Source organism: Pandoraea commovens (assembly GCF_024704525.1).
GTDB classification, from domain to species: domain Bacteria; phylum Pseudomonadota; class Gammaproteobacteria; order Burkholderiales; family Burkholderiaceae; genus Pandoraea; species Pandoraea commovens.
Genome location: NZ_CP102780.1, coordinates 230,687 through 344,267, shown reverse-complemented (window position 1 = coordinate 344,267; position 113,581 = coordinate 230,687). Strand labels below are relative to the sequence as shown.

Annotated in this window: 106 protein-coding genes, 1 pseudogene and 1 riboswitch (2 of these 108 cut by a window edge); of the genes and pseudogenes, 36 read left to right on the top strand and 71 right to left on the bottom strand. The window is 64.0% G+C overall.

Going from position 1 to position 113,581, the window contains the following annotated elements:
* On the bottom strand, positions 1 to 763 hold the 5' portion of the coding sequence (locus NTU39_RS01920; RefSeq protein WP_150663978.1) for a complex I NDUFA9 subunit family protein. It extends 188 nt beyond the left edge of the window; the window shows 763 of its 951 coding nt (coding positions 1-763); its start codon is at positions 761 to 763; the stop codon falls past the left edge of the window.
* 67 nt (positions 764 to 830) lie between these two features.
* The gene (locus NTU39_RS01915; RefSeq protein ID WP_150663977.1) at positions 831 to 2,837 is read right to left on the bottom strand and encodes a lytic transglycosylase domain-containing protein; all 2,007 of its coding nucleotides are present in this window, start codon (positions 2,835 to 2,837) and stop codon (positions 831 to 833) included.
* Positions 2,838 to 2,860: 23 nt separating this feature from the next.
* On the opposite strand from NTU39_RS01915, the gene NTU39_RS01910 reads away from it, so the two are divergent.
* Genes NTU39_RS01910 through pxpA form a run of 4 tightly spaced genes read left to right on the top strand, consistent with a single transcriptional unit; the run spans position 2,861 to position 5,991 of the window.
* Positions 2,861 to 3,523 (top strand): 5-formyltetrahydrofolate cyclo-ligase, encoded by a 663-nt coding sequence (locus NTU39_RS01910; RefSeq protein ID WP_150663976.1) that lies wholly within the window; start codon positions 2,861 to 2,863, stop codon positions 3,521 to 3,523.
* 3 nt (positions 3,524 to 3,526) lie between these two features.
* The gene (gene pxpB, locus NTU39_RS01905; RefSeq protein WP_150663975.1) at positions 3,527 to 4,189 is read left to right on the top strand and encodes a 5-oxoprolinase subunit PxpB; all 663 of its coding nucleotides are present in this window, start codon (positions 3,527 to 3,529) and stop codon (positions 4,187 to 4,189) included.
* Positions 4,186 to 5,199, top strand: a complete 1,014-nt coding sequence (locus NTU39_RS01900; protein WP_150663974.1) for a 5-oxoprolinase subunit C family protein — start codon at positions 4,186 to 4,188, stop codon at positions 5,197 to 5,199. Before pxpB ends, NTU39_RS01900 begins: the two co-directional genes overlap by 4 nt.
* Before the next feature lie 51 nt (positions 5,200 to 5,250).
* The gene (gene pxpA / locus NTU39_RS01895; protein WP_174984601.1) at positions 5,251 to 5,991 is read left to right on the top strand and encodes a 5-oxoprolinase subunit PxpA; all 741 of its coding nucleotides are present in this window, start codon (positions 5,251 to 5,253) and stop codon (positions 5,989 to 5,991) included.
* Between the two features lie 88 nt (positions 5,992 to 6,079).
* Here the strand turns inward: pxpA and NTU39_RS01890 are convergent, their stop codons facing one another.
* The gene (locus NTU39_RS01890; protein WP_257959070.1) at positions 6,080 to 7,606 is read right to left on the bottom strand and encodes a CoA-acylating methylmalonate-semialdehyde dehydrogenase; all 1,527 of its coding nucleotides are present in this window, start codon (positions 7,604 to 7,606) and stop codon (positions 6,080 to 6,082) included.
* Between the two features lie 49 nt (positions 7,607 to 7,655).
* On the bottom strand, positions 7,656 to 8,984 hold the full coding sequence (aptA, locus tag NTU39_RS01885) for an omega-aminotransferase AptA (protein WP_150663971.1): 1,329 nt from the start codon (positions 8,982 to 8,984) through the stop codon (positions 7,656 to 7,658).
* A gap of 329 nt (positions 8,985 to 9,313) precedes the next feature.
* On the opposite strand from aptA, the gene NTU39_RS01880 reads away from it, so the two are divergent.
* Positions 9,314 to 10,762, top strand: a complete 1,449-nt coding sequence (locus NTU39_RS01880) for an aminotransferase-like domain-containing protein (protein ID WP_257959069.1) — start codon at positions 9,314 to 9,316, stop codon at positions 10,760 to 10,762.
* An 18-nt stretch (positions 10,763 to 10,780) separates the two neighbouring features.
* Here the strand turns inward: NTU39_RS01880 and NTU39_RS01875 are convergent, their stop codons facing one another.
* A complete protein-coding gene (locus NTU39_RS01875) occupies positions 10,781 to 11,767 on the bottom strand; it encodes a GlxA family transcriptional regulator (protein ID WP_150663969.1) in 987 nt (328 codons plus the stop codon).
* Between the two features lie 19 nt (positions 11,768 to 11,786).
* Positions 11,787 to 13,058, bottom strand: coding sequence for an MFS transporter (locus tag NTU39_RS01870; RefSeq protein WP_150663968.1), 1,272 nt, complete (start codon positions 13,056 to 13,058; stop codon positions 11,787 to 11,789).
* Between the two features lie 304 nt (positions 13,059 to 13,362).
* Between NTU39_RS01870 and NTU39_RS01865 the strand changes: the two genes are divergently transcribed.
* From NTU39_RS01865 to NTU39_RS01835, 7 genes are all read left to right on the top strand, one after another.
* The gene (locus NTU39_RS01865; protein WP_257959067.1) at positions 13,363 to 13,575 is read left to right on the top strand and encodes a DUF1059 domain-containing protein; all 213 of its coding nucleotides are present in this window, start codon (positions 13,363 to 13,365) and stop codon (positions 13,573 to 13,575) included.
* A 287-nt stretch (positions 13,576 to 13,862) separates the two neighbouring features.
* The gene (urtA, locus tag NTU39_RS01860; RefSeq protein ID WP_373275386.1) at positions 13,863 to 15,059 is read left to right on the top strand and encodes an urea ABC transporter substrate-binding protein; all 1,197 of its coding nucleotides are present in this window, start codon (positions 13,863 to 13,865) and stop codon (positions 15,057 to 15,059) included.
* Between the two features lie 63 nt (positions 15,060 to 15,122).
* Entirely contained in the window at positions 15,123 to 16,745 is a 1,623-nt protein-coding gene (urtB, locus tag NTU39_RS01855) for an urea ABC transporter permease subunit UrtB (RefSeq protein ID WP_257959066.1), read from the top strand.
* Positions 16,746 to 17,948 (top strand): urea ABC transporter permease subunit UrtC, encoded by a 1,203-nt coding sequence (gene urtC, locus NTU39_RS01850; protein WP_150663964.1) that lies wholly within the window; start codon positions 16,746 to 16,748, stop codon positions 17,946 to 17,948. It begins immediately after the preceding gene.
* Positions 17,945 to 18,811 (top strand): urea ABC transporter ATP-binding protein UrtD, encoded by an 867-nt coding sequence (urtD, locus tag NTU39_RS01845; protein ID WP_150663963.1) that lies wholly within the window; start codon positions 17,945 to 17,947, stop codon positions 18,809 to 18,811. Before urtC ends, urtD begins: the two co-directional genes overlap by 4 nt.
* Before the next feature lie 2 nt (positions 18,812 to 18,813).
* On the top strand, positions 18,814 to 19,515 hold the full coding sequence (gene urtE / locus NTU39_RS01840) for an urea ABC transporter ATP-binding subunit UrtE (RefSeq protein ID WP_257959065.1): 702 nt from the start codon (positions 18,814 to 18,816) through the stop codon (positions 19,513 to 19,515).
* The gene (locus NTU39_RS01835) at positions 19,515 to 20,357 is read left to right on the top strand and encodes an urease accessory protein UreD (protein ID WP_150663962.1); all 843 of its coding nucleotides are present in this window, start codon (positions 19,515 to 19,517) and stop codon (positions 20,355 to 20,357) included. Before urtE ends, NTU39_RS01835 begins: the two co-directional genes overlap by 1 nt.
* Before the next feature lie 34 nt (positions 20,358 to 20,391).
* Here the strand turns inward: NTU39_RS01835 and NTU39_RS01830 are convergent, their stop codons facing one another.
* On the bottom strand, positions 20,392 to 20,994 hold the full coding sequence (locus NTU39_RS01830) for a cysteine hydrolase family protein (RefSeq protein WP_257959064.1): 603 nt from the start codon (positions 20,992 to 20,994) through the stop codon (positions 20,392 to 20,394).
* Positions 20,995 to 21,372: 378 nt separating this feature from the next.
* Between NTU39_RS01830 and NTU39_RS01825 the strand changes: the two genes are divergently transcribed.
* The 10 genes and pseudogenes from NTU39_RS01825 (at position 21,373) to ureG (ending at position 28,823) form a co-directional block, all read left to right on the top strand.
* On the top strand, positions 21,373 to 22,053 hold the full coding sequence (locus NTU39_RS01825) for an amino acid ABC transporter permease (RefSeq protein WP_257959063.1): 681 nt from the start codon (positions 21,373 to 21,375) through the stop codon (positions 22,051 to 22,053).
* Positions 22,050 to 22,700, top strand: a complete 651-nt coding sequence (locus NTU39_RS01820) for an amino acid ABC transporter permease (protein ID WP_150663959.1) — start codon at positions 22,050 to 22,052, stop codon at positions 22,698 to 22,700. The genes NTU39_RS01825 and NTU39_RS01820 overlap by 4 nt, the downstream gene beginning before the upstream one ends.
* On the top strand, positions 22,687 to 23,409 hold the full coding sequence (locus tag NTU39_RS01815) for an amino acid ABC transporter ATP-binding protein (protein ID WP_150663958.1): 723 nt from the start codon (positions 22,687 to 22,689) through the stop codon (positions 23,407 to 23,409). The genes NTU39_RS01820 and NTU39_RS01815 overlap by 14 nt, the downstream gene beginning before the upstream one ends.
* A 46-nt stretch (positions 23,410 to 23,455) precedes the next feature.
* Complete coding sequence (locus NTU39_RS01810) at positions 23,456 to 23,758, top strand: urease subunit gamma (protein ID WP_039394912.1); 303 nt, start codon at positions 23,456 to 23,458, stop codon at positions 23,756 to 23,758.
* Positions 23,759 to 23,840: 82 nt separating this feature from the next.
* Positions 23,841 to 24,518, top strand: a complete 678-nt coding sequence (locus NTU39_RS01805) for a HupE/UreJ family protein (protein ID WP_174984541.1) — start codon at positions 23,841 to 23,843, stop codon at positions 24,516 to 24,518.
* Between the two features lie 28 nt (positions 24,519 to 24,546).
* Positions 24,547 to 24,852 carry an urease subunit beta gene (locus NTU39_RS01800; protein WP_039394909.1) on the top strand — a complete coding sequence of 102 codons (306 nt, stop codon included), beginning with the start codon at positions 24,547 to 24,549 and terminating at the stop codon, positions 24,850 to 24,852.
* Positions 24,849 to 26,549: an urease subunit alpha gene (gene ureC, locus NTU39_RS01795; protein ID WP_150575160.1), complete on the top strand. Its 1,701-nt coding sequence runs from the start codon at positions 24,849 to 24,851 to the stop codon at positions 26,547 to 26,549. Before NTU39_RS01800 ends, ureC begins: the two co-directional genes overlap by 4 nt.
* 69 nt (positions 26,550 to 26,618) lie before the next feature.
* Positions 26,619 to 27,275: pseudogene (gene ureE, locus NTU39_RS01790) on the top strand (urease accessory protein UreE); the annotation flags it as partial.
* A gap of 109 nt (positions 27,276 to 27,384) precedes the next feature.
* Positions 27,385 to 28,110: an urease accessory protein UreF gene (locus tag NTU39_RS01785; protein ID WP_150736452.1), complete on the top strand. Its 726-nt coding sequence runs from the start codon at positions 27,385 to 27,387 to the stop codon at positions 28,108 to 28,110.
* Between the two features lie 74 nt (positions 28,111 to 28,184).
* Positions 28,185 to 28,823, top strand: coding sequence for an urease accessory protein UreG (gene ureG / locus NTU39_RS01780; RefSeq protein ID WP_046290442.1), 639 nt, complete (start codon positions 28,185 to 28,187; stop codon positions 28,821 to 28,823).
* A gap of 33 nt (positions 28,824 to 28,856) precedes the next feature.
* Here the strand turns inward: ureG and NTU39_RS26970 are convergent, their stop codons facing one another.
* From NTU39_RS26970 to NTU39_RS01715, 14 genes are all read right to left on the bottom strand, one after another.
* Positions 28,857 to 29,033 carry a type II toxin-antitoxin system RelE/ParE family toxin gene (locus tag NTU39_RS26970; protein ID WP_373275385.1) on the bottom strand — a complete coding sequence of 59 codons (177 nt, stop codon included), beginning with the start codon at positions 29,031 to 29,033 and terminating at the stop codon, positions 28,857 to 28,859.
* A 114-nt stretch (positions 29,034 to 29,147) separates the two neighbouring features.
* Positions 29,148 to 29,549, bottom strand: a complete 402-nt coding sequence (locus NTU39_RS01775) for a hypothetical protein (RefSeq protein ID WP_257959062.1) — start codon at positions 29,547 to 29,549, stop codon at positions 29,148 to 29,150.
* A gap of 147 nt (positions 29,550 to 29,696) precedes the next feature.
* Positions 29,697 to 30,776: a TraB/GumN family protein gene (locus NTU39_RS01770; protein ID WP_373275352.1), complete on the bottom strand. Its 1,080-nt coding sequence runs from the start codon at positions 30,774 to 30,776 to the stop codon at positions 29,697 to 29,699.
* On the bottom strand, positions 30,695 to 31,723 hold the full coding sequence (locus tag NTU39_RS01765; RefSeq protein ID WP_174984538.1) for a peptide ABC transporter ATP-binding protein: 1,029 nt from the start codon (positions 31,721 to 31,723) through the stop codon (positions 30,695 to 30,697). The genes NTU39_RS01770 and NTU39_RS01765 overlap by 82 nt, the downstream gene beginning before the upstream one ends.
* Positions 31,720 to 32,733 carry an ABC transporter ATP-binding protein gene (locus tag NTU39_RS01760; RefSeq protein WP_150663953.1) on the bottom strand — a complete coding sequence of 338 codons (1,014 nt, stop codon included), beginning with the start codon at positions 32,731 to 32,733 and terminating at the stop codon, positions 31,720 to 31,722. Before NTU39_RS01760 ends, NTU39_RS01765 begins: the two co-directional genes overlap by 4 nt.
* Positions 32,730 to 33,650, bottom strand: coding sequence for an ABC transporter permease subunit (locus NTU39_RS01755; protein ID WP_039394894.1), 921 nt, complete (start codon positions 33,648 to 33,650; stop codon positions 32,730 to 32,732). The genes NTU39_RS01760 and NTU39_RS01755 overlap by 4 nt, the downstream gene beginning before the upstream one ends.
* 12 nt (positions 33,651 to 33,662) lie before the next feature.
* Complete coding sequence (locus tag NTU39_RS01750) at positions 33,663 to 34,667, bottom strand: ABC transporter permease subunit (RefSeq protein ID WP_150663952.1); 1,005 nt, start codon at positions 34,665 to 34,667, stop codon at positions 33,663 to 33,665.
* A 199-nt stretch (positions 34,668 to 34,866) separates the two neighbouring features.
* The gene (locus NTU39_RS01745; protein ID WP_150663951.1) at positions 34,867 to 36,507 is read right to left on the bottom strand and encodes an ABC transporter substrate-binding protein; all 1,641 of its coding nucleotides are present in this window, start codon (positions 36,505 to 36,507) and stop codon (positions 34,867 to 34,869) included.
* A gap of 242 nt (positions 36,508 to 36,749) precedes the next feature.
* Positions 36,750 to 37,580, bottom strand: a complete 831-nt coding sequence (metF, locus tag NTU39_RS01740; protein WP_257959060.1) for a methylenetetrahydrofolate reductase [NAD(P)H] — start codon at positions 37,578 to 37,580, stop codon at positions 36,750 to 36,752.
* Positions 37,581 to 37,606: 26 nt separating this feature from the next.
* Positions 37,607 to 38,422 (bottom strand): TlyA family RNA methyltransferase, encoded by an 816-nt coding sequence (locus tag NTU39_RS01735; protein ID WP_150663949.1) that lies wholly within the window; start codon positions 38,420 to 38,422, stop codon positions 37,607 to 37,609.
* Positions 38,423 to 38,469: 47 nt separating this feature from the next.
* The gene (locus NTU39_RS01730; protein WP_039394882.1) at positions 38,470 to 38,826 is read right to left on the bottom strand and encodes a phage holin family protein; all 357 of its coding nucleotides are present in this window, start codon (positions 38,824 to 38,826) and stop codon (positions 38,470 to 38,472) included.
* A gap of 202 nt (positions 38,827 to 39,028) precedes the next feature.
* Positions 39,029 to 40,444 (bottom strand): adenosylhomocysteinase, encoded by a 1,416-nt coding sequence (gene ahcY / locus NTU39_RS01725; RefSeq protein WP_257959059.1) that lies wholly within the window; start codon positions 40,442 to 40,444, stop codon positions 39,029 to 39,031.
* A gap of 31 nt (positions 40,445 to 40,475) precedes the next feature.
* Positions 40,476 to 40,602, bottom strand: a riboswitch (S-adenosyl-L-homocysteine riboswitch).
* Between the two features lie 65 nt (positions 40,603 to 40,667).
* Complete coding sequence (locus NTU39_RS01720; protein WP_150663948.1) at positions 40,668 to 41,351, bottom strand: LrgB family protein; 684 nt, start codon at positions 41,349 to 41,351, stop codon at positions 40,668 to 40,670.
* 64 nt (positions 41,352 to 41,415) lie between these two features.
* Positions 41,416 to 41,871: a CidA/LrgA family protein gene (locus NTU39_RS01715; RefSeq protein ID WP_150663947.1), complete on the bottom strand. Its 456-nt coding sequence runs from the start codon at positions 41,869 to 41,871 to the stop codon at positions 41,416 to 41,418.
* A gap of 198 nt (positions 41,872 to 42,069) precedes the next feature.
* Between NTU39_RS01715 and NTU39_RS01710 the strand changes: the two genes are divergently transcribed.
* Together NTU39_RS01710 and NTU39_RS01705 are read left to right on the top strand one after the other, a co-directional pair.
* The gene (locus tag NTU39_RS01710; RefSeq protein ID WP_257959058.1) at positions 42,070 to 43,014 is read left to right on the top strand and encodes a LysR family transcriptional regulator; all 945 of its coding nucleotides are present in this window, start codon (positions 42,070 to 42,072) and stop codon (positions 43,012 to 43,014) included.
* 133 nt (positions 43,015 to 43,147) lie between these two features.
* Positions 43,148 to 43,921 carry an exodeoxyribonuclease III gene (locus tag NTU39_RS01705; protein WP_257959057.1) on the top strand — a complete coding sequence of 258 codons (774 nt, stop codon included), beginning with the start codon at positions 43,148 to 43,150 and terminating at the stop codon, positions 43,919 to 43,921.
* 87 nt (positions 43,922 to 44,008) lie between these two features.
* Here the strand turns inward: NTU39_RS01705 and NTU39_RS01700 are convergent, their stop codons facing one another.
* The 5 genes from NTU39_RS01700 to NTU39_RS01680 form a co-directional block, all read right to left on the bottom strand.
* A complete protein-coding gene (locus NTU39_RS01700; RefSeq protein ID WP_150663944.1) occupies positions 44,009 to 45,304 on the bottom strand; it encodes an AmpG family muropeptide MFS transporter in 1,296 nt (431 codons plus the stop codon).
* Positions 45,305 to 45,410: 106 nt separating this feature from the next.
* Entirely contained in the window at positions 45,411 to 46,073 is a 663-nt protein-coding gene (gene metW, locus NTU39_RS01695; protein ID WP_233326990.1) for a methionine biosynthesis protein MetW, read from the bottom strand.
* On the bottom strand, positions 46,070 to 47,266 hold the full coding sequence (gene metX, locus NTU39_RS01690) for a homoserine O-succinyltransferase MetX (protein ID WP_150663943.1): 1,197 nt from the start codon (positions 47,264 to 47,266) through the stop codon (positions 46,070 to 46,072). The genes metW and metX overlap by 4 nt, the downstream gene beginning before the upstream one ends.
* Before the next feature lie 324 nt (positions 47,267 to 47,590).
* The gene (gene slmA / locus NTU39_RS01685; protein WP_150663942.1) at positions 47,591 to 48,253 is read right to left on the bottom strand and encodes a nucleoid occlusion factor SlmA; all 663 of its coding nucleotides are present in this window, start codon (positions 48,251 to 48,253) and stop codon (positions 47,591 to 47,593) included.
* 86 nt (positions 48,254 to 48,339) lie between these two features.
* A complete protein-coding gene (locus NTU39_RS01680) occupies positions 48,340 to 49,119 on the bottom strand; it encodes an HAD-IA family hydrolase (RefSeq protein ID WP_039394853.1) in 780 nt (259 codons plus the stop codon).
* Positions 49,120 to 49,323: 204 nt separating this feature from the next.
* Here NTU39_RS01680 and NTU39_RS01675 point away from each other — a divergent pair, with 204 nt between their 5' ends.
* Both NTU39_RS01675 and NTU39_RS01670 read left to right on the top strand, forming a co-directional pair.
* Positions 49,324 to 50,421 carry an AAA family ATPase gene (locus NTU39_RS01675; RefSeq protein ID WP_150663941.1) on the top strand — a complete coding sequence of 366 codons (1,098 nt, stop codon included), beginning with the start codon at positions 49,324 to 49,326 and terminating at the stop codon, positions 50,419 to 50,421.
* Complete coding sequence (locus NTU39_RS01670) at positions 50,418 to 51,068, top strand: DUF4276 family protein (protein WP_150663940.1); 651 nt, start codon at positions 50,418 to 50,420, stop codon at positions 51,066 to 51,068. The genes NTU39_RS01675 and NTU39_RS01670 overlap by 4 nt, the downstream gene beginning before the upstream one ends.
* An 88-nt stretch (positions 51,069 to 51,156) precedes the next feature.
* On the opposite strand, the gene NTU39_RS01665 is transcribed toward NTU39_RS01670, so the two are convergent.
* The 15 genes from NTU39_RS01665 to NTU39_RS01595 form a co-directional block, all read right to left on the bottom strand.
* Positions 51,157 to 52,542: an MFS transporter gene (locus NTU39_RS01665; protein ID WP_257959056.1), complete on the bottom strand. Its 1,386-nt coding sequence runs from the start codon at positions 52,540 to 52,542 to the stop codon at positions 51,157 to 51,159.
* Positions 52,543 to 52,847: 305 nt separating this feature from the next.
* On the bottom strand, positions 52,848 to 53,921 hold the full coding sequence (locus NTU39_RS01660) for a porin (RefSeq protein ID WP_373275426.1): 1,074 nt from the start codon (positions 53,919 to 53,921) through the stop codon (positions 52,848 to 52,850).
* 230 nt (positions 53,922 to 54,151) lie between these two features.
* Positions 54,152 to 54,634, bottom strand: coding sequence for a nuclear transport factor 2 family protein (locus NTU39_RS01655; RefSeq protein WP_246184516.1), 483 nt, complete (start codon positions 54,632 to 54,634; stop codon positions 54,152 to 54,154).
* On the bottom strand, positions 54,631 to 55,371 hold the full coding sequence (locus NTU39_RS01650; RefSeq protein ID WP_257959054.1) for an alpha/beta fold hydrolase: 741 nt from the start codon (positions 55,369 to 55,371) through the stop codon (positions 54,631 to 54,633). Before NTU39_RS01650 ends, NTU39_RS01655 begins: the two co-directional genes overlap by 4 nt.
* Positions 55,368 to 56,450: a 4-oxalomesaconate tautomerase gene (locus tag NTU39_RS01645; protein ID WP_217426150.1), complete on the bottom strand. Its 1,083-nt coding sequence runs from the start codon at positions 56,448 to 56,450 to the stop codon at positions 55,368 to 55,370. Before NTU39_RS01645 ends, NTU39_RS01650 begins: the two co-directional genes overlap by 4 nt.
* A gap of 55 nt (positions 56,451 to 56,505) precedes the next feature.
* The gene (locus NTU39_RS01640) at positions 56,506 to 57,210 is read right to left on the bottom strand and encodes a 4-carboxy-4-hydroxy-2-oxoadipate aldolase/oxaloacetate decarboxylase (RefSeq protein ID WP_174984535.1); all 705 of its coding nucleotides are present in this window, start codon (positions 57,208 to 57,210) and stop codon (positions 56,506 to 56,508) included.
* Positions 57,207 to 57,962: a PIG-L deacetylase family protein gene (locus NTU39_RS01635; RefSeq protein ID WP_150663938.1), complete on the bottom strand. Its 756-nt coding sequence runs from the start codon at positions 57,960 to 57,962 to the stop codon at positions 57,207 to 57,209. The genes NTU39_RS01640 and NTU39_RS01635 overlap by 4 nt, the downstream gene beginning before the upstream one ends.
* Positions 57,963 to 58,005: 43 nt before the next feature.
* The gene (locus tag NTU39_RS01630; protein WP_257959053.1) at positions 58,006 to 58,743 is read right to left on the bottom strand and encodes an ABC transporter ATP-binding protein; all 738 of its coding nucleotides are present in this window, start codon (positions 58,741 to 58,743) and stop codon (positions 58,006 to 58,008) included.
* Positions 58,736 to 59,488, bottom strand: a complete 753-nt coding sequence (locus NTU39_RS01625) for an ABC transporter ATP-binding protein (protein WP_150663936.1) — start codon at positions 59,486 to 59,488, stop codon at positions 58,736 to 58,738. Before NTU39_RS01625 ends, NTU39_RS01630 begins: the two co-directional genes overlap by 8 nt.
* The gene (locus NTU39_RS01620) at positions 59,485 to 60,564 is read right to left on the bottom strand and encodes a branched-chain amino acid ABC transporter permease (RefSeq protein ID WP_150663935.1); all 1,080 of its coding nucleotides are present in this window, start codon (positions 60,562 to 60,564) and stop codon (positions 59,485 to 59,487) included. Before NTU39_RS01620 ends, NTU39_RS01625 begins: the two co-directional genes overlap by 4 nt.
* 13 nt (positions 60,565 to 60,577) lie before the next feature.
* Complete coding sequence (locus tag NTU39_RS01615; protein ID WP_150663934.1) at positions 60,578 to 61,450, bottom strand: branched-chain amino acid ABC transporter permease; 873 nt, start codon at positions 61,448 to 61,450, stop codon at positions 60,578 to 60,580.
* A gap of 54 nt (positions 61,451 to 61,504) precedes the next feature.
* Positions 61,505 to 62,704: an ABC transporter substrate-binding protein gene (locus NTU39_RS01610; protein ID WP_150663933.1), complete on the bottom strand. Its 1,200-nt coding sequence runs from the start codon at positions 62,702 to 62,704 to the stop codon at positions 61,505 to 61,507.
* 393 nt (positions 62,705 to 63,097) lie between these two features.
* Positions 63,098 to 64,438, bottom strand: coding sequence for a LysR family transcriptional regulator (locus NTU39_RS01605; RefSeq protein ID WP_150663932.1), 1,341 nt, complete (start codon positions 64,436 to 64,438; stop codon positions 63,098 to 63,100).
* A gap of 1 nt (position 64,439) precedes the next feature.
* The gene (locus NTU39_RS01600) at positions 64,440 to 64,799 is read right to left on the bottom strand and encodes a protocatechuate 3,4-dioxygenase (RefSeq protein WP_257959051.1); all 360 of its coding nucleotides are present in this window, start codon (positions 64,797 to 64,799) and stop codon (positions 64,440 to 64,442) included.
* A complete protein-coding gene (locus NTU39_RS01595; RefSeq protein ID WP_150663930.1) occupies positions 64,796 to 65,638 on the bottom strand; it encodes a gallate dioxygenase in 843 nt (280 codons plus the stop codon). The genes NTU39_RS01600 and NTU39_RS01595 overlap by 4 nt, the downstream gene beginning before the upstream one ends.
* Positions 65,639 to 65,852: 214 nt before the next feature.
* Here NTU39_RS01595 and NTU39_RS01590 point away from each other — a divergent pair, with 214 nt between their 5' ends.
* From NTU39_RS01590 to NTU39_RS01580, 3 genes are all read left to right on the top strand, one after another.
* Complete coding sequence (locus NTU39_RS01590) at positions 65,853 to 66,521, top strand: GntR family transcriptional regulator (protein ID WP_039394814.1); 669 nt, start codon at positions 65,853 to 65,855, stop codon at positions 66,519 to 66,521.
* Between the two features lie 108 nt (positions 66,522 to 66,629).
* Positions 66,630 to 67,691, top strand: coding sequence for an aromatic ring-hydroxylating dioxygenase subunit alpha (locus NTU39_RS01585; RefSeq protein ID WP_150663929.1), 1,062 nt, complete (start codon positions 66,630 to 66,632; stop codon positions 67,689 to 67,691).
* Complete coding sequence (locus NTU39_RS01580; RefSeq protein ID WP_150663928.1) at positions 67,688 to 68,638, top strand: PDR/VanB family oxidoreductase; 951 nt, start codon at positions 67,688 to 67,690, stop codon at positions 68,636 to 68,638. Before NTU39_RS01585 ends, NTU39_RS01580 begins: the two co-directional genes overlap by 4 nt.
* Positions 68,639 to 68,720: 82 nt before the next feature.
* On the opposite strand, the gene NTU39_RS01575 is transcribed toward NTU39_RS01580, so the two are convergent.
* From NTU39_RS01575 to mdlC, 3 genes are all read right to left on the bottom strand, one after another.
* Complete coding sequence (locus NTU39_RS01575) at positions 68,721 to 70,079, bottom strand: MFS transporter (protein ID WP_150663927.1); 1,359 nt, start codon at positions 70,077 to 70,079, stop codon at positions 68,721 to 68,723.
* A gap of 65 nt (positions 70,080 to 70,144) precedes the next feature.
* On the bottom strand, positions 70,145 to 71,614 hold the full coding sequence (locus tag NTU39_RS01570; protein WP_257959050.1) for an aldehyde dehydrogenase: 1,470 nt from the start codon (positions 71,612 to 71,614) through the stop codon (positions 70,145 to 70,147).
* A gap of 70 nt (positions 71,615 to 71,684) precedes the next feature.
* Entirely contained in the window at positions 71,685 to 73,313 is a 1,629-nt protein-coding gene (mdlC, locus tag NTU39_RS01565; RefSeq protein WP_257959049.1) for a benzoylformate decarboxylase, read from the bottom strand.
* A gap of 243 nt (positions 73,314 to 73,556) precedes the next feature.
* Between mdlC and NTU39_RS01560 the strand changes: the two genes are divergently transcribed.
* Positions 73,557 to 74,462 carry a LysR family transcriptional regulator gene (locus NTU39_RS01560; RefSeq protein ID WP_257959048.1) on the top strand — a complete coding sequence of 302 codons (906 nt, stop codon included), beginning with the start codon at positions 73,557 to 73,559 and terminating at the stop codon, positions 74,460 to 74,462.
* A 10-nt stretch (positions 74,463 to 74,472) separates the two neighbouring features.
* Here NTU39_RS01560 and NTU39_RS01555 read toward each other — a convergent pair whose 3' ends face one another.
* Together NTU39_RS01555 and argB are read right to left on the bottom strand one after the other, a co-directional pair.
* On the bottom strand, positions 74,473 to 75,171 hold the full coding sequence (locus NTU39_RS01555) for a Dph6-related ATP pyrophosphatase (RefSeq protein WP_257959047.1): 699 nt from the start codon (positions 75,169 to 75,171) through the stop codon (positions 74,473 to 74,475).
* 119 nt (positions 75,172 to 75,290) lie between these two features.
* Positions 75,291 to 76,196, bottom strand: a complete 906-nt coding sequence (gene argB, locus NTU39_RS01550) for an acetylglutamate kinase (RefSeq protein WP_150663922.1) — start codon at positions 76,194 to 76,196, stop codon at positions 75,291 to 75,293.
* Between the two features lie 456 nt (positions 76,197 to 76,652).
* Here argB and NTU39_RS01545 point away from each other — a divergent pair, with 456 nt between their 5' ends.
* Positions 76,653 to 76,931 carry a hypothetical protein gene (locus tag NTU39_RS01545; RefSeq protein ID WP_257959046.1) on the top strand — a complete coding sequence of 93 codons (279 nt, stop codon included), beginning with the start codon at positions 76,653 to 76,655 and terminating at the stop codon, positions 76,929 to 76,931.
* 11 nt (positions 76,932 to 76,942) lie between these two features.
* Here NTU39_RS01545 and NTU39_RS01540 read toward each other — a convergent pair whose 3' ends face one another.
* Entirely contained in the window at positions 76,943 to 77,443 is a 501-nt protein-coding gene (locus tag NTU39_RS01540; RefSeq protein WP_257959045.1) for a copper chaperone PCu(A)C, read from the bottom strand.
* A 267-nt stretch (positions 77,444 to 77,710) separates the two neighbouring features.
* Here NTU39_RS01540 and NTU39_RS01535 point away from each other — a divergent pair, with 267 nt between their 5' ends.
* The gene (locus NTU39_RS01535; protein WP_150663919.1) at positions 77,711 to 78,979 is read left to right on the top strand and encodes an ATP-binding protein; all 1,269 of its coding nucleotides are present in this window, start codon (positions 77,711 to 77,713) and stop codon (positions 78,977 to 78,979) included.
* Positions 78,976 to 79,518 (top strand): response regulator transcription factor, encoded by a 543-nt coding sequence (locus NTU39_RS01530; RefSeq protein WP_039407290.1) that lies wholly within the window; start codon positions 78,976 to 78,978, stop codon positions 79,516 to 79,518. The genes NTU39_RS01535 and NTU39_RS01530 overlap by 4 nt, the downstream gene beginning before the upstream one ends.
* Before the next feature lie 64 nt (positions 79,519 to 79,582).
* On the opposite strand, the gene hslU is transcribed toward NTU39_RS01530, so the two are convergent.
* The 7 genes from hslU to NTU39_RS01495 form a co-directional block, all read right to left on the bottom strand.
* A complete protein-coding gene (gene hslU, locus NTU39_RS01525; RefSeq protein WP_039394776.1) occupies positions 79,583 to 80,941 on the bottom strand; it encodes an ATP-dependent protease ATPase subunit HslU in 1,359 nt (452 codons plus the stop codon).
* A gap of 131 nt (positions 80,942 to 81,072) precedes the next feature.
* Positions 81,073 to 81,624 carry an ATP-dependent protease subunit HslV gene (hslV, locus tag NTU39_RS01520; RefSeq protein WP_039394773.1) on the bottom strand — a complete coding sequence of 184 codons (552 nt, stop codon included), beginning with the start codon at positions 81,622 to 81,624 and terminating at the stop codon, positions 81,073 to 81,075.
* Positions 81,625 to 81,952: 328 nt separating this feature from the next.
* Positions 81,953 to 84,133, bottom strand: coding sequence for a TonB-dependent receptor (locus NTU39_RS01515; RefSeq protein WP_257959044.1), 2,181 nt, complete (start codon positions 84,131 to 84,133; stop codon positions 81,953 to 81,955).
* 211 nt (positions 84,134 to 84,344) lie between these two features.
* Positions 84,345 to 84,920, bottom strand: coding sequence for a hypothetical protein (locus NTU39_RS01510; protein ID WP_257959043.1), 576 nt, complete (start codon positions 84,918 to 84,920; stop codon positions 84,345 to 84,347).
* A gap of 203 nt (positions 84,921 to 85,123) precedes the next feature.
* Positions 85,124 to 85,543 (bottom strand): RNA polymerase-binding protein DksA, encoded by a 420-nt coding sequence (gene dksA, locus NTU39_RS01505; protein WP_039401961.1) that lies wholly within the window; start codon positions 85,541 to 85,543, stop codon positions 85,124 to 85,126.
* Positions 85,544 to 85,936: 393 nt separating this feature from the next.
* The gene (locus NTU39_RS01500; protein ID WP_150663916.1) at positions 85,937 to 87,016 is read right to left on the bottom strand and encodes a CobW family GTP-binding protein; all 1,080 of its coding nucleotides are present in this window, start codon (positions 87,014 to 87,016) and stop codon (positions 85,937 to 85,939) included.
* Positions 87,017 to 87,077: 61 nt separating this feature from the next.
* On the bottom strand, positions 87,078 to 87,572 hold the full coding sequence (locus tag NTU39_RS01495) for a Fur family transcriptional regulator (RefSeq protein ID WP_039394764.1): 495 nt from the start codon (positions 87,570 to 87,572) through the stop codon (positions 87,078 to 87,080).
* 189 nt (positions 87,573 to 87,761) lie between these two features.
* Here NTU39_RS01495 and NTU39_RS01490 point away from each other — a divergent pair, with 189 nt between their 5' ends.
* Positions 87,762 to 88,634 (top strand): DMT family transporter, encoded by an 873-nt coding sequence (locus NTU39_RS01490; RefSeq protein ID WP_150663915.1) that lies wholly within the window; start codon positions 87,762 to 87,764, stop codon positions 88,632 to 88,634.
* 36 nt (positions 88,635 to 88,670) lie between these two features.
* Here NTU39_RS01490 and NTU39_RS01485 read toward each other — a convergent pair whose 3' ends face one another.
* From NTU39_RS01485 to NTU39_RS01465, 5 genes are all read right to left on the bottom strand, one after another.
* Positions 88,671 to 89,885 carry a class I SAM-dependent rRNA methyltransferase gene (locus NTU39_RS01485; protein ID WP_150663914.1) on the bottom strand — a complete coding sequence of 405 codons (1,215 nt, stop codon included), beginning with the start codon at positions 89,883 to 89,885 and terminating at the stop codon, positions 88,671 to 88,673.
* A 219-nt stretch (positions 89,886 to 90,104) separates the two neighbouring features.
* A complete protein-coding gene (gene xerC / locus NTU39_RS01480) occupies positions 90,105 to 91,130 on the bottom strand; it encodes a tyrosine recombinase XerC (protein ID WP_373275351.1) in 1,026 nt (341 codons plus the stop codon).
* Between the two features lies 1 nt (position 91,131).
* Positions 91,132 to 91,800: a DUF484 family protein gene (locus NTU39_RS01475; protein ID WP_150663912.1), complete on the bottom strand. Its 669-nt coding sequence runs from the start codon at positions 91,798 to 91,800 to the stop codon at positions 91,132 to 91,134.
* A gap of 147 nt (positions 91,801 to 91,947) precedes the next feature.
* Entirely contained in the window at positions 91,948 to 92,799 is an 852-nt protein-coding gene (gene dapF / locus NTU39_RS01470; protein WP_150736406.1) for a diaminopimelate epimerase, read from the bottom strand.
* A gap of 43 nt (positions 92,800 to 92,842) precedes the next feature.
* Positions 92,843 to 93,739, bottom strand: coding sequence for a lipid A biosynthesis lauroyl acyltransferase (locus tag NTU39_RS01465; protein WP_150663910.1), 897 nt, complete (start codon positions 93,737 to 93,739; stop codon positions 92,843 to 92,845).
* A 187-nt stretch (positions 93,740 to 93,926) separates the two neighbouring features.
* On the opposite strand from NTU39_RS01465, the gene metK reads away from it, so the two are divergent.
* On the top strand, positions 93,927 to 95,105 hold the full coding sequence (gene metK, locus NTU39_RS01460; RefSeq protein ID WP_150575112.1) for a methionine adenosyltransferase: 1,179 nt from the start codon (positions 93,927 to 93,929) through the stop codon (positions 95,103 to 95,105).
* 130 nt (positions 95,106 to 95,235) lie between these two features.
* Here the strand turns inward: metK and NTU39_RS01455 are convergent, their stop codons facing one another.
* Complete coding sequence (locus NTU39_RS01455; RefSeq protein ID WP_373275425.1) at positions 95,236 to 96,600, bottom strand: coniferyl aldehyde dehydrogenase; 1,365 nt, start codon at positions 96,598 to 96,600, stop codon at positions 95,236 to 95,238.
* Between the two features lie 213 nt (positions 96,601 to 96,813).
* A complete protein-coding gene (locus NTU39_RS01450; RefSeq protein ID WP_257959040.1) occupies positions 96,814 to 98,478 on the bottom strand; it encodes an isovaleryl-CoA dehydrogenase in 1,665 nt (554 codons plus the stop codon).
* A 309-nt stretch (positions 98,479 to 98,787) separates the two neighbouring features.
* On the opposite strand from NTU39_RS01450, the gene NTU39_RS01445 reads away from it, so the two are divergent.
* Complete coding sequence (locus NTU39_RS01445) at positions 98,788 to 100,521, top strand: GMC family oxidoreductase (RefSeq protein WP_246184513.1); 1,734 nt, start codon at positions 98,788 to 98,790, stop codon at positions 100,519 to 100,521.
* Here the strand turns inward: NTU39_RS01445 and NTU39_RS01440 are convergent.
* The 10 genes from NTU39_RS01440 to NTU39_RS01395 all read right to left on the bottom strand — a co-directional run.
* Positions 100,492 to 101,382, bottom strand: a complete 891-nt coding sequence (locus tag NTU39_RS01440; protein WP_246184512.1) for a prepilin peptidase — start codon at positions 101,380 to 101,382, stop codon at positions 100,492 to 100,494. The genes NTU39_RS01445 and NTU39_RS01440 overlap by 30 nt on opposite strands.
* A gap of 2 nt (positions 101,383 to 101,384) precedes the next feature.
* Positions 101,385 to 102,476 (bottom strand): type II secretion system F family protein, encoded by a 1,092-nt coding sequence (locus tag NTU39_RS01435; RefSeq protein WP_150663908.1) that lies wholly within the window; start codon positions 102,474 to 102,476, stop codon positions 101,385 to 101,387.
* Between the two features lie 61 nt (positions 102,477 to 102,537).
* Positions 102,538 to 104,271 carry a GspE/PulE family protein gene (locus NTU39_RS01430; protein WP_174984528.1) on the bottom strand — a complete coding sequence of 578 codons (1,734 nt, stop codon included), beginning with the start codon at positions 104,269 to 104,271 and terminating at the stop codon, positions 102,538 to 102,540.
* Complete coding sequence (locus NTU39_RS01425; protein ID WP_257959038.1) at positions 104,255 to 104,734, bottom strand: hypothetical protein; 480 nt, start codon at positions 104,732 to 104,734, stop codon at positions 104,255 to 104,257. Before NTU39_RS01425 ends, NTU39_RS01430 begins: the two co-directional genes overlap by 17 nt.
* Positions 104,724 to 106,094 (bottom strand): type IV pilus inner membrane component PilO, encoded by a 1,371-nt coding sequence (locus tag NTU39_RS01420; protein ID WP_257959037.1) that lies wholly within the window; start codon positions 106,092 to 106,094, stop codon positions 104,724 to 104,726. The genes NTU39_RS01425 and NTU39_RS01420 overlap by 11 nt, the downstream gene beginning before the upstream one ends.
* 1 nt (position 106,095) lies before the next feature.
* Entirely contained in the window at positions 106,096 to 107,859 is a 1,764-nt protein-coding gene (locus tag NTU39_RS01415; protein WP_257959035.1) for a secretin GspD/PilQ domain-containing protein, read from the bottom strand.
* 48 nt (positions 107,860 to 107,907) lie between these two features.
* Positions 107,908 to 108,453: a toxin co-regulated pilus biosynthesis Q family protein gene (locus tag NTU39_RS01410; RefSeq protein WP_257959034.1), complete on the bottom strand. Its 546-nt coding sequence runs from the start codon at positions 108,451 to 108,453 to the stop codon at positions 107,908 to 107,910.
* A 45-nt stretch (positions 108,454 to 108,498) separates the two neighbouring features.
* A complete protein-coding gene (locus tag NTU39_RS01405) occupies positions 108,499 to 109,110 on the bottom strand; it encodes a pilus assembly FimT family protein (RefSeq protein WP_150663902.1) in 612 nt (203 codons plus the stop codon).
* Positions 109,111 to 109,599: 489 nt separating this feature from the next.
* Positions 109,600 to 112,761 carry an efflux RND transporter permease subunit gene (locus NTU39_RS01400; RefSeq protein ID WP_257959033.1) on the bottom strand — a complete coding sequence of 1,054 codons (3,162 nt, stop codon included), beginning with the start codon at positions 112,759 to 112,761 and terminating at the stop codon, positions 109,600 to 109,602.
* Positions 112,758 to 113,581, bottom strand: the 3' portion of a protein-coding gene (locus NTU39_RS01395) for an efflux RND transporter periplasmic adaptor subunit (protein WP_150663900.1). Its footprint extends 430 nt past the window's final position; 824 of the gene's 1,254 nt are visible here — the last part of the coding sequence; its start codon lies beyond the right edge, outside the window; it ends in the stop codon at positions 112,758 to 112,760. Before NTU39_RS01395 ends, NTU39_RS01400 begins: the two co-directional genes overlap by 4 nt.

Genomic DNA, 113,581 nt, shown 5'->3' with positions numbered 1-113,581 from the left:
TTTCGAAGAGCGCGGCCTGAAGCCGTGCGGTGCTGTCCGGCAGCGGCAGAATGGGACGCTCGCAGCCGCAGGCCGCACCCGCGAAACGCACCAGCGCTTCGAGCGTGTACACCTCAGGCCCACCGAGTTCGTACGTCTTGCCGATGGTGGCGTCGCATTCCAGTGCTCGTGCGAACGCTTGCGCAACGTCCGTCACATAGATCGGCTGGAAGCGCGCGTTCGCACTGGCCAGCGGCACGACCGGCAGACGCCGTTGGAGCTTCGCAAACGTATTCAGGAAATGGTCGCCGGGGCCGAAGACCACCGACGGACGGAAGATCGTCGCCGCAATGCCCGACTCACGAATGACCGCCTCGCCGTCGCCCTTCGAGCGCTGGTACATGCTCGGGCCGTTCGAATCCGCGCCGAGCGCGCTCATGTGGATCAGCCGGGTAACGCCACGGTCGTTGCAAGCCTGCGCGATCTTGCGTGGCAGTTCCACGTGCGCCCGTGCAAACGCGCGGCCGTAGGGCGTGCCACGGTCGCTATGCAGAATACCGACGAGATTGATGACAGCGTCGCTGCCCGCGATCACGCGCTCAAGGGCGCGCGGGTCGTGCACGTCGCACTCGACAAGTTCCACGCCGGGCAGCACACCGAGCGCCTTGGCGGCTTCGACACGCCGCGTCGGCAGACGCACGGCGTGTCCCAGCGTGACCAGCCGGGCCACCAGATGGCTGCCGATGAAGCCGGTGCCACCGACGACACAAACGTTATAGCGCATGCGTCACCTCCGCGTTATGACTATGGGTTCGCGGACCCGGCCATACCCCGAGGACAGCCATTGGTCGTCACTGGGGCAGGATGACGCCGAGCCGCTCCTTGAGCGATTGCGGACGGCCCGTGATGATGGCCGAGTAATACGTCGTATTCGACAACACGTTCTCGACATACTGACGCGTCTCGTTGAACGGAATCGTCTCAGCGAAGATCGCGCCTTCGACCGGGCGGTCGAGGGTGGAGCGCCACGTGCGCGGCCGTCCCGGACCGGCGTTGTATCCGGCCGACGCGAGTACGGCCGAGCCGTCGAACTTGTTATAAATATCCGACAGGTAGCTCGTACCCAGACGGATATTGGTATCGATGTCGTGCATCATGCCCGGGCTGTAGTCGATGCCGATCTGCTTGGCGACCATCTTCGCCGTGGCGGGCATTACCTGCATCAGGCCACCGGCGCCGGCGGACGAACGGGCATTGATGATGAAACGCGATTCCTGACGGATCAGGCCGTATGCCCATGCTTCGTCGAGATCGACGATCTTGGAGAAGCGATCGACCTTGTCGCGGAACGGCATCAGATAGCGCAGCGAGAAGTCGTGTTCCACCTTCGTGCGATCCGCCGTATTCACCGCGCGGTCGAACAGTTCGATACCGTTGGCGTACTGAGCCGCAGCGATCAACTGACGGTCGGTCATGTTGCGCAATTCCCAGTTCCACTCGCGGTTGCCTTCGAAGCGCAGCCCCATGTCGTAGAACTTGGCGGCGCGCAGGAAACCGGCGTTCGAGCGGTTGGCGTCAATCTCGGCACGCGTGACCACCGTACTCGGCGGCAGCATCGTCTTGTTACCCAGCTCCTCGTTCGCCAGTTGACCGTAGAAGTTCGGTTGCGACGCGATCTTCTGGAACTGTGCACGCGCGGCGTCGCCCTGCCCGGCTTCGCGCAGCGCGCGACCGTACCAATAAGTCCAGACACCGTCGTCGCGCAACGCGGCCGGCATCGCTTCGATGCCCGTGCGCACGAGATTCCAGTCACCTGCGCGCAATGCGGCACGAATCTTCCATTCCTGGGCCGTGTTCGAGAGCTTGGCGTTGCCCGCCTGACGATACCAGCTGATCGCCATCGGGTTCTGCGAGAGCGCACCGCGCATGCCGATCGCGCCCCAGCCGATGGCACGTTCGTCCTTTGACAGGTTGCCCGCGATGCTGCTGAAGCTGCTCGCGGCGAGCATGGCGTCCGAGCGGGCCATGCGCACGGTGGCGAGTAGCGCCAGTTGACGCGACGCCTCCGAGCCATCCACGCCGCGTGCCAGAATCTGCGCCGGACGCGAAGCCGCCATGTCGAGCAGCGAGTCGTCCGGACGCGCCGTACCCAGCGCATCGGCAATCTGCTTGCCCAGCGAGGTGTAGTTCTCCTCGTAAGCCAGACGAATCTGATGCCAGACTTCCTGACGCGGCAACTGGCCGCTCGCGGCCAGTGTATTGATCATGTCGATGCAACCCTCGCCGTAGTTCTTCGGCGTGGTCAGAAGATCGATGGCGGCTTGCGTGACGTTCTCCCCGCGCGAGGCACGCGACATCAGCGCATAGCACTTGACCTGGGTGTCGTCGTCGAGGGCGAACTTCGGATATTCGGCGTCGAACGTGCGCCAGTCGTGGCGCTTGCCCAGCACGAGCAGCCAGTCGTTGCGCATGCGATCGGCAATGGCCTGACCGTCATACGTGCGCAAGAAGGCGCGGATATCGTCGTCGGGTGCATCGAGCAGCGCCTTGCCCGAACGGTCGAACATGCGCGGCTTAATCTGGAAATACTGGACGTACGACGGCACGTCGTAGTCGGTGAGCATGGCCGCGAGTGCGGCGGCGCGCGGTGCGTCGTTGCTACGGGCCGCTTCGCGCAGCTGGACGAAGATGTCGTCCGGCGAGCGCTGCGACAGCGCATCGGCCGACGGCGCCGAGCGGCTTGCCGCCGACTGCGCCTTGGGACGCCCTGTCGCCTGGGTCGTGCTGCAGGCCACCAGCGCGGCAGCGGTCAGGGCGAGCGCGGCGGCGCGATATACTCGGGTCAAACGTTCGGACATCTTCGTGGAGCGTCGGGTAAAAAGTGAATTCAAGCATAGCACGGGACCCCGCCCAATCGGCGGCCCAGACGTCTGGAAATGGGGCGGACGCAACGTCTGAGAACGCACGCGCGAAAGCCCTGTTGCGCCGCGCGTTGCTCGACGCCCGCAGCACCCTCGACGCACGCGCCGGGCGTGACGCTGCACTCGCCACCCGGCTGGCCGAAGAACTTTCGCACTGCGCCCCGCGCTGCATCGGCTTTTACTGGCCCATTCAGGACGAATTCGACGCGCGCGACGTCGTCGCCGCATGGCTGGCCGCTGCGTCGCCCGATACGCCCAGATTCGCCGCCTTACCGGTCGTCACCGCCCCGGCCTCGCCGCTCGTCTTCCATCGCTGGACACCCGACACGCCCATGATGGAAGGCCGCTACCGCATTCCGGTCCCGCGCGACACCGAAGTGCTGGTTCCCGACCTGCTCCTGGTGCCCTGTGTCGGCTTCACGCGCGACGGCCTGCGTCTCGGCTACGGCGGGGGTTTCTACGACCGCACCCTGCACGCGATGAAGCCCGCCCCGCAAACGCTCGGCGTCGCCTACGACCTGCTCGAAGTTCAGGACCTCAACGCCGAAGCGCACGATCTGGCGCTCGACGTCATCGTGACGGAATCGGCCACCTACGCCCGCCCTCCCGGCAACTCACGCTAATTCATGACAACGCTCAAGATCCTGCCGCTCGGCGACAGCGCGCTCGTGTGTGAAGCGGGCACCAGCCCCACTTCGGCCAATCTCGCTACGCAGCGCCGCGTCTGGCACGTAGCGACGCTGGCCCGCGACTGGCCCGACGTGCGTGAAGTCGTACCCGGCATGAACAACCTCACACTGCTCTTCGACCCGCTCGCCACCGATATCGACGTGCTGAGCGAGCGGTTGCGCGAGGCCTGGCAGACGCAGCCGGTCGCCGGAGAAGTCGGACGCGACATCGAGATTCCCGTCCACTACGGCGGCAAGCACGGCCCGGATCTCGCAGACGTCGCCAAGCATGCGCGCCTGCAACCGAAAACGGTCGTGCAGCGCCACACTGCGCCGGAGTACATCGTCTACTTCCTCGGCTTCCAGCCGGGCTTCGCCTATCTGGGCGGATTGGACGATTCGATTGCCGCGCCGCGTCGCGCAGAGCCCCGGTTGTCCGTGCCCGCCGGTTCGGTGGGCATCGGCGGCAATCAGACCGGCATCTATCCGCTCAAATCGCCCGGCGGCTGGCAGATCATCGGCCACGCCACCAGCGCCCTGTTCGACCCTGCTGCGACGCCCCCCGCCCTGCTGGCGCCGGGCGACCGCGTGCGCTTCACTATCGCGAGTCTCGACCTGTGATCGACATCCAGCGTGCCGGCCTGCTCACCACCGTTCAGGACCTGGGCCGAACCCATCAGCGGGCATTCGGCGTCGCCAGCGGCGGCGCCCTCGACCCGCTCGCTTGCGCCGTCGCCAACCGGCTTGTCGGCAACGACCAGAACACCGCCACCCTCGAAATCACGATGGGGACGTGCGCGATGCGTTTCACATCGGCCACCCTCGTGGCGCTGACAGGCGCAGACTGCCACGCCGATCTCGACGGCACCCCCGTATGGTCGTGGTGGCGCTTCCCCGTCGCAAAAGGCCAGACGCTGACGTTGCGCCCCTCGCGCTTCGGCATGCGAACCTATCTGGCCGTGGCCGGTGGCATCGACGTGCCCGAAACGCTCGGCTCGCGCAGCACCGATCTGAACGGTGGCTTCGGCGGCTTCGAGGGTCGCGCGCTGCATGACGGCGACCGCATCGCCATCGGCCACCCGAGCGCCGCCGCACGCAAGGCCGAACCGCTGGGCGTGCGCCCGCCGCTGTGGCTGTCCGACCCGCTCGCACACCGCGTGCGCGTGTTGCCCGGCCCGGAATACGACGACTTCACGTCCGTCACGCACAAAAGCTTCTGGGAGAACCCGTGGCAGGTCACGCCCAACAGCAACCGCATGGGTTATCGCCTGTCCGGCCCGGAGCCGCTTGCGCGCAAGAAGAATCGCATGCACGACCTGCTCTCGCACGGCGTGTTGCCGGGTGTGGTTCAGGTACCGCCGTCGGGCCAACCGATCATTCTGCTGGCCGATGCGCAGACGACCGGCGGCTATCCGAAGATCGGCACGGTCATCACGGCCGACCTCTGGCGGCTCGGGCAGGCACGGCTCGGCAGCACGCTTTACTTTTCGGAATGCACCGCTGCCGAGGCACGTGAAGCGTTGCGTGAGCAACTGCGCTATCTTGACCAGATCGAACGCGCACTCGCCTGGCACGACCGCGGCATTCTGGGTACGCCGAAGGTACCGGCCATTACGCGCAAACGCACTTGAATACGCAGACTTGAACACGCAGGACAGGCTGTCCCCGCAGGAGAACGCATGATGAAGATCGACCTGAACGTCGACCTCGGAGAAGGTTGCGATTACGACGAAGCGCTGCTCGCGCTGGTCAGCTCGGCCAATGTGGCGTGCGGCTGGCATGCGGGCGATGCTGGCACGATGCAGCAAGTGGTGCGCTGGGCGCTGGAGAACGGTGTGGCCATCGGCGCACATCCCAGCTTCCCCGACCGCGAGAATTTCGGACGCACCGAAATGCAGCTACCGCTCGACGAAATCCGTGCCGGAATGCTGTATCAGATCGGCGCGCTCGCGGCGATGGTGCGCGCGCAAGGCGGCTGGCTCACGCACGTGAAGCCCCACGGGGCACTCTACAATCAGGCGGCGCGCGACCCCGCGCTGGCCGAAACACTGGTCGAAGCGATTCGCGCTTTCGACACCGATCTCGCCGTCTACGGTCTGGCGGGCGGCGAACTGGTGAAGGCGGCACGCGCGGCGGGCATGCAAGCCGTCGAGGAAGTGTTTGCCGACCGTGGCTACAACCCGGACGGCTCGCTGGTCAAACGCGGCACCCCCGGCGCGCTGATCGAGCGCGAAGAGGACGCCCTCGCGCAAACGCTAATGATGGTGCAGGCGCAGCGCGTGCGCGCCATCGACGGCACGCTCGTCCCGATCCAGGCGCAGACCGTCTGTCTGCATGGCGACGGCGAACACGCGCTCGAATTCGCGCAGCGCATCCGTAGTTTCCTGCTGGACGAAGGCATCGAGATCGCGCCGGTGCGCTGATCGCTCACACGATCATCGTCGACGATTAAAAAACGCCGTCGCCGGGCGCCCCGGGACGGCGTTTTTGCATCGCGCTGAAGCTGACGACTTACTGACCGAGCGTCGGCATGACGAGCGACGACGTGGCGTTCGCCGGACGTCCCTCCGACCAGCGACGCGTGACCACCTTCGAGCGCGTGTAGAAGCGCACCGACTCCGGCCCGTAAATGTGCTGATCGCCGAACAGCGAATTGCGCCAGCCACCGAACGAGAAGTACGAGACCGGCACCGGAATCGGCACGTTCACGCCGACCATGCCGACTTCGATTTCGTCCTCAAAGCGACGCGCAGCACCACCCGACGTCGTGAACACTGCCGTGCCGTTCGCATACGGATTGCGGTTGATGAGCGCAATCGCCTCTTCCAGCGTGTTCACACGCACGACCGACAGCACCGGCCCGAAGATCTCGTTGCGATAGATCGACATTTCCGGCGTGACGTTATCGAACAGGCACGGGCCGATGAAGAAGCCGTCGTCGCGCTGGGCGACCTTCAGGCCTCGACCGTCCACCACGAGCTTCGCGCCTTCGTCCACACCGGCATCGACGAAGCCCTTCACCTTGTCGCAATGCACACGCGTGATGAGCGGTCCCATTTGCGCGACGGGGTCGGTGCCATCGCCGACCGGCAGCGCCTTCGCGGCTTGTGCGAGACGAGCCACCAACTGGTCGGCCACATCACCCACCGCAACGGCCACCGAGATCGCCATGCAGCGCTCGCCAGCAGAACCGTATGCAGCGCCGATCAGTGCGTCGACGGTGAAATCGAGATCGGCATCCGGCATGACCACGCCGTGGTTCTTCGCGCCGCCAAGCGCCTGCACGCGCTTGCCGTGTGCCGACGCCGTGCTGTAGATGTATTGCGCAATCGGCGTGGAGCCGACGAACGACACGGCGTTCACGTCCGGGTGCGTAAGCAGCGCATCGACCGCGGCCTTGTCGCCGTTCACCACGTTCAGCACGCCATCGGGCAGACCGGCGTCCTTGGCCAGACGCACCAGCAGCAGCGCCGCCGACGGCACCTTTTCCGACGGCTTGAGCACGAACGTGTTGCCGCACGCCACAGCCATCGGGAACATCCACAGCGGCACCATGGCCGGGAAGTTGAACGGGGTGATGCCTGCGCACACACCCACCGGCTGATGGATCGAGTACGTATCGACGCCGGTGCCGACCTGCGGTGCAATCTCGCCCTTGAGCAGATGCGGGATACCGATGGCGAACTCGACCACTTCGATGCCACGCGTGACTTCGCCACGGGCGTCGTCGAGCGTCTTGCCGTGTTCCTGCGTGATCAGTTGCACGAGCGCTTCGCGGTTCGTCTCAAGCAGTTCGCGGTACTTCATCATCACGCGAGCGCGCTTCATCGGCGGCGTGGCGCGCCAGCCCGGAAGCGCAGCACGCGCGGCGGCGACAGCCGTTGCGACGTCCTTCGTACCGCCCAGCGCCACCTGACGAATCACTTCGCCGGTCGCCGGGTTCGTCACTTCGCCAAAGCGCAGTTCGGCTTCACCCGATGCGACGCTTGCGCCGCCAATCCAATGCTCGATACGTTCGGTGCTGACTCGTTGGTTCATGTCGATTTCCGTAAATACTTTGTGAATTCAGGTGTTGCGGGGGGCCCGCTTATGCGGTCTCGCGGATGGCTTCCGCGACGATGCCGAACAACTCGTCGATCTGCGCTTCGCTGATGATGAGCGGCGGCGAGAACGCGAGGATGTCGCCGGTGTAACGGATCAGCGCGCCCTTCTCGAAACACTTGACGAAGATCTCGTGCGCACGGGCGCCGGGCTTGCCGTCGCGCGTCGACAGTTCGATGCCGCCGACCATGCCGAGGTTACGAATGTCGACGACGTTCGGCAGGTCGCGCAGACCGTGGATCGATTTTTCGAAGTGCGGGGCGAGCTTGGCGGCGCGCTCGAACAGGCCGTCGTTCTTATAGACGTCGAGTGCAGCGCAGGCAGCAGCGGCCGCCAGCGGGTGCCCCGAGTAGGTGTAGCCGTGGAAGAACTCGATGGCGCCCGTGTTACCGGCGTCGACGATGGTGTCGTGCACAGACGTCTTCACAGCGACGGCGCCCATCGGCACGGCCGCGTTGTTCACGCCCTTGGCCATCGTGATGATATCCGGCGTCACGCCGAAGTACTGCGCGGCGAACGGCTTGCCGAGGCGGCCAAGGCCGGTGATGACTTCGTCGAAAATCAGCAGAATGCCGTGCTTGTCGCAGATCTCGCGCAGCTTTTGCAGATAGCCTTGCGGCGGCACCAGCACACCGGTGGAACCGGCCAGCGGCTCGACGATCACGGCAGCGATGGTCGACGCGTCATGCAGCGTGACGATGCGCTCCAGTTCGTCGGCCAGATGCGCGCCCCACGTCGGCTGCCCCTTGGTGAAGGCGGCTTCCTTGATGTTGAGCGTGTGCGGGAGATGGTCGACGGCAGGCAGCAGTTGGCCGGAGTACGCCTTGCGGTTCGGCGAGATGCCGCCGACCGAGATGCCGCCGAAGCCCACGCCGTGATAGCCGCGCTCACGACCGATGAGGCGCGTACGCTGGCCTTCGCCGCGTGCGCGGTGATAGGCGAGCGCGATCTTGAGTGCGGTGTCGACCGACTCCGACCCCGAGTTCGTGAAGAACACGCGGTCGAGACCCTGCGGCGTGATCTCGGCAATCTTGGCGGCCGCTTCGAACGCCTTCGGGTGTCCCATCTGGAACGTCGGTGCAAAGTCCATCTCACCGGCCTGCTGACGGATCGCTTCGACGATCTCCGTGCGGCAGTGACCAGCGTTCACGCACCAGAGACCGGCGGTGCCGTCGAGAATCTGACGATTGTCCGACGACGTGTAGTGCATGCCTTCGGCCTTGACCAACAGGCGCGGCGAGCTCTTGAACTGACGGTTGTTGGTGAACGGCATCCAGAACGCCGTCATATCGAGATTCAGGTCTTTCATGTTCATCGCGGGGTCTCCCCAGGGGCATGTCACGATCAGGAGGTCCCGGGTTGGCGACGCGAAGCCGCTCCACGGGTGGATGGAATGGATGCTACGAGAGGCGAACCGGTACAGACATGTACAGTCACCCGGAAAATGGTTATTCTGTATCGGTCAATTGCCTCAACTGTATTGGCAACAGCCGATGGAGCGGACACCCGCCCGCCCCGCACCACGTGGGCCGGGGCCGAATGTGATACCGCTCGGGATTTACCCGTACACCGCAGATTGAGTGTTCGACGGAGTGCGTAATCCGCACGCTCGCTCACCATCCTTACCCGTACTTTCGTCAAACCATGGTCCAGCCGCTCGCCTTTACCCTGAACCGCGCGCAACCCGAAGCCCTCGTCGACCAGATCGTGCGGGAGGTCGAGCGGGCGTTGCAGCGTCAGACGTTGCACGCGGGCATGCGCATGCCGTCGATCCGGTCGCTGGCGAAGGCGCACGGCATCAGCACGTTCACGGTGGTGGAGGCGTACGACCGTCTCGTCGCACACGGCACGCTCGTGGCCCGGCGCGGCGCGGGGTTCTTCGTGGCGGGTGCGGCAGACGCGCGCGAGGCCGGTTCGTCCACTCCCGGCGGGAGTCTGTCGATGGGGGCCGCCGCGAGCGAAGTCACCAACGCCTGGTTGCTCTCGGAGATCTTCGCGGACGACTCCATCGCGGTGAAAAGCGGTTGCGGCTGGTTGCCCGACAGCTGGCTCGACGAGGACGGTCTGCATGGCGCGCTGCGTTCGCTGTCGAAGGGACCGGGCGCGCATTTCGCGCACTACGGGCATCCGCACGGTTATGGACCGTTGCGTCAGTGGCTCGCGCGCCGCCTTGGTGAGTTGTCCATTGAAGCGCCGCCCGAGCAGATCGTGCTCACGCATGGCGCAACGCAGGCATTGGATCTCGTGGTGCGCACATTGCTCAAGCCGGGCGACACGGTGCTGGTCGAAGCCCCCGCGTACTGCAATCTGCTGGCGGTGTTGCGTCTGGCGGGACTGAACGTCGTGGGCATCCCCCGCACGGAAGCCGGGCTGGACCTCGCGGCGCTGGAGCAGGCGGCGCAGACGCATCGCCCGCGCGCGCTGTTCGTGAATCCGGCGTTGCAGAACCCGTTGGGTACGTCGCTCACACCGGCGTCGGCGCATCGCATCTTGCAGTGCGCCGAGCAGCATGGTTTCTGGATCGTCGAGGACGATATCTATCGTGAGCTTGCGCCCGCAGGCACACCGTCATTGGCGGCGATGGACGGGTTGTCGCGCGTGATTTACGTTTCCAGTTTTTCGAAGACGATCTCACCGTCGGTGCGGGTGGGGTATCTGGCGTGTTCGCGCGATCTGGCACATGAGATCGCGCGCAGCAAAATGGTCGCAGGGCTGACGTCGTCCGAGATCAACGAGCGCATCGTGCACGCGATCCTGACCGAAGGACGCCACCGTAAGCACATCGAACGTCTGTCGGATCGACTGACGCGCTCCCGTGCACGTCTCATCACCCAATTGCAATCGCACGGCGTGACGCTGCTAGCGCAGCCGGAAGGCGGCATGTTCGTGTGCGGCAGCTTGCCGGACGCCACCCAACCCGCCCGCGAGTTGGCAGAAGCGGCGCTACTGGAGAGCATCATGCTCGCCCCGGGCGAGTTCTTCCTCGCCCACAACGAACCCTGCCACTGGTTCCGCTTCAACGTCGCATACTCGGACGACGCACGTCTGTTCCGGTTTCTGGATAAGGCGGCGGCGGGGAAGTTGGCGGCTTGATTAGCGCAGGGCGGATCCCTACGCCTCAAACCCCACCCCAAACCGCTCCCGATACGCTACCGGCGTCACGCCGTACTGACGTTGAAACGCGCGGCGCAGATTCTGTTCGTCGCCGAAGCCCACGCGCGCGGCGATGCGTTTGAGCGACGCATCCGAATCGAGCAACGCGAAACGCGCCGCTTCCAGACGCATGCGCTCCACCGCCTTCGCAGGTGTCGACCCCGTGCGCGCGAGATAGCTGCGCGCGAACGTTCTCGGACTCATGTTCGCCTGCTCCGCCAACCGCATCACCGACAGATCGCCGTCCAGCCGCTCCGACATCCACGCATGCAAATCGCCGAACGGCGCGCCCGCCGCGACCTGCTCCTGTAACGGCGGACTGAACTGCGACTGCCCGCCTGCACGCTTGAGAAACACCACCAGCCGACGCGCCGCCTGCAACGCGACATCCACGCCGCAATCGTCTTCGATCAGCGCCAGCCCGAGATCGATGCCCGCCGTGATCCCGGCCGACGTCCACACCGGGTCTGCACGCACGTAGATCGGATCGGACTCGACCAGCACCTCCGGATAGCACGCCTGCAACATCGCCGTGTCCAGCCAGTGCGTCGTGGCGCGCCGCCCATTGAGCAGCCCCGCCGACGCAAGCACGAACGCTCCCACGCACACCGAACACACGCGCCTCACACGCGGTGCGTAGCCACGCAACCATTCACCCACCGGCCCCGGCACCGCCGGACGATGCGCCACCGCACCGCCCACCGCGATCAGCGTGTCGACTTGCATCGCATCCAGCGCCCGCATCGGCTCTGTGTGCAACGTGATACCCGACCCCGTCTCCACCGGGCCGCCATGCTCCGACACAACGATGGTCTTGTACGGTGCTTCCTGCCCCAGCTCCGTGAAGTTGCGGACGACGGCGTGAAACGCGTCGAGCGGCCCCGCCAGATCCAGCAGAACGAACGGCGGCACGAGAAGAAACGCGACGAGACGAGGTTGGCTCATGGTGAACGGTCAGTCGATATCAAGCCGTCGCGTGCGCCGGACGACGCTTCGCATCGACGGCGTACCACACGGTCGCCAGCGCCGCGATCGTCAGTAAAGGGAACGTCGCCTGATTGATCGTGGCCCAGCCGAAACGCGCCAGCAATTGCCCGGCAAAAAGACTCGCCAGCGCAGTACCCGCAAAGGTGATGAATTCGTTCGCGGCCTGCGCGCGTGCACGCTCGGCCGGACGGTACGACATCGTGAGCAACGTCGTTCCGCCCACGAACATGAAGTTCCAGCCGACGCCAAGAAACGCCAGCGCCGCATAGAAGTACGCCAGACTCGTCGACATCAGCGCGAGCACACCGCACAGCGCCGACATGCCGATGCCGAGCAGCAGCACCGGCACCACACCCCAACGCTTCACGAGATGACCGGAGAAGAACGACGGCGCGTACATGCCGACCAGATGCCACTCGATGATGTGTGCGCCATCGTCGATGCTGTGACCGCACGCGACTGCTGCAATCGGCGTCGCCGTCATCACGAACATCATCACCATGAAGCCGATCAGATTGTTCGCGAGCGCCGCGACGTAAATCGGCTGGCGCATGATCTCGCCCAGCGGACGCGCCGGAAGCTCCGTCGCACCGCCCGCCGCCCCACCCGCTGCGTGCACCGGCAAGTCACGCAGAAAGCCGACGAGCAGCAGCAACGAGATGCCCGAGAGGATCGTCACGACGAGATACGAACCGGCGAACGTCACCGGCGCGAGCCAGTCCTTGCTGCCCGCCGCGAGCGCCGGTCCGATCACGGCCGCCAGCACGCCGCCCGTGAGTACGACGGAGATGGCGCGCGGCTTGTCTTCGACGGGCACGACATCCGCCGCCGCAAGCCGGTAGTAACGCGCAAACGCCTGAAACACGCCCACACATGCCGTCCCCGCGCAGAACATCGCGAAGTGCTTCTCGTAAATCGCCATCACCGACACCAGACCGCCCACAGTGCCAAACAGCGCGCCCAGCGCGAAGCCGAGCCGCTGGCCGAAGCGCTGGATCAGCATCGACGCGAAGATCGTTGTAATTGCCGAAGCGACGGTAATGAGCGAGAACGGCAGCGTCGCATACCCCTTGTCGGACGCCAGCATGTAGCCGACGAGGCCGGTCAGCGTGAGGTCGACCGACAACGCCGCCGTGTAGAGCGCCTGACAGGCCGCGAGGACGGCGGCATAGCGTCGGCCCAGTCGACGGCGCTGATGCCCGGCGGGTTCGGAAGGTGGCGCGGTGCGCCCGGCAACGGTATCGGTCATGGTGTGATGTCGAGTCGGTGAGAAGTCTTCGGACGCCGTCATCTTGCCGTCAGCCAATTTGGCACGAATGCCAATCATGCATCAAAAAATGCCAGAGCGGCATGTCGGACACCCCCCGGTGGGGGCATTCCCGCACCTCGATCTAAGGTGCGCACCTGGCGCGTGACTACCCCCTGGGGAAACCCGTCTCGTTACCGTCGCCTCATCCCCTGCGGCCTATACTTTTTGAACCACTTCGCGTGGCGTTCATCGCTCGCTGTGGTTCATGCATGCGTCATCTGTCTGTTTGTGCGAGGAGAGCATCATGGCTCGCAAATTCATCGATTGCCGGGAATTCCCCAGCGAAATGAACTGTTCGGTCGCGCTTTGCGCAGACTCCGAAAACGAATTGCTGGAGGCGGCCGTGCAGCACGCGGTCACGGTCCACAAGCACACCGATTCGGCGGAACTGCGTTCGCTTCTGACATCCCTCTTTCATGACGGCACACCGCCCTTAGATTCGCCGCGCAAAGCCTGACCCTCTCACGCGCGAACGGACAGGTTCGCGCGCCAAGTCGGTGCGCACCAATACGGCGCGCCGTCGCACCACCGTGTCTCGCGCCCATAGCGGGCTTCCTGAAAATCCATCCCCCCGCCCCCGTCGACACGCCTTGCGCCCCTAATGGCAGCACGCTGGCACGACCCTTGCGTTAATTCCCCCTATACCGGATCGACCGGTCTAACCAGGAAAGGGGAAGACGTACCATGAAACGACGCACGCTACTCCAGATGGCGGCCCTCTCGGGCGCCGCATCGCTCACCGGCATGGCGCCCAACTTGTTCGCGCAAAGCAAGCAGCCCATCAAGATCGGTATCCTGCATTCGCTCTCGGGCACGATGGCCATCTCGGAGACGTCGCTCAAGGACGTCGCCCTCATGACCATTGCCGACATCAACGCCAAAGGCGGCGTGATGGGCCGACCGCTCGAAGCCGTGGTCGTCGACCCCGCCTCGAACTGGCCGCTCTTCGCCGAGAAAGCTCGTCAGTTGCTCACCAAGGACAAAGTCGCCGCCGTATTCGGCTGCTGGACGTCGGTGTCGCGCAAGTCGGTGCTGCCCGTCTTCGAAGAACTCAACGGTCTGCTCTACTACCCGGTGCAGTACGAAGGCGAAGAGATGTCGAAGAACGTCTTCTACACGGGCGCTGCACCGAATCAGCAGGCGATCCCCGCTGTGGAATACGTGATGAGCAAGGAAGGCGGCAGCGCCAAGCGCTTCTTCCTGCTCGGCACCGATTACGTCTATCCGCGCACGACCAACAAGATCCTGCGCGCCTTCCTGCACTCGAAGGGCGTCGCCGACAAGGACATTCAGGAGGTCTACACGCCGTTCGGCCACAGCGACTACCAGACCATCGTCGCCAACATCAAACAGTTTGCTCAGGGCGGCAAGACCACCGTCATCTCCACGATCAACGGCGATTCGAACGTGCCGTTCTACAAGGAACTCGGCAATCAGGGCATCAAGGCAACGGACGTGCCGGTCGTGGCGTTCTCGGTCGGCGAAGAGGAACTGCGCGGCATCGACACCAAGCCGCTCGTGGGGCATCTGGCCGCATGGAACTACTTCATGTCGGTCAAGAACCCGACCAACGAAGCGTTCAAGAAGGAATGGTTTGCCTACGTGAAGGCCAAGGGTCTGCCCGGCGGCGACAAGCGCGTGACGAACGACCCGATGGAAGCCACCTTCGTGGGCATGCATATGTGGAAGCAGGCCGTCGAGAAGGCGGGCAGCGTGGACGTCGACAAGGTTCGCACCGCCATGATCGGTCAATCGTTCAAGTCGCCGGACGGCTTCGACATGGTCATGGACGGCAATCACCACCTGCACAAGCCGGTGATGATCGGCGAAATCCGCCCGGACGGTCAGTTCAACGTGGTGTGGAAGACGAAGGCGCCGGTGCGTGCCCAGCCGTGGAGCCCGTTCATCGCGGGTAACGAAGGCAAGCCCGACAAGGTCTGATCTTCCTTCCATTCCTTGCGCCGGAGCCGCACACCGCGCTTCCGGCGCATGCAGAGGTTTCGCATGATAACGATAAGACGCTGGACCGCTGCCGCCCTTGTCCTGCTTTCGCTGGGCGCTGCGCTGACAATCTCCCACCCCGCCCGTGCCGCCGTCACCGACGCCGACCTCACCGCCCTCGCGGGCGACGACTTCGACGCCAAGGCACAAGCCATCGATCACCTCGCCGCCGACGGTTCGCCGCAGGCGGCCGCACTCCTCAAGGCACTCGCCGACGACTCGGCCGTGACCGTGGGCGAGCGCCTCGCGATTCAGAAGGACGACAAGTACGTCGACCCGATCACGGGTGCGCCGGTCAAAGCCGATGACGCCGGGTCGCTCACGCTGAACAACGTGCTGCGCGCAAAGGTTGCGACGGCCGCCGCCGCCGGTACGCTGCTGTCGACCGATCGCGACGCGCGTGCGCAAGCCATCGACACGATGTTGCAGAACCCGTCGCCCGCGTTCAAGACGCTGATCGAACAAGCGCGCCAGAAGGAAACCGATCCTGCGTTGCGCAAACGTCTCGATCAGCTCTGGGCGCAGTCGGCGCTGCACGACACCGATCCGAAGAAGCGCCGTGAAGCCATCGATCTGATTGCCTCTGCGGGCGATCCGCAGATGCGCGATCTGCTGCTGCCCATCGTCGCCAAGCAGGCCGACGGCACCTACGCCGAGCCCGACGCCACCGTGCGCAGCGCCGCCGACATCGCGCTCACGCAACTGGCCGCCGCACAGCGCCGCAGCGAGTTCTTCGGGACGGTGTTCGCCGGTCTGTCGCTCGGCAGCGTGCTGTTGCTCGCGGCACTCGGGCTGGCGATTACCTACGGCCTGATCGGCGTCATCAACATGGCGCACGGCGAGTTTCTGATGGTCGGCGCGTATGCCACCTACGTCGTGCAAACGTTGTTCCAGCGCTTCCTGCCGGGGGCGTTCGACTTCTATCTCGTCGCCGCCGTGCCCGCCGCGTTCGTCGTGGCCGCCGCGCTCGGTTTCGTGCTGGAGCGCACCGTCATCAAGCATTTGTACGGACGTCCGCTGGAGACGCTGCTCACCACGTTCGGTATCAGCCTGCTCCTGATTCAGGCGGTGCGCACGCTGTTCGGCGCGCAGAACGTCGAAGTCATCAATCCGTCGTGGATGAGTGGCGGCGTCGCCGTACTGCCGAATCTGATGCTGCCGTACAACCGCATCGTGATTCTGGTGTTCGCGCTGGTCGTGGTGGCGCTCACGTGGTCGGTGCTCAATCTCACGCGCCTCGGTCTATTCATTCGCGCCGTGACGCAGAACCGCTCGATGGCGGCGTGCGTCGGCGTGAAGACGGGACGCGTCGACAGCTACGCCTTCGCTTTCGGCGCAGGCATCGCCGGTCTCGGCGGCTGCGCCCTCTCGCAGATCGGTAACGTCGGCCCGGACCTCGGTCAGAGCTACATCATCGATTCGTTCATGGCCGTGGTGCTGGGCGGCGTGGGCCAACTCGCGGGGACGATCGTCGGCGCATTCGGTCTGGGCATCGCCAACAAGCTGCTCGAACCCGTGTGGGGCGCAGTGCTTGCGAAGATCGCCGTGCTGATCCTGATCGTGCTGTTCATCCAGAAACGCCCGCAGGGCATGTTTGCGCTCAAAGGGCGCAGTGCGGAGGCCTGAATGCAGACGTCGAACTTTCTTCCCGAAGGTGTCGCCCCGACGATGCCACTGGACGTGCCCGCGCGCGCCCGTCTGCTGCCGAAACACGTCGCCCCGGTGCTGCTGGCGTTCGTGCTGGCGGTGATGGTGATCGTGCCGGTGTGTGCGCTGGTGTTGCCCGCCACACATCCGTTGCATCTATCGGCATACGCCATGACGCTCGTCGGCAAGATCATGTGCTACGCGATTGCCGCGCTGGCGCTCGATCTCGTGTGGGGGTACTGCGGCATTCTGAGCCTCGGTCACGGCCTGTTCTTCGCGCTTGGCGGCTATGCGATGGGGATGTACCTCATGCGCGGAATCGGTCGCGACGGCGTGTATCACAGCGATCTGCCCGACTTCATGGTGTTCCTCGACTGGAAAGAACTGCCCTGGTACTGGACCGGCACCGAGCACTTCGCCTGGGCGATGTTCCTCGTCGTGGCGCTGCCGGGTGTGGTCGCGTGGCTCTTCGGATATCTGGCGTTCCGCTCGCGCGTGAAGGGCGTCTATCTGTCGATCATCACGCAAGCGCTCACGTTCGCCGCCATGCTGCTGTTCTATCGCAACGAGACCGGCTTCGGCGGTAACAATGGCTTTACCGATTTCAAGCGCATTCTGGGCTACTCGATCACCTCGGCGAACACGCGTACGGTGCTGTTTCTGGTGACGTTCGCTGTGCTGGTCGGCGCGTTCCTGTTGTGCCGCGCACTGGTGGTGTCGAAGTTCGGACGCGTCGTCACCGCGATTCGCGACGGCGAGTCCCGCGCCATGTTCCTCGGCTATCGACCGCTCAGCTACAAGTTGTTCGTCTGGACGCTGTCGGCCATGCTGTGCGGCATTGCCGGTGCGCTCTATGTGCCGCAGGTCGGCATCATCAACCCGAGCGAGATGGCCCCGGTCAACTCCATCGAAATGGCGATCTGGGTCGCCATCGGCGGACGCGGCTCGCTCGTCGGTGCGATTGCCGGTGCGTTCATCGTCAACGGCGCGAAGAGCTTCTTCACCGCCTACTTCGCCGAATACTGGCTGTTCTTCCTCGGCGCGATGTTCGTGCTGGTGCCGCTGCTGCTGCCGCAGGGCGTGATGGGTCTGGTCACGCAACTCACGCGTAAGCGCGACCGCCACGCCCCTATCGCTGCGGAAGGCGACGTACCCCATTCCGTTTCCGGAGACCGCGCATGAGACCCGACTACGACATCAGCTGGCAACAGGCCGATGCGCCGGAGGCTTCCGTCTCGGTCAGTGGCGACGCGACGGGCATGTCGCACCTCGTGGTGCCCGGCGAAATCGACACGTCGCACGGCCTCATCCTCTATTTGGAGAACATCTGCGTTTCGTTCGACGGCTTTCGCGCGCTGAACGATCTGTCGCTATCGATCAAGACCAACGAACTGCGCTGCATCATCGGCCCCAACGGCGCAGGCAAGACGACGATGATGGACGTAATCACGGGTAAGACGCGCCCCGACTCGGGACGCGCCTTCCTCGGTCAGACGCTCGACCTCACGCGTCTGGACGAACCGGCCATCGCGCAGGCGGGCGTCGGGCGCAAGTTTCAGAAGCCGACGGTGTTCGAGCATCACAGCGTCTGGGAAAATCTCGAACTCGCGTGTGCGGGGGATAAGCGCTGGTTCCGTGCGCTGTGGGCCGTGCTGACGCCGACCATCAAACGTCGTGTCGAGGAAGTGCTGGCGCTCACGCACCTGGAACATCAGGCGCATGTGCGTGCGGGGCAGTTGTCGCACGGGCAAAAGCAGCGACTGGAGATCGGCATGTTGCTGATGCAGCAGCCGCAGTTGTTGCTGCTCGACGAACCGGCCGCTGGCATGACCGACGAAGAGACGGCGCAACTGGCCGAGTTGCTCAACCGTCTGCGCGGGCATTGCTCGATGATGGTGGTCGAGCACGACATGGCGTTCGTCGCCGCGCTCGCGGGGGAGACCGGTCTCGTCACCGTGATGGCCGAAGGCCGGGTGCTCGCCGAAGGCACGCTCGACGCAGTGCAACGCGACGAGCGCGTGATCGAATCGTATCTGGGACGCTGACCATGCTGGAAATTCACGCACTCAATCAGTTCTACAGCGGCAGTCACATCCTGCGCAACGTGGAGTTCACGGTGCCCGACGCGCAACTCACCGTGCTGTTGGGGCGTAACGGCGTGGGCAAGACCACGCTCCTCAAATGCCTCATGGGCGTGGTGCCGGTGAAGTCGGGCAGCATCGCGTGGCGCGGCAAGACGCTGACGTCGGCCCCGTCCTATGCGCGCGTATCGAGCGGCATGGCGTACGTGCCGCAAGGTCGCGAGATCTTTCCGCGTCTCACCGTCGAAGAGAATCTGCTGATCGGTGCCGCGAGCCGCCCGTCGCGCGAGGCGAAGCGCGGCGTGCCGGACGACATCTACGAGTTGTTCCCCGTGCTACGCGACATGAAGCAGCGGCGCGGCGGCGACCTGTCCGGCGGACAGCAGCAGCAACTCGCCATCGGGCGCGCGCTCATGAGCGACCCGCAACTGCTGATTCTGGACGAACCGACGGAAGGCATTCAACCGTCGATCATCAAGGACATCGGTCGCACGCTGCGACGTCTGGTGGACGAGCGCGGCATGACGGTGTTGCTCGTCGAGCAGTACTACGACTTCGCGCTCGAACTCGCTGACCACTATCGCGTAATGAGCCGCGGCGCCATCGTCTCAAGCGGGCTGGGCAAGGACATGGAAGCCGACGGCGTGCGGCACATGGTGGCGGTGTGATGGCGTCGACGGAAACCGGCTGGCACGCCGAGCTGACGCTCGGCTTCGAGCGCCATGACGCCCGCACGGTGCTCGCAACGCGCCGACATCAGGGACCGCTCGTCGTACAGAAGTCGTTACATCCGGAAGGCCCCGGCATCTGCCATGCGGTCGTCGTGCATCCGCCCGGCGGCATCGCGGGCGGCGACGCGTTGTCCATCGATATCGACGTCGGTCGTGATAGCCATGCCGTGCTGACGACGCCCGGTGCGACGAAGTGGTACAAGTCGCAAGGCCGCTTCGGCACGCAGGACATTACGCTGACGGTGCACGACGGCGCGAAGCTCGACTGGCTGCCGCTGGAGAACATCGTGTTCGAGCATGCGGATGCGCGTCAGCGCGTGACCGTGCGTCTTGGCGAGAACGCGACCGTCATCGGCTGGGACGCGACGCTGCTCGGCCGTCAGGCGGCAGGTGAGCAGTGGACACAAGGCCGCTGGCGTTCGAACTTCGCACTGCGCGACGCGCAGGATCGTCTGCTGTGGGCGGAGCAGGCGGTACTCGGGGCGGACGATCCACAGCGCACCGGCGCGACCGGCCTTGCAAGCTTCCCCGTCTTCGCGGCGCTCTGGGCGGTCGGACCGGCGTGTACGCGCGAGTTGGCCGAGTCCCTGGCCGAGGGACTGCCGTTCAGCGAGGACATCCGTGCCGGTATCACGTGCCTGCCCGGCAACGTCCTCGTCTTGCGCGTGCTCGGCCGCGAAATGGAGGCGGTGCGCCAACTGCTGATCGCGCATTGGCTCAAGCTGCGCCCGATCGTGCATGGGGCACCGGCCGAGCCGCTTCGAATCTGGGCGACGTGAGGCCGCTACACGCACACACATCACCGATGCAAGGTCATGCCGACAGCGCAGCCAGCACGTCCTGCGACCGCACGATATCCGCGTTACGCGTCAGCACCTTATCGAGCAGCACCTGCTCGACCTCGCCGTCCGGGTCCGGGCAGCAGTCGCGAGCGATGACGACGCGATAGTCGAGATCGAACGCCTGACGCGTGGTCGATAGCACGACGCCGCTGGTCGTCACGCCCGCCAGCACGAGCGTGTCGATATTGGCCGAGCGCAGCAGCGTCTGCATGTCGGTACCACTGAACGCGCCGATGCGCTTCTTGACGACGACGGCCTCGCCGTCCTGCGGCGCGACGTCGGGATGGATGGCCGTGGCGGGCTGATCGAGCATCAGCACGCCGTTGGCCTTGATCGCGGAGAAGATGCGATTGTGCGCGCTGACCTCCGGATGTCCGGTGCGAAAGCCGACCATCACGTAGACGACCGTCATCTTCGCCGCGCGCGCGGCCCCCAGTAGTTGCGCCGTCTTGCCGATGACTTCGGCGTGACGCTCGGCGGCCACATTGTTTTGCAGAATGAAGTGCTGGTAATCCATCACGAGCAAGGCGGTCTTCGTGGGATCGAGGTGAAGGGGGGATGACAGCGTCGACATCTTCGTAGCTCCGGTAAGTTCTGCGCGCGAGCAAGTCGCAACGCCGTCACTGTCTTCGCCCCGCTCGCCTGCGTCAAGTCATCGCGGCGATGCGCGTCACACACCGCCTCGACGCACCATTTCGCACCATTTCGGTGATAACCCCGGGTCGCATCGTCAGCACACCGTCCATTTCGCACCAACATCGGGCACACCGAAAAGTCGCCAGTCCGTCTGCGCATCGGCGGCCGCGTTGGCCGACGGACCCCGCCGCGACTTCCGCCAAAGCGGCACACCACTCGACGGGGTCAGGCACGAATCCTGCTACCTCACTGTATCGACCGGTCTGACCAGACGCGCCGATCCTTTGCATCCCCCCCTTTCACCTCATGCCGCCTAATGCATTACGTCCTTGATTTCGCCGACCTGCGGCAGTACTTCGCGCTGTTCGTGCGCGGTGCCGCGCTGACGATTGCGCTCACGGCCGTCTCCACGGTCATCGGCGTGGTCATCGGTGCGCTGTGCGCCGCTGCGCGCGAGCAGGGCTCGAACGGCCTCAGGTTCTTCGCCGGACTGTACGTCGAGCTGTTCCGCAACACGCCGTTCATCGTTCAGTTGTTCTTCATCTTCTTCGGGCTGCCCAGCGTCGGCATTCATATCGACGAGACGAGCGCCGCCATCATCGCCATGAGTCTCAACCTCGGTGCGTACGCAACCGAGATCATTCGTGCAGGCATGCGCGCTGTGCCGCGCGGACTGTCCGAAGCCGGCCTCTCGCTCGCCATGACGCGCGGGCAGATCCTGCGTCACGTGATCCTGCCGCAAGCATTCGCCAAGGTGTTCCCGGCGCTCGCCAGCCAGATCGTCATCGTGATGCTCGGCTCGGCCGTCGTCTCGCAAATCTCCGTCCCCGATCTCTCGTATGCAGCCAACTTCGTGCAGTCGCGCACATTCCGCGCCTTCGAGAGTTATCTGATCGTCACCGCGCTCTATCTGGTACTCGCCATCGCGCTTCGTCGTGTGCTGATGCGTGCCGCACGCCGTCTGTTTCGCGGCATGGTGAAGGGAGGCGCACGATGATCGAGTTTTCGATAGCGGACATGCTGCGCGGGTTGATCCTTGCCGGACGCTGGACGCTCGCACTCTCAGCTATCGCGTTCGTGTGCGGGGGACTGGTCGCGCTGCTGCTTCTGGTGATTCGCGTCGGACGCGTGCAATGGGCCGCGCGCGCCGTGGCGCTGTACATCGAAGTGTTTCAGGGCACGCCGCTGCTCATGCAGCTCTTTCTGGTGTTCTTCGGGCTACCGTTGCTCGGGCTGGAAGTGTCGCCGTGGGTAGCGGCAACCGTGTGTCTCACGCTTTACACCAGCGCTTACCTGACGGAAATCTGGCGCGGCTGCGTCGACGCCATCCCGCACGGTCAGTGGGAAGCGTCGTCCAGTCTGGCGATGCGTTACGGCGAACAGTTGCGTCACGTGATCCTGCCGCAGGCGCTGCGCATCGCCATTGCGCCGACCGTCGGCTTCTCAGTGCAGGTCGTCAAGAGCACTGCGCTCGCATCGATCATCGGCTTCGACGAACTCACCAAGACCGGCACCATGCTCACCAATGCGACGTTCCAGCCGTTCACCGTGTATGGCCTCGTCGCGCTGCTCTACTTCGCTGCCTGCTACCCGCTGTCGCTGTGGGCGCGTCATCTCGAAAGGAAACTCCATGTCGCTAATTAAGGTCCGGGGCATGCAAAAGCGCTTCGGCGAGAACCCCGTGCTGCGTGGCATCGACATGGAAGTCGAGCGTGGTCAGGTCGTGTCGATCATCGGCAAAAGCGGCTCGGGCAAGAGCACACTGCTGCGCACACTCAATGGTCTGGAGCGGTTCGATGCGGGGAGCGTGGACGTGGACGGCGTGCTGGTCGGCGCACGCGACACCGATCTTCGCGCGCTGCGTCTGAAGGTCGGCATGGTGTTTCAGCAGTACAACCTGTTTCCGCATCTGACGGCGGGTGAGAACGTGATGCTCGCGCAGAAGGTCGTCAAGAAGACGACGAAGCACGACGCCCGCGAAGTCGCCCGCACGATGCTCGCCAAAGTGGGGCTGGCCGACAAGTTCGACAGCTACCCGTCGCAACTCTCGGGCGGTCAGCAACAACGCGTGGCGATTGCCCGTTCGCTCGCGATGCATCCTTCGGTGCTACTGTGCGACGAAATCACTTCGGCGCTCGATCCCGAACTGGTCGCGGAAGTGCTCAAGGTGCTGGAGGACCTCGCCGCCGAAGGCATGACGCTGATTCTCGTCACGCACGAGATGCGCTTTGCACGTCATGTGTCGGATCGCGTGGTGTTCATGCATCAGGGGAAGATCTGGGAGTCCGGCGACCCGGAACAGCTCTTCACGCAGCCCGCAACGCCGGAATTGCAGCGGTTCATCGCGCAATGACGTTCCACCCTTTACCCAACGTTCGCACTGAAATTCACTCGTCAAGATGAAGCTCACTCCTCGCGAAAAAGACAAGCTGCTCATCTTCACCGCCGCCCTGCTGGCCGAGCGCCGACGCGCGCGCGGCCTGAAGCTGAACTATCCGGAAGCCGTGGCGTTCATCAGCGCCGCGCTGATGGAAGGCGCACGCGACGGTCGCACCGTCGCCGACCTCATGCACTACGGAACAACGCTGCTCACGCGTGACGACGTCATGGAAGGGGTGCCCGAGATGATTCCCGACATTCAGGTCGAAGCGACGTTTCCAGACGGCACCAAGCTCGTCACCGTGCATCACCCGATTCCATGACGTGACGGTCCGCCTCGATCGCTTCGCCTGTCATCGGTAACCATAGACAACAACACTTCGCTGCACTTTAAGGATGCCCCCCATGGCCCGCCTCGAAAACTCGATTGACGCGCACGTTGCGCTCCCCGTCTCTGCCCGCTCAACCGGCGCTCGTCGTCCTCGCCACCATGCGGTCCGCGCCCGCGTGGCGACCGGCCTTGCGTTGCTCGCTACATCGGGTGTCGCGCTGGCCCACCCGGGGCATCCGGGTCACGACGCCGTGAGCAGCTTCGCCGCCGGTTTCGTGCACCCGCTGACCGGCGCGGATCACCTCTGCGCGATGATCGTCGTGGGGCTGTGGAGTTCGCTGACGTCTAAACGCGTCTGGGCGGCACCGCTCGCGTTCGTCGCCATGCTCGCGGCCGGTGGCCTGCTCGGCATGATGCATTGGTTCTCCCTGCCCGGCGTGGAGCCGATGATCGCCGTCTCGTTGCTCGTCCTCGGTCTGATGCTCGCGACGCGTGCGCAACTGCCGGGATGGGCAGGCGCAGCGGTCGTCGGCACGTTTGCCGTCTTCCACGGTTTCGCCCACGGTGCCGAGCTGCCCACCGAAGCGAGCGCAATGCATTACATGGCCGGTTTCCTCGTCGCGACCGGCATGCTGCACTGCCTCGGCATCGCAGCCGGTGTGGCGCTGCGCCATCGCACGGTGTGGGCGCCGCGCGTGCTGGGTGCAGGCGTACTGGCCTATGGCGTGACGCTGCTCGTCGCAGCGGCCTGACGCCGGTTGCTGCCGCCAGGAGACGCTCATGATTCCCGGAGAACTGCTCCCCGCCGCTGGCGACATCACGCTCAACGAGGGGCGTGAGACCGTCAGCGTGACCGTGGCCAATACCGGCGACCGTCCGATTCAGATCGGTTCGCACTTCCACTTCTATGAAGTCAACGACGCCCTGCAATTCGACCGTGAAGCAGCGCGCGGTTTTCGGCTGAACATCGCCGCCGGGACCGCCGTTCGATTCGAACCGGGGCAACAACGCACGGTAGAACTCGTCGCGCTGGCGGGGGACCGCCGCGTTTATGGTTTTGCGGGTCGCGTCATGGGGGCGCTATGAAGATCTCTCGCCGCGCCTACGCGGAAATGTTCGGCCCGACCACGGGCGACCGGTTGCGTCTGGCCGATACGGAACTCATCGTCGAGATCGAACGCGACTACACGATCTACGGCGAAGAAGTGAAGTTCGGCGGCGGCAAAGTGATTCGCGACGGCATGGGGCAATCGCAACGCACGCGTGCCGACGTCGTCGACACCGTCATTACCAATGCCGTCATCATCGACCATTGGGGCATCGTCAAGGCCGACATCGGCCTGAAGGACGGGCGCATCTGGGGCATCGGCAAAGCCGGAAATCCCGACATCCAACCCGGCGTGACGATCCCGCTCGGCGGCGCGACGGAAGTCATCGCCGGTGAAGGCATGATCGTCACGGCAGGCGGCATCGATTCGCATATTCACTTCATCTGCCCGCAGCAGATCGAGGAAGCGCTGTCCTCGGGTGTGACGACGCTGCTCGGCGGCGGCACCGGGCCCGCAACAGGCACCAACGCGACCACCTGTACGCCGGGGCCGTGGCACATGGAACGCATGTTGCAGGCCGCCGACGGCTGGCCCATCAACCTCGGCTTTCTCGGCAAGGGCAACGTCAGTCAGCCCGAGCCGTTGATGGAGCAGATCGAAGCGGGGGCGATTGGTCTGAAGCTGCACGAGGACTGGGGGTCGACGCCTGCGGCCATCGATGCATGCCTCTCGGTGGCCGACGCCACCGACACGCAAGTCGCGATTCACACGGACACGCTGAACGAAGGCGGCTTCGTCGAAGCAACGGTTGCGGCCATCAAGGGCCGTACGATCCACACGTATCACACCGAAGGTGCGGGCGGCGGCCACGCGCCGGACATTCTGAAGGTCTGCGGCGAACCGAACGTGCTGCCGTCGTCCACCAATCCGACGCGGCCTTACACCGTCAACACGCTCGACGAACATCTCGACATGCTGATGGTTTGCCATCACCTCGATCCGGCGATTGCAGAGGACATTGCGTTTGCCGAGTCGCGCATTCGTCGCGAGACGATTGCGGCCGAAGACATCCTCCACGATCTCGGCGCACTGTCGATGATCTCGTCGGATTCGCAGGCCATGGGGCGCGTTGGGGAAGTGGTGATGCGCACCTGGCAGACGGCGCACAAGATGAAGGTGCAGCGCGGCGCGCTGGGAACGGACCCGTCGGCGTCGGACAACTTCCGTGTGAAGCGGTACGTGGCGAAGTACACGATCAACCCGGCGATCACGCACGGCATGGCGCATGAAATCGGGTCCATCGAAGTCGGAAAATGGGCCGATCTGGTGTTGTGGGAACCGGCGTTCTTCGGCGTGAAGCCGTCGCTGATTCTCAAGGGCGGCATGATCACGACGGCGCTGATGGGCGACCCGAACGCATCGATTCCGACGCCGCAGCCGGTGCATTACCGCGAAATGTTCGGCGCACGGGCAGGCGCGCTGGCGCGGACGTCGCTGACGTTCGTCTCGCAAGCAGCGTACGATGGCGACGTGGCCGGTCGTTTCGGGCTGGCCAAACGCATCGTGCCGGTGCGCAATATCCGGCAGGTGACCAAGGCCAACATGATCAACAACGACTGGCTGCCGAACATCAGCGTCGATCCCGAGACCTATCAGGTCATCGCGGACGGACAACTGCTGACGTGCGAGCCCGCCACCGTATTGCCCATGGCCCAACGCTACTTTCTTTTCTGATTCTGCCGAGCCATGTCGCAAGATTCCGAACTCTCCGCATCCGAGAACCCTCCGTCGTCGACCACGGCTTTGCGTCGTGTCGAGAAGCGCTTCGAAGCGGGACACATCGCCGCCCCGCTCGCGCGCCGCGCCCCGGCGCTCGTGCTGCCGTTCGACGCGCGCAGCAAGAGCCGTCTTCGTGCGACGCTGGAGACCGGTGAAGAGGTCGCGCTGTTTTTGCCGCGTGGCACCGTGTTGCGCGGGGGCGATGTGCTCGTCGCAGACGACGGTAAGTTCATCCGCGTAGAAGCGGCGGCGGAAACCGTGCTGCTCGTGAGCGCGCCGACCGCCCTTGCGCTCACCCGCGCGGCGTATCACCTCGGCAATCGTCATACCCCGGTGGAAGTGGGCGACGGATACCTCAAGCTCGAATACGACCCGGTCTTGCGCGACATGCTGCTGCGCCTCGATGTCGACGTCGCCGAAGCATTGATGCCCTTCGAGCCGGAAGCCGGTGCGTACGGCGGCGGTCACAAGCACGGTCACGACGCGACCTACGCCGAAGACTTCGAACTCGCACAGCGCGTGTTTCACGAACATCACGGTCATGATCATGATCACGGCCATGACCACGGACATGTTCATGGTCCGGGCTGCGGTCACGATCACTCGCATTCGCATAGTCACGACCACGATCACGGTCATGTGCACGGACCCGGCTGCGGTCATGATCACTCGCATGGTCACGACCATGCGCACGACCATGACCATGTGCATGGCCCGGATTGTGGCCACGACCATGCCGCCCGCACCGGCAGCGGCAGCGGCAACGAACCCGCTTCAGTGAGTCCGACCGATGACGGCAAGCCTGCCCAGCCCTCTCACTGAGCCGGTCGCGGCGGCGTCGCTGCAATCGCTTGCGGCGCTGCTTCATCTCGCCTCGCCTGCGCTACCCATCGGTGCCTTCAGCTATTCACAGGGCCTCGAAGCAGCGGTCGAGCACGGCATCATTCACGACGCCCCCAGCGCCGAGCGCTGGATCGCCAGTCAGCTCGACGGCGTCTTCACGACGGGTGAAATGGCGCTGCTCGCGCGTCAGTGGCGTCACTGGCAGGCGCGCGACGTCGCGGCGTTACGCCATATCAACGACTGGTTGCTCGCCACGCGTGAGACCGCAGAGCTACGCGCCGAGACCGAGCAGATGGGCTGGTCACTCACCCAACTGGCAGTGTCGCTCGAATGGGGCGATGCCGAGCAACGCGAGCATCTGTCGTCGCTCAAGCCGATTGCGCTACCGACGGCCTTCGCCTTCGCCGCGCTGACGCATGGCGCACCGCTGCCCGACACGCTCGTCGCTTACGCATTCAGTTGGCTGGAGAATCAGGTCGCCGGTGCGCTCAAGGCGGTGCCGCTCGGGCAGTTGGCGGCGCAGCGGGTCATCGTTGCATTGCGTCCGCGCGTGGTCGACGCCGCCCATCGAGCCGCGTCGCTGCCAGACGATCAGATCAACACGTTTTCCCCGGCGCTCGCCATTCTGGCGTCGCGTCACGAAACACAGTATTCACGGCTGTTCCGTTCTTGAGACGCAGGTTTTCGCGTCGCCCTATTCGTCATTTCCTGCGTCATCTTTCAATCACTGCCACCACGACATACGCCATGACGACATCCGCCAACGCCCGTCGCACCAAAAAGAATCCGCCGCTGCGTGTCGGCATCGGAGGCCCGGTCGGCTCCGGCAAGACCACGTTGACCGAGATGCTTTGTAAAGCGATGCGCGATCGCTACGATCTCGTTGTCATCACCAACGACATCTACACGAAGGAAGATCAGCGACTGCTCACAGTCGCCGGTGCACTGGAGCCTGAGCGGATTCTCGGCGTGGAGACGGGCGGCTGTCCGCACACGGCGATTCGCGAGGACGCGTCAATCAATCTCGAAGCCGTGGAGCGCATGCTGGATCGTTTCCCGGACGCAGACGTCGTGTTCATCGAATCCGGTGGTGACAATCTGGCCGCAACGTTCAGCCCCGAGTTGTCGGACCTGACGATTTATGTGATCGACGTGGCTGGCGGCGAGAAAATTCCCCGCAAAGGCGGCCCGGGCATCACGAAGTCCGACTTGCTGGTGATCAACAAGACCGACCTTGCACCTTATGTCGGCGCGTCGCTCGACATCATGCGCTCCGACACCCAGAAGATGCGCGGCATGCGTCCGTTCGTGATGGGCAACATGAAAGAAGGCAAAGGCCTTCAGGAGATCATCAGCTTCATCGAAGCGCGAGGAATGCTGGCGTGAGGTGAGACTCGGGCCGCCACTTGGACCTCAATGTCAGTCGTGCAAATAATGGTTCTTGGGCGGCCAGGGTCGGCTCACGTTATGCAGTTTGATGATGGTCACTTCTCTTTCCTTAAGTCGATAGATCAGTCGGTAACGCTTGTGTGAGACAAGTTCGCGGGTGTTTGGAATGTGGCCGAGACGCCCAATCGCGGGAAAGGTACGAAGCATGTTCAATGTGCGCGCCACGGACTTCTCAAAAGCAATCGCGGCCCTCGCACTGAAATTCAGCAAGCCCGTTCTGGCCATGACGCGGTCCCGGTGCGAGCGTCGACCAAAGAATCGTTACGCACACAATTCCTCCTCGAGCATTCGCACCCACGCCTCGGCTTCAGCACTAACAATTTCATCCGGCACCGTACGCCCGGCTTCGATATCTCGCAGTCCCATGAGCACCCCGAAGATTTCTTCGACATCGATTTCATCGGGATCATGCGGCGTTTCGAAGTACTCAGGATTGAGATCAATCGAGCATCCGGTCTTGATGACCTCACTCGGCAACTTTCGTCCCGAGGCGACATCCACCAGACCTTGAACTGTCGCGTCGTGGAGAATTTGCGCCTCACGCCAGAGTTGCGCTTCTTCCTCGGCGCTCAGCGGGTGGATTTCCGGCGCAGGTACAGGTGTGTAATTCGAATTCCTGCGACCGATCGGGTAGGGAGCATCGTACTGTTCAACAATCTGCATCGTGATTCCTGACTAGGATTTGGGCGGGGGGCCACTCACGCGAGTGTTGCCAAATTAATCGTCAGGAAGGGGGCGAGTCAATCGGGTCGGGAGATTTCTCGGGCGATTCCTAAGCGGATCGCCCGTTCTTCTGATGACCCGACCGAGTTATCGCTGCGCGACCGAAAACCCGTGTTCGCGAAGCAGCTGGAGAATCCCGTGCGGGCCGCCCAGATGCAACGTGCCGACTGCGACGAACACCGGCTTGCCCGGGTCCGCCAGGAACAGCATCCGCGCCAGAAAGCGGCGGTTGCGAGAGTAGAGAATGCGCTCGTCGATCGCGTCCGCCAACGTCGCATTGCGTCGCACTTGCAGCGCCTTGCTCTGCGACCAGTCGAACACCAGCTCGGCATCGCCCGCACGCCACAAGCGGTGCAACTCCTCCACCTGCGCCGTCGCCTTCTTCGGCGTGAGTACCAGCTCCTGCGCCAGCAACTCGTTCTGCTGCGCCGCCGTCAGGCCGGTGAACGCGTCCATCTGCTCGGCAAGCGACTCGAGGCCGACAATGCGGCCACGATAGATGTTCTCTAACTGGTTTTCCGTGCCGTACTCGGTCTGGAGGTCGGCGCCCATCGAATCCAGCGTCTCGACGAGCAGCGCCGCCAGCCACGGGCGCATGTGGCGAATCTCGGCAAGCATCGCCGGATTGCCCTTGAGACGGTCACGCAACTGACGCCAGAGCGGCGCAGGGATCAGCTTCGGCAGGCAGGCCCTCGAGCACATGCCGTATTTCTGGACGTCGTCCTGCGACATCGTCAGGTCGTCGGGCGACAGCTCGAACGCCACCACCTTCGACACGCGCAGCGCATCGACCACCACTTTGCGGAACGGATAGTCGTCGGGTTTGCCCACGTGCAACGTGCCCATCACGTAGATGGTCATGTCGCCCTTGCGCGCTTCGTAGAACGGGAGATTGGCGCCCGGCGGCGGCTCGCCGGGCTCGGGCACCACCAACGGGAACGTTCGCGGCGCCACCGCGCGCGGAACGGCAGTCGTCGCCGCGTCCAGCGTGACGGCCAGCGTCATCAGCAAGCAACCCAGCAGCCAGCCGGTCAATGCAACGCCCCGGCGCACATACGTCGCGCGTGGTGGTCCACCCAATCTCTTTATCCCTCTATCTCTTCGACCCGATGGCACGCCACCCGACGTCCTTCGATCTCTCGCAATTGCGGCACTTCCTGACGGCATCGGTCGACGGCATACGGACAGCGCGGCGCAAACGCACACCCCGGAGGCGGGCGCAGCGGCGACGGCAATTCGCCGATCAGCGGAATCTTCACCCGCCGCTCGGACGCCTTGATCGCCGGGGTCGCCGACATCAATGCCTTCGTGTACGGATGCAGCGGCTTGCCGAACACGGCGGCCTTGGGACCGTGTTCGACCGCGCGGCCGAGGTACATCACCATGACGTCGTCGGCCACATGCTCGACCACCGCGAGATTATGCGACACGAATACGTAACTCGTCGCGTATCGGTCCTGCAAATCCATGAAAAGATTCAGGATCTGTGCCTGAATTGAGACATCCAGGGCCGAAACCGGCTCGTCGGCGACCACAATCGCCGGTGACAGGATCATCGCCCGGGCAATCGCCACCCGCTGACGCTGGCCGCCCGAGAACATGTGCGGATATCGCGCCACATGTTCCGGACGCAGGCCGACGGTGCGCATCATCGCGGCGATCTTCTCGCCCCGCTCGGCACGGCTGAGCGACGTATTGATCGCCAGCGGCTCGTCGAGCGCCTGCCCCACCGTCTTGCGCGGGTTGAGCGACGCGTACGGGTTCTGGAACACCATCTGGATGCGCGTGCGCAACGGCGCCAGCTCGCCCGCCGACGCCGCCGTGGTCTCGGTCGCGTCGACAAAGAGTCTGCCGGACGTGGGCGTCTCTATCAACGTCAGCACCCGCGCCAGCGTCGATTTGCCGCACCCCGACTCGCCAACCACCGCCAGCGTACGCCCCGCTTTCAGCTCGAACGACACCCCGTTCAGCGCCTTGACGCTCGCCTGCCCGCGCAGCAACCCACGGTTGACCGTGTAAAAACGCGTCAGATCCTGCGCAGCCAGCACCACGCGGTTGTCCGGCGCACTCGCCTGCGGACTGGCCGGAGGCGTCGCAAATACCGTTTCGCTCATTGCGCCCCTCCCGTCGACTGTCCAATCGCCACTTCACCCGTGCCATGCGGCAACGGCTTGAAACACCGCACCATCGGCGAACCCACCGCGCTCGGCCCGACATAGGGCGTCAGCGCAGGCGGCACTGCGCGGCAATGATCGTCGGCATAAGGACAGCGCGGCGACAGCAGACAGCCCGCCGGCCGGTCGTCGCGCCCCGGCACCACGCCCGCAAGCGTACGCAAACGACGCACACCCCGGTTGTGTTCCGGAATCGCGGAGAGCAGCGCCTCCGTGTAAGGATGATGCGGCGCATCGAACAGCGCTGGCACTTGCTGGACTTCGATGACCTGCCCCGCATACATGACGGCCACCTTGTGCGCGACTTCCGCCACGACCGCGAGATCGTGGGAAATCAGCACGAGCGACATGCCGTAGTCCTTTTGCAGTTGCAGCAGCAAGGCCATGATCTGCGCCTGAATGGTGACGTCCAGCGCAGTCGTCGGCTCGTCGGCAATCAGCAGTTTGGGACGGCACGCAATCGCCATCGCGATCATGACGCGCTGGTTCATCCCGCCCGACAGCTGGTGCGGATAAGCGCCGAGCCGGTTGGCGGCGTCGGGAATCTCGACCTGTTCCAGCAGTTCGACGATCCGCTCACGCAGCGCCCGTCCGCGCAATCCCATGTGACGGCGCAGTACCTCGCCGATCTGATAACCGATGGTGAAGCTCGGATTCAGACTGGTGAGCGCATCCTGAAAGATCATCGAGACGTCGCGCCCGACGATATTGCGGCGATCGCGTTTGGACGCGTGAAGCAAGTCGCGGCCGTCGAAACGCACTTCGTCGGCAGTGACGTGACCAGGGGCGTCGATCAGGCCCATGAGCGCGAGCATCGTCACGCTCTTGCCGGAACCGGATTCGCCGACCACGCCGAGAATTTCGCCCTGGCCGACGTCGAGGTCGATGGCGTCGACGGCGCGTGCGCCGTCGAAGTCGACCGATAGATTTCGAATGGAGAGCAGGCTCATGCGATGCGTTTCAGTTTGGGGTCTAGGGCATCGCGCAGGCCGTCGCCGACCAGGTTGATGGCAAGGACCGAGATGACGATCGCAAGTCCCGGCAGCGTCACAATCCACCAGGCACTTTCCATATAGTCGCGTGCGGACGCGAGCATCGAGCCCCACTCCGCGAGCGGGGGCTGCACACCAAGGCCGAGAAAGCCGAGCGCCGCTGCGTCGAGAATGGCCACCGAGAAGCTCAGCGTCGCCTGCACGATGAGCGGCGCCGCGCAGTTCGGCAGCACCGTCGAGAACATCAGGCGCAGCGTGCCCGCCCCCGCCATGCGCGAGGCGACGACGTACTCGCGCTGCAATTCGCCGATGGCGGCCGCGCGCGTCAGACGCACGTACGCGGGCAACGTCACGATCGCAATCGCGATAGTCGTATTGGCCAGACCCGGGCCGATCACGGCCACCACGGCGACCGCCAGCAGCAGCGAGGGCAGCGCCATCATCATGTCCATCAGACGCATGATCGGCGTGTCGAGCCAGCGCGGGAAAAACGCCGCCAGCAGCCCGAGCAGAATGCCCGGAATCAGCGACAGCACCACCGACGACAGACCGATCCAGAACGACAGCCGCGCGCCGTAAATCAGGCGCGAAAGAATGTCGCGTCCCGCTTCGTCGGTGCCGAGCAGGAAACGTGCGTTGCCGCCCTCGAACCACGCTGGCGGAATCTTCACGAAGTCGCGGTATTGCTCGATGGGGCTGTGCGGGGCGATGAGCGGGGCAAGCAGCGCAGCCGCGAACATCAGCAACAGGATGATGGCCGCGACAGTTGCGCCACGGTTAGCGGTAAAGCTGCGCAGGAACTCCCGGATCAGGCGCGCGCGCGGCGTGGCCGTGACGGCGGCGGGAGGCGGCAGCGTAGCAGGCGTGTCACTCATTGTTGACCTCCTTCAGTGCCGGATGCGCGGGTTGACGACGCCGTAAAGCACGTCGACCAGCAGGTTAACCAGAATCACGCCCGTCGCGATGAGCAGAATGCCGCCCTGCACCACCGGATAGTCGCGTCGGAGAATCGCATCGATCAGCCACTTGCCGATGCCGGGCCACGAGAAGACGTTCTCGGTGAGCACCGCGCCTGCGAGCAGCGTGCCGACTTGCAGACCGATCACCGTGATGACGGGAATCAGCGCATTGCGCAGCGCATGCACAACGATCACGCGCCACGGCGACAACCCCTTCGCGCGTGCCGTGCGGATGTAATCCTCACGCAGCACTTCGAGCATCGCGGAGCGCGTCATGCGGGCAATCACCGCGAGCGGCACGGTGCCGAGCACGATGGTCGGCAGAATCAGGTGGCTGACCGCCGAGGCAAACGCACCCTCCTCTCCCGAGAGCAAGGTGTCGATGAGCATGAAGCCGGTCACGCTCGGCACGTCGTATTCCACGCCGATGCGCCCGGACACGGGCGTCCATTGGAGATCGACGGAGAACAGCATGATGAGCAGCAGCCCCCACCAGAAGATCGGCATGGAGTAGCCGGTGAGCGCAGCGCCCATGGTGGTATGGTCGAGCATCTTCCCCCGCCGCAGCGAAGCAGCAACGCCTGCCGGCAACCCGACGGCGAGCGCGAAAATCATCGCGCAGAGGGCGAGTTCAAGCGTAGCCGGGAAGCGGGCGAAGAACTCATGCAGCACGCCTTCGTTGGTCACGATGGAGCGACCGAGGTCGCCCTGTGCGGCGTGTTTCAGGTAGACGAAATACTGCGTGGTGAGCGGCTGGTCGAGCCCGAGCCGCTTCATCGCTTCGGCGTGCATGACGGGATCGAGATTGCGCTCGCCCACCAGCACTTCGATCGGATCGCCAGGAATAAGGTGAATGAGCGCGAACGCGAGGACGGTGATGCCGATGAACGTCGGGATCACCATGCCTAGTCGTCTCAGGACGAATCTCAGCATAGGAATGTTCCGTGGGGGCGTCGCGCGCCGCCCGTCCCCGGCGCAGGGACAAGTGGCGCATTGCCGCGTTAGTGAATCTTGTCAGTCATGGACGATCTTCCGTCCGGGTGCTGCGAACTGGCCCGGGCGCGGCGGCCGGGCCAGTCGGCTTTCTTCTTGTCGTTGAAACGTGATCTGGCTTAGTCGCGCTTAATCAAGCTTAATCAAGCGACACGCCAGCAAAGCTGTTACGGCTGAACGGGCTGAGCTTGAAGCCCTTCACGTTCGTGGCCATCGGCTTGTACTGCGTCGAGTGCGCGATAGGCGAGAACGGCAGTTGCTGCGCGAAGATGTCCTGCGCCTGCGTGTAGAGCTTGGTGCGCTCCTTGACGTCGGTCGTCTGACGCGCCTGCTTGATGAGATCGTCGAACGGCTTGTAGCACCACTTCGAGAAGTTGTTGCCGTTCATCGAGTCGCAGCCGAGCAGCACGCCGAGCCAGTTGTCCGGATCGCCGTTGTCGCCGGTCCAGCCAATGAGCATGGCATCGTGCTCACCCGCCTTGGCACGCTTGATGTACTCACCCCATTCGTACGTGACGATGTTCGCCTTCACGCCGATCTTGGCCCAGTCGGCCTGAATCATCTCGGCCATCAGCTTGCCGTTCGGGTTGTACGGACGTTGCACCGGCATGGCCCACAGCGTGATCTCGATACCCTTCACGCCTGCCTTGTCGAGCAGCGCCTTGGCCTTCTCGGGATCGTAGCTGGCCGACTTGATGTTCTTGTCGTAGGACCATTGCGTCGGCGGCATCGGCGCGCCGTTCGACAACTGTCCGGCCGAGCCGTACACGGACTGGAGGATCGCCTTCTTGTTGATGGCCATGTCGAGCGCCTGACGCACTTCCACGCGATCGAGCGGTGCCTTCTTGACGTTGTACGCCACGTAGCCGAGGTTGAAGCCCACCTGGTCCGGCATCTTGATCTTCGATGCCTTGCCCTGCGCCTGGATGTCGGCCTTGAGCGCGTCGACGTCTGCCGGACGCGGATACGTCACCACCTGGCATTCGTTGCGCTTGAGCTTCTGGATACGCACGTTGGCGTCCGTCGTGATGGCGAACACCAGCTTGCCCACCTTCGGCGGCAGGTTCGTATTCCAGTACTCCTTGTTGCCGTCCATACGCAGCGTGGCGTCCTTCGTGTAGCTGCGGAAGATGAACGGGCCGGTGCCGACCGGCTTGAGTGCGATGTCGCGCGGGTTGTTCGCCGCCATCAGCTTGTCTGCGTATTCCTTCGAGAGGATCGACGCGAACGACATGGCCAGGTTCTGGATGAACGGGGCGTCGACCTTCTTGAGCACGAAGCGCACGGTGTACGGATCGACGATCTCGATGCGCTCGATGTCGGCCTGCAAGCCCATGTCCACGTAGTACGGGAATTCCGCCGGGTAAGCCTTGCGGAACGGCATCTCGCGGTCGCCCATGCGGTCGAACGTGAACTTCACGTCTTCGGCGTTGAAGTCGCGCGTGGGCTTGAAGTATTCGGTGGTATGGAACTTCACACCCTTGCGCAGGTGGAAGGTGTAGATCTTGTTGTCCGGCGAGATGTCCCACTTCTCGGCCAGCGACGGCATCGTGCCCGTCTCACCCGGCACGAAGGCGACGAGGCGGTTGTAAATGGCGTCGGCGGGATCGAAGTCGGTGCCGGTGGTCAGTTGCCCCGGATCGAAACCGGCGGGGCTGCCCTCGGAGCAGTAGACGAGGGTCTTGTTCGGGAGCTCGACGGCTGCCGCGGGCGGGATCACTGCCGCTCCGGCGAGCACGGTTGCAGCCAACAGCAAACGCAGGGTGTGAGTCTGTTTCATAGGCTCCTCGTATTTTTGAGTTGACGCCCGGCAACGATCAGCCACCGGGCCCACGAGGGATATTACTTAACCTTCACCTACGTAACAACACGCCAAATCCCTACTAAACCGCGTATTTGTGGCGTTTTTGATTAGGAAATCACTCAATTTTGATTAGGATTGACTTCCCGAGCGGTCATCGGGCAGAAAAGATTGCGCGCCCCTTAGCCCATTTCTGCCCTTCCCCGCCTTGCCATCCGTCCTTACAGGCCGAGCCGCTGCCACATGGCTTTGGTCGCTGCCGCCGCATTGAGCGTGTAGAAGTGCAGGCCCGGTGCGCCTTCCTTGAGCAGGCGCTCACAAAGTGCCGACACCACGTCGAGACCGAAGGCGCGAATGGCTTCGCGGTCGTCGCCAAAGCCTTCCAACCGCTTGGCTATCCAGCGCGGCACTTCCGCACCGCACATTTCCGAGAACCGCATCATCTGCGAGTAGTTCGTGATCGGCATGATGCCCGGCACGATCGGCACGTCCACGCCGAGGCGGGCGACGTCGTCGACAAAGCGGAAGTAAGCATCCGCATTGAAGAAATACTGGGTGATGGCCGCGTTCGCGCCCGCCTTCACTTTGTTGGCGAAGTGCTCGAGATCGTGGCGCGGCGATTTCGCCTGCGGATGGTATTCGGGGTAAGCCGCGACTTCGATGTGGAACCAGTCGCCCGTCTCGGCGCGAATGAATTCGACCAGTTCGGACGCGTAGCGAAACTCGCCGATCTCGCCCATGCCCGACGGCAGGTCGCCACGCAGCGCCACGATGTGACGGATGCCGTGATCGCGGTACGTCGTGAGAATGTCGCGGATGTTGTCGCGGGTCGAGCCGACGCACGACAAGTGCGGTGCGGCGTCCACGCCTTCGCGTTGGATTTCGATGACGGTGTCGAGCGTGCCCTGCTGCGTCGAGCCGCCCGCGCCGAACGTCACGGAGACGAACTTCGGACCGAGCGGGAACAGTTGCTCACGCGTCGCGCGCAGCTTCTCCGCGCCGTCGGCGGTCTTGGGCGGGAAGAATTCGAAACTGAAGGAAGGTTGCGTCATGATCGTCTTGTTATCGTCGGAGCCGTTCATGCCGCGCGTCTGGCGTGCACGAAGAACTCCCGGTTGCCGTCGCCGCCGGCGATGGGACTGTCGAGCCACGCGGCCACCGTCAGTCCGAGCGCTTCACAGGCGGTGCGGATTTTTGTCTCCACTTGCGCATACTGCGCGGTGTCTTTCACGAGGCCACCGCGTGCGATGTGCTCCCGTCCCACTTCGAATTGCGGCTTCACCAGCATCAGCAGGTCGCCCCCCGGCGCAAGCAACGGCGCTACAGCGGGCAACACCAGCGTGAGCGAGATGAACGACACATCGCCCACGATCAGATCGAAACCTGCCTCGGGGACAGCATTCAGTCCGCCATCCGATACAACGTCCGTCAAACGCTCGTCTAGCATCTCGCGCGACAGATGCCGCGCATTGATCCCTTCGAGCGACGCGAGCCGGGGCTCGCCCATCAAACGCGGATGCAGTTGTCCGTGCCCCACGTCGACGCCGACGATCTGCGCCGCGCCCGCCTGCAACAGGCAGTCCGCAAAGCCACCGGTCGACAGACCGACGTCGAGCACCACGCGGCCTGTCACGTCGAGTCCCGTCGTGGTCAGTGCGCCAGCCAGCTTGAGGCCACCGCGCGACACGTAACGGTCTTCGTCCGGCAATCCGTCCGCCGCCGCACGCACTTCCAGTTCTTCGTCGCTCGCCACCGGTTGGCTGGCTTTCTTGAGCGCCGTCTCGGTGCCGGTGTAATACACGCGTCCGGCATCGATCAGACGTTGAGCGACAGTGCGCGACGCCGCCAGCCCTCGGGAGACGAGGGCCTGATCGGCACGAAGAGCTTGCGACATGACTACGAATTTCCTGCAAAGAACCGTCGACGGGAGGCCGTCGACACTTACACGTTGGAGACGCGGTCGCCGAACACCAGCGCCGAGAGAATCCACGAAATCAGGCTGTACAGCAGCGAGCCGAAGAGCGCCGCCCAGAAGCCGGAGACTTCGAAGCCCTTGACGACATGCGACGCAAGCCAGAACAACAGTGCGTTGATGACGAAGATGAACAGCCCCAGCGTCACGACCGTGACCGGTAGCGTGAGCACGACGAGCAGCGGGCGCAGGAACGCATTGATCAGGCCAAGCACGACCGCGACGATCAGCGCCGTGCCGATGCCCTTGAGCTGAACGCCCGACACGATGTACGGCAAAACGAGAAGCGCGATGGCATTGATGAGCCAAATCAGCAGCAAACGCATGGCAAGCTCCGTAAAACTTGCCGGTGCGCGGCATTCATGCCCGCACCGGCGGTGGGAAATTCGAGTCCGGCGAGCCCCGGCGGACACAACGGCAACTGACGCCATCGCACCGCCGTGGCTTCACCACACGTTACCGCGCCGGGTCGGTACGTCGCATTCCTCCATGCAACGTGCCGACGACCCGCGCGGCAACGTCAATCGATCAATAACGGTAGTGCGACGGCTTGAACGGACCGTTCTTGTCGACGCTGATGTACTTCGCCTGATCGTCGCTCAGCACGGTCAGTTCGGCACCGATACGGCCCAGGTGCAGGCGCGCGACCTTCTCGTCCAGATGCTTCGGCAGCACGTACACGCTGTTCTTGTACTTGGCACCGTGCACGAACAGTTCGATCTGGGCGAGCGTCTGGTTCGTGAACGAGTTGCTCATCACGAACGACGGGTGGCCCGTGGCGCAACCAAGGTTCACGAGGCGGCCTTCAGCCAGCAGGATGATGCGCTTGCCGTCCGGGAAGATGATGTGATCGACTTGCGGCTTGATGTTTTCCCACTCGTACTTGCGGGTCGACGCCACGTTGATTTCCGAGTCGAAGTGACCGATGTTGCAGACGATGGCCTGATGCTTCATGGCGGCCATGTGGTCGTGATCGATCACGTGGAAGTTGCCCGTCGCCGTCACGAAGATGTCGGCCTTGTCGGCTGCGTATTCCATCGTCACGACACGGTAGCCTTCCATAGCGGCTTGCAGTGCGCAGATCGGATCGATTTCCGTGACCCACACCGTCGCGCCCAGACCGCGCAGGCTTTGCGCGCAGCCCTTGCCCACGTCACCGTAACCGGCCACGAGGGCGATCTTGCCCGCGATCATCACGTCGGTGGCGCGCTTGATACCGTCGACCAGCGACTCACGGCAGCCGTACAGGTTGTCGAACTTCGACTTGGTGACCGAGTCGTTGACGTTGATGGCCGGGAACGGCAGCGTGCCGTCCTTTTCCATCTGGTACAGACGGTGCACGCCGGTGGTCGTCTCTTCGGTCACGCCCTTGATCTGCGACAGGCGCTTGCTATACCACTGCGGATCGATTTCGATGTGACGCTCGATGGCGGCGTACAGCGCGACTTCTTCTTCGTTGGTCGGGTTAGCCACGACCGACAGATCCTTCTCGGCCTTGCTGCCGAGAATCAGCAGCAAGGTAGCGTCGCCGCCGTCGTCGAGAATCATGTTGGCGAACTCGCCGTTCGGCCATTCGAAGATGCGATGGCTGTATTCCCAGTATTCGTCGAGCGACTCGCCCTTGAACGCGAAGACCGGAATGCCAGCGGCCGCGATGGCGGCGGCGGCGTGGTCCTGCGTCGAGAAGATGTTGCACGAAGCCCAGCGGACTTCGGCGCCCAGCGCGGTCAGCGTCTCGATGAGCACGCCCGTCTGGATGGTCATGTGCAGCGAGCCGGCAATGCGCGCGCCCTTGAGCGGCTGGCTGGCCTTGAATTCGGCACGCGTAGCGACCAGACCGGGCATTTCGCTCTCGGCAATGGTCAGCTCTTTACGGCCCCATGCCGCCAGATTGATATCGGCAACGTGGAAATCGGAGAATTTCGAATCGACTACGGCGTTCATCACGCCTCCTTTCTCTAAAGTCTAGATAGTTGGGACGTGAGCGCCGTTCTTGGGGCCCACGCGCCAACGATCCGGGGGGTAATCCGGCGGCCGGCGGGGCCAATAGGAAGGATCTTGAGCCTGGCAGCACTTCGGCTGTCGCAACGCTCCTCAAGACCCCGGCATTGTAGCAAAACTGATGCGCGAAGTTACGGCAGAAGCGACGTCCGAAGGGTTATTTTTGTCAGACGGGAAGATGGGCAATCAGCGGGGCGGCAAGCACCATGAGCACGCCGTTGATCATCATGACGAGACTGGCGACAACGCCTTCTTCGCCACCGATCTGGCGCGCCTTGGCCGTGCCGAAGCCATGAGCGCCCGCGCCGAACGGGGCACCGCGCGCCATACGCGTACGCAACGGCAGCCACGACAGCAGCGCCTCGCCCAGCAACATGCCGATCAGGCCAGTGATGATGACGAAGAGGCCGACCAGATCGCGCGAACCGCCGACCTGATCCGACACGACGAGCGCGAACGGCGTCGAGATCGAACGGGCAAGCAGACTGCGCGCCATCTCCGGCGGCAATTCGAACAGCCGCGCGAGGACATAGGAACTACCCACTGCCACGACCATCGCGACCAGCACGCCGAACGTCAAGGCGAAGGCATGGCGGCGAATGATGTCGCGATGCTCGTAAATCGGCACCGCAAAGGCGATGGTCGTCGGCCCCAGCAGCCACACGAGCCAGCGGGAATCGGCGATGTACGTCGTATACGAAATATCGCCGCCAATCATTACGCCGATGACGAGGATCGGCGCGAGAATCGCCGGGCCGAGCCACACCTTGCCGAAGCGCGCATAAAGGCGCTTCGACACGTAATAGAAGAAGACGGTGAGAGCGAGCAGCAGGAGCGCCGTATGATTCATGACAATTCCCTGCGAGTGCGATCGGCTTGAATAGCGGCGCGAACGGCGTCGGGTACGTAATACATCAGCGACCATCGTGCGCATGCGCACGGCGGGCCGGAATACGGGCGAATGCCAGCTTCAGACGGCGCTCGGCGCGGCAGGCGAAGTCGACGGCCAGCGCGGTCGAGATCATCACGAGCGTGGTGCCGACGCCGATCACGGCCAGCAGTTGCAGGCCTTCCTGACGCAGCAGATCGGTGTATTGCATGACGGCGGCGACCAGCGGCACGAAGAAGAGAATCATCTCGGCCAGAAACCAGTCTGCGCCACGCTTGATCTTCTCCGTCTTCAACACGCCGCTCATGAGCAGCGCGACGACGACGAGCAAGCCCAGCACGCCACCCGGCAAGGGCAGATGAAAATGACGCGACGCAGCATCGGCCGCCAGATAGATTCCCGTCAGGAGCGCAATTTGCCAAAGCACACCAACGACGCCCTTGCTACGGCTGTACAGACGGCTGGCGATCATCTTGGTCATGGCTGACTCCCTAAGGGTTTTCCTGGATATGGAAAGCAGTATAGGAAGCGGCGCAACATAAATATAATGAATTAGTCGTATTAAAACGATTCCAAATTGGAATAATTTAAGTATTAACCCTAATAGTGCATAAGAAAGCCTTGCTGGACGAGGCTTTTGGGGGAATTGCACCATTGAGGTGCAGACGAGAGAACCAAAATGGAACTGCGTGCGTTGCGAGGATTTGTGGAGGTTGTGCGACAGCAGAGCTTCACGGCGGCGGCCGAAGCCTTGTTTGTCACCCAGCCGACGGTGAGCAAAATGGTCAAGGCGCTGGAGGACGAACTGGGCACACCGCTCATGTTGCGCGAGGAGCGCGGTATGGGTCGACGGCTTCAGTTAACCGACGCTGGACGCGTCGTCTTCGAGCGCGGTCAGGACGTGCTCGCTGCCCATGCCCGTCTGCAACAGGAGCTGGCGGATCTGGAGACGGTGTCGCGCGGCGAGCTGTCGATCGGCATCCCGCCATTGGGCGGCGACCTGTTCATCCCGGTGATCGGCGCGTTCCATCAGCACTACCCCGATATCGAGATGAAGCTGTTCGAGACCGGCTCGCGGGCCATCGAGCAGGCGTTACTGGCGGGCGAGATCGAGCTGGGCGCGGTGCTGCTGCCCATCGACCCGACCGTGCTGGATGTGCTGCCTGTCTGTCATTACCAGTTGCGTCTGATCGCGCCCCGGGAATCGCGTTGGGAGGGCCGCGCCTCTGTCGGCCTCGGCGAGCTGCGCGACGAGCCCTTCGTCTTCTATGGCGAGGGGTTTGCGTTATCGGAGCTGGTGATCGCCGCGTGTCAGCGCGCGGGTTTCACGCCGAAGATCGCGGGACGCTCGAGTCAGTGGGACTTCATTGCGTCGATGGTGGACAACGGCGTAGGCATCGCACTGCTACCGGAGCCGTTCTGCGCGCGGCTGGACCCGAAACGTTTCGTGATGACGGACGTGCGCGATCCGGAAATTCCGTGGGATCTGGCGATGGCATGGCGACGCGACTCGTATCTGTCGCATGCGGCGCGACGCTGGCTCGCGCTGGCGCGCGACATCCTCGGGCCGGGTGGCGACGGCGAAGCGAAGGCGGCTATCGCAGGTGGTGCGCGACGCAAGTGATTCGCGGATAGCGGACGTGGCTGTCATCCGACGGGAATCGGCGATTGCGGTATCCTTGCCGCTGACAAATTTCCCCCTTTTGCCGTTGCATCGCGTTCCACGGGCGCGAGAGCGGCGCGACACATCGAGACTCATGCGCATCATTACCGCGAATTTGAACGGCGTGCGATCCGCCTCCAAGAAGGGCTTTTTCGAGTGGTTCGTCAATCAGGACGCCGACATCCTCTGCGTTCAGGAAATCAAGGCCCAATTGCCGGACATGACGCCGGACTTCCTCAAGCCGCACGACTATCAGGGCTACTTCCACTATGCGGAGAAGAAGGGTTACAGCGGCGCCGGCGTGTACGTGCGACGCGAGCCCGACGACATCGTGATCGGCTGGAACAACAGCGAGTTCGACGCCGAGGGGCGTTATGTCGAAGTGCGTTACGGCAATCTGTCGGTGATCTCGGTATACATCCCGTCGGGGTCGAGCGGCGAAGAGCGTCAGGCGGCCAAGTTCCGCTTCATGGCCGACTTCATGCCGCACTTGCTGGCGCTCAAGGCCGAGGGACGCGAAGTCGTGCTGTGCGGCGATGTGAACATCGCGCACAAGGAAATCGACATCAAGAACTGGAAGGGCAACCTGAAGAACTCGGGCTTCCTGCCGGAAGAGCGCGCATGGCTCACGCAGTTGTTCGACGACCACGGCTACGTGGACGTTTTCCGCACGCTGGATCAGCGTGCGGAGCAGTACACGTGGTGGAGCAATCGCGGACAGGCGTATGCGAAGAACGTCGGTTGGCGCATCGACTACCAGATCGCCACGCCGGGCATCGCAGGCAAGGCGAAGACGACCTCGGTGTTCCGCGACATCAAGTTCAGCGACCACGCTCCGCTGATCGTCGATTACGACCACGCGCTGTAAGCACGGCACGTCGTAGAAGCCGGAAAAGCGAAGGCCAATCCTTGATGAGGGATTGGCCTTTTTGTTTTGTCGACGCCGAACGGGGTTTTACCGCGCCCCACCCGCAGCAGGCACGCCATCGCCGCCGTCGTCGTCGGCGCCCCACGGCGCGACTTTGGGCAGAAGGAGCATGCCCGGAACGGCCAATACCGTGCAGATGAGGAAGAACGTCAACCAGCCGACGCCGTCCACGATGTAGCCCGTCCCCGCGTTCGCGAACGTGCGCGGCACCGACGCCAGACTCGTGAATAGCGCGAACTGCGTCGCCGTGTAACGCGGGTCCGTCGTGCGCGCAATGTAGGCCGTGAACGCCGCCGTTCCCAGCCCCGCCGTGAACGCCTCGAACGCGATCACCGCGCCCAGTCCCGCCACCACCGCACCGGCCTCGGCCAGCCACGCGAAGCCCAGCACCGACACCAGTTGCAACACCCCGAACACCCACAACCCACGGTTGATGCCCAGCTTGATCAGCCAGATCCCGCCGATGATGCCGCCCGCCACGCTCGCCCACAGACTCGTCGCCTTCGCCACCACGCCGATCTGCGTCTTCGTAAAGCCCAGATCCAGATAGAACGACGTGGCCAGCGACGTCGCCATCGAGTCGCCCAGCTTGTACAGAAAGATGAACGCCAGCACGAGCAACGCCTGCGACCAGCCGCCACGCGTCACGAACTCGTGGAACGGCTCCACGACCGCCTCGCGCAATGTCTTCGGCGGCGTGCCGCGAATCTCCGGCTCCTTCACCACCAGCGTCATCACGATGCCCGGCAGCATGAACGCCGCCGTCGCGAAGAACACCTGCGACCACGGCAGATGGTCGGCCATGATCAGCGCCAGCGAACCCGGCACCAGCCCCGCCACCTTGTACGCGTTCACGTGCATCGCCGTGCCCAGCCCCTGCTCGCGATCGGACAGCAACTCGCGTCGGTAGGCATCCAGACAAATGTCCAGACTCGCGCTGAAGAACGCCAGCGCCGCCGCCAGTGCAGCAATCGTCATCAGATCGCGCTGCGGCGAATACGTCCCCATGATCGCGACCGCGCCCGCCACCAGCAATTGCGTGACGAACATCCACCCGCGACGCCGCCCCGGCTTCCATCCCAGAAAATTGGGCGCGAAGCGGTCCATGAGCGGCGCCCACAGAAACTTCCACGTGTAGGGGAACTGGATCAGCGCGAACAGGCCGATCGACTTAAGGTCCACGTGCTCGCTACGCAACCATGCCTGCACCAGATTGAGCAGGATGAAGAGCGGCAAGCCGGAGGTGAAACCGAGAATCACGCAGATGAGCATCCGCGTGGGGTGGAAGACGCGCCCGTCGTCGGGCCGCAGCGAATCGGTCATGGAAAGGACAATTGGGGCCAGCCGCCTGCGATGCACGGCGCCCGGCCCCCGACGTCTATGGCTACGCGGGGTCCGGCGCTACGCTGCCCCGCAAGCTGCCGTCGGTTCAGGAACGCTTGACGCGATAGACCGCAAGACTACCACGCCAGTTCGCCCCCACCGAGACCAGTCGCCCATTGTGCAGGACCGCACGATCCAGAATCTTCACACCGACGTCCGGCGCCAGCGCTTCGAAGTCCTTGATCGTCAGCACCCGCACGTTCGGCGTGTTGTGCCACTGGAACGGCAGGCTCTTCGACACCGGCATGCGTCCTTGCAACACCGACAGCCGATGCGGCCAGTAGCCGAAGTTCGGGAACGACACGATCGCTTCGCGTCCCACGCGCACCGTCTCGCGCAGAATGTCCGCCGTGCGGTGAATGGTCTGCAACGTCTGCGACAGGATGACGGTATCGAAGCTCTGATCTTCGAACAGCTTCAGGCCGTCTTCCATGTTCTGCTGAATGACGTTGATGCCGCGCTGCGCGGACGCCAGCACGCCCGCGTCGTCGATCTCGATACCGTAGCCGCTCACGTCGAGTTCGTCGGTCAGCAGACGCAGCAAAGACCCGTCGCTACAACCGAGGTCCAGCACTTGCGAGGACGGCTCGATCCATCGCGCGATGACACGAAAGTCGGGGCGATCCGCGAGCGAGGCCGAAATGCGATGACGCGACGCCGCCAGTTGCGCGGCCTGCGCACTGTTGGTCGGGGCGGTGGACTGGCTCATACGCCGACCTCCTGAGCGATGCGTTCGTAGTAAGCGCGCACCAGATTGTGATAGCGCGCATCGGTGAGCAGGAAGGCGTCGTGTCCGTGCGGAGCGTCGATCTCGGCGTAGCTCACGGTGCGGCGCGTGTCGAGCAGCGCCTTGACGATCTCGCGCGAACGCGCCGGGGCGAAACGCCAGTCGGTCGCGAACGACACGATCAGATATTTCGCGGACGTGTGCGATAGCGCCTTCGCCAGATCGCCACCGACCGTGCGCGCCGGGTCGAAGTAATCGAGCGCGCGCGTGATCAGCAGGTATGTGTTGGCGTCGAAGTACTCGGCGAACTTGTCGCCCTGATAGCGCAGGTACGACTCAACTTCGAACTCCACGTCGAAGCTGAAGCGATAACCGTCGTCTTTGCCGTTGCCATTACCGTTACCGCTGCCGTCCTTCACCTCGTCGACCAGCGCTTCGGCACGTCGCAGCGCACGGCCGAACTTGGTCGCCATGTCCTCGTCGGACAAATAGGTGATGTGCCCGATCATGCGCGCCACGCGCAAGCCTCGACGCGGCACCACACCGTGCGCGTAATAGTCGCCGCCGTGGAAATCGGGATCGGAAAGAATTGCCGAGCGTGCAACCTCGTTGAAGGCGATGTTCTGCGCCGAGAGCTTGGGCGTGGACGCAATGACCAGACAGTGCCCCACCCGGTCGGGATACATGATGCTCCACGCCAGCGCCTGCATGCCGCCCAGACTGCCGCCCATCACGGCGGCGAACTTGCGGATACCGAAGGCGTCGGCCACGCGGGCCTGCGCATTGACCCAGTCTTCGACCGTCACGACAGGGAAGCGCGCGCCGTACGGCGTGCCGGTGGTTTCGTCGAGGCTCATCGGCCCGGTCGAGCCGAAGCACGAACCGAGATTGTTCACGCCGATGACGAAGAAGCGGTTGGTGTCGAGCGGCTTGCCCGGACCGACCATGTTGTCCCACCAGCCGATGTCCTTGGGGTTGTCGGCAGCGATGCCCGCTACGTGATGCGACGCGTTGAGCGCGTGACACACCAGCACGGCGTTGCTGCGATCGGCATTGAGCTCGCCATAGGTCTCGACCATCAGGTCGTAGCCTGCGAGGGTGCTGCCGTTTTGCAGTGCCAGCGGCTCAGCGAAATGCATCCGCTGCGGCGTGACGATTCCGATTGAAGATTCCATAAATCCCTGTCCGAAACATGCCGGGGTCAGCGTCATCGTCAATACGAATCGACGGACGATGTCCTGAACTGTGCGGGAAAAGGGGTCGACGGAAAAACGGCGGGGTGCGCGAACGACCTCTTTAGCCGCATTTTTAGTGAATGTCTCAAACCGAAGATCCTGGAGATCCTCCGTCCGAGTCATTCGCGCGCCCGCAAGCGAGTCACCAAATCGGCGCGCCAGTCATCGCAACAAGGCCGGACGATGTGTCGTCAGCCCTGCCACGCGTTGCAAAAGTATAACGTAATCTGCGCACTCGGCGCAGACGAGCTGCTGCTGCCGGTATTAGCGCAGCAATGCAGCCACTTGCGGCTCGGCGCCTTCGGTCGGTGAGCGCTTGAAGCCGCTCTTGGCGAAACGGTGCCAGCGACCCAGCACGTACGAGACGAGCAGGTTGGCGCGCGAGTTCGCGTCGAACGTCTCGGGCAGCGTGCCTTGCGCCGCAGCCAGACGCAGCACCTGACGCAGCGACGCTTCGATGCGGTCGAGCAACTGGTTCATGCGCTCTTGCAGACGCTCGTGTTCGCCGACCAGCGCTTCGCCGGTCAGCACGCGCGTCATGCCGGGGTTCTTCTCGGCGAAACCGAGCAGCATCAGCACGATGGCGCGCGCTTGCGTCACGCCGTCCTGATCCTGTGCGGAAATCTGGTTGATCAGGCCGAAGATGGTCTGCTCGATGAATTCGATCAGGCCTTCGAACATCTGGGCCTTGCTCGCGAAGTGGCGATAGAGCGCCGCTTCGGAGACATCGAGACGCGCCGCGAGGGCGGCCGTGGTGATCTTCTCGCCCTTGGGCGTCTCAAGCATGGCCGCGAGGGTCTGCAACACCTGCACGCGGCGCTCGCCCGGTTTGGGACGGGTGGTCTTCACCGGCGCGGGCGCGGGCATGGCCTCCAGCGCGTCGGCGGTGCCGAAACCGGCGCCGTTCGAAGAGTTTTCCTGCTGCATCGTCTGGTCGTTATCAGTTGGGATTATGTAATCGTCGCGCGGTCAGGGACTGGGCGCGGGAACCTGACGGAGCCCTTACCGGCCCGTCACTTGCCCCTCACATGCCTGGCACCTGCCCCGGTCGCCAGGTACGCCCTTAACTCGCGCAGAGATTGTACTTTGATATCTACGAAGTGTGGGCGGCCACTTCGCGCCATAACCTTGCCAAGACTGTTTCTCACCGGCAGATGTCCCGTGATCCAAACCGTCTTGATGCCGAAATGCCGCAGGTGCTTCAGGTGCGAGCGCGTGTCCTCGACAAGCCAGGTGTTCGAGGGTGTCAGTCCCTCGCGCACAAGCAGACGGCGCAACATCGTCGGGTCGGGTTTGGCGCGCCAGCCACGTCGGTCCGCCATGTCCTCGATGCTCACGAACCGCTCGAAATGACGGCCGATTCCCAACGCCTCGACGATCGGCATGGCGTAGTGCGCCGGTGCATTGGTCAGCAGAATCTTGCGCCCCGGCAGACCGGCCATCAGACGAGCGATGCCGCGCTCGGCGCGCAGCACCTCGGCCAGCGGCGGTAGTTCATGGACTTGCGCGAGAAACTCGTGCGGGTCGATGGCGTGATGTCGGATCAGCCCGAGCAGTACCGCGCCGTAGCGCTCGGTGTACGTCGAGCGCAGGAGGTTCGCTTCGTCGTGCGGCAGCCCCAGCTTCTCGACGATATAGGCGGTCATCGCGCGGTTGATGCGCGGAAAGATCGCGTGAGACGCGCGATGCAGCGTGTTGTCCAGATCGAACAGCCAGACCGGACCGCGCGTGCCGTGCTCGCTACGGGCGAGGTGCGCCCGGCGTCGCCGGCTCAGAACGTGAGAAGAAGACACGGAGATAGCGGATTTTTGCGAGGAGATACGTGAACATGACCATCGTCGCGAACGCAACGGGGGTCTCAGCAAGGCAAGATGCTAGCGCGCGTACACCGCGAAATCAATGGAAACCGACTGATACAATCCTCACAAATAGTCGTCGTTCACCGCGTATTGCACCGCGTTGAGCGCATACCCGCTAGAACGCTATGGGTGAACAACATGAAACAAGTCAATGACTCGGACCAAATCTCACGACTGGTTCTTCGTGGCTACAAGTCGATCGCGGAGTGCTCTCTGGATCTTGGGCGTCTCAACATCCTAATCGGTGCCAACGGGGCAGGAAAGTCCAACTTCATTGGCTTCTTCCGCCTGATCAATAAAATTCTCGACCGACAATTGCAGGTCGCCGTTGGTCTGGCTGGCGGCCCGGATGCGTTGCTGCACTTTGGGCGCAAGAAGACCGAGCAACTGGAAGCCGAACTGTATTTCGGAAATAACGGTTATCGCTTCAGGCTGCGTCCAACGCAAGACAATCGGATGATGTTCTATCGAGAGGCGTTTTGGTGGAACATGCACGGAGACTGGAACCCCACGTCCGGTCACTTCGAATCTTATGCCGAATCTCAAAAAGGTCTTACGCGCATCTACTCGTACGTGGTCCCCGCCATGCGCAGCTGGCGTCTGTATCACTTTCATGACACTAGCAGCAGCGCCCTCGTCAAACAGATTCACAACATCAATGACAACGAGTATCTCCGGGACGACGCAAGGAATCTGGCGGCCTTCTTATTAAGACTGAAAGATCATCACGCGGAACACTACTCGCGAATCGTGAAAACGACACGCCTTGTGGCGCCATTCTTCGGGGACTTCCATTTGAGACCCACCGTCGCCAACAAGGACACGATCCAACTGGAGTGGACGGAAAGCGGGCAAGACGAGCCATTCACAGCAAGTGCTCTCTCAGACGGCACGCTGCGATTCATTTGTCTTGCGACCGTTCTGCTTCAGCCGAAGGAATTTATGCCTGCCGCCATTCTGATCGACGAGCCCGAACTCGGTCTTCACCCATTCGCGATCTCCGTACTGGCCGGTTTGATGAAGTCAGCATCGCAAGAACATCAGTTGATCGCCTCTACCCAGTCGGTAGAGTTGGTTAACGAATTCGACGCAGAAGACCTGATCGTCGTCGACAAACGTGGTGGCGCATCAACATTCAAACGCCCCGACACCGGAGCATTGGCAGAGTGGCTGGAGGACTACACGCTCGGCGAACTCTGGAAGAAGAATGTCCTCGGCGGGAGGCCCGGTCGATGAGCCGCGTCTACTTACTAGTGGAGGGGCAAACCGAGGAAGCGTTCGTCAATGAATTGCTGGTCCCACATTACTCGCCGTTGGGCCATTACCTGACACCGATTATCGTACGCACTAGCCCCGGCCACCGAGGCGGGGTTGTGAGCTATGGAAAGGTCCGATGGCAGATCGAGCAACTGTGCAAGCAGCATCGAGAAGCTCATGTCACGACATTTTTCGATCTCTACGGGCTTCCCGAAGACTTTCCGGGAAAGGCATCTCCCGCCTATCCGGCTAACAGGAGTGGAAGGGACAAGGCCTCTTTCCTTGAAGCAGAACTCGCCAAAGACATTGGCCGACCCAACTTCATACCTAACCTGCTAGTCCACGAGTTCGAGGCCCTCTTGTTCGTAGATATCGCGGCGTTCGAGCAATGGACAGACGAAGATCGCGCTCTCGATCCGTTGCGCGCCATTCGCAAAACGACGTCACCGGAAGATATTAACGATAGCCCTCAAACGGCACCGTCAAAGCGCATTCTTGCCGCCATGTCCGAATATCAGAAAACGTTCCATGGACCGCTGATTGCTTGTGACATCGGAATGGACGCCATTCGACGCGATTGCCCGCACTTCGCGGCCTGGCTGGCCAAGATTGAGGCGTTGAAGTAAGCATCGCAGTATCAGAAACTCCGCTCGGCGCGGGCATTACGTCCCGAGGTGCCGAACGTCGGGTGCGCCATCGAGGCGCCCCCTTGGCTCAGCCCGCGCGCGCCTTCGCCCGCACTCGCAGCAGGCTGACGCCACCGCCCAGCGCCGCGAGTATCGTCGCGCTCACCATCGCCGCGTGCGCGCCGTGATCGCCATAGAGATCGAACAGCAGCGCCACCACGGCCGCCCCGAGCGTCATGCCAACGGTCCGGGCCATCGTCATCAGACCGCTTGCCGCGCCGCTGCGCTCGCGCGGCGCGCCCATCATGATGATGCGGTTGTTCGGCGTCTGGAAGAAGCCGAAGCCCACCCCGCAGATCACCATCCGCCAGGCGATGCCCCAGTCGCTCGCGTCCGCTGGCAACCACGCCAGCGATGCCAGCCCCACCGCGAACATACCCAGTCCCAGCGCACTCATGCGCGCGCTGTCGAAGCGATCCGACAACCGTCCGGCGAGCGGCGCGATGAACACGATCACCAGCGGCCACGGCGTAATCAACAGGCCGGTCGCGGCTTCACTGCGCGCGAACGTGTGCTGCAACAGAAACGGCATGCCGACGTAGGCCAGCGTCTGCGCCATATAACAGGCGACGGACGTCAGCGACGACAGCGCCAGCACCGGCACCCGCATCAGATCGAGCGGCAGCAGCGGCGTCTGACGACTGCGCTGATGCCGCACGAGCACCACCGCCACGATGAGTCCAAGCGCGATCTGCAACGCGGCGACACCGTGATGCCCGGCTTCGCCGATATGACCGAGTCCGATGATGATGAGCGCGAGCGTTGCGGCATTGAGCAACGCTCCGGGCACGTCGATGCGCCGCTCGGCCCCCGGCGTGCGTGGCAGGAACCGGTACGACGCGCCCAGCGCGACCAGCCCGATGGGCAGATTGATGGCGAACAGCCAGCGCCAGTCGCCCAGGGTGAGAATGACTGCCGCCACGCTCGGCCCGGCCGCCGTCGACAGCGCAACGGTCAGCGCCAGCAGCGAGATCGCGCGTCCACCCATGTGCGGCGGGAACACCATGCGCAGCAACGCGGGGACGATGGTCGACATGCACGCACCGCAGAGCCCCTGCACCACGCGCGCCGCGACAAGCCAGGAGAGCGACGGGGCGAGCGCACAGCCGAGCGATGCCAGCGTGAAGCCAGCCACGCCGAGCAGGAACACGCGCCGATAGCCGAGCTTTTCGCCCAGGGCTGCCAGCGGCAGCACGGCCATCGCAAAAATCAGTTGGTAAGCGTTGACGACCCACACCGTCGAGGCGGGATCGGCGACAAGATCGCGCGCAATGGTCGGCAATGCCACATTGGCAATCGATGCATCGAGATTACCGAGGAAGGTGCCCAGCAGAATGGATGGCACGGCAATACGGCGTGCGCTCACGGAAAGGCCTTCGGCCAGCGTCGCGGAGGGGGCCATCGGTTGCGTCATACGGAGGGGTTCATGAGGAAAAAACCTCGGCCCGGGATTCGCTTCTCGCTCGCCAGTGCCTGCTTGGCATCATAGCCCGGGCCGGGCAGGAAAATCATGCGCAATGGTGCCGCTCGGGGAATGTTCGGCTGCACACGGTCACGCCGCACGACGTCTGCCGGATCACTCGCTCGTTATGCGCGGCACGCCACCACGACGCCGCCGCGCAACAGGGAGTGACGCAGCACCGCGCCACGTGCGATTCGCCCCCCCGGACGCCCCACACGTGCTCGCTGCGCGGTGCCGCGCTTGCTAAGACTCAAGCGTCAGAACGTGTGCTGAATGCCCAGCATCGTACCGAACTGGTTGCCACCGGTGACCACCGAACCGCCCGCGGCAATCGCCACTGCACCGTTCTGGCTGTTCGCCACCCAGCCCGCCATGCCATACAGCGACGTACGCTTCGAGAGCGAGTACGTGGCTCGGCCGATGAGCATCGTGGCGTTGGCGCGGCTCTTCAACTGATAACGGATGGCCTGTGCGTCGAACGCCCAGGTGATCGTCGGCAGATAGGTGAAGCCGATGAAGTAGATGTCCGAGCGCAGCGATGCGGCATCGGCGCTCACGTTGCGGTGAATCCAGCCGCCGCCCACGCGCCCCGTCGACCACTTGTAATACGCGTTGATGACCGAGTGCGAATCGGTGTACTGCGAGCTGGTCAGCGGTGCAGCCGCGCCGGTGTTGCCGCGCATCTGGTCGTACGACGCCGAAATGCCGAAGTTCTCGTAGTCGTAACCGAGCAAGCCCGTGAATTGCTTACAGGCCTGATAGTTGCCAGCGACGTTGCCCGCGCAGTTCGTGGCCGACGGACCACCTGCGGACGATGCATCGCGCCCGAAGCTGTACGTCGCACCGACCGTCACGCCGGAGAACTTGCCCATGTACCCGATGGCGCTGTCGCTACGCGCATTGGCGATGTACGGGTCGATGCTGGCGAGCGAGAAGATCGACGGTCCGATCACGTCCGCATTGCCCGTCACGTAGAACGTCATGTTGTTCTGACGGCCGATGAGCACGGTGCCCCACGAGCTGGACAGACCGACGTTGGCCTGACGACCGAACAGACGTCCGCCGTAGTTCAGACTGCCGGTGCCCGGCTGAAAGCCGTTTTCCAACGTGAAGACGGCCTTGAGACCGCCACCCAGGTCTTCGACACCCTTGAAACCGAAGCGCGACGGCACCTTGCCCGTGAGGGTCGGTTCGCCGACGAAGCTGCCGCCATTGGCAGCATTGTTGTAATAGGCGATGCCGGTATCGACGATCCCGTACAGCGTCACGTTGCTTTGCGCGTGCGCCAGGCCTGCACCCAGCAGCAGGCCAACGGCCAATGCGTGTTTCACTTTCACTTCTGTCCCCTTGTTTTTGAATACACAGCTACTCCAAACCTCAACCTCCGGACCATCGACAGCGTCACCGGTCCGGCCTTGTTGGGACGGCACTGCGGCCGCCTCCGGTACTGCATTGCTTGCTCTTTCGGGTCACCGCTGCCGCCTCCTGTGCTGCACACCGGCCTCGGTCCCCGTTGTTTTATGGCGCGACGTGAGGTGCTGTTTTTGCCTCACGCCTTGCTTCATGCTTCGCGTACGAAAGTGAAACGCGCTTCGCGCCGCGCGATGCGCCATCCCTGCGCCGTGCGCACGAACGTGTCCTCGAATTCACCCATCACCTGACGGCCCTGCGCCGGACGTCCGAACGGTCCCGGCACGTCCTGCGCCGAGCCACTCCAAAGCAGCACGGTGCTGCTGCCAATTGCACCCGTAGCCGACGTCACCTCGATCAGCACGTTGCCGACGAGATGCCGCGTCAACCGGTCAGCCGGACGCTCGGCGTACGCCGCCGCAATCGCCGCTGGGCCGACGAGCGTTTCGCCGTTAGGGCGCACCAGCACCCCCTTCTCCGAGAACAACGCCGCCAGTCCCTGCGGATCGCGACGGTCGTTGCACATGACGAAGCGCATCACGAGGTCGTGACACGCTTGCTTGGCGAGCAACGCGTCGAGCGTTTGCTGGTCGACGGCCTCGGGTGTTGGTGTGGCTTGCGTGTACTGCGTCACGACGTCACCCCGTCGGTCGACGGCAACGACAACCACGCGCGCATGGCGGCAGCCACGGCTTCAGGGCGTTCCATCGGACTCATGTGACCGCTGTGCTCCACCACACTCAGCACCGCGCCCGGAATCAACCCGGTCATGATTTCGTGACGCGCGAGCGGGCTCCACGTGTCCTGTCGTCCGCACAGCACGAGCGTCGGGCAACGCACGTCGCTCAGCTGGGCGGTCGCATCCGGACGGCCCAACAGCGCGTGGATCTGCGCAGCGAACTGATCGGGGTTGCTGCGCTCGATCATGTCGAGAATGGCGTCGAACAGCGGCGTGCCGATCTGGTCCGGATGCACCATGCCCGTCGCCCAGACCTGCCCCATCGCGCGCATGCCTTCCTCACGCGAACGAGCGAGCAACGCAGCGCGACCGCTGCGCTCCTTCTCAGCAGCCTCACCGTCGGGCAACGCCTGATAGCCGGTGTCGAGCAATGCGAGATGGCTCACGCGCTGCGGCGCACGGCGCACGACTTCAAGCGCGACGCGCCCGCCCATCGAATGTCCGGCCAGCGCGAAACGCGGCTCCGGCGTGGTGGCCAGCACGTGGTCGGCCATCGCGCCGATGGTGTCGAGCGCACCCCATGCGGGCACGCGGCAATCGAATTCCGGTAGCAACGCGGCAGTGGCAGCCCACGCCACCTGATCGCAGAGCAGGCCGGGCAACAGCAGCAACGGCAAACGTTCCTGACTCATGACGCCTCTCCTTGCGCCCACACGCGAGTCGGAATGCACACGTCGCCGTCAAATAGCCAACGCGCGGTTCGCAGCAAGCCCGCGCCCGTGACGTCGGTCTGCCCTTCGGCATCGAGACCGAGCGTCAGACGTACGGTGAATTCGCCCGTCGGATGTTCGATGGACACGAGCGGCGCATCGCCATCCGGCACCACGGCCATCTCGTGACAGACGGTGCCTGGCAGTGCGGCCGCCGTCGCTACGCTCACAGCCGCCAGCACACCGATGGACGAGTGGCAGCGATGCGGAATGAAGCAACGCGTCGCAAGTGCACCGCCAGCTTGGGGTGCCGCAACGAGACACATCTTCGGCACCGTGCGCGAGCGCACGTCGCCCAGATTCATACGCGAGCCGACGGCGAGACGAATCGCTTCGATGCGTTCACGCATCGGCTGGAACTGCGCATCCGCTTCGAGTTGCTGCCAGGACTCGGCGCCCGTGCAACCCAGATCCGTAGCGCGCATCAGCACCAGCGGCATGCCGTTATCGATACACGTGACGGTGACGCCTTCGACGACGTCCTGACGCTGGCCCGTCGGAAACAACGCGCCACACGACGACCCGGCGGTGTCGCGGAACATTAGCGGAATGGGGGCGGCCGTACCGGGCACCCCGTCGATGGCCACGTCACCGTCGTACTTCGCCACGCCGCCCGGAGTCTGCACGGTAGCGACCGCCACTTGTCCCGTGTTAACCATGTGAATACCAACGTCGGTCACATCGCCCGTTGCCGCGACGAGTCCGCGCTCAATCGCAAACGGTCCCACGCCCGCGAGGAGATTGCCGCAGTTCTGTCCGTAGTCGACACGCGCTTCGTCGACCACGACCTGTGCAAAGAGATAGTCGACGTCGGCGTCCGCACGCGTAGCGCGCGAGACGATGGCGACCTTACTCGTGAGCGGGTTCGCGCCACCCATGCCATCGATCTGACGCGCATCGGGCGAACCCATCGCAGCGAGCAGCACGGCGTCGCGCGTGGCGGCGTCCGTGGGCAGGTCGTCCGCGAGGAAGTACAACCCCTTCGAGGTGCCTCCCCGCATGACGGCGGCGCAAATGCGCGTCTGAGAATGCTTTAGCTCGCCCAAGTCGCGCCCCTCACTCGCCTTGCAACTCGTCGAGCGAGTCGACGTAGCGCAGGCCCTTCGCGGCAAGACGTTCGCGCATCTTGTAGTAATCGAGGCCGAGCGTGCCGCCCGCGAGTACGCCGCGCTTGTAGGCTTCGTCCGCACCGCGTGCCGCGGCCGCTTTCGCGACGGCCTGCGCCGTGGCGAACGGCACCACGACGACACCGTCGTCATCCGCCACGATCACGTCGCCCGGGTTGACGATCTGGTTCGCGCACACGACCGGCACGTTCACCGAGCCGAGCGTTTCCTTAACCGTACCTTGCGACGAGATGGCCTTCGACCACACCGGGAATTGCATCTGCGTGAGCGTGCCGATGTCGCGGCAACCGGCGTCGATGATCAGCCCGGCAACGCCGCGCGCTTTCATCGACGTGGCGAGCAGATCGCCGAAGTACCCGTCGTCGCACGGCGACGTCACGCCGACCACGACGATGTCGCCCGGCTGTGCCTGCTCGACCGCAACGTGCAGCATCCAGTTATCGGACGGCGGCGCGAGCACGGTGACGGCGCTACCGGCCACCGCCGCACCGGCGTAGATCGGACGCAGATAGGTGGCCATCAGGCCGAGACGGCTTTGCGCCTCGTGCACGGTGGCGCTGCCTGCGCTGCGCAGAATGTCGAGCGTGGCGGCATCGACACGGGGAATCTGACGAACGACGACGCCGCGAATCATGACAGTTGCTCCGTAACGACCGGCGTGAGACGCATCAGCCCTTCCGCGTACTTGATGTCGCGCGACGCGGTGATGCCGATGTTGCGTTTGGCCTGCACACCGCGTTGCAGCGCCACGCGCGTGTAGTAATCCCAGAGGTGTTCCTGACCGGCCATGCATTCGATGGCGGCGCGCTTCTTGTCCCACACCGGCGTGATGTCGACGAAGGTGTTCGGAATCCACTCGCACTGTTCGGTCTGATGCGGCTCGAACGCCAGCACCGCCGGTGCGCCGATGATCTTCTCGCCGGGCTTGTGGCCTTCGGCCTGCGCAATCACCCGCGCTTCCTGCGTGACGTGCATCGCCAGCGGGTGATCGAAGTTGTACGGATCTTTCTCCGAATGGCTCAGCACGAAGGCGGGTTGCACGTCGCGATAGATGTCGACGAGTCGGAACAGCGTTTCGTCGGACACGCGCATCGGGTAGTCGCCGATGTCGAGGAACTCGATCTCAGCGCCGAGAATGTCGGCCGCGCGTTGCGCCTCTTCACGGCGTGCGGTCTTCACCTTCGCTTCCGTCATCTCGGCGCCCTTGCGCCAGAGCTTGGCCGACTCGCCGCGCTCGCCGAACGACAGGCAAACGATCTTCATGCGATAGCCCTGCGCGACGTGCGTGGCGATCGTGCCCGCCGCGCGCCAGACGAAGTCCGCCGAGTGGGCGCTGACGACGAGGCCCGCCAATCCCGAATTGCTGCTGTGCTGTGTTGTGCTCATGTGTTTGACTCTGATACGTGTTGCGCGGCCCGGCGACGCTCGCTCAGGCGCTTTCCAGTCCGACCAGCGTGCCGAGCAATTCCGGCGACGCGGCCAGATCGCTGCTGCGGCCCGCCCAGACCTGACGGCCCCGGTCGAGCACCAGCGCGCGGTCGGTGAGTTCCAATCCCAGTTCTGCGTGCTGCTCCACGAGCACCACGCCCATGCCGCCGTCTGCACGCAGCTTCCGGAACGCGTCGACCAGTTGATCGACGATGACGGGCGCGAGCCCTTCGAACGGCTCGTCGAACAGAATCACGCGGGGGTTGCCGATCAGTGCGCGGCCGATGGCGAGCATCTGCTGCTCGCCGCCCGAGAGCTGATTGCCCAGATTGCGACGGCGCTCCTTCAGACGCGGAAACAGGTCGTAGACGCGCTCCAGCGTCCAGGCCCCTTTGTCGTCAGCAGCATTCGCGACATCGCCCATCGCCGAGACTTGCAGGTTCTCTTCGACGGAGAGCGACTTGAAGATTTCGCGCTCCTGCGGCACCAGCGCCAGTCCGGCGCGGGCACGCTTGTAGGCAGGCCACGACGTAATGTCGTCGTCGCGATAACGCAGCACGCCGCCGTGCCGCGTGGTGAGGCCGAGCAGGCTCAGCAGCAACGTGCTTTTGCCGACGCCGTTACGTCCGAGAATCGCGACGGCTTCGCCAGCAGCCACACGCAGGCTCAGGTCTTCGAGCACGATGGTTTCGCCATACCCGGCACTGAGCCCACCGGCTTCGAGCAGAATGTCAGTCATGATGGCGACGCCCCAGATAGATATCGCGCACGCGCGGATCGCTGCGCACTTCGTCCTTCTCGCCTTCCATCAGCACCGCGCCTTCGACCAGCACCGTAATGCGGCGCGCGAAACGGAAGACCAGATCCATGTCGTGTTCGATGACCATCACCGCGACGTCTGCGGGCAAACGTTCCAGCAGTTCGAACAACTTGCGACCCTGCCCCGACGGCACGCCCGCGACCGGCTCGTCGAGCAGCAGCACCTTCGGATCGAGCGCGAGACCCAGCGCAATCTCGACCTGACGACGCTGGCCGTAAGCGAGTTCGTTGATGCGCTTGCCTGCCAGATCGATCATTCCGAGCTCGCGCAGACGCTCCGCCGCTTCCTCGACCACCGCCGGACGATTCGCCAGCGGACGGCCGATGCGACCGTCGAGTCCGCGTCGCGACGTGAGCGCGAGGCCTACGTTCTCGGCGACCGTGAGCGTGTCGAACAGCGTATTGAGCTGGAACGTGCGTGCAAGACCGAGCTTTACGCGCTTGTGCGACGGCATCGACGTGACGTCGGTGCCGCCCACGCGCACCACGCCCGCGTTCGGCTTGAGCACGCCTGTGAGCAGGTTCATCAACGTGCTCTTGCCCGCGCCGTTCGGTCCGATCAGCGCGTGACGTGCGCCGACCGGCAGCGACAGCGTGACGTTGCGGGTGACGTCGAGTTGGCCGAAGCGCTTCGACAGTCCCTGAATTTCGAGTGCAGCGCTCACGGCGTCACCTCCTTGTCCGTGGTCGTTGCTTTGGTGTTCTCAGCCGGAGCAGGTGCGGCGGCAGGCACGGATGCCGAACGACGCAGACGCGCCGCGAACCGATCCACCAAACCGATGAGACCGTCCGGCGCGAAGCGCACGACGACGATCAGCAACACGCCGAGGGCAGCGAGCCAGTTCGTCGGATCAAAGGCGGCGATACGGTCGGACAGCACCATGAAGACGACCGCGCCGAGCACTGCGCCGTAGAGGCGTCCGGTGCCGCCGAGGGCGAGCATCACGAGGACGTTGGCCGAAAGCGTGAACGACAACGTGTCGAGCGCGACGATGTTGTTGACCTGCGCCGACAACGCGCCTGCGACACCGGCCACAGCGGCGGCAATCGTGTAAAGCATCAGACGACGCAGACCGACGCGCACACCCAACAGCGACATGCGCATGGCGTTCTCGCGAATGCCCTGCACCGTCAGACCGAACGGTGAGTTCACGAGAAACTGCGTGAACAGATAGATGACGAGCAGCACCGCGAGCGCGTACAGATACGCCGTGTGACCGTAGATGTCGAACTCGAACATGCCGAGCACTGGTGCGATGCTGTAGCCCGTGAGACCGTCGTCGCCCATCGTGATGGACTTGGCGATGTTGCCCGCCTCAAACAGCAGTGTGGCGCATGCAAGCGTGAGCATGATCTGCGTCAGCCCGCTCACACGCAGCACCACGATGCCGGTGATCAGGCCGACGACGGCCGCCACCACGGCACCGGCCACCAGACCCAGCAACGGGTTCGGCGACACGTGCAGTGCGAACAGACCGGCCGCATACGCGCCGCTACCGAAGAACGCCGCGTGTCCCAGCGTCTCAATGCCGCAGTAGCCCTGCACGAGATCGAGCGAGAGCGCGAAGATGATCATGATCAGCACGCTCGTGGCGAGCGCCAGATACAGATCGGCGAAGAAGTACGTGGCGACGGCGGCGAGCAACAGCAGCGCGTCGAGCATGCCAAGGCGCTTGCGACGCAGCGCCGGTGCCACTTGCACCACGCCGTTCAGCGCTTGCGAGGGTTTCGTATGAGACATCGTCACCCTCCGCTTAGGCACGACCGACCAGCCCCTGCGGGCGGATCAGCAGAATGGCCAGCACGGCCAGATAGATCATGAAGGCGCCGAGTGCAGGCACGTAGTAGCGGCCGAGCGTGTCGATCAGACCGAGCAGCAGACCGGCGTAGAGCGAACCGCGCAGGCTGCCCAGACCGCCTGCGGCGACCACGATCAGCACCAGCACCAGATACTTCAGGCCGTAGTACGGCTCCAGCGGCAGGATCTGGCTCGACAGCGCACCGCCAAGCCCCGACAGACCACAGCCGATGGCGAACGTGATCGAGAAGACCAGCGGCACGTCGATGCCGACGCAGCGCGCCATGCGCGGGTTGTCGACGGCGGCGCGCAGCTTCGCACCGAACGACGTGCGCTCAAGCCCCAGCCAGATGCCGAAGGCCACAACCGCGCTGCACACCAGCGCGAAGATGCGATACACGGACACCGAGAACGCCCCGAAGTCCCACGTGCCGCGCAGACCCTGCGGCACCGGAATCGTCTGCAACTCCGTGCCTGCAATGTGCTTGGCAAGCGCGCAGATGATGAACGCGAGGCCGATCGTCATGAGCAACTGCCCCAGACCGTTGGCCGTGTAGACCCAGCGATACAGCGTGCGCTCAAGGATCGCGCCCAGCACCATCGTGCCGAGCACGCCGACGAGCAGGGCGACGAAGAAATCGAGGCCGGCGCGCTGCATGGCCCACAAGGTGAAATAACCGCCGATCATGGCAAAGGCGGAGTGCGCGAGGTTGACCACGCGCATCACGCCGAGCGTGACCGTGAGGCCCACGGAGATGAGAAACAGCAGCATCCCGTAGGCCACACCGTCAATCGACAACGACAGGAAAGTGGCAAGCGATTGCGTCATGAGGAATTACCGAAACCTAACGAACAGAGCGAACTTTGGGGGGCGTCGCCTGCGTTACTTCGCGGCCACTTCCGGGTGGCTGATATGCCACGGCTCGACCACCGACTTGTACGTGTCGATCGGCTTGTTGCCGAGCTTGCCGTCGATGGTTTCTACGCGACGGATGTACACGTTCTGCACGATTTCACGCGTCTTCGGATCGATCGACACCGGACCGCGTGCGCTCACCCACGAGTAACCCTTCACGGCGGCGATTGCCTTATCGGCGTCCTTTTTGCCCTTGGTCGCCTTGATCATCTGTGCGATCAGTGTCATCGAGTCGTAAGCCGACACCGAAGCAATCGACGGCAGTGCACCCGGGCCGTACTTCGCCTTGTAGGCCTTCACGAATGCGGTGTTTTCCGGCGTCGTGAGGAACGGCGAGTAGTGCAGTGCGGTGATCGTGCCCAGGGCGCTGTCGCCAATCGCGGGCAGGTCCGACTCCATCGTCTCGGTCGTGGCGAACAGTTGGATGCCTGCCTTGTCGAGTTCGCGCTCCTTGAACGCCTTCACGAAGCCTGCCGACATCGGGCCGACCGGCATGAACATGAAGACGGCGTCCGGCTTGGCGTCACGCACGCGTTGCAGGTAGCTGGAGAAGTCCGTCGTGCCCAGCGGCACCTTCACTTCGACGGCGACCTTGCCGCCCGCCTTCTTGAACGTCTCGCTGTAGGCATCGATGGCGTCGTAACCGGTGGCGAAGTCAGCGACCACGATGGCCGCGTTCTTCACGCCCTTCTTCGCGGCGTACTCGACGAGCGGCACGCTCACGGTCCACTGCGTGAAGCCGGTGCGCACGAAATACGGCGACTTGAGCGTGACGCTCGACGTGCCCGAGTTGCCGATGACGAGCGGCGTCTTGGTCTGGTTCACGACATCGGCCATCGCCAGCACGTTGGGCGTGAACGAACCGCCGAACAGGTACTGCACCTGATCGCGCACCACGAGTTCCTGAGCGAGCTGACGCGTGCGTTGCGGGTTCACGCCGCCCTCGTCGCGCTCCAGCAGCACGATCGTGTCGTCACCGACTTTGCTTTTGTTCTGCTCCATCCACAGGTTGAGGCCGCGACGGTACTCGGTGCCCCACCATGATGCGGAGCCGGAGAACAGACCCAGCACGCCGACCTTGATTTCCTCGGCACGCGCGACCGAAACAGCGGTGAATTGGCAAACGCTCGCAAGTGCCACAGCGAGCCAGAGATGGCGCTTCATCATGGTGTCGTCTCCTCGTCGGCGTCGTAGCACCGATCCGTTTTTCATGAAGCCGCGCCGGGGGTTGGCGCGCCTTTTCTATGTATCCGGGACAGCTTAGGCAGACGAAATGAGCGCGTCGAACGACCTTCTCGCGTCGAGCGTTGCGTTTTTCGTATATCCCCGAGATTTCCCCTACGTTGCGAGACGTTTTTTGCGAGGGGAATTTCGCGCTGCGGGACGAGAGACGTTCCGCGAGTGGAACGCCCGCCGCACAAGGCACGGCGGGCAGTCGTCAGGAGGCGTCGCGCCGTCGAAAAATCGTGCGCGAGCGAGTGAAGCGAGACATGCAAGTCATGGCGAATCCGGCGATTTTCGCCGCGCTCGCCGGGCATCGGCGAGCGACCTGCAACGGATTTACGTCGGATGCTGCATCGTCGGCGCAAGCGCGCGCAATTCATCGAGCAACTGTTCCGCCGCTGGCGAGAGCAAACCATCGCGGCGCGTGGCGACACCGATGGAACGGCGTGCATGTTGCAACGTCACCGGCACTACGGCCAGCTCCCCTGTGCGCAACTCCGACGTGATCTGCACCGGCGAGAGCAACGCGAGACGATCGCTCGACGAGAGCAATCCGCGCACCACCGGCGAACTGCTCGCGTGCACCTGCGTGTTCGGCAACGCGAGACCTTCTGCGTGGAACACGCGCTCGAACACCCCGCGCGCCGGCGTGCACGGCAGCGGGCTGACCCAGCCGTACTCGGCGAGTTCAGCGAGCGTGGGCGTCTTGCCGGACGTCAGGCACGGATGGTCCGCGCGTGCGACGACCGACAGGTGATCTTCGAAAAGCGCTTCCTGACGGATATCGGGCGGCACGTCGTTCGCACGCAGCGCGCCGACGATCATGTCGACGTCCGCCTGACGCAACTGACGCACCAGCGCTTCGTAGGTGCCGTCGACCACTGTCACCGTGAGATACGGCGACTTGTGCAGCAGACTGTCGATGGCCTTCGGCAGCAGAAAGCCGCTCGATAGCGGCAAGGCCGCCACGATGACCGTGCCTTGCTGGCGTCCGCCGAACGGCGCGAGTTCGTCTTCGGCAATCGCCAGTTCGGCAAGCGCGCGTTTGACGGGACCGAGCAGCGCAACGGCCTCGTCGGTCAGACGCGTGCCGCGCGGCGTACGCCGGAAAAGCTTGATGCCGATGAGGTCTTCGAGCTGATCGAGATTGCGCTGGATGGTCGGCTGCGAGCATTGCAGACGCGTCGCCGCCAACGGACCGCTGCCCAGTTCCGCGACGGCGATGAAACTCGTGAGTTGCTGCGGCGCGACCACCGCCGCGAACCGGCTCGCGGCACGCGCGCCGCCGTCCGCTTGCGATGCCGTCGCCGCGAAGGCTTCGCGATAGCCGTTCGCCAGCTCCGCAAGTGCACGCGTCGCGCGCACGCCGAGCCGTTGCCCGGCCGCGTTCGGAATCAGCCCGCGCCCGCTGCGATGAAACAGCGGAAAGCCCAATTCCGCCTCGATATCCGAGATGGAACGGGCGACGGCCGATTGCGAGAGATGCAGCATGCGGGCCGCGCGCGCGACGGAATCGCACTCCAGCACCGCGACCATCGCGCGCAACCCGCGCAGCTTGCGAACCAGCAGCGTAGCGTCGTTGCTCTGCGGCGCACGGCTCCACGTGCCGCGTTCGTGACACGCGAGCCGGGGCGCGGGCGGCGCGTTGGTCAGACTGATGGCGGTATCGATCGCCATGTCAGCGCATGGTCGGCACGCGACGCGTGGCCATGAACGCTTCGAGCGATTCGCCGCGCATGAGCGCATAGACTTCGAGGTTCGTCTTGCGCACCACGCGCGCAAACTTCTCCAGCACAAAGAAGTTCACGCCGTGACGCACGAGGCCGAGCCAGTCCTGCGCCTGCACCATCGCCTGCTCGTCGGCCGTGAGACCGGCTGCGGTCATGGCCGCGACGGGATCGTTCAGGAACGTCTCGCGATGCTCGGCGCGAATCATGTGCCAGAAGAAGCGGTTGAGCTTGAGCGTGCGGTTGCTCACGCGCAGATCGAACGCGTAAGTGCCGGTGATCGCTTCGATACCTTCGAGTTGCGGATTCATGCGGCGTCATCCTCGTAGAGCGCGACGGTCATGGCGGTCGTCGTCGCGAGGTAGTAGTTCAGGTGCAGACGCTTGATGCGCGGACCCATCGCGCCACGCATCGACAGCCACATGATTTGTTCGACGCTCTCCGCGCCGCCACGCTCGACGTAGTCCACGTGCTTGAGCTCGGTCAGCTTCTCCGGTGCGTTCTCCAGCAGGTCGAGGAATTCGCGATCCCACGATTCGTCGTTGTAGCCCGCGCGCTCGCCGTGAATCTGATGCGAGAGACCGCCCGTCCCCACCACGACCACACGCAGGTCTTCCGGGTACGACTCGATGGCGCGACGCACCGCCTGCCCGAGGCGATAGCAACGGCGGCCCGTCGGCAGCGGGTATTGCAGCACATTGATGGCAATGGGCACGACCGTGCCCGGCCAGTCCGGCTTGTGCGGCCAGAGCAGCGGCAACGGCGACGCGCAGCCGTGATCGATCGGTTTGTCCTGGAACACCGTGATGTCGAACTCGTCGTTCACGAGCGACTCGGCGATATGCGCCTGCAAGGCCACATCGCCGCGAATCGGCGGCAGCGGACGCAGTCCCGCGCCTTCGTCGGCAATCGGGAACGACTCACCCACGCCGAGCGCGAACGTCGGGTACATGTCGAAGAAGAACGTCGTGGCGTGATCGTTGTAGAAGAACACGAGCACGTCCGCCTGCTTCTGCGCGAGCCATTTCGCTACCGGCTCGTAGCCCTGGAACAGCGGCGCCCACGCGGGGTCCTGCTGCTTGCCCTTGTCGTACGCCACACCGATGGTCGGCACGTGCGACGTCCCGATCCCTCCAATGATCTTTGCCACGCTGAAAGTCTCCGTTTCTTGTCTTGTCATGCCCGGGCCGCAGAATGAAACCGCCCGAATTTATGCAGGCCCGAGTCTATCCGGGATCCCGTATTGGCATAAACAAGGGTATTTACTGATGCGTTTATGAATTACGGGATCCCATAATGAAAAAAAGCCGGTGCTGGCACACCCAGTCTGTCCGGCACGCGTGTAAGCGAACGAAAGGAGACGCATGCTGCATCCCACACCGACCACGGTCCAACTGCGCGAAATGATCCTCAAGGGCGAACTCGCGCCGGGCGAGCGTCTGGCCGAAGCCAAGCTGGCCGAGCAACTGGGTGTCTCGCGCATGCCGGTGCGTCAGGCGTTGCCGGTGCTCGCGGAAGAAGGGCTGGTGGTGCGTGCCGGACAACGCGGCTACGCAGTGCGGGCGCACACCCGCGACGAGAGCGTCGAAGCGTTGCACCTGCGCGGCGCGCTCGAAGGTTATGCCGCACGTTTGCTCGCCGAGAAAGGCGCGAGTGCGGAATTGCTGACGCAACTGCGCGAACTGCTGGCCGAAGGCGATGCGCTGCTCGCCGACCATCAGATGACGCCCGAAGTGCAGATCGGCTACGCGTCGCTCAATGCGCGCTTTCACGATCTGCTCGTCACCGGCGCGCGCAATCCGCTCCTCGAAGGGTTTATCGCGCGCTGCAATCTGGTGCCGTTCGTGGCCCCGCGCACGGTCGCGTTCGGTCATGAGGACCGACGCCAGTACGCCGACATCATCGCGTACGCGCATCGTCAGCATCACGCGATTGTCGAGGCGATTGCCGCACGTCAGCCCGATCGCGCCGAATTCATGTGCCGCGAACACATCGTCACACAGGAACACAGCATGGGCGCGCAGTTGCTTTAGCACAGGCCCCGCACGCCCTCCCCTAAGCCACCCTATCCCATCCATCCGATTTGAAACGAGAGTGCGCCAAACCCTCCATACGAAGGCGCACCAAGGAGACAAACGATCATGTTCCTCAAAAACACCTGGTACGTCGCATGCACGGCCGACGAGTTCGCCGAGAAGCCGCTGGGCCGCAAGGTCTGCAACGAAGCGATGGTGTTCTTCCGCGACGGCAACGGTAAAGTCGCCGCGCTCGAAGACTTCTGCCCGCATCGCGGCGCCGCGCTGTCGCTGGGCTTCGTCAAGGACGGCCACCTCGTGTGCGGATATCACGGCCTGACGGTGGACGGCGGCGGCAAGTGCACGAAAATGGTCGGCCAGCGCGTCGGCGGCTTCCCGAAGACGCGCTCGTTCCCTTGCGTCGAGCGCTACGGCTTCGTGTGGGTCTGGCCGGGCGACGAAGCCCTGGCGAACCCCGATGAGATCCCGCATCTGGAATGGGCCGTGAGCGAGAAGTGGGCCTACGGCGGCGGCTTGTATCACATCAAGTGCGACTATCGTCTGATGATCGACAACCTGATGGATCTGACGCACGAGACCTACGTGCACGCGACGAGCATCGGTCAGGAAGAGATTGAAGAAGCGCCGCCGAAGACGACCGTCGAAGGCGACATGGTCATCACGGCACGCCACATGGAAAGCATCAAGGCCCCGCCGTTCTGGGCGAGTGCACTGCGTGCCAACGGTCTGGACGATCAGGTGCCGTGCGACCGCTGGCAGGTCTGCCGTTTCACGCCGCCGAGTCACGTGATGATCGAGGTCGGTGTTGCGCATGCGGGTCATGGCGGCTACGACGCGCCTGCCGACAAGAAGGCGGGCAGCATCGTCGTCGACTTCATCACGCCGGAGACCGACGAATCGATCTGGTACTTCTGGGGCATGGCGCGCAACTTCAAGCCGGAAGACGCCGAGCTGACGGCCGCCATCAAGCGCGGACAGGGCGGCATCTTTGCCGAAGACCAGGAAGTGCTCGAAGCGCAGCAGCGCAATCTTTCGGCGTATCCCGAGAAGAAGATTCTCAAGCTGAATATCGACGCGGGTGGCGTGCAGTCGCGCAAGGTACTCGACCGTCTGATCGACGCCGAGCGCGCAGGTGCGGCGACCGGCGGTGTGGAGAACGCAGCATGAAAGTCCGGCTGGCGAACAAGCGCGATGTCGCGACCGACATCTGCGAATTCGAACTGGTAAGTGTCGACGGCAGCGCGCTGCCCGCCTTCACCGCCGGGGCGCACATCGACGTGCACGTGGCCGACGGCCTCATCCGCCAGTACTCGCTGTGCAACGCGCCCGGCGAGACCCATCGCTACTGCGTGGGCGTGCTGCGCGATCCGCAATCGCGGGGCGGCTCCGTGGGCATGCATGCGCTTGCGGTCGGCACCGAGATCGAGATCAGCGCACCGCGCAACCACTTCCCGCTCAAGGATGGCGCGAAGCACAGCATTCTGCTCGCGGGCGGCATCGGCGTGACGCCGATCCTCTGCATGGCCGAAGCGCTGGCGGCGAGTGGTGCGTCGTTCGAAGTGCATTACTGCACGCGCGAACCTGCACGGACGGCGTTTCGCGATCGCTTCGCTAGCGCTGGCATCGCAGATAAGACGCAGTTCTACTTCGACAGTGAAGGTGCGCGTGCGGATCTCGATGCGATTCTCGCGCAGCCGTCCGGCGGCAAGCATCTGTATGTGTGCGGCCCGGCGGGTTTCATCGACGCCGTGCTCACCCGTGCCGAAGCAGCGCAATGGCCGGAAGGCAACGTGCATCGCGAGTACTTCGCCGCACCGGTGTCGGCCAATACCGACGGCGAAGGCGACAAGCCGTTTCAGGTCAAGCTGCATTCGAGCGGCCGCGTGATCGACGTGAAGGTCGGCGAGACCATCGTCGCCGCGCTCGCGGCACAGGGTGTCGAAGTGCAGATGTCCTGCGAGCAAGGCGTGTGCGGTACGTGTCTCACGCGCGTCGTCGACGGCACGCCGGACCATCGCGACGTCTATCTCACGGACGACGAACGCGCCGCCAACGATCAGATCCTGCCGTGCTGCTCGCGCAGCAAATCGCCTGTGCTGGTCCTCGATCTCTGATCGAAAGCTTCCCGTAAAAAACGAACAGCCCCGCATCGTCGTCCGAGCGGGGCTGTTCGCTTTCATCGATGGCTAATGTGCGTTACATCACCCGATGCCGCGTCTCGCGCACGAGCACCGTCGAAATCAGGGCCATCGCCGCGAGCACGAGGAAGTAGACGATCACGGGCCAGATCTGACCGTGACTCCATGCCAACAGACTTGCCGCGATCATCGGCGCGAGACCGCCGCCGAGTACCGTCCCGATCTGCTTGCCGAGCGACACGCCCGAGAAGCGCACGCGCGTATCGAACAACTCCGAGAAGAAGCTGCCTTCCGGGCCGAACATCATCGGGTGGATGATGCCCGCGCCGATCACGATGGCGCACACGACAAGCGCCGTCTCCTTGCTGCCCATCATCAGGAAGAACGGGTAGATGAAGAGCGCCGTGGCAGCGAGTCCCATCAGGAACATCGGACGGCGTCCGAGTTTGTCGGACAGCATGCCGAACGCGGGAATCGTGAGCATGGCGAGGATGTTGGCGTACAGCACACCATCGGCCATCACGTTGCGCGGCAGGCCTAGCGTTTTCGTGCCGTATGAGAGCGAGAAGATTGCAACCAGATAGAAGAAGCTCGTCTCTGCCAGACAGATGAAGAACGTGACGAGCGTCGGACGCCAGTAGTGCGTGAGCACCTCAGCCACCGGCACCTTTGCGATATCGCGATGCTGCTCCGCTGCCTTGAACGTCGGTGACTCCTCGACCTTCAGACGCACGTAGGTGCCGAGCGCCACCAGCAGCAGACTCACGAGGAACGGCAGACGCCAGCCCCATGACAGCAAGTCCTCTTCCGGCAAACGGGTGATGAGCACGATGGCGAGCGACGCGCCGACAATCGACGTCGGCCCTGCCGCCTGAATCAGCCCGCCGAAAAGCCCACGCAAGTGCGCAGGTGCGCCTTCCACCGTCATCAACAGCCCGCCGACGGACTCGCCGCCGAGCGCGAAGCCCTGAATGAAGCGCAGCGTCACGAGCATGATGGGTGCCCACATGCCGACCATCGCATAGGTGGGCAGCAGGCCGATAAGCGTGGTCGCTACGCCCATCAGAATCAGCGTGAACAACAGAATCGACTTGCGTCCGATGCGGTCGCCGAAGTGACCGAAGACGATGCCGCCGATAGGCCGCGCGAGGAAGCCGACGGCGAAGGTGGCGAACACCGCGATCATGCCCGTCATCGAATCGAGCTGCGGGAAGAACAGCCGGTCGAACACGATAGGCGCAAGAAAGCCGTAGACGAAAAAATCGTACCACTCGATAGCGGTGCCGAAACAACTCGCTGCGACCACGCGACCGAAGTTCGGGGCGGCAGCGGCCGGGGCATCTGTGGCATGCGGCTGACCGGATGTAGCGGATGCAGCACTCACCCCCGCAGGGGCGGTTTCAAACGGTTGTGACACGGTTGTCTCCTCCGGCCGTCTATTCCGGTGTCCCGGCTGCGGCGGTATGGTGGTCTTACGTAACGTCAGAACGGGTAATGACGCGGGGTGGTCTGCACCGTCATCCAGCGCAGATCGGTGAATTCGTGAACGCCTGCTTTGCCGCCGAAGCGCCCCCAGCCGCTCGACTTCACGCCGCCGAACGGCATCTGCGCTTCGTCGTGCACGGTGGGGCCGTTGATATGGCAGATGCCCGACTCGATGCGCTTGGCCACGCCCATCGCGCGCGCAATGTCGCGGCTGAACACGGCGGACGACAAGCCGTACGCGTTGTCGTTGGCGCAAGCGATGGCCGCTTCGTCGTCCTTTACGCGCACGATGCCTTTGACCGGACCGAACGATTCTTCCGCGTAGATCGCCATGTCCGACGTGACGTGGTCGAGCAGCGTCGCGGGCATCAGCGTGGTTTCGGCGCGGCCGCCGCACAGCAGCTTCGCGCCCTTGGCAAGGGCGTCCTCGATCAATGCGTTGCACCGCTCGACCGTAGCCATGTCGATCACCGAACCGAGCACGACCGGGCCGTTACGCGGATCGCCGAGCGGCAGCGAACGCGCCTTGGCGGCGAGTTTGTCTACGAAAGCGTCGGCAATCGACTCGGCCACGACGATGCGTTCCGTCGACATGCAGATCTGGCCCGAGTTGGCGAACGCACCGAACGCTACGCCGTTCACCGCGTCATCGAGATCGGCGTCGTCCAGCACGAGGCACGGCGCTTTGCCGCCCAGTTCCAGCACGGCCGGTTTGAGATGCTCTGCGCAAAGGCCCGCAATGATGCGTCCCACGCGCGTGGAGCCGGTGAAGTTCACACGGCGCACGGCCGGTTCTGCGATCAGCGCTTCGACGATAGCGCCCGCATCTTTCGGTGCGTTGGTGATGAAGTTCACGACGCCCGGCGGCAATCCGGCTTCATCCAGCGCATCGGCAATCAGACCGTGCGTGGCGGGGCACAATTCGGAACCCTTGAACACGACGGTGTTGCCGCAGGCGAGCGGCAGCGCCAGTGCGCGCACGCCGAGAATGACCGGCGCGTTCCACGGTGCGATGCCCAGCACTACGCCTGCTGCCTGACGCACGCCCATCGCGAGACTGCCCGGCACGTCCGACGGAATGATCTCGCCCGCGATCTGGGTCGTCATCGCAGCGGCTTCACGCAGGCCCTGCGCGGCGAGATGGACGTTGAAACCGGCCCACAGACCGGACGCCCCCGTCTCCGCCGCCATCGCGACCTGAAACTGTTCGACCTTCGCTTCGAGTTGGTCGGCAGCTTTCATCAACAGCGCGCGACGCTCGCCGGGGCCTGTGTTCGACCACGCGGGGAATGCGTCCCACGCAGCACGCACCGCGGCGCGGGCGTCTTCGACATTGGCAGCGGGGGCTCGCGATGCGACGCCACCGTCGAGCGGATTGCGTCGTTCGAACGTTGCGCCATTGGTGGCGCCGACGCGCTTGCCAGCGATCAGCATCGTGAGGGCTTGCGGATCTTGTTGGATGGACATGGTTTGACGTCTCCTTAATTCGTTGTGGGTCGCGCGACGCCGTCGCAAGACAGCCCGCTGTCGCCGTGCATCATGCCACCACGAGTTCGACGAGACGCGTCTCGCCGCTGGCGATGGCGTGCGACAAGACGTCGCGCAACTCGCTGCCTTGCTCCACGCGTTGCGCGCGCAGTCCCATGCCTTCGGCCATGCGAACGAAGTCGAGATCGGGCAAGTCGGTGCCCTGCACCGGGTCTTTCGGACCGAAGCCGAACGACGGCGCGAAGTCCTGCAATGCGGCGTAGCGTCGATTATTCAGGATGACGAAGGTAATCGGCAGGCGTGCTTGCGCGGCGCTCCACAGCGCCTGGATCGAGTACATCGCCGAGCCGTCGCCGATCAGGCCGATGATGCGACGTCCCGGATTCGCCATCGCCACGCCAACCGCCGCAGGCATCGAGTACCCCAGACCGCCGCTGTTCATCGTGTAGAACGTGCCCGGCAGCGTGAACGGCAGGTATTGCTGCATCACCGAGCGCGCGCTCGGGGCTTCCTCTACGACGATGTCCTGTGCGTCGCGCACTTCGGCGAGCGTTTGCAGCGCGAAGGCCGTCGTCATCGGCTCACCCAAGGCATTCGCCGTAGCCACGGGCGGCACCGCGCGCGCAGGCGGCTCTGTACGCTCGTTCGGCACATCACGCGCGAGCAGCGCTTCCACGCCCAGACGCACGTTGCCCACAACCGACGCGCCGACCGGCGTCCACGCGGCAACGCCCGGGTCTTCGATCAGTTGGAACAGCGACGCGCCTTCCGGCACGTGCGGGCCAGCGCCTTCAACGTGATAGGTGAACGCGGGTGCGCCGATCACCAGAATCAGATCGTGCCCGCCAAGCAGGCCGACGATCTTCTCGCGCATCGGCGGCAGGAAACCCGCGAACAGACGGTGGTCTTCCGGGAACGCGCAGCGCGCGCACATCGGTGCAGTGAAGACGCGCGCATTGTGACGCTCGGCAAGCGCGACCACGGCGTCGAAAGCCCCCGCACGATCGATCGACGAGCCGACGACGAACGCCGGACGCTCGCATGCATCGAGCGCCGCCGCGAGTTGTGCAAGCGCGACCGGGTCGGCCTGCACCCGCGTGCTCACCTGACGCGGCGGCAACGTCTCGGCCGGACGATCCCAGTCGTCCACCGGAATCGACACGAACACCGGCCCCTTCGGCTCCTGCATGGCGATGTGATAGGCGCGGGCGAGCGCGAGCGGCACGTCTTCGGCGCGCGCCGGTTCGAGACTGAATTTGACGTACGGCTGCGGCAGTTCGGTCGCCCGCACGGACGCGAGGAACGGATCGAATGGCAGGATCGAGCGGGCTTGCTGACCCGCCGTCACGATGAGCGGCGTCTGATTCTTGTACGCGGTGAAGATGTTGCCCATCGCGTTGCCGACACCGGCGGCCGAATGCAGATTGATGAACGCCGCGTTGCCGGTGGCCTGTGCGTAACCGTCCGCCATGCCGACGACAACCGCTTCCTGCAATCCAAGCACGTACTCGAAGTCTTCCGGGAAATCGCGGAACAGCGGCAGTTCCGTCGACCCCGGATTGGCGAAGACCTTGGTCATGCCGTGGCGGCGCATCAGATCGATGACGACCTCGCGCACGGTGAGTGTGTCGGAGGTGCCAGCGGGCTGACCGGCGCGAAGTTCTCGGCTGTCTTTCATGGATTCGGTTGTCTCGTGCTGCCGTCGACGCGTGGGCGTGACGGCATGGTTCTGGTGGTGGCTCGCGGCGCGCTCACGTACGTGATTGAGCGAGCGATTTTGCGAGTATAGGCAGACGATATATGCACCGGAATTGCTTTTGCGTGCCGAAGTCATTACGCTTTTGCATGACTTTGCGTCAGCCGTCTATCGCGTCATCCTTCGGTCGGTTTCGTCTCAACTCCGGGAGTTCCGTCGTCCGCCATGAGCCTCAATCTTCAGCAACTGCGCGCCTTCATGACCATCGTTGCGACCGGCAGTCTGGGGCGCGCCGCTTTGATACTGCATCTCACGCAGCCCGCGCTCAGCCGGACGATCAAGCGTCTCGAAGCGGATCTGGGCGCACCGTTGTTCGAGCGTCATAGCAAAGGGATGGAACTGACGGCGTTCGGGCAAGCGCTGCTGCCGCACGCGATGCTGCTCGCGCGCGAAGCCGAACATGCGCGCGAGGAGATCGACGCATTGCGCGGCCTCGCCAAAGGCACGATCAAGGTCGGCGCGGTCGGTGCCATCGCGAGTCACGTGCTGCCGCTCGCCGTCGACCGGGTGCTCACGCGCTGGCCGAATCTGCGCGTGGAAATTATCGAAGGAGTCTGGGATCGACTGGCGCAGGGACTCATGCGGCATGAGATCGATCTGGCGTTGTCGACCGTCGCGCCGGATACCGACGACATCGTCGCCATCACCGACTGCCATTGGGAAGACGACAGTTATGTCGTCGCGCGGTGCGACCATCCGCTGCGCGAGCGAAAGACGATCACGCTAGCCGACACGCTTGAGGAGCGCTGGGCGATTCCGCCACGCGGCACCGCGCCCTACGCCCATATGCAAAGCGTGTTCGCCGCGCACGGACTGGGATTGCCGAACATCGTGGTGGAGACGCGCTCCGTGCCGGTGCTAAAGAGCATGGTCGCGCGATGCGGTTTCCTCACGTGGATGCCCGAGCCGATGTACGACGTCGAAGCGCAGGCACGCGTGATGGACACGCTGCCGATTGCGACCGTGCGCGCCACGCGCACGCTCACCGCCTTCCGACGTCGTCAGGGCATTCTGCCGAGCCCCGCCGCCAAGCTGCTCGACGAGTTACGGAAGCTGACTGCGCCGGATTGAGGGGACGTCCTCAAGCGCCAGCGCCGACGATATGGGCGCGGTGGTAAGGCGTGCCGCCGTACTCCTTGGGGCCATGAATCGTCTCGACGCGTTCGATGCGCCACGGCACCGGCTGCGCAAAGCGCGGGCCATCGTAGGCAAACGTGTGGAACTCGCCGTTCTCGCCGCAGGCGTCGACACCCTCAGGCAGATCGGCCAGCAGTGACGCGTCGTACTCGCGGCCGACGAATTCCGGCCCGAGGTGCCGCCCGTCAACACACACGATCACCGCGCGATACCCCAGCGATATGAACTCGTGCGCGAGCGTGAGACGCTCGCGCTGCCAGAGCGGCAATACCGCCGTCATGCCCGCCGCCGCACACACCTTTTCCTCCCAGTCGCGATGCGGCTGAAGATCGATGTCGCCGAACAGTCCGTGCGTGATGCCCTCCGCGCGCATCGCCTGCAACCGCGCGACGAACGTCGCTTCGTACTCGCGCCAGCCTGCCAGACCGATGTCGAGCGCGATGCCAAGTGCATCGGCCTGCGCCTGCATCAACTCGCGCGGCAAACCGTGCGAGCGCGAGCTGTCGCCCGTCTCGTCGAACATCGCTAGCAGACGCCGCACGTCGTAATGCGGTTCGCCGCCGGTATCGCACGACATCGCGTGATGCAGGGCAAGGCAGGAATCCTTGCCGCCACTCCAGGAAAAGAAGGCAGGCGTCGACATGGTGTCTTGTGAGGTTGAGAGTGAGGTTGCACGCTCACCGCATGGGGCATGGCGCACAAATGCAAAGCGGACCCCGAAAGGTCCGCCGCTTGAATCAGTCTGTCGTCATGACGTCCGGCTCAGTGCGAGCGGATCATCGTGCCGAACGGCTGCTCCGTCAGAATCTCCAGCAGCACCGAGTGTTCGATGCGGCCGTCGACGATGTGCACCGACTTCACGCCGCTCTTCGCCGCGTCGAGCGCCGACGAGATCTTCGGCAGCATGCCGCCCGAGATCGTGCCGTCTGCGAACAGGTCGTCGATCTCGCGGGCCGACAGGTCGGTTAGCAGATTGCCGTCCTTGTCCATCACGCCCGGGATGTTGGTCATCATCACCAGCTTCTCGGCGCCCAGCACCGTGGCGAGCTTGCCCGCGACGAGGTCGGCGTTGATGTTGTACGCCTGACCGTCTTCGCCCACGCCGATCGGCGAGATCACCGGGATGAAAGCGTCGTCCTGAAGGGCGCGCACGACTGCCGGGTTGATCGAGTCCACTTCACCGACGTAGCCGATGTCCAGGAACTGACCGGCGTTCTCACGATCCGGCAGCATCATCTTGCGGGCGTTGATCAGACCGCCGTCCTTGCCGGTGAGACCCACCGCCTGACCGCCGTACTCGTTGATCAGCATGACGATGTCCTGCTGGACTTCGCCGCCAAGCACCCACTCGACGACTTCCATCGTCTCTTCGTCCGTCACGCGCATGCCCTGGATGAACGTGCCCTGCTTACCGATCTTCTTGAGCGCCTGATCGATCTGCGGGCCACCACCGTGCACCACCACCGGATTGATACCGACGAGCTTGAGCAAAATGACGTCGCGCGCGAAACCGCGCTTCAATCGCTCTTCGGTCATGGCGTTGCCGCCGTATTTGATGACCACGGTCTTCCCGTGATACTTGCGGATATACGGCATCGCCTCAGCCAGAATTTCGGCCTTGAGAGCGGGTGCGATGTCGTCGATGGAATTCAGTTGCAGATCGGACATGGCAGGAAGGTTCTTCTCACAAATGGAGCAGGTGGACCAGGAAACACGGCGAATTGTACAGCCAAGAAGCCTTGGCGTGCGGGGGTTTGACGGGTTTCGGAAGGGTCTGCCCCTTGCGTCGCCAAAAGCCCGTGGCTACCCTTCCCCACAGGTCGGTCCGCAAACGCAAAAGCGGCGATTTTCGCCCCGTCAGCGGCACAGCGCCGTTCGTGCGTATCACCCCTTTCACTTATTAATGGACGCCCGTCAGTGGCCGATTTTTACCGTGTTCCTTCTCTGCCCCGCTAGCCACCCGGTTTGCGCGCCGTACCCGGGCGCGTGTGGCCGGTCGATGGCAGCGGCCGGGCTGTTGCAGTTGTACAACTGGCAGGCGGCCATGAGCGGCGACGCGTCTCTCACAGGACGGAAATCGCTGGGTGATGCAGGGGATTGGGGTGACGCCGACCGGGGGCGCCCATGACCGTCAACATAGCGACTGAGCCGGTCGATCCGTCGCGCTGCCCTCAGTGCGGCACGGTCGTGACGTGTGGGGCTGTCGAGTTGGGAAGCGGAAAGATGGGAAGCGACGGCGCAGCGGACGAGGTGCAATGCTGGTGCCTCGACTGGCCGCGCCTGCCTGCGTCGGCCCGGCTAGGCGTGGGGGCTTGCCTCTGCCCGGCCTGCCTGCGCGCAGCGCTCGTCGCCGCTGGCGTGCCGGTCGACGGCACCGCCGCCGATCCGGACACGTCTATCTAGAGACGCGAGGCTTACTGACTGTGCGCGCCGTGCGCCATGCCAGCCATGCCGCCACCGGCCGGAGCCGCCGCCGTCAGATCACGCACGGTGGCCTTCACCAGTTGCTCGGACGTCTTGTGATCGGCCGTCTCGAACTTCAACGTCACCGGCACAGTGTCGCCCGTCTTGAGCGGCCCCTTCAGATCCGTGAGCATGATGTGAAAGCTGCCCGGCTTAAGCGCCACTGGCTTGTTGGCTTCCAGCGGCAATCCCTTGGGCAGGGCGCGCATCTTCATCACCGTGCCTTCGAGCTTCATTTCATGCACTTCCGCGTTTGCGGCAGCGGGGGTGCTCACGCTGAGCAGCGTGGTCGCCTGATGTGCCTGGAGCGTCATGTAGACGGCCGACGACGTCTGCCCCGGGACCGTACCGCGCGCCCACGCGTCGGACACATCCACCTGCGACTGGGCGAAGACCGAGGCCGACGCCATGCCAAGACTGAATGCGGCCGCCACCAAAAGCTTGTGCTTCATGCAAACTCCTTTTTGTTGTCGACGGGCGGATGAATGACAGCGTCGATTAAGCCTGTCCGGCGCCGGTCCATCCCAATCCATGTCTGTCTTTCGGATGAAGACATTGCGCGGCGAGATGTCGCGCAAAACGTGAACGACCATTGTAGTCGTGCGTCGGTAAAAGCGTGTGCCGCCCGTGTAATACCCAGCCTCAGACCGATGCGGCAGAGTGTCGCAGCGCCCCGCAACGCCCGATGGCGCGTGACCCGGACTTGGTACACTTGTCGTATGACTCATTTTCCTATCGAGCGAACGAACGTCGTCCAGCTTTTCTGGCTGCGCTGTCTGGCTATCGTCGGCCAGTTGGCAACCATCGGCGTCGCGCAACTCTGGTTAGGCGTGCGGCTTCCACTAGAGCCGATGCTCACCATCGTCGCGCTGGAAGTCCTGTTCAACGTGCTCACGTGGATACGTGCCCGACGCGGTGTCGAGCGCGCCAAGCGTCGCACCGATCTCGATCTGATGAGCCAGTTGCTGGTCGATCTGGCCGCGCTCACGGCGCTGCTGTTCTTCTCCGGCGGCGCGACAAATCCCTTCGTCTCGCTGTTCCTGCCCGGCCTGGCCATTGCCGCCGCCGTGCTGCCGTGGCGCAATGCGTCGCAACTGGCGCTGCTCTCGCTCGTCGCCTATGGCGCGCTGAACTTCCAGTATGTGCCGCTCGACCTCGCCGATCCGGGCAACCTGCTGCGTCTTCATCTCGCTGGGATGTGGGTGAACTTCGTGGTCAGCGTGCTGGTGATCGCGTGGTTCGTCTCGCGCATGTCGCGTGCCCTGCGCGCTCGCGACGCGCAACTCGCCCGTGCCGAACAGCGTCTGTTGCGCGACGAACGGATGGCCGCGCTCGGCGCGCAGGCCGCCAGCGTCGCACACGAACTCGGCACGCCGCTCTCGACGATGGCCGTGGTCGTCGGCGAGCTTCGCAGTGAAAGTCTCGGCAACGACGCACTGAAGTCCTTCGAGCCCGATCTGCAAACGCTGGAGCAACAGATTGCGCTATGCAAGAGCGCGATCGGTCATGTGCAGATGCGCGCGGCAGCCCCCGTTCGTCAGGCGATGGCGGAATGGTTGCCGGCGTTCACCACGCAGTGGCGCTTGCGTCATCCGCAGGTGCAATTTCAGTTACATGTACCGCCGGAATTGACCACGCGCATCGAAGATACCGTGCAGGTCGGACAGATCCTGACGATCCTGCTCGATAACGCGGCGTACTTCAGTCCGTCGTCGGTCACGCTCGACGTGGCCGCCACGCCCGACGACGTACGCTTCACCGTTTGCGACGAAGGCCCCGGCATGAGCGCCGAGCTGCGCACCCGGCTGGGCAACTCGCCCGTCATGAGCACGCACGGCGGACACGGCATGGGGCTGTATCTCGCCTTTGCCAGCGCACAACGTCTCGGCGGCGACATCACCCTCACCCCTAACATGCCGCAAGGCACGCGCGCCGAATTGCGCCTGCCGATGGCCACTTTCTTCTTCGGTTCGCGGAGTCAGACATGAACGCCTCCCACTTCCTTCTTATCGACGACGACGTCGTGTTCGCCGAAACGCTCGCCCGCGCCCTGACACGCCGCGGCTACGACGTGCAGATCGCCGGAGACAGCGCCGCCGCCTTGCTCGCGGCCCGCACGCGTCAGTTCGATCTCATCTCGGTCGACCTGCATCTCGGCCACGACTCCGGCCTGCCGCTCATCGCGCCGCTGCGCGCGCTGCAACCGAAAGCCCGCATGCTGGTGCTGACCGGTTACGCGAGCATCGCCACCGCCGTGCAGGCCGTGAAGGACGGCGCAGACAACTATCTGGCCAAGCCAGCCAATGCCGACACGATCCTCGCATCGCTGCGCAGCGATGCGAGCGAAACGCAGGCGGACGAAGCCATCGAAAACCCATCGCCGCTGTCGGTCGCGCGACTGGAGTGGGAACACATTCAGCGCGTACTCGCCGAGCACAACGGCAACATCTCTGCCACGGCCCGCGCGCTGAACATGCATCGACGCACGCTGCAACGCAAGCTGCTCAAGCGACCTGTCAAGCAGTAAGCCGGACGCAGAAAAGAAAAAAGGCCCCGAGGGGCCTTTTTTCATGGTGCAGCGATGACGACGCTTACAGCACGTAGCGCGACAGATCTTCGTTCTGCGCCACTTCTTCCAGGAAGCGGTTCACGTACTCGGTGTTGATCGTGACCACTTCGTTGGACTGCTTGCCTGCGCTGTACGAAATGTCTTCGAGCAACTTTTCGATGACGGTGTAGAGACGGCGTGCGCCGATGTTCTCCGTCTTCTCGTTGACCGAGAACGCAATCTCCGCGAGACGCTTGATGCCGTCCGGTGCGAATTCGAGCTTCACGTCTTCGGTCGCCAGCAACGCCTGATACTGCTTCACGAGGCTCGCGTCCGTTTGCGTGAGAATCGCTTCGAAGTCTTCGACCGACAGCGATTCGAGTTCGACGCGAATCGGGAAGCGACCTTGCAGTTCCGGAATCAGATCGCTCGGCTTGGCCAGATGGAACGCACCGCTCGCAATGAACAGAATGTGGTCCGTCTTGATCATGCCAAACTTCGTACTCACGGTCGTGCCTTCGACCAGCGGCAGCAGATCGCGCTGCACGCCCTGACGCGAGACGTCGCCGCCGCCCACTTCGCTGCGCGTGGCGATCTTGTCGATTTCGTCGAGGAACACAATGCCGTTCTGCTCGACGTTGCGCAGCGCCAGTTGCTTGACCTCTTCGTCGTTGAGCATCTTCGACGCTTCTTCGTCGGTCAGGATCTTGAGCGCGTCCTTGATCTTGAGCTTCTGACGCTTCTTCTTCTGGTTGCCCAGATTCGCGAACATGCCCTTGATCTGCTCGGTCATTTCTTCCATTCCCGGCGGGCCCATGATTTCCATGCCCTGCGCCGGGATCTCGACTTCGAGTTCGATTTCCTTGTCGTCGAGCGCACCCTCGCGCAGACGCTTGCGGAAGGTCTGACGCGTGGCGTTATCTTCGCCGCCCGGCTCGGCTTCCACCGACGCCGAACCGAAACGAATGTCGCGCGACGATTCGCGGCCCGTCGGCAGCAGCAGATCGAGAATGCGATCCTCGGCGCGATCTTCGGCCTTGGTGCGCACCTTCTTCATTTCCGCTTCGCGCGTTTGCTTGATCGCGATTTCCGCGAGGTCGCGCACGATGCTGTCCACGTCGCGGCCCACATAGCCGACTTCGGTGAACTTGGTGGCTTCGACTTTGATGAACGGCGCGTCGGCGAGTTTGGCCAGACGGCGGGCGATTTCGGTCTTGCCGACGCCCGTCGGTCCGATCATCAGAATGTTCTTCGGCGTGATTTCCTGACGCAGGGGCTCGGCCACCTGCTGACGACGCCAGCGGTTGCGCAACGCCACCGCAACAGCCTTCTTGGCCTTGTGCTGGCCGATGATGTGTTTGTCGAGTTCCGAAACGATCTCGGAGGGGGTCATATGGGTCATGACGTTCGCCAGATTAGGGGTTCGCAAGGAGGGCGACGCCCGGCCGGACGGCTGTCGATACCCCGATCAGCCACCGGCCGGCAGAGCGTGCCGCAGGAGTCCACCTGCTGCGGCACGTGCGTCGTCCGTCGTTACTTCGCGGCCTTGGGCGGCAGCGATTCGATGATGTGATTGTCGTTGGTGTAGATGCACATTTCGCCCGCGATCGTCAGCGCCTTCTTGACGATCTCGGCCGGCGTCAGATCGGTATTCTCGACCAGCGCGCGTGCTGCCGCCTGCGCGTACGAACCGCCCGAACCGATGGCCGCCACGCCGCCTTCCGGATCGAGCACATCGCCGTTACCGGTGATGACCAGCGTGGTTTCCGCGTCGGCGACGATCATCATCGCTTCGAGGCGGCGCAGCATACGATCGGTACGCCAGTCCTTGGCGAGTTCGACGGCCGAGCGCGTGAGGTGCCCCTGATGCTTCTGGAGCTTCGCCTCGAAACGATCGAGCAGCGAGAAGGCGTCTGCGGTGGCGCCCGCAAAACCGACCATGACCTTGCCGTCATAGATTGTGCGGACCTTGCGCGCCGTCCCCTTCATCACGATGTTGCCGAGCGTGACCTGTCCGTCACCGCCAAGCGCGACCTGATCGCCGCGCCGAACGGAGACGATGGTGGTGCCGTGATATTGCTCCATGCCTGTTCCTTTTCGGGGGGCGACATGCGCCCCGTAACGATTGGCCCGGACGTCGCGTCCATCACCGCCGAACCACCGTTGAAAAGCGGTGAGATCGGTGACGACGCGCCCTGCCGGGCGAGACGTGACTGTAGTTTAGGGCAATCGAAAGAATATCAAGAGGCGTCGACGGCATCGCGCAAGACGTGCCGTCGACGACGGACCGATGCCGCGCGAAGCGGCATGGATCGTGACATTCACGCGGCATTGCACCGCGCGAATTGGAAGCCACGAAGCAATTTCTCGGAAATTGCCTCGATTTTGCGGGACGCTCAGCGCGCCACGCCGCTTAGAACGTTGTGCGCAACCCCACGCGAACGGCGCGGCCGCCCTGCGGCGCAATGTCGCGCAGCACCGAACTCGCGAGACGCACTTCCTGATTGGTCAGGTTCTCGCCCTTCAGATAGGCCAGCCACTGCGCACCGCCCGCCTTGAACTGATAGGTGAGCGCAGCGCCCAGCGTGGTGTAGCCGTTCGTCGTCAGATCGTTGGACGGGACACGTCCCTGATTGCTCGCATGCACCATTTCCAGACGAGCGCCCCAGTGGCCCAGTCCGTAAATGACCGCCGCCGTCAGACGCAACGGCGCGATACGCGGCAGCGGCTCGCCCGTGTCGCGATTGCGGCCGATGGTGTAGTCGCCGCGCAGTTCGACGTCGACATCGCCGTAGCCCTGCCACACGCGTGCACGGCCCTGCGCTTCAAAGCCGTAAAGGTCGGCGGGCACCCCGGCGTACTGATACACCGGCAGCGGCTTCTCTTCGCCTTCCACTGTCTGCCCCGTATTGTTCAGCGCGATGAAGTTCGAGAAGCGGCTGTAGAACACGCCCACGCTGCCCTTGTTGGGACCGTTCTCGTAGCGCAACGCCAGGTCGGTGGAGAAGGCCTTTTCCATCTTCGCCTGCGCGTTGCCGATCTCGTACACGCCGGTCGCGAGGTGCGGGCCGTTCGCGTACAACTCGTAGAACGTCGGCGCGCGCTCGGTGTATGAGGTGTTCACCGCCACCGACCATGCCGGTGCCAGCGCGAACACTGCGCCTGCGGAGACGCTGCCCGGCGTGAAGTTACGCGACGGCAGGTTCTCGAAGCGCTCGTTGCCACCGGAACTCGGCTTCACGCTCGAATGCTCGATGCGTGCGCCGAACGAGAGCTTCACAGCCTGATTGACGGCCCATTCTTCGAGCGCGAACAACGCCACGTTGGTGGTATCGCTCTTCGGCACGAACGCTTCTTCGCCGAGTGCGGAGAACGTGTTCTGCGAGAACTGCACACCGACCGCGCCTTCGAGCGGACCAATCTTCGCGTGACGCACCTCGATGCGTCCCTCGTAGCCGTGGTTCTTGAACGTCGTGCCCGTCACGCCGTTCTCGATTTCCTTGTGTTCGTAGTCGGTGTAGCCGAAGTCGAACTTGAACGCCGTGAACGGGCCGCTCAGGTTCCGCACCTCACTTGCGAGCGCGAGACGTTGCTGACGCAGACGAATGCGCGTGTTCTCCTCGGCAACGGTGCCGTAGTCGGAGTCGTATCCGGAGTACGACAGTCCGGCGTAGCCATTGGCCCACGTCCACGAAGCACCCGCAGCCGCGCCGCTGGTCTGGCCATCGCTATTGGGCAGGGTGCCGGACGGTTGCTTCGTATCTTCGTCGTCACGTGCGCGTTGCTGCGCCGAACGGGCGAAGCCGGGAATGCGCAGGTCGGCACTCTTGCGTGCAAAGCCGTCCACGTGGAACGCGAACTGGCCGTTGCCGAATTCGAGTTGCGCCGCACCGGCGCGCTCGCGGTTCGCACCGCCGTAGCTGAAGTCGGTCGCGCCGGAAATGCCGTTGAGCGCTTCGCGGGGGATGCGGTTGTCGATGGTGTTGACCACACCGCCGACGGCGTTGCCGCCATAGAGCAGCGCCGCCGGACCGCGCACGATTTCCACGCGCTCGATGGAGAGCGGGTCCTGCGCCACAGCGTGATCGTAGGAGAGCGACGAAGCGTCGAGCGAAGCCGTGCCGTTTTGCAACACGCGAATGCGGTCGCCGTCGAGGCCGCGAATGATCGGGCGGCTGACGTTCGGGCCGTACGACGTGGCCGACACGCCGGGCAGGCCGTCCAGCGTTTCGCCCAGCGTGGTGGCGCGGCGCAGCGCCAGCGCGCGACCGTCGAGTTCCGTGAGCGGGGCGGCGAGGTCGGCGGCGGCGCGTCCGAGCGGGTTGCCCGTGACGAACGTCACGGGCAGCGCAGCTTCCGGCGCGGCCGGGGGTGTGGCCGATGCAGCGGCGACTGCCGGGGAGTCCGTCGACGCTTCCGCCGCCTGAACGGACAGGCTGGTGATGGCGAAAGCGCTGAAGGTGAGCGCCGCCGCCAGCGGCAGCGGTGCAAGTCTGGGCGACGTGCGGCGGTGTGCTGCGGATGCCACGTCTGAAGTCAGGGCGAGCGAGGTCGTCGCGCGTTGACGCGCGACGCGAAGGGTAGAGATGGCCATGTCGGTCTTATGTTTGTATTCGGTCTGATGGGGCCGGGGCCCCGTGTTTCGGCGCAGCAACGGGACGAATGGACGCGCGGCATCCGTCTGGCGGCGCAGATCGGCGTGCGTGCAGGTGGAAATTCGTCAGGTGCGCGCGAAGGCAATGCGAATGCGTCGACCGCACGTCTCAGACGACGAGTCGACGATTCACAGGGCAATGCGCGGGGATTCAGACCGTGACCGGCGGGGCGCGGGAGTCGAACGGTAGGACGACAGCGCTCGCATGGCTTCGTCCGTTGACCTGCAACGGTGCGTGCGCCGCGCTGGCGTCACCTGCCCATTGGAGGACCGCCACGGCCATCGCAGCCGAGAGCGTCGCCCCTTCGAAGAGATGGCAATGATGGTGGTGAGTGCCGAAACTGGCGTGCGTCGTGCGCGACGATTGCGCGGACCAGTCGGCCGCGATGGCGTCGTCGGCGTCGTCGGCGTCGTCGGCGGTGTCGGCGGTGTCGGCGGTGTCGGCGGTGTCGGCGGTGTCGGCGGTGTCGGCGGTGTCGGCGGTGTCCGCCATATTTGCAACGGCAGCCTCGGCGGCGTTCGTTGCGGCTGGCGCGCCGCTGCGCCCCGACGTGTGTTGCCCGATGCCGGACAGCTCGCGTGCGTGCGCGATCTCATGTTGCAGGCCCCAAATCTGCACGCAGAGCAGTGCGGTGATGAGCCAGACGATCCATCCGCTGCGGCCACGTCCAATGCGCGTGCGCGAACGCACACGCCACGGGCGGGAAGCAGAGTCGATGGAAGGCATGAGTGACAGGAATTGCAACTGAGTTGCAATTCTGCCATAAAGTGACAACACCCGCGAGCGCTATGAGGGATGACAGTGCAGGGATAACGGCTGAGCGATGACAGCCGCGAAAGAAAAAAGGCATGTCGCGAAGACATGCCTTTGATCGACTGAGGCCACCGGGCACCGCCACCGCGCGGTTGCCGGGGCCGGCTGGCCGACGATCAGTCGCCGAACAGCTTTTGACGCAGTTCGCGACGCTCTTGTGCTTCGAGCGACAGCGTCGCCGTCGGGCGGGCGAGCAGACGCGGCACGCCGATCGGCTCACCGGTTTCTTCGCACCAGCCATAATCGCCCGAGTCGATGCGGGCGAGCGACTGCTGGACCTTCTTCAGCAGCTTGCGTTCGCGATCGCGCGTGCGCAGCTCGAGCGCGTGTTCCTCTTCGATGGTCGCGCGGTCGGCCGGATCCGGAACCACCACGGTTTCCCGCAGGTTCTCGGTCGTCTGCCCGGCGTTACGCAGAATTTCGGCTTGCAGCTCTTCCAGACGATTCTTGAAGAATTCGAGTTGAGCCGCATTCATGTAGTCCTTGTCGGACATCTTCAGAATTTCGGCCTCGGTCAAAAGTCGTTGCTTGCTCATGGGTTTCTGTGGCGTCTCTTTCGGATGATCCGGCGATGCCCCTGTAGCGGGTGGCACGTCTTGCTTACCGGCAATGCCGCGGGCGGCTTCTTGGGTTACTTTCCTGCCGGGCGATTTGGGCGGCGCCTTCTTCTTGGCGGCGGCCTCGTCGCCCGTCTTCGATTTGCCTGCTGGAGCACGCTTGGCGCCCGCGCCCAGTGCCGGTTCAGACCGGCGCGTGGGGCGTGCGGTGGCAGTCTTGCGAGAGGCGGTGGCCATGACGGTGCTCCCCTGCCTACCCCCCGGAATGCCGCGTCGATTCGCTGGCGGCGGTCCCAGTGGGCAGGTATTGTAACCGAATCGTTCGACAGTCCCGATTAAGGGCTTTCCCGTCACCGGATTCGGCGATTCCGCTCAGACCAGACAGCGCTCCAGCCCTTGCAGGATGATGTCTTTCGGCAGTTCCGCGCCAATGAACACCATCTTGGTGTTCGGCGTCTCACCGGGTTGCCACTTCGTGCCCACGTCGCTACCCATCATCTGGTGAACGCCCTGGAACACGACCCGGCGGTCGATACCGCGCATGTTTAATACGCCTTTATAACGCAATAAGCGTTCGCCGTACACCTGTAGGATGCTCCCGAGGAAATCCTCCAGCTTGGCCGGATCGAATTGCTTTTCGCTGCGGAAGACGAACGACTTGATGGCGTCGTCGTGATGCGCGTGATGGTGGTGGTGAGCGTGCCCGTGGTCGTGACCTTCGTGGTCGCACTTCCCATGATCATGGTCGCAGTGCGCGTGATCGTGGTCATGGCCGTGGTCGTGGTCGTGCGTGTGCTCGTCGGCGGCCAGGAAGTCCGGATCGATGTCGAGCTTGTCGTTCAGGTTGAAGCCGTGGATGTCGAAGATCTGCTTAAGATCGGCCTGACCGAAGTCCACTACCTGCTGCGGCGCACGCGGATTCATGTGCGCGAGACGGTGCTTGAGGTCGTCGAGGGCATCCGGCGTCACCAGATCGGCCTTCGTAATGAACAGACGGTCGGCGAAGCCCACCTGACGCTGCACCACTTCGTGCTGATCGAGCTGCTGCTGGCCGTGCTTGGCGTCGACCAGCGTGATGATGGCGTCCAGGCGGTAGGTGTCGGCCACTTCGTCGTCGATGAAGAAGGTCTGCGCCACCGGGCCGGGGTTCGCCAGGCCGGTCGTCTCGATGACCACACGGTCGAACTGGATCGAACCGGCGTCGCGCTGGCTGTTCAGATCCGAAAGCGCCTGCACCAGGTCGCCACGGATCGTGCAGCAGATGCAGCCGTTGCTCATCTGCACGATCTGCTCGGCGTTGTCCTGCACGAGGATGTCGTTGTCGATGTTCTCTTCACCGAATTCGTTTTCGATGACGGCGATCTTCATGCCGTGCGCTTCGGTCAGGATGCGCTTGAGCAGCGTGGTTTTACCGCTGCCCAGAAAGCCGGTCAGGATGGTGACGGGAGTCATGAATGCAATGTCCTGTGATGATGCGGCGCATCGGAATGCGCCGGCGGCGGCGTGTGCCGTGTCAGTTGGTGGCGCCCGCACATTGGGCGCAGGTGCCATGAATCAGCAGCTCGACCTGTTCGCCCACGAAACCCTTGGGCAGACGCTTGAGTTCGCGCTCACTCAATTGGGGATGCTGGGGCCAATCGTCAAGACAAAAAGTTCGATGGCAGCGTACACAGCGGAAATGACCGTGCTGCGTATGCGGACGCGGCGCGCTCGCACGCTCGGGATCGACGTGCTCGGCCATGACGAAGCGGAAGATACGGTCGTCGCCCGCCTGCTTGATCGCCCAGCCCTGCGCGACCAGCCAGTCGAGCACGCGGTAGGCCGTCACGCGGTCGAGCGGATCGGCGTCGGTGGCCAGATCGGCCAGCACTTCCTGATGTGTGAGCGGGCGGCCTGCCTTGAGCAGCAAGGCCAGCACACGAACACGCCCCGAAGTCACGCGGCCCGATTGCTCCTGCAAGCTCGTGCGGGCGGCTTCCAGATACGGTTGTAATTGAGTAAGGCTCATGAATCGATTTAAGCACAGCGCCGTCAGCGCTGCAACCGAGTTGCAAATTGGTCCGGACGGCCCCGAGGTTGCCTCATTTGGACCAGGAATGGCGGGATATTAGCCGACGAATGGGATGAGATCGGGGCGACGTGACGGGAAGTGAACCGGCAATGCGTCATACAATTGACACAAAAAACCCCCTTCGTCATGTCGCTCACCGCCCTCGCCCTCGTCGTCACCGCCGCGTTTCTGCACGCCACCTGGAATTTCGTCGCCAAGCGCATCGATACGCGCGAAGGCGGTGGCCCGCAACTGGTCTTCCTCTACGCCCTGCTGACCGTCGTGATCTACACGCCGCTGGCGCTGTATTTCCTCGCGGGACAAGCCAGTTGGCCGTCAGCGCTCGGCTGGGGTGTCATCACCGTCAGCGCTCTGTTGCATTACGGCTACACCCTGGTCTTGCAGCGCGGCTACCGCGTGGGCGATCTCTCGGTCGTCTACCCGCTCGCACGCGGCACAGGCCCGTTGCTGTCGTCCATCGGCGCCATCGTGCTGCTGGGTGAACGCCCGGGCTGGCTGGCGCTGGTGGGCATTGCGCTGGTCGTGTGTGGCGTGCTGGTGATCGCCGGTGGCGAACGCCTGTTCCGGCGCGGCAGCATGCACGCGGGCGCAGGCTGGGGCGTGCTGACGGGCGGATTCATCGCGGCGTATACGCTGGCAGATGCCTACGCCATCCGCACCCTGATGCTCGCGCCGCTCGTCTACTACTACCTGGAAAACGTGCTGCGGGTCGTGTTGTCCGCGCCGACGGCACTCTCCCGTCCGACCCGCATCGCCGTGCTGTGGCAGGCCAACTGGCGCAAGATCCTGATCATTTCCACGATCTCGCCGATGTCCTACTTCCTGATCCTGACGGCGCTCAAGTACGCGCCCGTCTCGCACGTCGCCCCGGCGCGGGAGATGTCGATGATGGTCGCCGCGCTGCTCGGCGTGCGGGTGCTGGGAGAGGGAGAGATGCACCGCCGCGTGGGCGGTGCCGTACTGATCGCCTTGGGCGTGGTCGGTCTGACGCTGGGTTGATACCCGGCGGACGGGCCACACCAAGAAAGCAAGCACTCACATCCGCTGCAACCAAAGTCCCTTGAGGTATTCGCCTTCGGGGAATTGCGTGAGCATCGGGTGATCCATGCCAGCCGACAGGCGACGCAGGATACGCGCGTCGACACCGGCATCGACGGCTGCACCGGCCACGATCTTCTGGAACAGATCGGCATCGATCGCGCCCGAGCACGAGTAGGTGAGCAACTGACCGCCCGGACGCAACAGACGGAAGCCCGCCATGTTGATGTCCTTGTACGCACGCGCAGCGCGGTCCACGTGATGCGCCGACGGCGCGAACTTCGGCGGGTCGAGCACGATCATGTCGAACGTGCGGCCTTCTTCGCGCAGGGCACGCAGCGTCTTGAAGACGTCCGCATCGCGCCACTCGGCACGGGCGGCGTCGAAACCGTTCAGTTCGACGTTGCGCGCGCCAATCGCCAGCGCCTCTCCCGACGAATCGATCGACAGCACGCTCTGCGCACCACCTGCCAGCGCCGCCAGCGAGAAGCCACCGGTGTAGCAGAAGCAGTTCAGCACGTCGCGGCCCTTGGCCTGTTGCTGAACGAGCCGACGGTTGTCGCGCTGGTCGACGTAGAAGCCGGTCTTGTGGCCATTACGCACGTCGACGTAATACTTCACGCCGTTTTCGTGGGTCGTCAGCAACTCGGGGGCTTCGGGCGGCTCGGCCCCGGCCAGCACGCCGGTAATGCTCGGCAGCCCTTCGCGCTCGCGCACCGCCGCGTCGGAACGCTCATAGACGTTCGGGCAGCCGGTCGCGCCCACGAGCGCCTTGGTAATGGCGTCCTTCCAGGCTTCAACGCCCGCCGCCATGAACTGGCAGACGAGCTGATCGGTCTCCGGCTGGCCCGGCGCGGACTGATAACGGTCGACGATCAGGCCCGGCAGGCCGTCGGCCTCACCGAAGAGCAGACGCGTCGCGCCCGTGTCGTGGACCATCTCTTCGCGGTACGCCAGCGCCGCCGACACGCGACGCTTGAAGAACGCGTGATCGACCGGCTCGTTTTCGTTGAACGTCCACACGCGGGCGCGGATGGCCGACACCGGGCTGAACGCGGCGCGCGCGAGGAAACGGCCGTCGGCGGCCCGCACCACGACCGTAGCACCGGAGGCCGGATTGCCGTCCACACGCGCCACGGCGGTGGCGTAAATCCAGGGGTGACGGCGCAGCAAGGACTTTTCTTTGCCGGGCTTGAGGGTCAAGGTATTCATGCGGGACGGACCAACGGTTGCATTCGGGTGACGGGCAAGTCTCGCGGCACGGCGGGCCGATGCAGCTGCTACGGCTCGGCCACACGCGGGAGGCCTCCGGCGCACGGACGGCACAACGCACAACGTGCGGGACTTGCTGGGGAAGGACGCGATTCTACACCGACTCGGCGCGCACGCCGTAAAGCGCATCGTCAGCCCGATGCGACATCGGGGCCAGCCTCACGGCTTCTTGCGTGAGCGCGGATGCGCCTGATCGTAGACCTTGGCGAGGTGCTGGAAATCGAGCTTCGTGTAGATCTGCGTCGTCGAAATATTGCTGTGGCCGAGCATTTCCTGCACGGCCCGGAGATCGCCGGACGATTGCAACACATGCGTCGCGAACGAGTGACGCAGCATGTGCGGATGCACGTGCGTCGGCAGTCCGGCGGCCAGCGCATGCCGCTCCAGCCCCTGCTGCACCGCGCGCGCGCCGATGCGCTTGCCGCGCGCCGACAGGAACAGGGCGTGCGGCTCGGCCGTCGCCAACGGCGTGCGCATCTCCAGCCATTGCGCCAGCGCCTGCGCGGCCTTCTCGCCCACCGGCACGCGACGCCGCTTGTTGCCCTTGCCCGTCACGACGACCTCGCGCTCGGCCAGATCCAGCCAGCTCGCAGAACGGTAGCCGTCGGCCTCGACGTAACGATGGTCAAGCCCCGTCAGTTCCGACAGACGCAGGCCCGACGAGTAAAGCAGTTCGAACATTGCGCGATTGCGCACGGCCTCGGCCGACGTGCCCGTCGCGAACTCGACAAGCGCCGACGCCTGATCGGGCGACAGTGCCTTGGGCAACGGTTTGGGTTGTTTGGGTGCGCGCACGCCTTCGACGGGATTCGCAGCGAGCGCGGTGCGCTGAGCGAGCCACGCGAAGTAGCCGCGCCAGGCGGAGAGCTTGCGGGCAATCGAGCGGCCGACCAGCCCCTCGCTATGCAGCTTCATCACGAAGCGGCGGATGTCGCCGTGTTGCAGCGATTCGAGCGCACGACCGCCCGCGAGACGCTGCAACTGACGCAGGTCGCGCGTGTAGTTTTCCAGGGTGAGCGCCGCGAGCTTGCGCTCGCTGGCCAGCGACGTCAGATAGGTGCGGATGCCCGGCTCAAGCCGCGGTTCAGGCGGCGAGTCAGGAGACAATTCAGGCGACGTGTCGTGCGTCACCCCGGTCGCCCCGCGCGTCCCCTTTCCCTTGCCAGCCGCCGCTCCGGAGCGCATCTCAGTCGTTGGCGCGCAGCTTGCCGAGGGCAGCACCGGCCAGTTCGCCGATCTGCGTGAGGAAGTCGGTTGCCATGCCTTCATGGAAGCGGCGTGCGTCTTCCGAGCCCATGACGAGCAGGCCGAAGACCGGGCCGTCGGTCACTTGCGGGTCGCGCAACGCGAGCAGTGCGACGGACGCGGGATCGCTCGGCGCGCCCAACCATGTCACCGCTTCGAAGCCCGTGTTCGCGCCGCAGTACGGCGTGACCAGGCTCGTCGCGAAAATCTTCACTTCTTCGCTGACGCTGCGGGCGAACTCGGCCGGTTGATACGGCGCGGCCACGTTCCACAGACGCACAGCCGCGAACGGCACATTGAAGACGTCGCGCAGACCACGGGCAATCGCCTCGGGCAGCGCGTGCGGGTCACGCTCGCCCAGCAGACCGAGGGTCCAGCGGTGCAGCTTGCCCGAGATATCGTCGTTTTCGTGGCCGTAGCGCATCAGTTCGGCGAGGCGTCGCTCGATCTGCTTGGTCTTCTCGCGCTGCATCTCGATCTGACGCTCCTGCAACGACACCGCCCGCTGGCCGTGCGGGCTGGTGAGCCGCACACCAGCCAGCAATTCGGCATGGCGCTCGAAGAAGTCGGGATGCGCAATCAGGTATTCCGCAATATCTCGGTCGTTCATGAATGTCCGTCTGCTGTTCGTCAACTGCCGCCTGTCATACCTCATATTCGATACGCCGAACACAAGGGTGACGTGCGGCCGCCTGGGTCGCTAAATCAGAATCCGTCTGAAACCAATGCCATGCTGCCTGCCCTGACGCCGAAGACGTCAGACTTCGATCGTACCCTCGAAGACCGTGGCAGCCGGTCCCGTCATGATGACCGGACCGCTTGCGCCGTCCCAGTCGATGGTGAGCGTGCCGCCGTGCGTCTCGATGGCAACAGGTGCCTTGAGCAGACCGCGACGGATGCCCGCCACTGCCGCCGCGCACGCGCCCGTACCGCAGGCCAGCGTTTCGCCCGCGCCGCGCTCGTACACGCGCAGCCGCGCTTCGTGCTGACTCACCACTTGCAGGAAACCGGCGTTCACCCGGCGCGGGAAGCGGGGGTGACGCTCGACCAGCGGGCCGTCCGTCTCGACCGGCGCGGTGTCGACGTTATCCACCACCTGCACGGCGTGCGGATTGCCCATCGAGACCACGGAAATCCAGGTCGTCTTGCCTGCGACGTCGAGCGGCCAGAGCGTGTCGTCGCCCTCGCGGCGGCCTTCCAGGCCGGCCGCGTCGAACGGCACATCGGACGGCGTGAGAATCGGTGCGCCCATATCCACGCTGACCTGGCCGTCTTCACGCATCGTGAGCGTAATCACGCCCTGCTGCACTTCGACCCGCACCGTCTGCTTGTCGGTCAGGCCGGTGTCGCGCACGAACTTGACGAAGCAGCGCGCGCCGTTGCCGCAATGCTCGACCTCGCCGCCGTCGGCGTTGAAGATGCGATAGCGGAAGTCCACGCCCGGCATGGCGGAGCGTTCGACGAGCAGCAACTGATCCGCGCCAACGCCAAAGTGGCGGTCGGCGAGCGCACGCCACTGTTCGGGCGTGAAATCGATGGTCTGCGAGATGCCGTCGATCACGACGAAGTCGTTCCCGGCGCCTTGCATCTTGGTGAATTTGAGCTTCATGCCGCTATTGTAGTGGAGAAGGTCGACGCGCATCCGGTGCCGGTCAATAGACGCCCGGCTGTCCCTCGGGGCGCGTCTTGAAACGCTTGTGGACCCAGTAATACTGCTCCGGCATCTTGAGAATCTGCTCTTCGAGGAAGGCGTTCATGCGGCGTGCGTCGGCGTCCGGGTCGCCGCTGGGGTAGTTTTCCCAGATCGGGAACACTTTCAGACGGTAGCCCTTGAAGTTAGGCAGCACTTCGCCGATGAACGGCAGAATCTGCGCCCGGCCGACTTCCGCCAGTCGCGACACCGACGTCAGCGTGCAGGTCTCGACCCCGAAGAACGGCACGAACGTGGAGTTTCGCGCGCCGTAGTCCATATCGGCCGCCAGCATGACCGGCTTTTTCTTGCGGAACATGCGCAGCACGTCGCGCGCGCTGTCGCCGCGCGGGATCATCTCGGCATCGAAACGGCCGCGTTGCTCGCGGGCCATGGCGTCGAACGCCGGGTTCGACATCGGCGTATAGAGCGAGGCGCAGGGCCGGTGCAGCGAGTAGTTGATGAACACGGACGCCGCCTCGATGCCCACGAAGTGGAAGCCGAGCAGAATCGTGGGGGGCATGTCCGGCGCGCGCAGATCGACGGCCGAATCGAGTTCGATAAGCCGTTCGAGCTTCTTGCCGCTGCCAAACCACTGAAAGCTGCGCTCGGCGTAGCTCCGGATCGCATGGACGAAGGACGCCCGCGCCACGCGCTCGCGGGTGGCATCGTCCCAATGGGGGAAACAGAGCCGCAGATTGGTGTGCACCACCCGCTTCCGGGAGCTGGGAATCGAGTACAGCACATGGCCGACGCCTGCGCCAAAGCGCGCGACCCAGCTATAGGGCAGCAGGTTGAGTCCGCGCAGCAAACCCACGCTGAGGTAGTACCCGAGGGATTTCTTGGGAGTGGTAGCCATGTCGCAAGCAGGATTTCTTCAGGGGCGTATAATAAGCGACATCGCCGAGTTAACTGACAACTTGCGGGGCGATTCGAGTGAGCCACCATACATAGGCAGCCCATTCGACCAACTTTCCGCTAAAGCGTCGCCGCTTCTCCTCCGATGACGGCAACGTGAGTCGCCAAATACGTTAGAGGAGCCACAAGTGGCGAACGACTATCTCTTTACCTCCGAATCCGTTTCCGAAGGTCACCCGGACAAGGTCGCCGACCAGATCTCGGATGCCGTTCTCGATGCCATCCTGACGCAAGACAAGTACGCGCGCGTTGCTGCTGAAACGCTCTGCAACACGGGTCTCGTCGTGCTCGCAGGTGAAATCACCACGACTGCCACGGTCGACTATCAGCAAGTCGCACGCGAAACGATCCGTCGCATCGGTTACGACAACACCGACTACGGCATCGACTACAAGGGCTGCGCCGTGCTGGTCGCCTACGACCGCCAGTCGCCGGACATCGCTCAGGGCGTGGACCGCGCACACGACGACAACCTCGATCAGGGTGCAGGCGACCAGGGCCTCATGTTCGGCTACGCCTGCGACGAAACGCCGGAACTCATGCCGCTGCCGATCTACCTGTCGCACCGTCTGGTCGAGCGCCAGTCGCAAGTGCGCCGTGACGGTCGTCTGCCGTGGCTGCGTCCGGACGCCAAGTCCCAGGTCACCATCAAGTACGAAAACGGCCGTCCGCACAGCATCGACACGGTGGTGCTCTCGACGCAACACGCGCCGGACATCGCGCTCGAAGCGCTGCGCGAAGCCGTCATCGAAGAAGTCATCAAGCCGGTGCTGCCGGCCGACCTGATCAAGGGCGACATCAAGTTCCTGGTGAACCCGACCGGCCGTTTCGTGATCGGTGGCCCGCAAGGCGACGCCGGCCTCACGGGCCGCAAGATCATCGTCGACACGTACGGCGGTGCCGCACCGCACGGTGGCGGCGCGTTCTCGGGCAAGGATCCGTCGAAGGTCGACCGTTCGGCAGCCTACGCTGGCCGTTACGTCGCGAAGAACATCGTCGCCGCAGGTCTGGCGTCGAAGTGCGTGATTCAGGTCTCGTACGCCATCGGCGTGGCGCGTCCGACGTCGGTCATGGTCAACACCTTCGGCACGGGCAAGATCAGCGATCAGCGCATCGCCGAGCTGGTCGAGAAGCACTTCGACCTGCGTCCGAAGGGCATCATCCAGATGCTGGACCTGCTGCGTCCGATCTACGAGAAGACCGCCGCTTACGGCCACTTCGGCCGCGAAGAGCCGGAATTCTCGTGGGAAGCCACGGATCGTGCCGACGCCTTGCTGGCCGACGCCGGTCTGCGCGCTGTCGCCTGATTCGGCTGAGTTGCTTCACGGAAGGCGCCGGTTTCGACCGGCGTCAGTCAGACAAACCCCCCGCCCGGGTCAAACCGGCGGGGGTTTTGTTTTGGGCTGCCTGATCGTACTGCGACGACGTGGCCGGCCCTCAGCGCAGCAGCAGCTTCATCATCGCGGCGAACCGCTTGCCGTACGGCGGGTTGAGCAGACCGCCGCCATTCCAGCGTGCCTGACGGAAGATCGGCTTCTCCTTCGAGAAGGTGCGGAATCCCGCCTCGCCGTGATAGCCGCCCATACCCGACGGCCCCACGCCACTGAACGGCAACGAATGCTCCGCCACGTGCAGCAGCGTGTCGTTGATCGTCACGCCGCCTGAGATGGTCCCGTCCACCACCTGATCGATGCGCGCATTGTCGGTGTCGAACATGTATAACGCGAGCGGACGCGGACGCTCGTTCACGTACGCAATCGCGGCGTCCAGATCGTCATAGGGCACCACCGGCAGCAGCGGCCCGAAGATCTCCTCACGCATCACGCGCATGCCGTCGTGCACACCCGTCAGCACGACCGGCGGCAGACGTCTGCGCGCCGCCTGTGCCGGTGCGTCGCACAAGGGGTGGGACGTAGCGCCCTGCGCGGCCGCCTCGTCCGCCAGCCCGGACAACCGCTCGAAATGACGCGCCGACACGATGCTCGTGTATTGCGGATTGTTCACGGCATCCGGGTAGAGACGCGACGCCACCTGCCGCGCCGTCGCCACGAACGTATCGAGCTTTTCGCGCGGCACCAGCACGTAGTCGGGGGCGACGCACGTCTGCCCCGCATTGAGCAGCTTGCCGAGCATGATGCGCTCCACGGCGTGTTCCCAGCGCGCGCCCGGGCCGATGATCGCGGGCGACTTGCCGCCGAGTTCCAGCGTCACCGGCGTGAGATGCTCGCTGGCTGCGCGCATCACGTGGTGGCCGATCGACGTCGCCCCGGTAAACAGCAGATGGTCGAACGGCAGCGACGAAAAGGCGCGTGCAACCTGCGCGTCGCCGGTCACGACGGTCACCCATTCCGGCGGGAACGTCTCGGCGATGGCCGACGCAAACACTTCCGCAAAACGCGGCGTGACTTCCGAAACCTTGATCATCACGCGGTTGCCTGCGGCCAGTGCGTCGGTGAGCGGTCCCACAGCGAGAAACAGCGGGTAGTTCCACGGCACGATCACACCGACGACACCCAGCGGCTGGGGAACAATCGCGCGGCGCGCAGGCAGGAGCCAGAGGTTTGCCCAACCCGACGAGCCACGCATCCAGCGACGTGTGTGCGACAGCGCATGCTTCAGATTGCCCAGCGAGGGAAACAATTCGAGCATGTCGGTCTCTTCTTGCGACCGCCCGCCGAAGTCCTCATCGATGGCCTTCGCGAAGGGCGCACGATACTTGTGCAACATGTCCATCAGCGCCGTCAGATGACGTTTGCGGGTCGGCCAGTCGACTTGCGGGGCGGCATCGTGCGCGTGACGCATTGCGTCAAAGCGTGGCAACAGCAAGGCGCGCGCCAGATCGTCGTCATGCGACGTCTGCAAGGTCGCTGCTTCGTGCAGCCCGCCCCCGCCCATCTCGTCCATGTGTCCCATGCCATTCCTCCCTGCGACTGCCGGTGCGTGAGTGCTCCGGCCGCTGTCGTGTCGATATGTTGTCGTTATATGAAGTCGATGTGTCGTGTCTTACGTCATGCCCTACGCAAGAAACGCTCTGTCGAGCCACGCGCGTTGAACACCGACTGGAATCGTGTCCGGCATCACGCCGTAGACACGTCCGCCTGCGTTCGCGAAACGGCTCTCGATGAACCCGTGCGCCAGTTCGGACGGCGCATGTTCCAACAACAGCGCGGCCTGTGACAGCAGCACGATCTGTTGTGCGATGGCACGCGCGCGCACCGCGTGCGACGCGGGGTCGGCAGCGAGCCAGCCGTGCAATTGCGCGAGCGCGGAACGCAGCGTCGTGTGCGATCCGACGCGTTCGCCGAGCCACTGAAACCAGCTTTGCGCGACGTCCGGTTCGCGGCTCATGGCACGCAGCACGTCCAGACACATCACGTTGCCCGAGCCTTCCCAGATCGAATTGACGGGCGCTTCGCGATACAGACGCGCCAGCGGCCCCGTCTCGACATACCCGTTGCCACCCCACACTTCCATGCATTCGCCCGCGAGTTCGAGCGCGCGCTTGCACACCCAAAACTTCGCGGCGGGCAGCACGATGCGTCGCCATGCCCGCTCGACGGGTGAGTCGTCGTCCGACAGGCTCGCGTCGAAAGCACGCGCGAGTCGCATCGCCAGCCATGTCGCCGCCTCCGACTCCAACGCGAGATCGGCAAGCACCGCCGTCATCAGGTCCTGATCGACGAGTTTCGCGCCGAACGCGGTGCGATGCCGCGCATGATGAATCGCTTGCACGACGCCCGCGCGCATCATCGCCGCGCTACCTAGCACGCAGTCGAGGCGCGTGTAAGTCGCCATTTCGATAATCGTGGGCACACCGCGGCCGGGCGCTCCCACACGCGTGCCATACGCGCCCTGAAATTCCACTTCGCTGCTCGCGTTCGAGCGATTGCCGAGTTTGTCTTTGAGACGCTGAATCTGGATTGCGTTCTTGTGGCCGTCAGGCCGGTAGCGCGGCACGAAGAAGCACGACAACGCGTCGCTGTCGCTATCGCGCGCGAGCACCAGATGCGCGTCGCACTGCGGCGCGGAGAAGAACCACTTATGACCGACGAGCGAGAATTCGCCATTGCCCACTTCAGTCGCGACGGTGGTGTTCGTGCGCACGTCGGAGCCGCCCTGCTTCTCCGTCATTCCCATGCCGATGAGCATGGTGTGCTTCTGCGCGAGCGGCACGTCGCGCGGATCGTGCTGCGGCGCGAGCAGTTTGTCCTTGATCGTGGCGAAGAGCGCCGGTTCCTTCGCCAGCACCGGAATGCTCGCGAACGTCATCGTCGTAGGGCACAGCGAACCGGCTTCGTTCTGCGCATGCAGAAAGTACGACGCCGTGCGCGCCGCCATCACCCCGCCGCGCGGATGCGCCCACGGCAGCGATTGCAGTTGTGCACCGCGCAAAAGCCCCATGAGCGAATGCCACGCGGGATGAAACGCGACGCGGTCGATACGATTACCTTGCGAATCGAAGGATTCCAGTTCCGGCTCGTGACGATTGGCGTCCTGCGCCCACTGCTGCACTTCGGCCTCGCCCACACGTGCGCCCTGACGATGCAACTCCTTCGCATGCCAGTCCGCATCGAACGCCGCCACAGCGGCTTGCAGCGCGGCGTCAGTCGCGTAGAGGTTGTAGTCCGTGAGCGGCGGCACCTGATTGGTGACGTCATGCGTCTGCCAGGCTTCAGTCATCCGTGTCTCCCTTGCGCGTCATCCCGAATGCCATACATGGGACGGTCACTTCAAGTCGATCATTTCATCATAGCGGCTAAGCCCTCGTGCTCGCACAAATTAGAGGAATGCTTCACTTCCCCCCCGGGCACACGCATTGTCTGCCTACAATGAGTGCCGCTGCAAAGTGACGTCGACGAGACGCCTCAGAGATCGACGCACACATGCCACACAGGTATCGCCAAGCATCATAAAAACGAGCAGCACACGAAGCAGCGAACGCATTCAACAACAAAGTTGAAGCAGTGCCATCCAAGGGAGGATGACAGCATGGACTATGACTACGTCATTGTCGGCGGCGGCTCAGCCGGTTGCGCACTCGCGGCGCGTCTGGCGGACGGGTTGCCCGATCGCACCATCGCACTCGTCGAAGCCGGTCCGCCGGATAACAGCTTTCTCGTGCGTCTGCCGCTCGGCCTCGCAGCACTCGTGCCGTTCGCATCGCGCCGCAACTATGGCTATCGCACGACACCGCAGGCGGGACTGGCGGGACGTCAGGGTTATCAGCCACGCGGACGCGGTCTCGGCGGTTCCAGCTCGATCAACGCGATGATCTACACGCGTGGGCATCCGGACGACTACAACGACTGGGCACAGGCGGGCTGCACCGGCTGGGCATGGGACGACGTGCTGCCGTACTTCCGTCGCAACGAGAACAACGAGCGCGGCGCGAACGCATGGCATGGTGCAGGCGGCCCGCTCAACGTCGCCGATCTGCGCACCGTCAATCCGTTCTCCCAACACTATGTCGACGCCGCGCGCGAAGCGGGATTCCCCGTCAGCGACGACTTCAACGGCGAGCATTACGAAGGCGCGGGCATCTATCAGGTGACGCAGAAAGACGGTCAGCGATGGAACGCGGCGCGCGCCTATCTGCACGGCAAGACGCGCAACAACCTGCATGTGATCACCGACGCGCTGGTGCAGCGCATCGTGTTCGACGGCAAGCGCGCGACGGGCATCAAGCTGCAACGGCAAGGCACCGTGCAAACGATTCATGCGCGCGCCGAAGTCGTGCTGAGCGCAGGCGCGTTCAACTCGCCGCAGTTGCTGATGTGCTCGGGCATCGGCCCGGCCGATCAGCTGCGCGCGCACGGCCTGGACGTTCGGGTGGACGCACCGGGCGTGGGCGAAAACTTGCAGGATCACATCGATTTCATCGTCAACAAGTACATCGCGCATCGTGATCTCGTGGGCTACACGCCCGCAGGGCTGTGGCATCTGCTCACGCAAGGGATGGAATACCTGCGCGACCGGCGCGGTCTGTTCGCGAGCAACGTGGCGGAAGCCGGTGGCTTTCTGAAAAGCGAACCGTCGCTCGCGCGGCCCGACTTGCAGATGCACTTTCTCGTGGGCATTTGCGACAACCACAACCGGCGTCTGCATTTGCGGCGCGGTTTGTCGTTGCACGCGTGCGTGCTTCGGCCGAAGAGTCGCGGACGCGTCACGCTGGCGTCCGCCGACATGCGCGACGCGCCGCACATCGACCCGGCGTTTCTGCAAGCACAGGAAGATGTCGACACGCTGCTGCGCGGTGCGCGCGTGATTCGGCGCATTCTCGCGGCGCCGTCGCTCGCGAAGTTCGGTGGCGAAGAACTACACAGCCGGGGCGTGGAATCGGACGAAGCGCTGACGGCTTTGATCCGTGCGCGTGCCGACACCATCTATCACCCGGTCGGCACTTGTCGGATGGGCAGCGATGCGGCGTCGGTCGTCGACACGGAACTGCGGGTGCGCGGCGTGGAAGGATTGCGTGTAGTCGATGCGTCCATCATGCCGACGCTCATCGGGGGCAACACCAACGCCCCGTCGATGATGATCGGAGAGAAGGCGGCGGACATGATGCTCGCGAGTGCGCGGGCATCGAATCAGGACGCAGGGAAGAACCTCAGCGCGCGTGGCGAGGCACGCGCCGTTGCCGATTTTTCGCCCGACGGCGCATCCGGCGTCGAAACGATGACCGCTTCCACCCCATTAGCCGCTCGTGCGCAGCCACAGGTCTAGGAACGGCTCGCCCCACAGCGCGCTCGCCAACGCACCAAGCACGAGCCATGGGCCGAACGGCATCGGCTCGCGCAGCACGCGGCCACGCACCAACCCATAGGCGGCGAACGCCAGCGTCGCAGCCACGGCGCCGAAGGCGAGCGTAAGCGGCACGCCGATCCATCCGAGCCACGCACCACAGGCGGCGACGAGCTTGGCGTCGCCGCCGCCGAGACCTTCGTGGTGCGTCAGCGCGCGGTACGCCGATCCGATCGTCCACATCACGACGTACCCGAGCGCGGCCCCCAACACCGCTTCGTCGACGGGCAGCGTCACGCCCATCACGCTGCATAACAGTCCCGCCCAAAGCAACGGCAACGTGAGCAAGTCCGGCAACAATCGCGTATCGATGTCGATGAGGGCAAGCGCCAGCGATGTCGCGCCGAAGCCGCACCATACGAGCATCGCAGCGTATTGCTTCGACGGCACGAATGTCCACGCCATCGCAGCGAACAGCACGCCAACGGCGATTTCGACAAGGGGATAACGCAGCGCAATCCGTGCGCCACAAGCGGCGCATCGCCCGCGCAGCCAGAGATAGCTGAAGACCGGGAAGTTGTGACGCGCCGCAATGCGCAATTCGCAATGCGGGCAGCGCGACGGCGGCCATGCGAGATTAAAGACCGGCGTCACCGGCGGAATCTGTCCCGACCACGCGGCGACTTCGCCCGCCCACTGCGTCTCTAGCATGCGCGGCAACCGGTAGACGACAACGTTCAGAAAGCTGCCCGCAAACAGTCCCAGCACGGCCATCGCCGCAGCGACCGCTTCACGCGGCAGCGCCTGAAATTCGCACCACAGGAATTCGAAAAGAGAGACCATCGTCAGAACATCGATTGCGCGTACTCGCCCGCCGCATGGCCAATCTGCAACATGCCGCCCACGGTGAAGATGATCGTCAGGCCGACGAGCGCGAGAAGCACGGAGCGTAACGTGGCCGAGCGGGCCTGGATACGTTCCGCGACCTCTTCGATGGTCATCAACCCGATCTTGCGAATGCCCGCGTCGAAGTTGGTCCGCCCGGAGTACTCGACAAGCCGATCGAACACCTCCTCGTTGAAGATGCCCGTGTCCATCGCCTTGATCATGCTGCGCTCGCTCTTGAGCGACGCCCGCATACGCAGCAGATGCCACCGTAACCAAGGCGACGCCCGCGTAAGCAGCAGCGAGACGGCGTCGAACACAGAGGTCTTCGCACCTGTGAGCGCGGCGAGCGCCACGAGAAACTCGCCCGCGCGCACGTCGCGATACACGGCGTAAGGGCCGAAGTTGTCCAGGCGACGGCGAAGCGGTCCCGTCCACCGGCTGAACGAGTACGACATCAGCACGACAAGCGCGAACGGCAGGCCGTACAGGAGCGGCCACCAGTTCGCGACAAAGCTGGACATCGCATAGAGGCCCGCGCCGACCAGCGGAAATTTCTCCGGCGGCATGATCTCCGTCATGATCGGCATCATGCCGTAGGCCACGCCCAACTGAATCGCCGCGAGTAGTACCGACATGAAGATCGGCAACGCCACCGCACCCGCGATGACCGCGCGCGTTTGCTGCTGGAGCGTAACGACGCGCGCGAGAAAGCGCAACGTGCCGGGCAAATCACCCTTCTCGCCTGCCGCAATCACGACGAGGTCTTCCTCGGGAATCGTGCCCGCCCACGACTTTTGCAGGTTCTTCGAACTGGCCCGGTCTCGCCACACGGCGTACAACGGCGCCATCGGATTGCGACGCTCCTTCGCCCGCGCATAGCGGCGCGAGAACAGTTCGAACGGGTTCGCACCGTCTTCGATGGCGTCGGCGAAGTCGCTGTAGAACTTGGCGCGGGACTTGCGAAACTGGCGCTTGGCCTTCGTCAGGCCAGGATACGGATCGCGTGCGGGAGAGAGTTTGGCGAGCAGACGGTTAGCGGCTTCGATCATGGCATTCGGTGCTGAACATCGGAGGGGGAATTACGCCGACATCGACGCGTGCAGCGTGTCGTCACACACTGGCGAGACGGCGTGTCGAAGCGGCGCTCAAGGACGTCGACTGACGGAAATGGAATTTCTTGAGTTTGCAGAAGGCAGCTTCGATATCGTGCGGGTCGACCAGTCCCTGCGACATCTTGTACATGGCGTGCTCCATCGCGGACTTGCCGGTCATGTGCGGACTGGTCAGGTCACCATCGTGGCAGACGCGCCAGTGACGCTCGGCGTCCCAGTAGTGCCCCTCGCGCAGCAGGTCCAGCAACTCGTCGGTCAGTTCGCACACTTCGGCCACGACCGTCTGTCCGCTCGTGCCGCGACCGGAACAACGCTCGCAGCCCGGCCCCTCGACGCAAACCTTCGACGTGTCGATGCCGAGTGCGCCGATCACCGACAACGTGGCGGCGTCGATGACGTCCGGCGCATCCAGCGCGGCACGCTTGCAGTGCGCACATAGGACCGGGATTAGCTTCTGATAGACGATGGCCGTGAGGAAGTTGGGCGAGGCGACGGCCGAGAGCGGCATGCCGATTTCGTCGCTGACCAACCGCGACACAATGCCGAACGCGCTCGACGCGTGCACCGTCGACAACACCTGGTGGCCCGTCTCCGTCATCGACTTGGCGAACGAGCCGGTCTCTGCATCGCGAATCTCGCCCGGCATCAATTTATCGGGATCGCCACGCAGCAAGACCTTGGCCGCCGCGCCGAAGGGCGATTCTCCCGGGCCGTCTTCCGCGCGGCGCTGAATCGGGATCTGCGTCATATGCGGCTGGATGTACTCGACGGGATCTTCGATGGAGAAGAACTTCTTGCCCGAATCGCGCTCGTAGGTCATCAGCGTACGCAGCGTCGTGGACTTGCCGGAGCCGGTCTCGCCCGCGATGATCGTGAGGCCCGGACTGCGGTGCACGGCGTCTTCCAGAATCTCGACCTGATCGTCTGCATAGCCGAGTTGGGTGAGCGTGAGGACGTCGCCGTCCGTGGCTTCGTTGATCAGCAGACGCAGCACCACGTCCACGCCACGATTCTCCTTCACGCTCTGGAAACGCAGTTGGTACTTGCGCTGGCGGATCGTCAGCGGAATCGAGCAGCTTTGGTGCTGCGCGTCGTCGAAGTGATTGTGGCTGCGGCTACTCGGATCGGCGCGCGAGTTATACGCGGCCGAGACGGCGTCGAGCATGGCGTGATAGTCGCGGGCGAGACGATCGCTCTCCGCCGACATGCGCAGTTTGCCGTGGATGCGCATGCGCACCTGAACATGACGTCCGTCACGAAACTCGAAGTGAATATCCGACGCCCCGGCTTCCACCGCGCGCTCGATGATCAGATCGAAATTGCGATACGCACCGGTCCGCCGCTCGCCGATCTGGCTGCCGTCGTCTCCTTGCTGCTGAAGACGCGACTGCATCAGCAAGATTTCTTCTGTCGTGCCGACGTAGATGCCTTCGAGGTCCAGCCGGTGTTTCGAGCGCACGGCACGATCGAAGCGTTCGAGCAGATCGGAGCCCTGCATGCGCACGAACGTATTGCTCTCCAGCAGCACGAGGTACAGACGGGGTTTCATCGCAACGAGCACCAGCGCGCCATGCTCCGCGCCTGCGAGCGTGATGCCGAGGTCCTGTCGCCAGCCGAACGCCTGAATGTCGGACTCGCGCAGATCGGCGATAGGACGGACGACGGCGCGCGTGTGCCCGCGTCGTCCGAGGTGCGCCAGCGTGGCGCGCAGCCGTTCAGTAATCGTCGCCATGCGCTTGCCCCGGGACGCGCTGGCTCGTCTGCGCTGAAGATGACGGCGCGGCGCCGAAGGCATTGGGCAAGAGCAAGCGCTGTTGCCGCGCACCGCGTCGCATGTCGACGAAATCGTCACCGATTTGCACGACCTGCCAGTGCCCGACCTTGTCGCCTTTCGTCACGTTGCGTCCGAACTTTCCGTCCACACGCAGATACGCGACGGAAGCATTCTCCACACCGTAGATAAACAGCAGTTCGGGCGGCGCATCGGCCAGTGTGGGCTTGGCGGACGTCGGCGTCTGCGCGTTCCCCGCTGCCTGCGCGTCGGCTTGTGCCTGTTTGGCATCCTGCGCCTCTTGCGAGGCCTTCAGATGCGCCCGCGCGAAGGCGTCGATCGTCTCTTCGGCATGGGCACTCGCCGACAGCAGCGTCGCCGTCGCCGTCGCCCTTACGGCGTCACGGAGCAACTTAGTGAACATAGTAGGTTCCTTGTGCGGAGAAGACGGGCTTGCCGTCATCGATCACGATCTTCAATTCGCCGAGGGACATGTTGCCCGCGCGCATCATCAGGCCCGCGACAGAGTCGAAGAACGCCAGATGCCCCGCCATCTTCCATTCACCTTTCGAGATGGGCGGCGGCATGTCGTCGCGTGAGGCCGCACCCGGTGGGACCGGCACCAGCGGCTCGGGCATCGTCAGCGCGATATCCATGCCGTAGTCGCCGAGCGCTTGCAGCCGGGCCCCTGCCGTGCGCAGAAACTGATTGCGCGGGATGGGGGCGACGCGGGCATCGCCATCGTCTTCGAGCGCTTCGATGGAAGATGTACTTGCCGGTGAGTGCGCTTCGCTTTTCGCCGCGCCGAGCGATGCGGCGACCGTGCGTGCCGAGGTGGCATCGTCCTCGGGCAGCACGAAGCGCTCTTTCGCATGGTCGAGATCGACAATCTGCGCACGAGGACGGTGAGACAGCAGCAGGTCGAAGGTGCCACCTTCGAGACGCCGCCATTCGATCTCGCAAGTTCGCGCCTTGCAGTCGATGGACGCCGGTCGCCATCCACCGGCATTCGCGGGCAGTTGCTGCACCGCGCGCTGCAAATGCTTTGCATAGGATGCGCCGGTCGAGAACGACTCGTTGGCGAGTGCCCGCGTCAGCGCCTGCTTGTATGCTTCGACAGGATCGATGCGATTGGCGGCGGCGAGCTTTTCGCGCTGAACGCCCTCGTACCATTGCCACCCCCCGTAGGCTGCGCCAGCGATGACCGCGAGCAACGTCACCGCCGCAGCGGCGATTTTCAGTTGTCGCGTCGGGAGCGACTGACGCACCGGCTTGATACGCATCTCCGGCGTTGCATCGCGAACCGCAGCGGCGGCGATGTCGTCGAGCGTGAGGTTGACGTCGGCATGCGGCAGATCCGTGCGCATCACCCCGGCAACTTTCACCGGGCCCTCGACTTCGGCCGCCCACTGATCGAGACGCTGCTTCAACTGCGACGCCGGGACCTCCAGATCCAGTTCGGGACGATGGTCGCGCAACGTCACGAATATCGCCTTGGCGGGATCGTCGGGATCCGGGTGCATGAACGCGACGTTCGGTCCGTCGACCAGCGTGCGCAGCACCGCCGCAAGCGCGTACCGGGTCGTAGTGGCGTTCGTATCGATCGCGTCGGGCAGTGAGACCAGCCCGACGGTGCGCGTGCCCGCCCCGTCATCGGTGACGGTGAAGTGCGAGGCGTCGCGGCTGCGCGCGAGACTGCGGATCTCGGCCATCTCCTTTTCGAGACCGATCAGCGTCTCCCATTGCGCGCCGATCACGAGGTGGTTGGACAGTGCGCGCCCCATCTCACACGCCCTCGGTCAGTTCCGGCGAGATCATGATGACGACCTCGTTCACGTGCTGATTCGCCTCTTTTGTCCCCCCTTCGTAGTTGAAGATGCCATCGCGCTCGGTGCTGTCGTCCTTGCGACGGAAGCCGCTCAGCACCAGCGTGTCGCCCGACTTGAGCGACGCACGCTGCATGGTCTGCACGGACGCCGTAATGGGCAATTGCATGAACGTGCCCGCGCCGAGGCCGTCATCGTCACGGCGACGGTCATCATCCTTGCCGCCGATATCGATGCTGGCCCCCTTGCCGTCGATGTCCGCGCGCACGTTCGGGCCGCTGCCACCACCGGACGCGCCGGCATCGCTGCCGCTCGGCGCTTCCTTACCGGTGCGCAGATTGATCTTGTCGAGCTTCTTCAGGTCCGACATATCGATCTGCACTTGCAGCATCACGCTGCGGTTATCCATCAACGTCGGCAACAGGTTCATAACGAAGCCCGTGGTGAGCACCGATTGCTCGGCCGTCACGACGGCCTGTCCCCCGTAGTTGCCGGGCGTCATCTTGGTCTGCGCGACGAACCCCCGGTTCTGTGTGACGGCGACAGGCGCAGGCTGGTTGTTCAGCGTGACGACGGTCGTGTCGATCACCGTACTCACGCGCCCTTGCTTGCTCAGCGCCTTGATGAACGCAGAGGACCCGGCCAGACGCCCGTTCGGGATCGTGCGGATCCCCAACCCGCCCTTGCGCGTCATGAGCGCGCCGCCCAGTGCCGGACCGCTCAGGCCCGCCACGAAGCCGCTGGCGGATCGATAGACGAGATCCCAGTCGATGCCCGCCGCCGAGTTTTCCTCGAGCGTGACGGAATAGACCTGTACGCGCAGCTTCACCTGACGGCCAAGCACCGCATTCTCCGATTCGACGTATCGCGCTACACGCTCGACGACATCGGCCGTATCGGTGACGACGAGCGAACTGGTGACGACCGACGGCGTAACGCGGCCGCTCGGCGAGAGCATGTCGGCGACGGTTTTGACCAGATCCGTCCAGTAATCCAGTTCGGACTCGACCGTGACGTTCGCGTCGGCATTGAAACTCAGATCGACGCCGCCCGACGACGTCCCCCCACCGCCGGACGCGCCGCGATCCGCTTTCATTCTGGACGCCTTGCCGACTGACGCCGTGTACGTTGAGCTACCCGGCATCATCTTGATCTGGAACGTCCGGGTGACGTAGCGCGCGAATTGCACGACGCCGTCGCGATAAGACCAGTGCGTGCCCGAGCGATGCGCGATGGTGTCGAGTAGCCCGGACAGCGAACCGTGATATTGCAACGGCACAGCAGGCTCGCCGCTCTCGGTGCAATTGATCTGGAAGCGTTGTGCCACGCCTGCGGCCTCGCCGCGACCGCCCCGGCCATCGCGAGACGACGCGCCGCCATCGCAAGCGACATCGGACGCCATGCGAATCGTCAGGCCATGGCCACGCGCCACCTGCGCGAGCAGCACCGACATGGGCAGGGGCGCGCCGGTGGAGAAGCGCACCTGACGCGTGAAGAATTCGGGAAGTGCGATCGTCGCGTTGACCGCGACTGATTTTTTTGACAGCCAGGCGCCATCGACATGTTCGATGGCGCCTATGGCCGTTGCTGCGTGGGTGTCGTTGGCGGTGCGCATCGTCTCGCGCACCTCTGTAACGTTCTCGTCGGTTTTCGACAGCAGGCCCGGCGTGCCGCACGCTGTCAGTAACGTGATGGCGCACAACACGCCGAGATGCTTTCTCATGGATGACCGCTTCCGATGTGGGTCGCCGTGCGCGAGGCAAGGCGGAAGTTATTGTGTGGCGTGCACGACGCGCAACACGCGGTTGGCCTCGTAGACCTTCACGCGAATCGGCGCGTCGGTGTTCTGCAACGAGCGCACGATCTGCTCGACGATGCCGAGGAAATCCCCGCGGAACGTCGCGGGATACTCGATGGGGAAATCACGCTCGATCTCCCACGCGAGTTGCCAGCCATTGCGCTCCGCATACCGTCGGACGGCCTGAGAGACGCGGCCGTCAGACGGTTGCAGGGCAAGCTCCATCGCAACGGGGACGGGCGGTGAAATCGCCAACGGCGCTGCAACGCCCACCGTCTGCACGTCGCGCTGCGAGTCGTCGATGGGCTGGGGGCCTTCTTGCACGAGCTGCTGCGCACCGGTCGACTCGGGTACGGGCACCGCATCGGCACCGCCGCCCAGCGATTGCATCAGCGGCTTGTGGCTCGCGAGCACCCACGTCCCGCCAGTGCCGGACGCCGCTTCCGCCGCCAGCGCCGATGGCACCGCTGCGCCCAACATCGAAGCGAGCACCGCAACACGCATTCCTGGAAGAGTCATGTTCTGTCCGCCTTTGGTCGTTGGTCAGATCCCCGAGATGACTTCTCAGCCAGCGATGGTGAATTCGAGATCGGCTTGCGTCATGGCAGCGCTATTGCTGTCTTCCGTGCACGACTTGCTGATCTGATCGATCTTGTTTTCGGTCTTGGATTTGATGACGTTGCCGTTGATGGTCAGCGTGGCGAACAGACCGTTCATCTTGGCGGCGAAGTCTTCGCATTGGGAGCTTGGATACCCGAGCGATGTCACCGTGACGCCGCTCGACGGATAGCCACCCGTTTGAACCGCGTCGATCGTGATTTCTCCACCGAAACGATTCAGGATCGTGGTGGTGCCAGCGGGCCGGTTGAACGGCTCGGCAATCGCCGTCGGACGAATATCGACCTGCTTGGTCTTCCCCGCGATAAGCGTGCCGGACGCCACCGCGTTCTGCACCGCAAGCACCGACATCTGCCAGTCCTTCATCTCTTGTGACAGCTTCACGCTGTTCATCAGGCGTGGCACACCGACCATTGCGCCGGCCATGATCAGGCCCATCACGGCGACGGCTACCGAGAGTTCCACCAGCGTGACCCCACGCTGGCCGCGCTTGTTCAGGCGCGTGGCGAGCTTGTGTTTGATGTGCGCGATGGCGTTCGCGTCTGTGAATACGTTCATTTTTCGAGTCCGAGGTTTGAGGGATTGGAAAGATTTAAGGAAACGACGTCACGATTCGAGAGACTTGCTCGCAACGGCTGGGGCGATTTATGCCCGAATGTGCGTCGTCGCGTTGTCGCGTGCGTCGCGCAGCTTTCGCAAATTGACATTTGACGCAAGCATGAAATCGCCCATTCGTGCGCCATTTCCGATACCTCCGGACACGCCTCGACAGTCACGAAAATCATCGCGAAATGGCCGTGAAAACAAGGCGGGCTGTGGATACCGGACAGCAGGACGCCGTCGGCTACATCAAATGAAAATTAGGAATGTGACCAAACGCAAACAAAGGGCCTACAAAAGTGTGCGCAAACGTCAGGAATCAGCGGATTCACAAGCCAATTTGCATGGCTTGCGTGGCAAACGGGAGGGGGCGTGGCGCCGTAGAGGAGGGTAGATGGCGCGCAACGGGCAGAAGATGCCGCTGCGCGCCGTCGGTTTCGTCAACGCTTAGTGGGCGTGACTGGTCTTGTGCACATGGATGTCGGTGGCGTCGTGGCTACCGTCGTCGCTGCCATCGTGCTTGCCACCACCGTCGTTCGCCGCCTTGTCGCCGGGCAGCACGAGCGGCCCCTTACCGGCGAAGCGGTCGAGATAAAGATAGATGACCGGCGTAATGTAGAGCGTGATCACCTGCGAGAACAGCAACCCGCCGACCACAGCCAGACCGAGCGGCTGGCGCAGCTCCGCCCCCGCCCCCAGCCCCAGCGCAATCGGCAACGCGCCCATGAGCGCCGCCAGCGTCGTCATCATGATCGGACGAAAACGCAGCGCACAGGCCTGACGAATCGCCTCAAGCGGCGTCATGCCGCCATTGCGCTGCGCGTCGAGCGCGAAGTCGATCATCATGATGGCGTTCTTCTTCACGATACCGATCAGCATCAGAATGCCGATCACCGCGATGAGCGACAGGTCCATGCCGAACAGACGCAGCGTGATCAACGCGCCGACCGCCGCCGACGGCAGACCGGCCAGAATCGTGATCGGATGGATGTAGCTCTCGTACAGCACGCCGAGCAGCACGTAGATCACCAGCAACGCGCCAACCAGCAGCACCACCTGACTCGATTGCGACTTCTGGAACGCGGCCGCATCGCCGCCCCAGCTTGTGATGATGCTTGGCGGGAAGCCCAACTGCTGCTGGAAGCCCACGATCTTCTTCGACGCGTCGCCCAGCGCTGCGCCCGGCGCAAGGTTGAACGACAGCGTAACGGCCTGCAACTGGCCCTGATGGTTGACCGACACCGGCCCCATCTTGCGCTCGACGGTCGCCACGGCCGAGAGCGGCACCAGCGCACCGCCCTTGCCGCGCACGTAGATCTTGTCGAACGCGCCTTCGTCGCGGCGGTCGTTGTCGTCCGCCTGAAGAATCACCTGATAGCTGTCGCTCGGCGTGTAGATCGTTGACACCTGACGCTCGCCGAACGCGCTGTAAAGCGCGCTGCGAATATCGCCGATGGCAACACCCAGCGTGTTCGCCTTGTCGCGGTCGATGGTCAGTTGCGCCTGCAAGCCCTTCATCTGTGCGTCCGTCGTCACGTCGCGGAAGATCGCATCGGCACGCATGAGGTTCATCAGCCGGTCGGACCACAACTGCATCTCGCCCGGCTTCACGCTCTGCATCACATACTGATAGCGGCTCTTGCTCTGCTTGCCGCCCAGTTGCAGGTTCTGCACCGGATTGAAGTAGACGTTCAGGCCCGGCACCTGTTTGACGTCGCGCCGCAATTCTTCGAGCACTTCGCTCATGTGCGGTCGCTCGCCGTGCGGTTTCAGGTTGATGAACATGCGGCCCTGATTGCTGTCGTTGGCCGACACGATCACGGTCCCCACCGCCGGATGTGCACGGATGATGTCGCCCGCCTGACGCAGCAGCGCCGACATCGCCGTGAACGAAATGTCCTGCGCGCCTTCGGCCGTCACCTGCACCTGCCCGATGTCTTCACTCGGGAAGAAGCCCTTTGGGATCGTGGCGAACAGCACACCTGTTGCAATGAACGTGGCCCCCGCCGCGCCGATCACCCACTTGCGATGCGCGAGGCACCAATCGACGCTGCGCACGTAGGCATCCTGCACAGAGACGAAGCCGTCCTCGAACCACTGCGTGGCGCGCAGGCCGAGGCCTTCGTCCTGCTCGTGCTTGAGATAGCGGCTGCACAACATCGGAATCAGCGTGAGCGACACCGCCGCGGACACCAGAATCGCCAGCGACACGACCACCGCGAACTCATGGAACATCAGCCCGATCACGCCCGGCATGAAGAAGATGGGGATGAACACCGCCACCAGCGAAATCGAGATCGAGAGAATCGTGAAGCCCATTTCGCGCGAACCGACGAGCGCGGCGCGCAACGGCGGCACGCCGTTCTCGATATGCCGCACGATGTTCTCCAGCATCACGATGGCGTCGTCGACCACCAGACCCACGGCGAGCGTGATGCCCAGCAGCGAGATGTTGTCGATCGAGTAGCCCATGCCCTTCATCAGCGCGACGGTGCCGATCAGCGACACCGGCAGCGACATCACCGGAATGAGCGTGGCGGCCAGACGGCGCAGGAACAGGAAGATCACGAGCGTCACGAGAATCACCGTGAGCGCGAGCGTGAACTGCACGTCGTCGATGGACTCGCGAATCGACACCGAGCGGTCGTTGAGCAGCTTGACCTGAATCGACTGCGGCATCTGTTCGGCCAGACGCGGCAGCGCCGCCTTCACCTGATCGACCGTCGCCACGGTGTTCGCATTGGGCTGACGCAGCACCGCGAGCACGATGGAGCGCTCGCCGTTGACCCAACTGCCTGTCTTCACCGATTCGACGCTGTCCTGCACATCTGCCACGTCGCGCAGATACACGGGGCTGCCGTTGACGCTGGCGATGATGAGGTTCGCGAACTGGTCGGCCTTCGTCATCTGACGGTTGGCCTCGATGGTCAGCGTCTGACGGCTGCCGTCGAGCGTGCCCACCGGGCTGTTCGCGTTGGCCGAGGCGAGTGCGCGTGCCACGTCGTCGAGCGTGAGCTTGCGTGCGGCGAGCGCGTCCGGGCGGGCCTTCACGCGTACAGCGAAGCGCTTCTGGCCGAAGATCAGCACCTGCGCCACGCCGGGCAGCGTAGAGAGCGTGGGGGAGACGAGGTTTTCCGCGTAGTCGTCGAGCTCGGCGAGCGACATCGACGGCGAGTTCATCGCGAGGAACAGAATCGGCGCATCGGCCGGATTGACCTTGCGATACGACGGCGGCGTCGTCATCTCCACCGGCAGCTTGCGCTGCGCGCGGAACAGCGCCGCCTGCACGTCGACGGCCGCCGCGTCGATATCGCGGTCGCTGTCGAATTCGATGATGATCGACGTGGTGCCCTGCGTGTTGGTCGAACTGATGACCGCCACACCCGCAATCGTCGAGAACTGCTTTTCCATCGGGGCGGCGACCGACGCGGCCATCGTCTCCGGACTCGCGCCCGGCAGCGTGGCCGTGACCTGAATCACCGGCGAGTTGTAGCTGGGCAGGGCGGAAATCGGAATCTGTCCGTATGCGATCAGACCCGCGACGACGGCCGCCACGCACAGCAGGATCGTCATGACCGGCCGGCGGATACAGAGTTCTGAGAGGTTCATGGCGCTTTCCCTGAGCCGCCGCCAGCACCAACCCCGGCACCGTCTTCGCGCGACGCCACGATCGTCACCTTATTACCCGGACGCAGGTTTTCTGCGCCCTCCTGCACGACCTTCGCCCCGGCGGGCACGCCGTCGACGACCGCGAGCTTCGCTTCCACGTAGCCGACCTTGACCGGCTTCGCACTGACCTTACCGTCGTCGCCGATCACGTAGACGAACTTGCCGTCCGGCCCGGTCTGCACCGCCTGCGGCGGCACGACGCTCGCCTGCTTGAGCACACGGCCAATGACCGCGACGTTCAGATACATGCCGGGCCACAGCTTCGCGTCCCGGTTGTCGTAGGCGGCCTTCAGGCGAATCGTGCCCGTCTGCGAATCCACCGCGTTGTCGATGAAGCTGAGCTGACCGGTGACGTTCACGCCCGTGGTCCCGAGCGTGGCTGTCACGGCGACCGGGCCGCCCGCGCGCGCTGCCTGCAATTCGGCCAGCGCCCCTTCGGGCAGCGTGAAGCTGATGTCGATCGGATCGAGCTGGGTGATGCTCACGAGCGCCGCGCCCCCCGGCGTCACCAGACTGCCCGGATGCACGTTGATCGCGCCGGTGCGGCCATCGATGCCCGCACGGATCTGGTTGTAGTCGACCGCCACCTGGCTCGCGGCAATCGCCGCCCGGTCGGCGGCCACCTGCGCGGTAAGGCTGTCCACACCGCTTTGCGCCGTGTCGAGCGCACTTTGCGAGACGAAGTGTTCGGCGATCAGTTGTTTGGTGCGCGCGAGCGTGCGGCGTGCGTTGGCGAGATCGGCTTCGTCCTTCGCCAGTT

What these genes read in the sequence shown, in the direction of transcription:
- NTU39_RS01915 (WP_150663977.1), bottom strand. Translation starts at nt 2,837, where the DNA reads ATGTCCGAACGTTTGACCCGAGTATATCGCGCCGCCGCGCTCGCCCTG.
- pxpB (WP_150663975.1), top strand. Translation starts at nt 3,527, where the DNA reads ATGACAACGCTCAAGATCCTGCCGCTCGGCGACAGCGCGCTCGTGTGT.
- pxpA (WP_174984601.1), top strand. Translation starts at nt 5,251, where the DNA reads ATGAAGATCGACCTGAACGTCGACCTCGGAGAAGGTTGCGATTACGAC.
- NTU39_RS01890 (WP_257959070.1), bottom strand. Translation starts at nt 7,606, where the DNA reads ATGAACCAACGAGTCAGCACCGAACGTATCGAGCATTGGATTGGCGGC.
- aptA (WP_150663971.1), bottom strand. Translation starts at nt 8,984, where the DNA reads ATGAACATGAAAGACCTGAATCTCGATATGACGGCGTTCTGGATGCCG.
- NTU39_RS01880 (WP_257959069.1), top strand. Translation starts at nt 9,314, where the DNA reads ATGGTCCAGCCGCTCGCCTTTACCCTGAACCGCGCGCAACCCGAAGCC.
- NTU39_RS01875 (WP_150663969.1), bottom strand. Translation starts at nt 11,767, where the DNA reads ATGAGCCAACCTCGTCTCGTCGCGTTTCTTCTCGTGCCGCCGTTCGTT.
- NTU39_RS01870 (WP_150663968.1), bottom strand. Translation starts at nt 13,058, where the DNA reads ATGACCGATACCGTTGCCGGGCGCACCGCGCCACCTTCCGAACCCGCC.
- NTU39_RS01865 (WP_257959067.1), top strand. Translation starts at nt 13,363, where the DNA reads ATGGCTCGCAAATTCATCGATTGCCGGGAATTCCCCAGCGAAATGAAC.
- urtA (WP_373275386.1), top strand. Translation starts at nt 13,863, where the DNA reads ATGGCGCCCAACTTGTTCGCGCAAAGCAAGCAGCCCATCAAGATCGGT.
- urtB (WP_257959066.1), top strand. Translation starts at nt 15,123, where the DNA reads ATGATAACGATAAGACGCTGGACCGCTGCCGCCCTTGTCCTGCTTTCG.
- urtC (WP_150663964.1), top strand. Translation starts at nt 16,746, where the DNA reads ATGCAGACGTCGAACTTTCTTCCCGAAGGTGTCGCCCCGACGATGCCA.
- urtD (WP_150663963.1), top strand. Translation starts at nt 17,945, where the DNA reads ATGAGACCCGACTACGACATCAGCTGGCAACAGGCCGATGCGCCGGAG.
- urtE (WP_257959065.1), top strand. Translation starts at nt 18,814, where the DNA reads ATGCTGGAAATTCACGCACTCAATCAGTTCTACAGCGGCAGTCACATC.
- NTU39_RS01835 (WP_150663962.1), top strand. Translation starts at nt 19,515, where the DNA reads ATGGCGTCGACGGAAACCGGCTGGCACGCCGAGCTGACGCTCGGCTTC.
- NTU39_RS01830 (WP_257959064.1), bottom strand. Translation starts at nt 20,994, where the DNA reads ATGTCGACGCTGTCATCCCCCCTTCACCTCGATCCCACGAAGACCGCC.
- NTU39_RS01825 (WP_257959063.1), top strand. Translation starts at nt 21,373, where the DNA reads ATGCATTACGTCCTTGATTTCGCCGACCTGCGGCAGTACTTCGCGCTG.
- NTU39_RS01820 (WP_150663959.1), top strand. Translation starts at nt 22,050, where the DNA reads ATGATCGAGTTTTCGATAGCGGACATGCTGCGCGGGTTGATCCTTGCC.
- NTU39_RS01815 (WP_150663958.1), top strand. Translation starts at nt 22,687, where the DNA reads ATGTCGCTAATTAAGGTCCGGGGCATGCAAAAGCGCTTCGGCGAGAAC.
- NTU39_RS01810 (WP_039394912.1), top strand. Translation starts at nt 23,456, where the DNA reads ATGAAGCTCACTCCTCGCGAAAAAGACAAGCTGCTCATCTTCACCGCC.
- NTU39_RS01805 (WP_174984541.1), top strand. Translation starts at nt 23,841, where the DNA reads ATGGCCCGCCTCGAAAACTCGATTGACGCGCACGTTGCGCTCCCCGTC.
- NTU39_RS01800 (WP_039394909.1), top strand. Translation starts at nt 24,547, where the DNA reads ATGATTCCCGGAGAACTGCTCCCCGCCGCTGGCGACATCACGCTCAAC.
- ureC (WP_150575160.1), top strand. Translation starts at nt 24,849, where the DNA reads ATGAAGATCTCTCGCCGCGCCTACGCGGAAATGTTCGGCCCGACCACG.
- NTU39_RS01785 (WP_150736452.1), top strand. Translation starts at nt 27,385, where the DNA reads ATGACGGCAAGCCTGCCCAGCCCTCTCACTGAGCCGGTCGCGGCGGCG.
- ureG (WP_046290442.1), top strand. Translation starts at nt 28,185, where the DNA reads ATGACGACATCCGCCAACGCCCGTCGCACCAAAAAGAATCCGCCGCTG.
- NTU39_RS26970 (WP_373275385.1), bottom strand. Translation starts at nt 29,033, where the DNA reads ATGCTTCGTACCTTTCCCGCGATTGGGCGTCTCGGCCACATTCCAAAC.
- NTU39_RS01775 (WP_257959062.1), bottom strand. Translation starts at nt 29,549, where the DNA reads ATGCAGATTGTTGAACAGTACGATGCTCCCTACCCGATCGGTCGCAGG.
- NTU39_RS01770 (WP_373275352.1), bottom strand. Translation starts at nt 30,776, where the DNA reads ATGCCGTCAGGAAGTGCCGCAATTGCGAGAGATCGAAGGACGTCGGGT.
- NTU39_RS01765 (WP_174984538.1), bottom strand. Translation starts at nt 31,723, where the DNA reads ATGAGCGAAACGGTATTTGCGACGCCTCCGGCCAGTCCGCAGGCGAGT.
- NTU39_RS01760 (WP_150663953.1), bottom strand. Translation starts at nt 32,733, where the DNA reads ATGAGCCTGCTCTCCATTCGAAATCTATCGGTCGACTTCGACGGCGCA.
- NTU39_RS01755 (WP_039394894.1), bottom strand. Translation starts at nt 33,650, where the DNA reads ATGAGTGACACGCCTGCTACGCTGCCGCCTCCCGCCGCCGTCACGGCC.
- NTU39_RS01750 (WP_150663952.1), bottom strand. Translation starts at nt 34,667, where the DNA reads ATGCTGAGATTCGTCCTGAGACGACTAGGCATGGTGATCCCGACGTTC.
- NTU39_RS01745 (WP_150663951.1), bottom strand. Translation starts at nt 36,507, where the DNA reads ATGAAACAGACTCACACCCTGCGTTTGCTGTTGGCTGCAACCGTGCTC.
- metF (WP_257959060.1), bottom strand. Translation starts at nt 37,580, where the DNA reads ATGACGCAACCTTCCTTCAGTTTCGAATTCTTCCCGCCCAAGACCGCC.
- NTU39_RS01735 (WP_150663949.1), bottom strand. Translation starts at nt 38,422, where the DNA reads ATGTCGCAAGCTCTTCGTGCCGATCAGGCCCTCGTCTCCCGAGGGCTG.
- NTU39_RS01730 (WP_039394882.1), bottom strand. Translation starts at nt 38,826, where the DNA reads ATGCGTTTGCTGCTGATTTGGCTCATCAATGCCATCGCGCTTCTCGTT.
- ahcY (WP_257959059.1), bottom strand. Translation starts at nt 40,444, where the DNA reads ATGAACGCCGTAGTCGATTCGAAATTCTCCGATTTCCACGTTGCCGAT.
- NTU39_RS01720 (WP_150663948.1), bottom strand. Translation starts at nt 41,351, where the DNA reads ATGAATCATACGGCGCTCCTGCTGCTCGCTCTCACCGTCTTCTTCTAT.
- NTU39_RS01715 (WP_150663947.1), bottom strand. Translation starts at nt 41,871, where the DNA reads ATGACCAAGATGATCGCCAGCCGTCTGTACAGCCGTAGCAAGGGCGTC.
- NTU39_RS01710 (WP_257959058.1), top strand. Translation starts at nt 42,070, where the DNA reads ATGGAACTGCGTGCGTTGCGAGGATTTGTGGAGGTTGTGCGACAGCAG.
- NTU39_RS01705 (WP_257959057.1), top strand. Translation starts at nt 43,148, where the DNA reads ATGCGCATCATTACCGCGAATTTGAACGGCGTGCGATCCGCCTCCAAG.
- NTU39_RS01700 (WP_150663944.1), bottom strand. Translation starts at nt 45,304, where the DNA reads ATGACCGATTCGCTGCGGCCCGACGACGGGCGCGTCTTCCACCCCACG.
- metW (WP_233326990.1), bottom strand. Translation starts at nt 46,073, where the DNA reads ATGAGCCAGTCCACCGCCCCGACCAACAGTGCGCAGGCCGCGCAACTG.
- metX (WP_150663943.1), bottom strand. Translation starts at nt 47,266, where the DNA reads ATGGAATCTTCAATCGGAATCGTCACGCCGCAGCGGATGCATTTCGCT.
- slmA (WP_150663942.1), bottom strand. Translation starts at nt 48,253, where the DNA reads ATGCAGCAGGAAAACTCTTCGAACGGCGCCGGTTTCGGCACCGCCGAC.
- NTU39_RS01675 (WP_150663941.1), top strand. Translation starts at nt 49,324, where the DNA reads ATGAAACAAGTCAATGACTCGGACCAAATCTCACGACTGGTTCTTCGT.
- NTU39_RS01670 (WP_150663940.1), top strand. Translation starts at nt 50,418, where the DNA reads ATGAGCCGCGTCTACTTACTAGTGGAGGGGCAAACCGAGGAAGCGTTC.
- NTU39_RS01665 (WP_257959056.1), bottom strand. Translation starts at nt 52,542, where the DNA reads ATGACGCAACCGATGGCCCCCTCCGCGACGCTGGCCGAAGGCCTTTCC.
- NTU39_RS01650 (WP_257959054.1), bottom strand. Translation starts at nt 55,371, where the DNA reads ATGAGTCAGGAACGTTTGCCGTTGCTGCTGTTGCCCGGCCTGCTCTGC.
- NTU39_RS01645 (WP_217426150.1), bottom strand. Translation starts at nt 56,450, where the DNA reads ATGCGGGGAGGCACCTCGAAGGGGTTGTACTTCCTCGCGGACGACCTG.
- NTU39_RS01640 (WP_174984535.1), bottom strand. Translation starts at nt 57,210, where the DNA reads ATGATTCGCGGCGTCGTCGTTCGTCAGATTCCCCGTGTCGATGCCGCC.
- NTU39_RS01635 (WP_150663938.1), bottom strand. Translation starts at nt 57,962, where the DNA reads ATGAGCACAACACAGCACAGCAGCAATTCGGGATTGGCGGGCCTCGTC.
- NTU39_RS01630 (WP_257959053.1), bottom strand. Translation starts at nt 58,743, where the DNA reads ATGACTGACATTCTGCTCGAAGCCGGTGGGCTCAGTGCCGGGTATGGC.
- NTU39_RS01620 (WP_150663935.1), bottom strand. Translation starts at nt 60,564, where the DNA reads ATGTCTCATACGAAACCCTCGCAAGCGCTGAACGGCGTGGTGCAAGTG.
- NTU39_RS01615 (WP_150663934.1), bottom strand. Translation starts at nt 61,450, where the DNA reads ATGACGCAATCGCTTGCCACTTTCCTGTCGTTGTCGATTGACGGTGTG.
- NTU39_RS01610 (WP_150663933.1), bottom strand. Translation starts at nt 62,704, where the DNA reads ATGATGAAGCGCCATCTCTGGCTCGCTGTGGCACTTGCGAGCGTTTGC.
- NTU39_RS01605 (WP_150663932.1), bottom strand. Translation starts at nt 64,438, where the DNA reads ATGGCGATCGATACCGCCATCAGTCTGACCAACGCGCCGCCCGCGCCC.
- NTU39_RS01600 (WP_257959051.1), bottom strand. Translation starts at nt 64,799, where the DNA reads ATGAATCCGCAACTCGAAGGTATCGAAGCGATCACCGGCACTTACGCG.
- NTU39_RS01590 (WP_039394814.1), top strand. Translation starts at nt 65,853, where the DNA reads ATGCTGCATCCCACACCGACCACGGTCCAACTGCGCGAAATGATCCTC.
- NTU39_RS01585 (WP_150663929.1), top strand. Translation starts at nt 66,630, where the DNA reads ATGTTCCTCAAAAACACCTGGTACGTCGCATGCACGGCCGACGAGTTC.
- NTU39_RS01580 (WP_150663928.1), top strand. Translation starts at nt 67,688, where the DNA reads ATGAAAGTCCGGCTGGCGAACAAGCGCGATGTCGCGACCGACATCTGC.
- NTU39_RS01570 (WP_257959050.1), bottom strand. Translation starts at nt 71,614, where the DNA reads ATGTCCATCCAACAAGATCCGCAAGCCCTCACGATGCTGATCGCTGGC.
- mdlC (WP_257959049.1), bottom strand. Translation starts at nt 73,313, where the DNA reads ATGAAAGACAGCCGAGAACTTCGCGCCGGTCAGCCCGCTGGCACCTCC.
- NTU39_RS01560 (WP_257959048.1), top strand. Translation starts at nt 73,557, where the DNA reads ATGAGCCTCAATCTTCAGCAACTGCGCGCCTTCATGACCATCGTTGCG.
- NTU39_RS01555 (WP_257959047.1), bottom strand. Translation starts at nt 75,171, where the DNA reads ATGTCGACGCCTGCCTTCTTTTCCTGGAGTGGCGGCAAGGATTCCTGC.
- argB (WP_150663922.1), bottom strand. Translation starts at nt 76,196, where the DNA reads ATGTCCGATCTGCAACTGAATTCCATCGACGACATCGCACCCGCTCTC.
- NTU39_RS01545 (WP_257959046.1), top strand. Translation starts at nt 76,653, where the DNA reads ATGACCGTCAACATAGCGACTGAGCCGGTCGATCCGTCGCGCTGCCCT.
- NTU39_RS01540 (WP_257959045.1), bottom strand. Translation starts at nt 77,443, where the DNA reads ATGAAGCACAAGCTTTTGGTGGCGGCCGCATTCAGTCTTGGCATGGCG.
- NTU39_RS01535 (WP_150663919.1), top strand. Translation starts at nt 77,711, where the DNA reads ATGACTCATTTTCCTATCGAGCGAACGAACGTCGTCCAGCTTTTCTGG.
- NTU39_RS01530 (WP_039407290.1), top strand. Translation starts at nt 78,976, where the DNA reads ATGAACGCCTCCCACTTCCTTCTTATCGACGACGACGTCGTGTTCGCC.
- hslU (WP_039394776.1), bottom strand. Translation starts at nt 80,941, where the DNA reads ATGACCCATATGACCCCCTCCGAGATCGTTTCGGAACTCGACAAACAC.
- hslV (WP_039394773.1), bottom strand. Translation starts at nt 81,624, where the DNA reads ATGGAGCAATATCACGGCACCACCATCGTCTCCGTTCGGCGCGGCGAT.
- NTU39_RS01515 (WP_257959044.1), bottom strand. Translation starts at nt 84,133, where the DNA reads ATGGCCATCTCTACCCTTCGCGTCGCGCGTCAACGCGCGACGACCTCG.
- NTU39_RS01510 (WP_257959043.1), bottom strand. Translation starts at nt 84,920, where the DNA reads ATGCCTTCCATCGACTCTGCTTCCCGCCCGTGGCGTGTGCGTTCGCGC.
- dksA (WP_039401961.1), bottom strand. Translation starts at nt 85,543, where the DNA reads ATGAGCAAGCAACGACTTTTGACCGAGGCCGAAATTCTGAAGATGTCC.
- NTU39_RS01500 (WP_150663916.1), bottom strand. Translation starts at nt 87,016, where the DNA reads ATGACTCCCGTCACCATCCTGACCGGCTTTCTGGGCAGCGGTAAAACC.
- NTU39_RS01495 (WP_039394764.1), bottom strand. Translation starts at nt 87,572, where the DNA reads ATGAGCCTTACTCAATTACAACCGTATCTGGAAGCCGCCCGCACGAGC.
- NTU39_RS01490 (WP_150663915.1), top strand. Translation starts at nt 87,762, where the DNA reads ATGTCGCTCACCGCCCTCGCCCTCGTCGTCACCGCCGCGTTTCTGCAC.
- NTU39_RS01485 (WP_150663914.1), bottom strand. Translation starts at nt 89,885, where the DNA reads ATGAATACCTTGACCCTCAAGCCCGGCAAAGAAAAGTCCTTGCTGCGC.
- xerC (WP_373275351.1), bottom strand. Translation starts at nt 91,130, where the DNA reads ATGCGCTCCGGAGCGGCGGCTGGCAAGGGAAAGGGGACGCGCGGGGCG.
- NTU39_RS01475 (WP_150663912.1), bottom strand. Translation starts at nt 91,800, where the DNA reads ATGAACGACCGAGATATTGCGGAATACCTGATTGCGCATCCCGACTTC.
- dapF (WP_150736406.1), bottom strand. Translation starts at nt 92,799, where the DNA reads ATGAAGCTCAAATTCACCAAGATGCAAGGCGCCGGGAACGACTTCGTC.
- NTU39_RS01465 (WP_150663910.1), bottom strand. Translation starts at nt 93,739, where the DNA reads ATGGCTACCACTCCCAAGAAATCCCTCGGGTACTACCTCAGCGTGGGT.
- NTU39_RS01455 (WP_373275425.1), bottom strand. Translation starts at nt 96,600, where the DNA reads ATGCGTCACGCGCACGATGCCGCCCCGCAAGTCGACTGGCCGACCCGC.
- NTU39_RS01450 (WP_257959040.1), bottom strand. Translation starts at nt 98,478, where the DNA reads ATGACTGAAGCCTGGCAGACGCATGACGTCACCAATCAGGTGCCGCCG.
- NTU39_RS01445 (WP_246184513.1), top strand. Translation starts at nt 98,788, where the DNA reads ATGGACTATGACTACGTCATTGTCGGCGGCGGCTCAGCCGGTTGCGCA.
- NTU39_RS01440 (WP_246184512.1), bottom strand. Translation starts at nt 101,382, where the DNA reads ATGGTCTCTCTTTTCGAATTCCTGTGGTGCGAATTTCAGGCGCTGCCG.
- NTU39_RS01435 (WP_150663908.1), bottom strand. Translation starts at nt 102,476, where the DNA reads ATGATCGAAGCCGCTAACCGTCTGCTCGCCAAACTCTCTCCCGCACGC.
- NTU39_RS01430 (WP_174984528.1), bottom strand. Translation starts at nt 104,271, where the DNA reads ATGGCGACGATTACTGAACGGCTGCGCGCCACGCTGGCGCACCTCGGA.
- NTU39_RS01425 (WP_257959038.1), bottom strand. Translation starts at nt 104,734, where the DNA reads ATGTTCACTAAGTTGCTCCGTGACGCCGTAAGGGCGACGGCGACGGCG.
- NTU39_RS01420 (WP_257959037.1), bottom strand. Translation starts at nt 106,094, where the DNA reads ATGGGGCGCGCACTGTCCAACCACCTCGTGATCGGCGCGCAATGGGAG.
- NTU39_RS01415 (WP_257959035.1), bottom strand. Translation starts at nt 107,859, where the DNA reads ATGAGAAAGCATCTCGGCGTGTTGTGCGCCATCACGTTACTGACAGCG.
- NTU39_RS01410 (WP_257959034.1), bottom strand. Translation starts at nt 108,453, where the DNA reads ATGACTCTTCCAGGAATGCGTGTTGCGGTGCTCGCTTCGATGTTGGGC.
- NTU39_RS01405 (WP_150663902.1), bottom strand. Translation starts at nt 109,110, where the DNA reads ATGAACGTATTCACAGACGCGAACGCCATCGCGCACATCAAACACAAG.
- NTU39_RS01400 (WP_257959033.1), bottom strand. Translation starts at nt 112,761, where the DNA reads ATGAACCTCTCAGAACTCTGTATCCGCCGGCCGGTCATGACGATCCTG.